General features: G+C 57.6%; 96 protein-coding genes (1 of these 96 cut by a window edge). 44 read left to right on the forward strand and 52 right to left on the reverse strand.

All coding sequences use genetic code 11. The features are described from left to right. The 4 genes from JYG33_RS13905 to JYG33_RS13920 form a co-directional block, all read left to right on the forward strand. On the forward strand, positions 1-120 hold the end of the coding sequence (locus tag JYG33_RS13905; protein ID WP_207872760.1) for an SDR family oxidoreductase. The gene continues 612 nt to the left of window position 1, outside the view; the window shows 120 of its 732 coding nt (coding positions 613-732); its start codon lies off the left edge, out of view; its stop codon occupies positions 118-120. Between the two features lie 771 nt (positions 121-891). Then, the gene (locus tag JYG33_RS13910) at positions 892-1,395 is read left to right on the forward strand and encodes a TRAP transporter small permease (RefSeq protein WP_207872761.1); all 504 of its coding nucleotides are present in this window, start codon (positions 892-894) and stop codon (positions 1,393-1,395) included. A gap of 15 nt (positions 1,396-1,410) precedes the next feature. Further along, on the forward strand, positions 1,411-2,700 hold the full coding sequence (locus tag JYG33_RS13915) for a TRAP transporter large permease (RefSeq protein WP_207872762.1): 1,290 nt from the start codon (positions 1,411-1,413) through the stop codon (positions 2,698-2,700). A 140-nt stretch (positions 2,701-2,840) separates the two neighbouring features. Continuing rightward, positions 2,841-3,878, forward strand: a complete 1,038-nt coding sequence (locus JYG33_RS13920) for a TRAP transporter substrate-binding protein (protein WP_207872763.1) — start codon at positions 2,841-2,843, stop codon at positions 3,876-3,878. Between the two features lie 112 nt (positions 3,879-3,990). On the opposite strand, the gene JYG33_RS13925 is transcribed toward JYG33_RS13920, so the two are convergent. Next, complete coding sequence (locus JYG33_RS13925) at positions 3,991-4,671, reverse strand: pyridoxal 5'-phosphate synthase (protein ID WP_207872764.1); 681 nt, start codon at positions 4,669-4,671, stop codon at positions 3,991-3,993. Positions 4,672-4,777: 106 nt separating this feature from the next. Then, on the reverse strand, positions 4,778-6,157 hold the full coding sequence (locus tag JYG33_RS13930) for a DUF6056 family protein (protein WP_207872765.1): 1,380 nt from the start codon (positions 6,155-6,157) through the stop codon (positions 4,778-4,780). Positions 6,158-6,488: 331 nt separating this feature from the next. On the opposite strand from JYG33_RS13930, the gene JYG33_RS13935 reads away from it, so the two are divergent. Genes JYG33_RS13935 through JYG33_RS13955 form a run of 5 tightly spaced genes read left to right on the forward strand, consistent with a single transcriptional unit; the run spans position 6,489 to position 11,714 of the window. Further along, positions 6,489-7,376: a transporter gene (locus JYG33_RS13935; RefSeq protein ID WP_207875867.1), complete on the forward strand. Its 888-nt coding sequence runs from the start codon at positions 6,489-6,491 to the stop codon at positions 7,374-7,376. Between the two features lie 22 nt (positions 7,377-7,398). After that, positions 7,399-8,181 carry an SDR family oxidoreductase gene (locus tag JYG33_RS13940; protein WP_207872766.1) on the forward strand — a complete coding sequence of 261 codons (783 nt, stop codon included), beginning with the start codon at positions 7,399-7,401 and terminating at the stop codon, positions 8,179-8,181. Between the two features lie 57 nt (positions 8,182-8,238). After that, positions 8,239-9,483, forward strand: a complete 1,245-nt coding sequence (locus tag JYG33_RS13945; protein ID WP_207872767.1) for a styrene monooxygenase/indole monooxygenase family protein — start codon at positions 8,239-8,241, stop codon at positions 9,481-9,483. Between the two features lie 25 nt (positions 9,484-9,508). Then, a complete protein-coding gene (locus tag JYG33_RS13950) occupies positions 9,509-10,120 on the forward strand; it encodes a flavin reductase family protein (protein ID WP_207872768.1) in 612 nt (203 codons plus the stop codon). Position 10,121: 1 nt separating this feature from the next. Then, positions 10,122-11,714 (forward strand): NAD(P)/FAD-dependent oxidoreductase, encoded by a 1,593-nt coding sequence (locus JYG33_RS13955; protein ID WP_207872769.1) that lies wholly within the window; start codon positions 10,122-10,124, stop codon positions 11,712-11,714. A gap of 22 nt (positions 11,715-11,736) precedes the next feature. Here JYG33_RS13955 and JYG33_RS13960 read toward each other — a convergent pair whose 3' ends face one another. Continuing rightward, positions 11,737-12,714, reverse strand: coding sequence for an AraC family transcriptional regulator (locus JYG33_RS13960; protein WP_207872770.1), 978 nt, complete (start codon positions 12,712-12,714; stop codon positions 11,737-11,739). Positions 12,715-12,875: 161 nt separating this feature from the next. On the opposite strand from JYG33_RS13960, the gene JYG33_RS13965 reads away from it, so the two are divergent. Further along, positions 12,876-13,493, forward strand: a complete 618-nt coding sequence (locus JYG33_RS13965) for a flavin reductase family protein (protein WP_207872771.1) — start codon at positions 12,876-12,878, stop codon at positions 13,491-13,493. A 222-nt stretch (positions 13,494-13,715) separates the two neighbouring features. Here JYG33_RS13965 and JYG33_RS13970 read toward each other — a convergent pair whose 3' ends face one another. Further along, positions 13,716-14,495, reverse strand: a complete 780-nt coding sequence (locus JYG33_RS13970) for an ATP-binding cassette domain-containing protein (RefSeq protein ID WP_207872772.1) — start codon at positions 14,493-14,495, stop codon at positions 13,716-13,718. Positions 14,496-14,756: 261 nt separating this feature from the next. Here JYG33_RS13970 and panD point away from each other — a divergent pair, with 261 nt between their 5' ends. Beyond that, on the forward strand, positions 14,757-15,317 hold the full coding sequence (gene panD, locus JYG33_RS13975; protein ID WP_009461218.1) for an aspartate 1-decarboxylase: 561 nt from the start codon (positions 14,757-14,759) through the stop codon (positions 15,315-15,317). Between the two features lie 156 nt (positions 15,318-15,473). On the opposite strand, the gene JYG33_RS13980 is transcribed toward panD, so the two are convergent. The 8 genes from JYG33_RS13980 to JYG33_RS14015 form a co-directional block, all read right to left on the reverse strand. Continuing rightward, positions 15,474-18,023 carry a TonB-dependent receptor gene (locus tag JYG33_RS13980; RefSeq protein WP_207872773.1) on the reverse strand — a complete coding sequence of 850 codons (2,550 nt, stop codon included), beginning with the start codon at positions 18,021-18,023 and terminating at the stop codon, positions 15,474-15,476. A 232-nt stretch (positions 18,024-18,255) separates the two neighbouring features. Further along, positions 18,256-19,269, reverse strand: coding sequence for a FecR domain-containing protein (locus tag JYG33_RS13985; protein ID WP_207872774.1), 1,014 nt, complete (start codon positions 19,267-19,269; stop codon positions 18,256-18,258). 20 nt (positions 19,270-19,289) lie between these two features. Next, positions 19,290-19,850: a sigma-70 family RNA polymerase sigma factor gene (locus JYG33_RS13990; RefSeq protein ID WP_207872775.1), complete on the reverse strand. Its 561-nt coding sequence runs from the start codon at positions 19,848-19,850 to the stop codon at positions 19,290-19,292. Positions 19,851-19,992: 142 nt separating this feature from the next. Further along, positions 19,993-20,997 carry a dipeptide ABC transporter ATP-binding protein gene (locus JYG33_RS13995; RefSeq protein WP_207872776.1) on the reverse strand — a complete coding sequence of 335 codons (1,005 nt, stop codon included), beginning with the start codon at positions 20,995-20,997 and terminating at the stop codon, positions 19,993-19,995. Beyond that, positions 20,994-21,968 (reverse strand): ABC transporter ATP-binding protein, encoded by a 975-nt coding sequence (locus JYG33_RS14000; protein ID WP_207872777.1) that lies wholly within the window; start codon positions 21,966-21,968, stop codon positions 20,994-20,996. Before JYG33_RS14000 ends, JYG33_RS13995 begins: the two co-directional genes overlap by 4 nt. Before the next feature lie 3 nt (positions 21,969-21,971). After that, a complete protein-coding gene (locus JYG33_RS14005) occupies positions 21,972-22,886 on the reverse strand; it encodes an ABC transporter permease (protein ID WP_207872778.1) in 915 nt (304 codons plus the stop codon). A gap of 1 nt (position 22,887) precedes the next feature. Further along, the gene (locus JYG33_RS14010) at positions 22,888-23,874 is read right to left on the reverse strand and encodes an ABC transporter permease (RefSeq protein ID WP_207872779.1); all 987 of its coding nucleotides are present in this window, start codon (positions 23,872-23,874) and stop codon (positions 22,888-22,890) included. A gap of 155 nt (positions 23,875-24,029) precedes the next feature. After that, positions 24,030-25,601 (reverse strand): ABC transporter substrate-binding protein, encoded by a 1,572-nt coding sequence (locus JYG33_RS14015; RefSeq protein ID WP_207872780.1) that lies wholly within the window; start codon positions 25,599-25,601, stop codon positions 24,030-24,032. 177 nt (positions 25,602-25,778) lie between these two features. Here JYG33_RS14015 and dinB point away from each other — a divergent pair, with 177 nt between their 5' ends. The 16 genes from dinB (at position 25,779) to JYG33_RS14095 (ending at position 44,861) form a co-directional block, all read left to right on the forward strand. Continuing rightward, entirely contained in the window at positions 25,779-26,984 is a 1,206-nt protein-coding gene (dinB, locus tag JYG33_RS14020; RefSeq protein ID WP_207872781.1) for a DNA polymerase IV, read from the forward strand. Between the two features lie 74 nt (positions 26,985-27,058). After that, the gene (locus JYG33_RS14025) at positions 27,059-27,610 is read left to right on the forward strand and encodes a sigma-70 family RNA polymerase sigma factor (RefSeq protein ID WP_347708875.1); all 552 of its coding nucleotides are present in this window, start codon (positions 27,059-27,061) and stop codon (positions 27,608-27,610) included. After that, positions 27,607-28,587, forward strand: a complete 981-nt coding sequence (locus JYG33_RS14030; protein ID WP_243430182.1) for a FecR domain-containing protein — start codon at positions 27,607-27,609, stop codon at positions 28,585-28,587. The genes JYG33_RS14025 and JYG33_RS14030 overlap by 4 nt, the downstream gene beginning before the upstream one ends. Before the next feature lie 78 nt (positions 28,588-28,665). Further along, the gene (locus JYG33_RS14035; protein WP_207872782.1) at positions 28,666-31,200 is read left to right on the forward strand and encodes a TonB-dependent siderophore receptor; all 2,535 of its coding nucleotides are present in this window, start codon (positions 28,666-28,668) and stop codon (positions 31,198-31,200) included. Further along, the gene (locus tag JYG33_RS14040; RefSeq protein ID WP_207872783.1) at positions 31,200-32,261 is read left to right on the forward strand and encodes a serine hydrolase domain-containing protein; all 1,062 of its coding nucleotides are present in this window, start codon (positions 31,200-31,202) and stop codon (positions 32,259-32,261) included. The genes JYG33_RS14035 and JYG33_RS14040 overlap by 1 nt, the downstream gene beginning before the upstream one ends. Before the next feature lie 287 nt (positions 32,262-32,548). Continuing rightward, a complete protein-coding gene (locus tag JYG33_RS14045; protein WP_207872784.1) occupies positions 32,549-33,739 on the forward strand; it encodes an acetylornithine transaminase in 1,191 nt (396 codons plus the stop codon). Between the two features lie 316 nt (positions 33,740-34,055). Beyond that, a complete protein-coding gene (locus tag JYG33_RS14050; protein WP_207872785.1) occupies positions 34,056-34,883 on the forward strand; it encodes a MetQ/NlpA family ABC transporter substrate-binding protein in 828 nt (275 codons plus the stop codon). Then, on the forward strand, positions 34,883-35,725 hold the full coding sequence (locus JYG33_RS14055) for a MetQ/NlpA family ABC transporter substrate-binding protein (protein ID WP_207872786.1): 843 nt from the start codon (positions 34,883-34,885) through the stop codon (positions 35,723-35,725). Before JYG33_RS14050 ends, JYG33_RS14055 begins: the two co-directional genes overlap by 1 nt. Position 35,726: 1 nt before the next feature. After that, positions 35,727-36,932 carry an ATP-binding cassette domain-containing protein gene (locus JYG33_RS14060; protein WP_207872787.1) on the forward strand — a complete coding sequence of 402 codons (1,206 nt, stop codon included), beginning with the start codon at positions 35,727-35,729 and terminating at the stop codon, positions 36,930-36,932. Next, entirely contained in the window at positions 36,904-37,566 is a 663-nt protein-coding gene (locus JYG33_RS14065) for a methionine ABC transporter permease (RefSeq protein ID WP_207872788.1), read from the forward strand. The genes JYG33_RS14060 and JYG33_RS14065 overlap by 29 nt, the downstream gene beginning before the upstream one ends. Before the next feature lie 156 nt (positions 37,567-37,722). Further along, positions 37,723-38,988: an SfnB family sulfur acquisition oxidoreductase gene (locus JYG33_RS14070; RefSeq protein WP_207872789.1), complete on the forward strand. Its 1,266-nt coding sequence runs from the start codon at positions 37,723-37,725 to the stop codon at positions 38,986-38,988. A 4-nt stretch (positions 38,989-38,992) separates the two neighbouring features. Then, positions 38,993-40,192 carry an SfnB family sulfur acquisition oxidoreductase gene (locus JYG33_RS14075; RefSeq protein ID WP_207872790.1) on the forward strand — a complete coding sequence of 400 codons (1,200 nt, stop codon included), beginning with the start codon at positions 38,993-38,995 and terminating at the stop codon, positions 40,190-40,192. Between the two features lie 165 nt (positions 40,193-40,357). Beyond that, complete coding sequence (locus JYG33_RS14080) at positions 40,358-41,182, forward strand: MetQ/NlpA family ABC transporter substrate-binding protein (RefSeq protein WP_207872791.1); 825 nt, start codon at positions 40,358-40,360, stop codon at positions 41,180-41,182. A 16-nt stretch (positions 41,183-41,198) separates the two neighbouring features. Further along, entirely contained in the window at positions 41,199-42,632 is a 1,434-nt protein-coding gene (locus tag JYG33_RS14085; protein WP_207872792.1) for an LLM class flavin-dependent oxidoreductase, read from the forward strand. Between the two features lie 72 nt (positions 42,633-42,704). Further along, positions 42,705-43,550, forward strand: a complete 846-nt coding sequence (locus JYG33_RS14090; protein ID WP_207872793.1) for a MetQ/NlpA family ABC transporter substrate-binding protein — start codon at positions 42,705-42,707, stop codon at positions 43,548-43,550. A gap of 12 nt (positions 43,551-43,562) precedes the next feature. After that, complete coding sequence (locus JYG33_RS14095; RefSeq protein WP_207872794.1) at positions 43,563-44,861, forward strand: acyl-CoA dehydrogenase family protein; 1,299 nt, start codon at positions 43,563-43,565, stop codon at positions 44,859-44,861. A gap of 141 nt (positions 44,862-45,002) precedes the next feature. Here the strand turns inward: JYG33_RS14095 and JYG33_RS14100 are convergent, their stop codons facing one another. The 3 genes from JYG33_RS14100 to msuE are packed head-to-tail and all read right to left on the reverse strand — an operon-like array spanning position 45,003 to position 47,601. Continuing rightward, positions 45,003-45,860, reverse strand: coding sequence for an amidohydrolase family protein (locus JYG33_RS14100; protein ID WP_207872795.1), 858 nt, complete (start codon positions 45,858-45,860; stop codon positions 45,003-45,005). Continuing rightward, on the reverse strand, positions 45,857-47,017 hold the full coding sequence (ssuD, locus tag JYG33_RS14105; protein WP_207872796.1) for an FMNH2-dependent alkanesulfonate monooxygenase: 1,161 nt from the start codon (positions 47,015-47,017) through the stop codon (positions 45,857-45,859). The genes JYG33_RS14100 and ssuD overlap by 4 nt, the downstream gene beginning before the upstream one ends. After that, the gene (msuE, locus tag JYG33_RS14110) at positions 47,014-47,601 is read right to left on the reverse strand and encodes an FMN reductase (protein WP_207872797.1); all 588 of its coding nucleotides are present in this window, start codon (positions 47,599-47,601) and stop codon (positions 47,014-47,016) included. The genes ssuD and msuE overlap by 4 nt, the downstream gene beginning before the upstream one ends. A gap of 421 nt (positions 47,602-48,022) precedes the next feature. On the opposite strand from msuE, the gene JYG33_RS14115 reads away from it, so the two are divergent. Further along, entirely contained in the window at positions 48,023-48,535 is a 513-nt protein-coding gene (locus JYG33_RS14115; protein WP_026483888.1) for a 2,4'-dihydroxyacetophenone dioxygenase family protein, read from the forward strand. On the opposite strand, the gene JYG33_RS14120 is transcribed toward JYG33_RS14115, so the two are convergent. Both JYG33_RS14120 and JYG33_RS14125 read right to left on the reverse strand, forming a co-directional pair. Continuing rightward, complete coding sequence (locus tag JYG33_RS14120; protein WP_207872798.1) at positions 48,532-49,539, reverse strand: AraC family transcriptional regulator; 1,008 nt, start codon at positions 49,537-49,539, stop codon at positions 48,532-48,534. The two genes, JYG33_RS14115 and JYG33_RS14120, sit on opposite strands and share 4 nt — an antisense overlap. A gap of 244 nt (positions 49,540-49,783) precedes the next feature. Continuing rightward, the gene (locus JYG33_RS14125; protein ID WP_207872799.1) at positions 49,784-50,530 is read right to left on the reverse strand and encodes a sulfite exporter TauE/SafE family protein; all 747 of its coding nucleotides are present in this window, start codon (positions 50,528-50,530) and stop codon (positions 49,784-49,786) included. Between the two features lie 89 nt (positions 50,531-50,619). Here JYG33_RS14125 and JYG33_RS14130 point away from each other — a divergent pair, with 89 nt between their 5' ends. Beyond that, entirely contained in the window at positions 50,620-51,513 is an 894-nt protein-coding gene (locus tag JYG33_RS14130) for a LysR family transcriptional regulator (RefSeq protein ID WP_207872800.1), read from the forward strand. Positions 51,514-51,760: 247 nt separating this feature from the next. Here JYG33_RS14130 and modD read toward each other — a convergent pair whose 3' ends face one another. From modD to JYG33_RS14155, 5 genes are all read right to left on the reverse strand, one after another. Further along, positions 51,761-52,663 (reverse strand): ModD protein, encoded by a 903-nt coding sequence (gene modD / locus JYG33_RS14135; protein ID WP_207872801.1) that lies wholly within the window; start codon positions 52,661-52,663, stop codon positions 51,761-51,763. Then, entirely contained in the window at positions 52,660-53,325 is a 666-nt protein-coding gene (modB, locus tag JYG33_RS14140; protein WP_207872802.1) for a molybdate ABC transporter permease subunit, read from the reverse strand. The genes modD and modB overlap by 4 nt, the downstream gene beginning before the upstream one ends. Beyond that, positions 53,325-54,035, reverse strand: coding sequence for a molybdate ABC transporter substrate-binding protein (gene modA, locus JYG33_RS14145; protein ID WP_207872803.1), 711 nt, complete (start codon positions 54,033-54,035; stop codon positions 53,325-53,327). Before modA ends, modB begins: the two co-directional genes overlap by 1 nt. Positions 54,036-54,395: 360 nt before the next feature. Then, positions 54,396-55,316, reverse strand: a complete 921-nt coding sequence (locus JYG33_RS14150; RefSeq protein WP_207872804.1) for a polysaccharide deacetylase family protein — start codon at positions 55,314-55,316, stop codon at positions 54,396-54,398. Positions 55,317-55,538: 222 nt separating this feature from the next. Next, entirely contained in the window at positions 55,539-57,704 is a 2,166-nt protein-coding gene (locus JYG33_RS14155) for a malate synthase G (protein WP_207872805.1), read from the reverse strand. A 793-nt stretch (positions 57,705-58,497) separates the two neighbouring features. Between JYG33_RS14155 and JYG33_RS14160 the strand changes: the two genes are divergently transcribed. Beyond that, positions 58,498-60,000 carry an AMP nucleosidase gene (locus JYG33_RS14160; protein WP_207872806.1) on the forward strand — a complete coding sequence of 501 codons (1,503 nt, stop codon included), beginning with the start codon at positions 58,498-58,500 and terminating at the stop codon, positions 59,998-60,000. Between the two features lie 146 nt (positions 60,001-60,146). Further along, the gene (locus JYG33_RS14165) at positions 60,147-60,605 is read left to right on the forward strand and encodes a PaaI family thioesterase (RefSeq protein WP_207872807.1); all 459 of its coding nucleotides are present in this window, start codon (positions 60,147-60,149) and stop codon (positions 60,603-60,605) included. An 85-nt stretch (positions 60,606-60,690) separates the two neighbouring features. On the opposite strand, the gene JYG33_RS14170 is transcribed toward JYG33_RS14165, so the two are convergent. From JYG33_RS14170 to JYG33_RS14185, 4 genes are all read right to left on the reverse strand, one after another. Continuing rightward, complete coding sequence (locus tag JYG33_RS14170; protein ID WP_207872808.1) at positions 60,691-61,716, reverse strand: DctP family TRAP transporter solute-binding subunit; 1,026 nt, start codon at positions 61,714-61,716, stop codon at positions 60,691-60,693. A 45-nt stretch (positions 61,717-61,761) separates the two neighbouring features. After that, entirely contained in the window at positions 61,762-63,063 is a 1,302-nt protein-coding gene (locus JYG33_RS14175) for a TRAP transporter large permease (protein WP_207872809.1), read from the reverse strand. Next, a complete protein-coding gene (locus JYG33_RS14180) occupies positions 63,060-63,581 on the reverse strand; it encodes a TRAP transporter small permease (RefSeq protein ID WP_207872810.1) in 522 nt (173 codons plus the stop codon). The genes JYG33_RS14175 and JYG33_RS14180 overlap by 4 nt, the downstream gene beginning before the upstream one ends. Before the next feature lie 330 nt (positions 63,582-63,911). Continuing rightward, complete coding sequence (locus JYG33_RS14185) at positions 63,912-64,664, reverse strand: SET domain-containing protein-lysine N-methyltransferase (protein ID WP_243430183.1); 753 nt, start codon at positions 64,662-64,664, stop codon at positions 63,912-63,914. Positions 64,665-64,780: 116 nt separating this feature from the next. On the opposite strand from JYG33_RS14185, the gene ilvB reads away from it, so the two are divergent. The 5 genes from ilvB to JYG33_RS14210 all read left to right on the forward strand — a co-directional run bounded on the left by ilvB (position 64,781) and on the right by JYG33_RS14210 (position 69,959). Beyond that, complete coding sequence (gene ilvB, locus JYG33_RS14190; protein ID WP_207872812.1) at positions 64,781-66,550, forward strand: biosynthetic-type acetolactate synthase large subunit; 1,770 nt, start codon at positions 64,781-64,783, stop codon at positions 66,548-66,550. A 110-nt stretch (positions 66,551-66,660) separates the two neighbouring features. Continuing rightward, complete coding sequence (locus tag JYG33_RS14195) at positions 66,661-67,626, forward strand: TRAP transporter substrate-binding protein (RefSeq protein ID WP_207875870.1); 966 nt, start codon at positions 66,661-66,663, stop codon at positions 67,624-67,626. Positions 67,627-67,638: 12 nt separating this feature from the next. Further along, positions 67,639-68,136 (forward strand): TRAP transporter small permease, encoded by a 498-nt coding sequence (locus tag JYG33_RS14200; protein WP_207872813.1) that lies wholly within the window; start codon positions 67,639-67,641, stop codon positions 68,134-68,136. A gap of 81 nt (positions 68,137-68,217) precedes the next feature. Then, complete coding sequence (locus JYG33_RS14205; RefSeq protein ID WP_207872814.1) at positions 68,218-69,495, forward strand: TRAP transporter large permease; 1,278 nt, start codon at positions 68,218-68,220, stop codon at positions 69,493-69,495. A gap of 29 nt (positions 69,496-69,524) precedes the next feature. After that, positions 69,525-69,959: a hypothetical protein gene (locus JYG33_RS14210; RefSeq protein ID WP_207872815.1), complete on the forward strand. Its 435-nt coding sequence runs from the start codon at positions 69,525-69,527 to the stop codon at positions 69,957-69,959. A 942-nt stretch (positions 69,960-70,901) separates the two neighbouring features. On the opposite strand, the gene JYG33_RS14215 is transcribed toward JYG33_RS14210, so the two are convergent. Then, positions 70,902-73,493 (reverse strand): DNA topoisomerase III, encoded by a 2,592-nt coding sequence (locus tag JYG33_RS14215; RefSeq protein WP_207872816.1) that lies wholly within the window; start codon positions 73,491-73,493, stop codon positions 70,902-70,904. A gap of 140 nt (positions 73,494-73,633) precedes the next feature. On the opposite strand from JYG33_RS14215, the gene JYG33_RS14220 reads away from it, so the two are divergent. Continuing rightward, the gene (locus tag JYG33_RS14220) at positions 73,634-76,291 is read left to right on the forward strand and encodes a GDYXXLXY domain-containing protein (RefSeq protein WP_243430184.1); all 2,658 of its coding nucleotides are present in this window, start codon (positions 73,634-73,636) and stop codon (positions 76,289-76,291) included. A 231-nt stretch (positions 76,292-76,522) separates the two neighbouring features. Here JYG33_RS14220 and JYG33_RS14225 read toward each other — a convergent pair whose 3' ends face one another. From JYG33_RS14225 to JYG33_RS14260, 8 genes are all read right to left on the reverse strand, one after another. Continuing rightward, positions 76,523-76,981, reverse strand: a complete 459-nt coding sequence (locus JYG33_RS14225) for a DUF494 domain-containing protein (RefSeq protein WP_189393748.1) — start codon at positions 76,979-76,981, stop codon at positions 76,523-76,525. Positions 76,982-77,352: 371 nt separating this feature from the next. After that, positions 77,353-78,261, reverse strand: a complete 909-nt coding sequence (gene gluQRS / locus JYG33_RS14230) for a tRNA glutamyl-Q(34) synthetase GluQRS (protein WP_207872817.1) — start codon at positions 78,259-78,261, stop codon at positions 77,353-77,355. A gap of 111 nt (positions 78,262-78,372) precedes the next feature. After that, a complete protein-coding gene (locus JYG33_RS14235) occupies positions 78,373-80,385 on the reverse strand; it encodes an acetyl/propionyl/methylcrotonyl-CoA carboxylase subunit alpha (RefSeq protein WP_207872818.1) in 2,013 nt (670 codons plus the stop codon). Between the two features lie 14 nt (positions 80,386-80,399). Further along, the gene (locus tag JYG33_RS14240) at positions 80,400-82,007 is read right to left on the reverse strand and encodes a carboxyl transferase domain-containing protein (protein WP_207872819.1); all 1,608 of its coding nucleotides are present in this window, start codon (positions 82,005-82,007) and stop codon (positions 80,400-80,402) included. Between the two features lie 72 nt (positions 82,008-82,079). Then, a complete protein-coding gene (locus JYG33_RS14245) occupies positions 82,080-83,261 on the reverse strand; it encodes an acetyl-CoA C-acyltransferase (protein WP_207872820.1) in 1,182 nt (393 codons plus the stop codon). Further along, positions 83,254-85,122 carry a bifunctional isocitrate dehydrogenase kinase/phosphatase gene (aceK, locus tag JYG33_RS14250; protein WP_207872821.1) on the reverse strand — a complete coding sequence of 623 codons (1,869 nt, stop codon included), beginning with the start codon at positions 85,120-85,122 and terminating at the stop codon, positions 83,254-83,256. The genes JYG33_RS14245 and aceK overlap by 8 nt, the downstream gene beginning before the upstream one ends. 12 nt (positions 85,123-85,134) lie before the next feature. Further along, positions 85,135-86,313 (reverse strand): isovaleryl-CoA dehydrogenase, encoded by a 1,179-nt coding sequence (locus tag JYG33_RS14255; RefSeq protein WP_207872822.1) that lies wholly within the window; start codon positions 86,311-86,313, stop codon positions 85,135-85,137. Between the two features lie 81 nt (positions 86,314-86,394). Beyond that, positions 86,395-86,787 (reverse strand): MerR family DNA-binding transcriptional regulator, encoded by a 393-nt coding sequence (locus JYG33_RS14260; RefSeq protein WP_207872823.1) that lies wholly within the window; start codon positions 86,785-86,787, stop codon positions 86,395-86,397. Positions 86,788-86,902: 115 nt separating this feature from the next. On the opposite strand from JYG33_RS14260, the gene JYG33_RS14265 reads away from it, so the two are divergent. Further along, positions 86,903-87,979 (forward strand): MBL fold metallo-hydrolase, encoded by a 1,077-nt coding sequence (locus JYG33_RS14265; RefSeq protein WP_207872824.1) that lies wholly within the window; start codon positions 86,903-86,905, stop codon positions 87,977-87,979. A gap of 122 nt (positions 87,980-88,101) precedes the next feature. Beyond that, positions 88,102-89,298, forward strand: a complete 1,197-nt coding sequence (metC, locus tag JYG33_RS14270) for a cystathionine beta-lyase (RefSeq protein WP_207872825.1) — start codon at positions 88,102-88,104, stop codon at positions 89,296-89,298. Positions 89,299-89,315: 17 nt separating this feature from the next. Here metC and JYG33_RS14275 read toward each other — a convergent pair whose 3' ends face one another. Further along, a complete protein-coding gene (locus JYG33_RS14275) occupies positions 89,316-90,224 on the reverse strand; it encodes a LysR family transcriptional regulator (RefSeq protein WP_207872826.1) in 909 nt (302 codons plus the stop codon). A gap of 107 nt (positions 90,225-90,331) precedes the next feature. Here JYG33_RS14275 and JYG33_RS14280 point away from each other — a divergent pair, with 107 nt between their 5' ends. After that, positions 90,332-91,531, forward strand: a complete 1,200-nt coding sequence (locus JYG33_RS14280) for an MFS transporter (RefSeq protein ID WP_243430351.1) — start codon at positions 90,332-90,334, stop codon at positions 91,529-91,531. A gap of 133 nt (positions 91,532-91,664) precedes the next feature. Here the strand turns inward: JYG33_RS14280 and JYG33_RS14285 are convergent, their stop codons facing one another. The 4 genes from JYG33_RS14285 to JYG33_RS14300 form a co-directional block, all read right to left on the reverse strand. Beyond that, the gene (locus JYG33_RS14285; protein WP_207872828.1) at positions 91,665-92,306 is read right to left on the reverse strand and encodes a thiol:disulfide interchange protein DsbA/DsbL; all 642 of its coding nucleotides are present in this window, start codon (positions 92,304-92,306) and stop codon (positions 91,665-91,667) included. A gap of 89 nt (positions 92,307-92,395) precedes the next feature. Beyond that, positions 92,396-93,145, reverse strand: a complete 750-nt coding sequence (locus JYG33_RS14290; RefSeq protein WP_207872829.1) for an SPOR domain-containing protein — start codon at positions 93,143-93,145, stop codon at positions 92,396-92,398. A 14-nt stretch (positions 93,146-93,159) separates the two neighbouring features. Beyond that, on the reverse strand, positions 93,160-94,845 hold the full coding sequence (argS, locus tag JYG33_RS14295) for an arginine--tRNA ligase (protein WP_207872830.1): 1,686 nt from the start codon (positions 94,843-94,845) through the stop codon (positions 93,160-93,162). Positions 94,846-94,975: 130 nt separating this feature from the next. Then, the gene (locus JYG33_RS14300; RefSeq protein ID WP_207872831.1) at positions 94,976-98,665 is read right to left on the reverse strand and encodes a DUF2235 domain-containing protein; all 3,690 of its coding nucleotides are present in this window, start codon (positions 98,663-98,665) and stop codon (positions 94,976-94,978) included. 97 nt (positions 98,666-98,762) lie between these two features. Here JYG33_RS14300 and JYG33_RS14305 point away from each other — a divergent pair, with 97 nt between their 5' ends. The 3 genes from JYG33_RS14305 (at position 98,763) to JYG33_RS14315 (ending at position 100,497) form a co-directional block, all read left to right on the forward strand. Beyond that, the gene (locus JYG33_RS14305; RefSeq protein WP_207872832.1) at positions 98,763-99,110 is read left to right on the forward strand and encodes a DUF1840 domain-containing protein; all 348 of its coding nucleotides are present in this window, start codon (positions 98,763-98,765) and stop codon (positions 99,108-99,110) included. Positions 99,111-99,196: 86 nt separating this feature from the next. Continuing rightward, positions 99,197-99,517 carry a hypothetical protein gene (locus JYG33_RS14310; RefSeq protein WP_207872833.1) on the forward strand — a complete coding sequence of 107 codons (321 nt, stop codon included), beginning with the start codon at positions 99,197-99,199 and terminating at the stop codon, positions 99,515-99,517. A 215-nt stretch (positions 99,518-99,732) separates the two neighbouring features. Beyond that, complete coding sequence (locus JYG33_RS14315) at positions 99,733-100,497, forward strand: YwqG family protein (protein WP_207872834.1); 765 nt, start codon at positions 99,733-99,735, stop codon at positions 100,495-100,497. A 238-nt stretch (positions 100,498-100,735) separates the two neighbouring features. Here the strand turns inward: JYG33_RS14315 and leuA are convergent, their stop codons facing one another. The 3 genes from leuA to JYG33_RS14330 form a co-directional block, all read right to left on the reverse strand. Continuing rightward, a complete protein-coding gene (leuA, locus tag JYG33_RS14320; protein ID WP_207875872.1) occupies positions 100,736-102,430 on the reverse strand; it encodes a 2-isopropylmalate synthase in 1,695 nt (564 codons plus the stop codon). Positions 102,431-102,568: 138 nt separating this feature from the next. Beyond that, the gene (locus JYG33_RS14325) at positions 102,569-102,721 is read right to left on the reverse strand and encodes a hypothetical protein (RefSeq protein WP_153228734.1); all 153 of its coding nucleotides are present in this window, start codon (positions 102,719-102,721) and stop codon (positions 102,569-102,571) included. A gap of 39 nt (positions 102,722-102,760) precedes the next feature. After that, the gene (locus JYG33_RS14330) at positions 102,761-103,315 is read right to left on the reverse strand and encodes a hypothetical protein (protein ID WP_207872835.1); all 555 of its coding nucleotides are present in this window, start codon (positions 103,313-103,315) and stop codon (positions 102,761-102,763) included. A gap of 16 nt (positions 103,316-103,331) precedes the next feature. Between JYG33_RS14330 and rpoN the strand changes: the two genes are divergently transcribed. Further along, positions 103,332-104,717: an RNA polymerase factor sigma-54 gene (gene rpoN, locus JYG33_RS14335; RefSeq protein ID WP_207872836.1), complete on the forward strand. Its 1,386-nt coding sequence runs from the start codon at positions 103,332-103,334 to the stop codon at positions 104,715-104,717. 186 nt (positions 104,718-104,903) lie between these two features. Here rpoN and JYG33_RS14340 read toward each other — a convergent pair whose 3' ends face one another. The 9 genes from JYG33_RS14340 to JYG33_RS14380 all read right to left on the reverse strand — a co-directional run bounded on the left by JYG33_RS14340 (position 104,904) and on the right by JYG33_RS14380 (position 115,295). Beyond that, positions 104,904-107,030, reverse strand: coding sequence for a TonB-dependent siderophore receptor (locus JYG33_RS14340; RefSeq protein ID WP_207872837.1), 2,127 nt, complete (start codon positions 107,028-107,030; stop codon positions 104,904-104,906). Between the two features lie 445 nt (positions 107,031-107,475). After that, the gene (leuD, locus tag JYG33_RS14345) at positions 107,476-108,114 is read right to left on the reverse strand and encodes a 3-isopropylmalate dehydratase small subunit (protein ID WP_207872838.1); all 639 of its coding nucleotides are present in this window, start codon (positions 108,112-108,114) and stop codon (positions 107,476-107,478) included. Beyond that, positions 108,111-109,523 carry a 3-isopropylmalate dehydratase large subunit gene (leuC, locus tag JYG33_RS14350; RefSeq protein ID WP_207872839.1) on the reverse strand — a complete coding sequence of 471 codons (1,413 nt, stop codon included), beginning with the start codon at positions 109,521-109,523 and terminating at the stop codon, positions 108,111-108,113. The genes leuD and leuC overlap by 4 nt, the downstream gene beginning before the upstream one ends. Further along, positions 109,520-110,425: a hydroxymethylglutaryl-CoA lyase gene (locus JYG33_RS14355; protein ID WP_207872840.1), complete on the reverse strand. Its 906-nt coding sequence runs from the start codon at positions 110,423-110,425 to the stop codon at positions 109,520-109,522. The genes leuC and JYG33_RS14355 overlap by 4 nt, the downstream gene beginning before the upstream one ends. Beyond that, entirely contained in the window at positions 110,422-111,633 is a 1,212-nt protein-coding gene (locus tag JYG33_RS14360; RefSeq protein ID WP_207872841.1) for a CaiB/BaiF CoA-transferase family protein, read from the reverse strand. The genes JYG33_RS14355 and JYG33_RS14360 overlap by 4 nt, the downstream gene beginning before the upstream one ends. A 128-nt stretch (positions 111,634-111,761) precedes the next feature. Further along, positions 111,762-113,060: a TRAP transporter large permease subunit gene (locus tag JYG33_RS14365; RefSeq protein ID WP_207872842.1), complete on the reverse strand. Its 1,299-nt coding sequence runs from the start codon at positions 113,058-113,060 to the stop codon at positions 111,762-111,764. A gap of 1 nt (position 113,061) precedes the next feature. Further along, positions 113,062-113,580: a TRAP transporter small permease gene (locus JYG33_RS14370; RefSeq protein WP_207872843.1), complete on the reverse strand. Its 519-nt coding sequence runs from the start codon at positions 113,578-113,580 to the stop codon at positions 113,062-113,064. A gap of 58 nt (positions 113,581-113,638) precedes the next feature. After that, the gene (dctP, locus tag JYG33_RS14375; RefSeq protein ID WP_207872844.1) at positions 113,639-114,640 is read right to left on the reverse strand and encodes a TRAP transporter substrate-binding protein DctP; all 1,002 of its coding nucleotides are present in this window, start codon (positions 114,638-114,640) and stop codon (positions 113,639-113,641) included. Positions 114,641-114,674: 34 nt separating this feature from the next. Next, positions 114,675-115,295 (reverse strand): isochorismatase family protein, encoded by a 621-nt coding sequence (locus JYG33_RS14380; protein WP_207872845.1) that lies wholly within the window; start codon positions 115,293-115,295, stop codon positions 114,675-114,677. Positions 115,296-115,343: the final 48 nt, after the last annotated feature.

A 115,343-nucleotide genomic window follows, 5' to 3' on the forward strand; every position in this document is an offset into this window, starting at 1 on the left:
GGCCGTGCGGATGACATCAGCCGCGCCACCATGTTCTTCTCGGACCCTGAAAACAGCTTCATTACGGGTCAGACCTTGTATGTCTGCGGTGGTGCCAGCGTGGGTACCTTGACGATCTGATCGACTGGCAACGGGACTGCCCGTGATCGTGCTTTGAGTGCGTTCGGGAACTAGTCCATTTGCTTGGCAGCATATAAAACCCCCTTGGTTTTCCAAGGGGGTTTTTGCTTTTGGATGGCACAACACCCTTGATGGACTATCTGTTCCAGCATGTCGGGCGGCGACTGTCATTTAAACAAACGGCTGCAGGGACCGTCTTGATTGGTGGCGGCTGGTTGGCGGTGCCTGGGTTTTTTGCCGCCTAAGTTTTTTTCTTTGTTATAGAGACCGATTTTGGCCTTTTGTCCCCGGTTTTTGGTGTCAAAAGTCGCTGTTTCAGACCTGCTCATATCGCATGGAAGTATGCCCAACACTTGAAGGGCCTGTTCAGTTTCGACTCTTTTTTTGTCACATGAAACGCATGGGCCTCAGGGTTTGCTTATCGGTCTGGATGCTGCCTGATTGCTAGTCGGCTGATTCTTTTATTGCCCTTTTTAAAGCCAATGTTCGCTTGCTCGACATTGCGCCAAGCCAGCACTCACGCCTGCTCCAGCGGTTTTTTCCAGCTCTAGCACAGGACAAGCGAGCTGGTTTGTGACCGTATTTCTTGCTATGTGAGATAGAAACCACGATTCCATGATTTTGGATGGAATTAAGGGTTTCTTTCTATTTACCTGGATTTGTTCATCTATAAACTATTTAGAACAGAAATATAACAATGCACCCCTGTTTTCAGGAGTGCATGATGACCCAAAAAACAGGCCTTGTCGGGCCAAAATAAGTGGAGCTGTAATGAACGACGATCTGCCAGGAATGGAGCTGGTGCGTTCACGTGGAGTAGTACGAGTTGTAGAGACAATTCTGGATACTGCCTGTGTGGTCATCTTGGTCCTGATGACAGGGATCACAACCGTGGATGTAATAGGCCGGTATGTATTCCATGCCCCTTTATTGGGTGCTTATGAGGCCAGCGAACTCTTGCTGGGCGTGCTGATTTTTGCGGCCTTGCCGCGTGTCACCTGGCACCAGCAACACTTGACCGTCAGCCTGATTGACGCCTGGCTAGGCCCAGTGGCACGTCGTATCCAGCAGTTCGTGATCAATGTCACCTCCACCGTCATGCTGGGTGTGCTGACCGTGTATCTGTGGAATCACGCTAATGAGCTGGCCGGCTATGGCGATATGAGCAATGCCCTGCAAGTGCCCATCGCACCCTTTGCCTACATCATCGCCATCATGACCGGCATCGCCACCCTGGCCTCGCTGCTTAAGATTTTTAGCTCTCCCAGCCGATAAAGACGGAGTTTTTTCATGTTGATTTCTATTATCGGACTGGCAGTCCTGTTGGGTAGCTTGTTTCTGGGTTTGCCCATTGCCTGGGGTATGTTGCTGGTCGGCACGCTGGGTTTTGCCTTCTTTACCGGCATGGAAGCGGCCCTGACCATGGCAGCGCAAACCAGCTACGACACAGCCATGAGCTACAGCTTTACCGTGCTGCCGCTGTTCATTTTGATGGGCAATCTGGTCAATGCCTCGGGCTTGTCCAAAGACCTGTACAAAGCGGCTAACGCCTTTATCGGTCACTTGCGTGGTGGTTTGGCGATGGCAACCATTGTTGCCTGTGGTGCCTTTAGCGCGCTCTGTGGTTCCAGTATGGCCACCACCGCGGCCATGGGCCGTGTGGCCATGCCCAATATGCGCAAGTACAACTACGACGATCGTCTGGCTACCGGCAGTATTGCGGCGGGCGGCACACTGGGCATTCTGATTCCACCCAGCGTGATGATGGTGGTCTACGGGATTCTGACCGAAACCGATATCGGCAAGCTGTTTGCGGCGGGTTTCCTGCCCGGCATGGTCGCCATGCTGATGTACCTGGTCACGGTGATGATCATTACCGCGATCAACCCGAATTTGGGCCGTCCTGGTGAAAAAGCCAGCTGGCGTGAGCGCTTTGAAGCGACCAAAGGCGTGATGGCGATCACTGTACTGTTTATCGTCATCATGGGCGGTATTTACGGTGGTGTGTTCACCCCAACAGAAGCCGCTGGTATTGGTGCCGCTGCCACTTTCTTGCTGACTTTGAAGCGTCGTGGCTGGAAGCCTCGCATGTACCTGACGGTGCTGATTGAAGCCGCTCAAACCACGGCCATCATGTTTGCCCTGGTGATTGGTGCTCTGGTCTTCACCAACTTCCTGACTGTGGCCGGTTTACCCAATCAGTTGCTGGGTTTCATCCAGGGCATTGATGTCTCGCCCATCGTGGTGATTCTGATCATTTGTGCCATTTACCTGGTTCTGGGTTGCTTCCTGGAAACCATGTCCATGGTCATGCTGACCGTGCCTATCTTCTACCCGATCGTGGCCTCCTTGGGCTTTGACCTGGTGTGGTTCGGCATCATCGTGGTGGTGGCTGCTGAAATCAGCCTGATTACCCCACCGCTGGGCCTGAACATTTTCATGATCAAGAACGTGATGCCCGATGTTCCCCTGGGCACCATCATCCGGGGTGTTGCACCCTTTGTCATGATGGATATCTTGCGTTTGTTGTTGCTGGTGTTTGTCCCCTGGATTGTTCTGGTCATCCCGAACAGTATGTAAACCTGGCCCGGATGCAGGTGTGATCCGGGCTGTAGTAAAGCCGCCAAGCGTACAGGCTCAGGTCTTGTTGTCAGTCTTTCAGGCGGCCAGAACGCCGGGTTGTAGTAGCCCGGCAGCAAAATAATTTACGAGGAGTCGAGATGCGTGTTTTCAAAAAATTGGCCTTGAGCCTGGGCCTGGCTGCAGCAGCCCTGGCACCGACCATGCCTTCGGTTGCGGCTGAAGTCACCACCCTGCGTTTTTCCCAGTGGATGCCTCCAGGCCACTTCATCGTGACCAATATGTTCGAGCCCTGGGCCCAGGAAGTGGAAAAAGCCACCGAAGGCCGCGTGAAGGTGGAATTCATCAACGCGCTGGGCAAGCCACAGGCTCACCTGGATCTGGTGCGTAACGGCATTGCCGATCTGGGCATGTCGGTACACAGCTACACGGCTAACCGCTTCCCGCTGATCGAATTTGCTGAATTGCCTTTCACGACCGATGACGGTGGCGTGAACTCGGTCGCTTACTGGCGCACCTACGAAAAATTCATGATGGGTGCCAACGAGCACAAAGGCGTGAAACTGCTGGGTATGTGGACCAGCCCGGCCACCGTGATCTTCACCAGCCAGGACAATGTGCAAAGCATTGACGACCTGAAAGGCAAGAAGCTGCGTTCGCCTAGCCCCCTGTTTGATGCTGTCGGTAAAGCTCTGGGTATCGTGACCGTGAACGCACCGGCATCGGACAGCTACGAAATGCTGTCGCGCGGCGTGATCGACGGTATGTACTTCCAGTACGACCAATTGGATAACTGGAAACTGGACAAGCTGGTCAAGACCGCCGTGTCCGTGGAAGGTGGCTTTGGCAAATCCAGCCAGTACATGTTCATGAACGAGCGCAAGTGGAACAGCCTGTCTGAAGCTGACCGTGCTGCCATCGAAAAAATCAGTGGTGAATGGATTGCCAATGACTTCGGTTCCAAATGGCAGGCTGCCGAGCAGCAAGCGATTGAGAAGCACACGGCTGCTGGCCTGAAAACATTGCGTATCGACGGCGCAGCGGGCGAGCAAATGAAAGAGCGTCTGGCCTTTGTTGAAGAGGACTGGATCAAAGCTGCTGACAAGAAAGGCGTAGACGGTAAAGCCGCTCTGGCCTACTTCCGCGAGCAGATCAAAGAGCTGAGCGCTGTCAAGTAATCGCTAGCAAGAGACACACTACAGTCTTGGCCCCGCTTTCCTTTGGGAGAGCGGGGTTTTTTTTATTAGCAGTGATCAATGCACAGGCCGTTGCCGCGCACCTTCGTGCAGCTCAAGGCCAAAGGCGAGCAGTTTCCCACCCGGTGCCTTGTGCATTACGGGTGTAGCGCAAACGCTTGTGATTCCGGTCGGATGCACCTTGCCAGAACTCCACCACCGTAGGGGCAAGCGCATAGACACGCCAGCCCGGCTCTACATGATTAGGATGGGCATCCAGATAAACCTGCGCCTGCGCCAAGCGCTGATTCAGTTCAGCCTCATCGTGCAGAATTTCGCTTTGCCTGGAGGCAATCGCACTGGCGCGTGAGCCTATGGGACGGCCTAGAAAGTCGTCAGCACAAATTTGTTCCGACAAAATATGGGCATGACCCCGTAAACGAATTTGCTTGCCTAGTGCAGGCCAGTAAAAAGTCAGAGCTGCCTGAGACTGAGCATCCAACTGCCGCGCCTTGGGGCTATTGCTCTTGATCGCAAAATGCCAGCCATCCTTGTCCACATTCTTCAAAATCAGCACGCGAGCATCAGGCCAACCGTCCTCATCTACCGTGGACAGAGTCATGGCATGTGGTTCTCGAACCCCTGCTGCCAAAGCTTCGTCCAGCCACAATACAAAGGCCTCCTCGGGAGTGTTGGGCATCGAGGAAACATCCAGTTCTGGCAAAGGCGCCTTCAGAGAGGGAATCTGGCGGAGCTTATCTTTGATGGGCAAACCATGGGATGCAGTAGAAGACATAGAGGCAGCCAGTAGAGAGAGAGCAACGGCTTTTGAGCGAATACTTAAAAAAATCATCCTACTGATTTTTAATTAAACCCGTCAAGAAAGCCCCCCACATCAGCCATTAAGGCTTGGCAGGCGCACCAGACTCCAAATCGTAGTGCTGATTCACCGCATACTCATTAATCACTGCCTTGCAGTGATGATAATCTGCCATCGCTTTGCGATTGAAGTGCGTATCAAAACGATCTCTGGACCGTAACGTAGGCAAGAAGAAATACTTGGGTAGATCCACATGCTGCCGATGGTTCTTGCGCGCATCGGTCAAGAGAGCAAGCCGTACCTTATCCTGCTGCCAAGCCGCATGATAACTACGCAACATAAGCGTGCTGGACAGCAGCCAGATCGAACAGCCCGCCCCCAATATCACCCAAAGACAGCGCTGCATCTGCACAGAACGCTGCGCCAGCAGATCGTGCCCATAAATAGACAAGGCCACCAGCAGATACATCAGGCCGCCATTCAAGGCCCGCTTGGGAATATTGGGTGCCAAAACCAGTATGGCATTAGCCAGCAGTGAAGCACCGATCAGCAAGAAAATGGCCCGGCGGACCGGCTCAGATGAAGCAGGCCCGGCTACCAAACGCCAGACCAGCATGACCAGAATTGCCCCCCAATAACGCAACATCGCGTCAGGGAAACGACGGCCAAAATGCTCCCAAATGCGCCATGACAAAGGCTGTTCGTACCAATGTGCAAAAACCTCGGCCCGTACCTGATTTCCGGGTGCCAATACCAGCACGGCGATCCCCAGCCCCATGCACAGCAGCCAAGCCAGATGCCACTTGCTGAGTGAACCCGTGCGCTGAAAATGCCTTAGGCTCAGATACGCCAGCAAACACCAACTGATAATGCCGGTGTTCTCATTGGAGCAACCGGCCAGCACGGCCAGAACGCAGAGCGCCAAACCCGTGCCAACGGAGGGCCTGCCCTTTTGCAAATACCAAACAAAGGCCAGTACAAAACCGAAGTTGAACAGGTTGGGCCACAGGTAATTGGCGGCTCCTACCAACCAGAATGTGGTTTGCCCCAGATGGGGATTGACTAGCCAATACAAGGTAAAGACCAGTAGCAGCAAGGACGGGCGCAAGGCCCGTCCGGCCAGTTGAGCTCCTAATGCTGTCAGTATCGTGATCAGTCCAAACAGGGCCGCCGTATTGAGCGTGGCTTTCAGCCACCCGGGCGCCAGGCTGAGCATGGCGCTGGAGAGCGTGTCCGATACCAACCGGCCGCTCCAGTGCAAGTAATGATGCTTGATGGACTCCCACGCAATGCCTTTGTTGGCATAGCTGAAGTCGTCCGAAATCATGGGCGTGAGCCAGTAAATGGACCACGTCGCCATGACGGCCAGCACTGAAAAAATAATAAAGACCCAGGCACCAGAACGGCGGCCGAGCAAGGGCTGACTGAATCGGGATTCAGCAAAAGAGAGAGTTGAGCTCATCGGAGTGAAGAGGCGGTGTTGTAGTCAGGTTCACGACGACGGTATTACACATCGCCCGCTGCCCTGGATGTTGAGGCCATGGTGATAGTAATTATTTACCGGGCCCGGTAGTGAAGAAATTATCTCAGCTCACCGTTGAAACACAGCGTTTAACGGCCTTACTGCTCGTCATCCTTTAAATCTAAACCAAATCGGGGTTTTCCCTGCTTTTGCGGCTTCTTGCGCTTATTGGCTAGGCGCTGCGCAAAGTGGATATACCGGCCCAAACAGCACTTCTACCATTGGCTCCATCGTCATACCTAAAAAACAAAAGGAGAAGGACGTGGGGGACATCAATAAAAAAATAGCAGCCGCTGTACTGGGAGTGGGCGCATTGGGCGCCGGTCCGGCCTATGCCATTGAAGGTAATGGCCTGCCCATTTATCCCGATGGTTTGGAAAACTTCATGAGTGGCGCTCTGCCGCCACCCGGTGTGCATTTGCTGATGTACGGCGGTGCCATGCGCTATGACTCTGTACGGGACAAGAACGGCGACAAGCTGCCTATTCCGGACTTCAAAGTCGATGTGGCCATGGTGGCACCGCGTCTGGTGTGGGTAACGGATCAACAGCTTTTTGGTGGTCAATTGGCGTTCCACGCTCTGGCTCCTTTGTTGACCGTCAAGGCTCAGGCTGCCGGTCAATCCCAGCGTCGTAGTGGTCTGGGTGATGTGGTGTTTGGTCCTGCTCTGGGTTTTCACCCCAGCGAAAAAATGCATTACGTGCTGGGTGTGGACTTTGTCGCCCCGACAGGTCGCTACAAGGTAACTGATAGCGCCAACCTGGGCCGCAATTACTGGGCTATCCAGCCCGCTGCCGCGTTCAGCTACATGCAGCCCAGCGGCATCAACCTGGATTTGAAGATGATGGTGGACTTCAACTTCCGCAACAGCGATACCGAAACCCGTACGGGTAAAGCCATTCACGCCGACTACGCCGTGGGTTGGGGCTTTGGCAATGGTCTGGTGCTGGGTGTGGGCGGTTATGCCTATCAACAGATTGAAAGCGATCGTGGCCCGATGGCCGGTGACAGCAAGGCGCGCTCCTTCGCCATTGGTCCCAGCCTGCGTTACGCCAACGATAAAGGTTTGCTGATTACGGCCAAGTATCAACAGGATCTGGGTGTACGTGGCCGTCCAGAAGGAAAACAATTTTTTGTAAAAGTAGCGGTGCCTTTCTAAGGGCCCGCGGCAGGAGAGCGACATGAAGGGACTGAAAGACAAGGTAGTCATCGTCACCGGTGGTGCAACGCGTGTTGGTGCGGGTGTGGTCGAGGTATTGATGGGCTACGGCGCACGTGTGGCGGTGTTCGATATTGATGCCGCCGGTGGTCAGAAAGCCGTGGGCAGCGATGCCGCCAAAGCCAAATTCTGGGAAGTGGACATCACCAGCGATCAAAGCCTGAATTCCGCTATTGAGCAGGTCAAGGCGCATTTTGGTCGTGTGGATGGCCTGGTCAACCTGGCCTGTTCCTATCTGGATGAAGGCATGGTTTCCAGCCGCGAAGACTGGCTCAAGGCTTTGGATATCAATCTGGTCAGTGCGGTGCAGGCGGCCAAGGCCGTACGTCCCTTGCTGCCGCGTGGTGGCTCCATCGTCAACTTCACGTCCATTTCATCGTCGATCGCACAAACCGGGCGCTGGTTGTACCCGGTCTCCAAGGCCGCTCTGTTGCAACTGACGCGCAGCATGGCTCTGGACTTCGCTCCGGACGGTATCCGCGTCAACTCGGTCTCGCCCGGCTGGATCTGGTCGCGGGTGATGGACGAGCTGACAGGTGGCGACCGTGCCAAAACCGACCGCGTGGCCTCGGCATTTCACATGCTGGGCCGCGTGGGCGACCCGCAGGAAGTAGGCGAAGTCGTGTCCTTCCTGCTCTCGGATGCCGCCAGCTTTGTGACTGGTGCCGACTATGCCGTGGATGGTGGCTACTCGGCCATGGGACCTGAGCAAGGTGTCCCAGCCATCCCCAAATTGGCTGAATAAGAAAAACCGGGACGCCGCCGGGGTGGCGTCCTTAGCTCCCTCAGAAGGAAAAAAATCATGCGTAAAGTTGCTATTGTGGGCGCTGGCCAAGCTGGCATGCCCGTTGCATTCGGCCTTTTGGCCCAGGGCTACGAAGTAGCCGTTTTCACCAACCGCAGCCCTGACGATGTTCGTGGCGGCCGCGTGATGTCCAGCCAGTGCATGTTTGCCGAGGCGCTGGACGTAGAGCGTCGCCTGGGTCTGAACTTCTGGGACGACGAGTGCCCACCCGTACAAGGTATTGGCTTTGCCCTGCCCAACCCCGATCAGCCTGACACCAAGGCCGTAGATTGGAGCGGTCGCCTGGACCGCGAAGCCCAAGCCACCGACCAGCGCGTGAAAATGCCTTACTGGCTGGAGTTGTTCGAGCAGCGCGGCGGCAAGCTGATCATGGAAGACGTGGGCGTGGCCGAACTGGAGCGCATCACCCAGGAATACGATCTGACCATGCTGGCTGCCGGTAAAGGCGAAGTGGTCAAACTGTTCGAGCGCGACGATCAGCGTTCCATGTTCGACAAACCTCAGCGTGCTTTGGCCCTGACCTATGTGCACGGTCTGGAGCCTACGCCCGAATACTCGCGTGTGTCCTTTAACTTCATCCCCGGTGTGGGCGAATACTTTGTGTTCCCTTCGCTGACCCTGTCCGGCCCTTGCGACATCATGGTGTTTGAAGGTGTTCCCGGTGGCCCACTGGACCGCTTCCGCGATGCCAAGACGCCTGAAGCTCACCTGGAGCAAAGCGTATCCTTCCTGCGCGAGTTCCTGCCTTGGGAAGGCGACCGTGCCCGCAATGTGGAACTGACTGACGCCCAGGGTTACCTGTCCGGCGCATTCCCACCCACGGTGCGCAAACCGGTGCTGACACTGCCGTCGGGCCGTATGGTACTGGGTCTGGGTGACGCTGTCGTGGTGAACGATCCCATTACCGGCCAGGGTTCCAACAATGCCGCCAAAGCCGCCCAGGTGTATCTGGACAGCATTTTGCAACGTGGTGACGGCGCGTTTGACCGCAACTGGATGCAGGACACCTTTGAGCGTTACTGGGATTACGCCAACCTGGTGGTGCGCTGGACCAACTCCATGTTGAAGCCGCCAACCGATTCCTCGTTCGCTTTGTTGACCTCGGCTCAGCAATCGCCCGCCCTGGCTCACTTCCTGGCCAACAGCTTCAATCACCCACCGGTTCTGTTCCCGGCCTGGGAAGATCTGAACGCCGCCCAGGCTTTGATCGAGAAGACACGCAGCCAATCTGTGGCTGCCTGATAGATAGTATTCAAGGAGACGTATCATGACCCCCACCGCAACGCTGCAAGACTCCCCGTCCCAAACCGCTGCCCAGCGGCAGGCCGTGTCTGCCCAAGCGTTGGCAGCCGCTGACGCCAAACCCACACCGTCCAATCTGAATGTGGTCGATAGCCGTGCGTTTCGCCAGGCACTGGGCCATTTTCCAACGGGTGTGGCCATTGTCACGACTCGTTGCCCCGATGGTCGGGCGGTGGGTCTGACCATCAACTCCTTTACATCCCTGTCGCTGGACCCGCCTCTGGTGATGTGGAGTCTGGTGAATCATTCGCCCAGCCTGGATATTTTCCAGAACTGCAGCCACTTTGCCATCAACGTGATCAGTCAGGAGCAGGTTCCGGTCGCTATGGGGTTCGCCAGCTCGCAGGTGAAAGATAAGTTTGCGCTGGTCTCGCATGTGGATGGTGAAGAAGGTGTGCCGCTGCTGGACGATTGCGTGGCGACCTTTGTGTGCGAGAACTACCGTCAGCACGAAGGTGGTGACCACACCCTGTTTATTGGTCGTGTAGTGCGCCACACCACCTTGACTGAGCACGAGCCTGCGGTGTTTCACCGTGGCCGTTTTGCCAACCTGACTACGCCTAGCGGAGATCGTTGAAATGAGCGACGCGCACAGCGCTGATGTGGTGATTGTCGGCAGTGGGATGAACTCCCTGACTTGCGCGGCCTTGCTGGCACAGCGTGGTTTGTCGGTAACGGTGCTGGAGCGCAACGCCGTGGCCGGGGGCTGTATCCGTACGCAGGAGCTGTTCCCCGGTTTCACGCACGATGTTTTGTCCAGTTGGTATCCCTTGTTCATGGGGGGCGCGTCTTATGCTGCCCTGGCCGAACCTCTTGCTAAAGCGGGGCTGGAATTTGCCAAAGGCGAGTACAGCACGGGTCTGGCCATTCCCGGTGGCCCGTCGCTGGCCCTGCGCCAGGATATGGGCGACACGGTACGTCGTTTCAATGACTTGATGCCCGGCGAAGGCGATGCTTTGGGGGCGATGGCTGCCCGCATGTTTGGCCCGGATGCCGGTTTGGTATTTGGGCTGCTGGGTGGTGAGCCCTACCGCTGGCCTATGGCCAAGCTGGCTTTTGGTGCCTGGCGGGAACGCGGGCTGGATGGCCTGATGTCCTTTGGCTCGCAAGCGCTGGAAAGCTTCCGACGCTGGGCCATGCGTGAACTGCGCAGCGATCTGGCTCGGGCCATGATCGCTCCCTGGGTACTGCATAGCGGCCTGGGGCCTGATGAAGCCAGCTCCGCCTTGATCGGCAAGCTGACCTTCAGCGCCGTCGTCAGCGGTGGCATGCCGGTGGTCAAAGGCGGCAGTTACCAGATTGTGAAAGCATTTACCCGCATTATTGAAGAAGCAGGCGGCGCCGTACTGACTAACTCTCATGTGGACCGCGTGCTGGTGGAAGGTAATAAAGCTACTGGCGTGTGTGTGGGTACGCAGCGGTATCTGGCCCGTCGTGCCGTAGTGTGTAATGTGACGCCCGGTCAGTTGTATGGCGATTTGCTGCCAGAAGTAGAGCCTGAATTATTGAAGTCTGCCCAGGATTATCACTATGGCCGGGGCGGCATGCAGATTCACTTTGCCCTGAATTCCCCGCCCGACTGGGTGGACCCGGAGCTGCGCCACGTACCGATGGTGCACGTCACGGAAAGCATGGAGCAGGTATGTTCCTCGGTGGTGACGGCCAGTAATGGTTATCTGCCCGCCAAACCGACTTTGGCCGTAGGCCAGCCGGTGGCGGTGGATGTGACTCGCGCACCGGAAGGACACTGGATTTTATGGGTGCAGATGCAGGAGCTGCCGCGTCATATCAAAGGCGATGAGGCGGGCGAGATTCCCGTGCCCGCCGATGGTCGCTGGAACGAAGCAGTGCGCGAGGCGATGGCCGACCGCGTGCAGGCCCGTCTGGAAACCGTCATGCCGGGTCTGGCCGCCAAGATCATCGGGCGTCGCAGTGTCAGCCCCGCCGATCTGGAAGCCTTGAACATGAATCTGGTCGGGGGCGATCCGTATAGCGGGGTGTGCTCGCCGGATCAGTTCTTTTTCATGCGTCCTTTTGCAGGGCACAAGAACGCGCGCAGCGGCACGACGCCCTGGCGCAATCTGCATCAAATTGGCGCATCGGTGCATCCGGGCCCAGGCCTGGGTGGTCAATCCGGCTATCTGGCAGCCCAGCGTATTTTGAAGGGGTGAGAGGACGGGTGAGGCGGTCAGCTCAATGCTGGCCGCCGCGCACTCGTTGCAGGGTCTCGCTAGGCGTTTCGCCAAAACGGCTGCGGTATTCGGCGCTGAAACGGCCTTGGTGCGCAAAGCCCCAGCGTATGGCCAGATCGGCCAGCGTCAGATGGGGCTCGTTGGAGTGAATCAGTTCGTGGCGTAGCCGGTCCAGCCGGACTTGGCGCAGATACTGCATGGGGCTGACCCCGTAGTGCTCTCGAAAAGCCTGCTGCAAGGTGCGTGAACTGACGCCAGCAATGGTGCTCAGTTCGGCGACCGTAACGGGCAAATGCGCCTGCTCATGCAAATGGCTGGCAACTTTTTTCAGATGACGCGGCAAGACGCGTGTCGGGTTGATCGCCTGGATTTGCGCTGGTGGATGCAGGCCTAACAAGGTGGTCACAGCTAACTGCTCTAGCTGATTGATAATCAGGGGCGAGCGCAAGATATCTTCGTAATTGCGCGCACAGTCCAGCACATAGCGCAGCATGATTTGCCAGGAGGGCTGGGTATGCGCCTCCAGGCGTACCGGAAATAGCAAGCCTTGCGGGCCTACGTCCAGACCTAGACCTCGTGCAGCCTGTTCCACCAGATTGCGGTCGATCTTGAGCATTAATTGCTCATTATTGGCATGCCAGATCATATCCACGTCCTCGTTGGGATTCAGGATCGTGGCGGCGTAGGGAGTGGAGTCCACGGTTTGACCACCGCAGCGAATAGTGGCGGTGCCGTACTGGGGCATCTGGACCAGGTAAAACCCGGCCAGGTGATCAGGCTGAATGTGTACGTCGGCGCCATAGCCCAGGCGGCTTAAAGCGACCTGACCAAACTCGGCGTGTCGCAGGCGGGTTTGCAGGGTCTGGTCGGCACGGAGCTGCTTGAGCTGGTGCGACTTGAACATATCGCTGACAGATTTGCGCACGTGTTCCAGGTCAGCAGAAGCTACACGTGCCCAGTGATCGGGCTTATTTTCCATGTTTCATGTGCCTAGATGGTTCTGAAAGGCAGGAAGGATACGTAAAACCTTGAGTTTCAACGGTTTGCAGCGGCTTTATTTTAGTTGTAAAGTATATCAGTGGGCCACCGGGATTTCCCGCAGTCCTGTTTAGTTTGTTGTGTTTAATAACAGAGAGAACCGTGCAGAAAGACTTTCATTTTTACGAGCCCACACAAGGCCATGGATTGCGCCACGACCCGATCAGCTCGATTGTGGGCCCTCGTGTAATTGGCTGGATCGGCACCAAAAGCACGGAAGGCGTGCTGAACCTGGCTCCGTACAGCTTCTGCAACGTGTTCAACTACCGCCCGCCCGTTATCGCTTTCTCCAGCGTGGGCTACAAAGACAGCGTGCGCAACGCGATTGAAACCGGCGTGTTTACCTGGAATCTGGCGTCGCGTGATCTGGCCGAGCCCATGAACATGACCAGCCTGGAACAGGATGTGCGCGAATTTGAAGTCGCCGGTCTGACTCCTGTGGATTCCCGCCTGATTGATGCCCCCCGCGTGGGCGAGAGCCATGCCTCGCTGGAGTGCAAGGTCACGACTCACTTCCAGTTGAAGGACTCGGAAGGCAAGGACCTGAACACCTGGATGGTGCTGGGCGAAGTGGTGGGCGTGCATGTGTCGCCTAACTGCATCGTGGACGGCATTTATCGCACCGCGATTCCACGTCCTATTTTGCGTGGCGGTGGCCCAGGCGATTACTTTGAAATTACGGACCTGGCCTTGTTTGACATGCCACGTCCCAAGTCCTGATAGCAGGGCTGTCGTCAGAAGCTGCTGGTTGGCGGCTTCATTGGGATGACTGAAAATGCATAACGGCGCCGAAAGGCGCCGTTTGCTTGATACTTGCTCAGGGTGTGGCCGGAGTTTTGGACTGTTTTGCGATTACTCGGTGACGGGTCGATCAGACCGATCCAAGGGTAGATAGCCAGTTACAGACCCATCAATCCGCACTGCGCACCGTAGGCGGGCATCTTAGCCCTTGGACGAACCACCCGCCGCCAGGAACTGCGCCAAACGAGCGCTGCGTGGTGACACCAGCACTTCTTCTGGCGGGCCTTCTTCCTCGATCTGGCCTTCGTGCAGGTACACCACCTTGCTGGAGACGTTGCGCGCAAAACTCATTTCGTGGGTAACAACCACCATTGTGCGGCCTTCTTCGGCTAAGTTCTGCATAACGCGCAAAACTTCGCCCACGCGCTCCGGATCCAGCGCCGAGGTGGGTTCGTCAAACAGCATCACTTCCGGTTCCAGTGCCAGCGCACGGGCAATGGCCACGCGTTGCTGCTGGCCACCGGATAAAAAGGCGGGATATTGTTTGGCCAGATCGCGCGACAGACCAACCTTGTCCAGGTACAGCTCGGCTTTGGCAATGGCCTGGGCCTTGTCCATGCCTTGCACATGAATGGGGGTGGCGGTAATGTTTTCCAGCACCGTCATGTGGGACCACAGGTTGAAGTGCTGGAACACCATCGCCAAACTGGTACGCAGGCGCTTGAGTTGTTGTTTGTCTACCGCAACCAGCTCATCCGTTTTCGGGTCCAGACGGGTTTTCAGTTCCTCGCCCTTGATGACGATACGGCCGGAGTTAGGCGTTTCCAGAAAATTGATGCAACGCAGGAAGGTACTTTTACCGGAACCGCTGGAACCGATCAGGCTGATGACATCGCCCGGCTCTGCGCTCAAAGAGACGCCCTTGAGTACTTCCAGGGAGCCATAGCGTTTGTGAATGTTTTCGATGAGCAGGTTGGGCATGGAAAGCGGTATCGTATTGAAAATAAAAAAGACCGGCGCGACGCGGCAGAGGGGATTACAGCACAGACTGGCCGTCAGGCAAATCATTGGGCCTGTGGTTTTCCCGTACAAATCTGTGGGTCTAAACGGATTTGTGCGCATTTCTGGGTTTATGATGCAGTCTTTCCCGCAGCCCTGATCGGGCTAAGGGCGCAGCGCAAGCCGCGTTTTAGCCAAGCTTAGGTGTCCGTTTTAGGGGACCTGTTTCTAGAGAGTGTTGTCATGAAAAAAGTGGTCCGTGCCAAGCTGCATGGTATCAAGGTGACCGGTGCCGACTTGAACTATCACGGGTCGATCACCCTGGATCCGGAAATCTGCGAACAAGCGGGCATTTTACCCATGGAGTTCGTGGAAATCTGGAATAAGGACAGCGGTGCCCGTATTTCTACCTACGTGATCTTCGGTGAACCCGGCTCGCGCTGCGTGGTTCTGAACGGCGCGGCGGCTCGTACCTGTCAAAAGGGCGACACCGTCATCATCTGCGCGACCGAATACGTGATGAACTCGGAAGATCTGTATTCCCTGCGTCCTACCGTGCTGACCTTCACGCCAGAAAACGAAGTGGACGAAGTCATGCACTACGAAGTGGCCAAGACCGCCCAGCGCGATTACGACTTCCGTGTGGTACGCGACGACCGCCCTCGCGGTGCCGAGCGTCCACTGGCCCGTGTCGACGTGGACGCCCTGTCCGCTGACCTGCGCTCCCGTGGTCTGGATGATCGCGCTATTGCTGACATTCTGTCCTGCCACCTGGCCGATTTCGCGCCTGCGAATCAGAACTGATTGATCTTCATCGGGCTGCATCTGGTCCGATGATGGCTGTAGTAAAAAACGCTGTGTTTGCTGCCTGAGGCAGTGAACACAGCGTTTTTTTGTTCCGTTACAAGGTATTAAGAGCGCTGCGATAAGAGCGCTTGAGTACCTTGTTCACGTTTAGCCTTAGTACTGGGCGCGCAGCGTCAGCATGACGTTACGTGGGTCGCCGTAGTAGTTGTAGGCACGTTCGTGGGCGATGTAGCGGTAGTAGTTCTTGTCGAACACGTTGTTCACGTTGAGGGTGGCTGAAACCTTGGGCGTGAAGTCGTAGCGCACCATCAGATCGGCCACGGCATAAGGATTTTGCTCGATACGGATCGTGCCCGCCGTGTTTTCGTACAGGAACTTGGTCTGCCACGTGAAGCCGCCACCCACTGTCCACTGACGCAGTGAGCCAGGCAGGCGGTAAGTGGTAAAGAGCTTGAACATGTGCTCGGGCGTGCGGGTGTTGAAGGGCTTGCCTTGGTTGGCCGCATCCTTCACGTACTTGGTGGTGTTGTACGTGTAGCCCGCTGTCAGATTCCAACCTGGGGCCAGTTCACCCGACAGTTCCGCCTCAATCCCTTCGCTGCGCACTTTGCCAGCCGCCATCGAGCAGTAATCGCTGGTGGTGTAGGGGCAAGGTTTGGGGCCGTCCAGATCGCTCTGGGCGCGGTTGGTTTCCTCGATACGGAAGGCTGCCAGCGAGGCCTGCACGCGGCCATCCTGGAATTCGCCCTTGATACCCGCCTCGTAGTTGGCACCCACGATGGGTTTGAGCAGCGAGCCATTGCGGTCGATCGCGTTTTGTGGACGGAACACGTCGGTGTAGCTGGCATACAGCGAGTAGTTGTCGTTCAGATCGAATATCAGACCGGCGTACGGTGTGAACTCGCCACTGACCTTGTAGCCCGAGGAGCCCGTGTTGGCGCCCGTGAGCAGGTTGGTGCTGTCGCTGGTGTAGTCCCACCAACTCCAACGGCCACCCACGATCAGCGTGAGCGGATCGGCAAGGCTCAGACGGGCGGCGGTATAGATGCCTGACTGCTTGGTGGTGGTGGCGGTACGCGACTCATAGGGCCCAATGTTGGGCGGGGGCAGCGAGGTAGGATCCCAATTAAAGACATCGGGCCGGATGCTGGCGTATTCACGCAGCGGCACCTGATCAGTCTCGGTAGGGTTGCGGCGCATATTCGCACCCACTACTAGTTCATGCTTGCGGCCCAGCAAGGAGAATGGGCCCGAGGCGTACAGATCCACGCTGGTCTGGGTGCGGTTCAGGCTGCTGGCCTTGGCGTAGTTCAGAAATGGCCCAAGGTGGGTGTTGCGGTCTACGCCCGAGCCTGAGGCGGAAAGAAATACCGTGTCCACGTCGTAGTGTTGGCGGTTGGCTGACAGCTTGGTCTGCCAGCCGTTGTCCATCTCCCAGGTCAGATCACCGAATACGGTGGTACTGCGGGTGGCGCGGTGGTTCCAGTCGGCACCCAGGTAAGTGCTGCGTGGCAGTCCGAGATCGCCACCATCGGCAAAGAAGACAAGGCCGGTACCGTTGGGCGTGCCCTTGGTGCGCTGGTGGTCCACTCCCACAGTGGCCGTGAGTGAAGGCGTGAAGTCGTACTGCAAGACGCCGTACACCACTTCCTTGCGTTCCTTGACGTGATCTACGAACGAGTCGCGGTCGTCATGCACCGCTACCACCCGCCCGCGCAGATCCCCACTCTTGTTGAGCGGACCGGAGACGTCGGCTTCCACACGGTAGCTGTTCCACGATCCGACCATCGCGCTGCCGCTGGCGGCAAATTCGCGTGTGGGTTGTTTGCGTACCAGATTGAGTGTGCCGCCCGGGTTGCCAGCACCCTGCAACAGACCCGCAGCGCCGCGTACCACTTCCACGCGGTCGTAGATAGCCATGTCGGCGGCTGCTTCCGAGCCGCCTGCACCTAGCGAGACAGGCACGCCGTCAAGCTGGGCAGTGTCCAGCGAGAAGCCACGGATCTGGTAGGTCGTGCCCAGTACTTCGCCTTCCTGCACCTTGACGCCGGTGGCTTGCTTGAGTGCGTCGTTAAGTGTGAGCAGACCTTGGTCGTCTAGCCGCTGGCGCGTAATGACGCTGACCGACTGCGGAGTTTCACGCGCCGACAGATTCATGCGCGTAGCTGAGCTTGCGGAAGCGTTGGTGTAGCTACCTGTGCCTTCGGTCCTTGGATCGAGTTGTCCACGCACGGTTACGGCGCCTAGCTGGGTGACGTCGTCGGCAGATGGCTGGGGAGCTTGGCGCAGATGATAGCTGCCATCCGAGCTGGCAACGGCGGTCAGGCCGGTACCGCTCAGCAAGGTGTCCAGCGCGGCCTGGGGCGACAAGGTGCCGGAGGCTCCAGGACTGTTTTTACCCTTGGCCAGTTCAGCCGCTCCCGCTACCAGCACCCCGGAGGCGCTGGCGAAACGGGCCAGCGCAGTGCTTAAGGGGCCAGCAGGAATGTTGTAGTTCTGGGCGCTGGGTGAGGCCGCTTGCGCCAGGCTCAAGGGCTCGGCTTGAGCCTGTGTGTGCCACGTGCCCAGGCCCAGTGCGCTGCTGGCGATGGCCAATTGAATCAGGCAGGCCAGCGGGGTCTGTCGAAAACGGGGCTGGAGCGCAGGGGTGGCAGGTGAAGGGGACGCCTTACGGGCGGCGATAGGCGGGGAATAGCCGGACATGGTGAATGCTGCTCCTTGGAAGCGGTGTAATCGGCGAGAGCAGGCCGGTCTGCACATGCCCTGCTCCAGTTCTGGCGCAGCGGCACGGGACGTGATGAAACAAGGCCCTCTTTAGCTATATCGAGCAAGCCAAGAAAAAGCGGAACTCGGGTTGGAGAAAATATCGGGTTTTGGCAACAAGCCGCCCAGATTGTGGCCTTGGGCGGGTCCTGCTTGCCCAGGGCAAACAGAATCAGCGGCCCGCCTGGGCGATTTCAATGCTGACCCACCACGGCAAGGTTCGTTTGATACGGATGGGCAGCACGCCTTCCAGCATGCTCAATGCCCGGTCCGGGTCAGTGGCGGGATAGCTGCCTATAACCGGTAATTGCGCCGCCTCGGGAGAGACGCTGATATAGCCGCCGCGATAGCGCTGCAGTTCGTTGACCACATCCAGCAAGGGGGTGTTGTCGGTCACGATGATGCCTTTGACCCAGCTCTGACGTTCGGGGGCGGCAGGGGCGAGCTCCGCAATATGCGAACGGCTCAAGCGGGTCTGTTGCCCCGCATGCACGATGCGGCGGGTGTTGTGGGCCGAGGTGTCGATCTGGACAGCACCCTGGTAGACCGCCAGCAAGGTCTCCTGGCCATCCAGCCGTACCGTAAAGCGCGTCCCCAGAGCACGCAGTTGCCCCTGGCGGGTGTTAACCAGAAAGGGGCGGCTGGGGTCAGCGGCGGTTTCAACCAGTATTTCACCGGCCACCAGAGATAGCACACGCTGGTCGGCACGAAAGTCGTGGTTAAGCGCGGTGTCCGAGCTGAGCCAGACCGTAGACCCATCAGGCAGCACCAGTTTGCGCACTTCTCCTTGTGGGCTGCGATGCTCGGCAGACCAGGCCAGCACGGTCTGGGATACGGACGTATGTTGCCAGGCAAACCAGCCGCCCAAGCCTGCGCCTGCCAGCGTGCCCAAGCCCAGCAGTAGTTGACGGCGACGCCTCAGGCGCTGGTTGGCCAGACAATAGCTCTGGACGGCAGCCTGACGATTGCTGCTGTTCTGGATGGTCTCAAAGCGACCGCTGATGCGCTCTACATACTGCCAGGCCTGACGGTGTTCGGCCTGGGCGGCCAGCCAGTTTTGCCAGTTGTTCTGATCGTCGGGCGAGGCCTCGCCCGAGCGCAACAGGGCAAACCATTCGGCGGCTTGTTCCAGTGCGCTAAAGGAAGGCTCCAGTGTCTGGTCGGGATGAAGTTCGGAGGTGCTCATGGTGGCTTGCGTACGGATAGTCAGCGCGGCTCGGGCAGGCTGAGCTCCTGCAGTACGGGCATCTCCGATGCGGTTTGACGGGCCTCCAGCTTCAGGCAGCACAACATGGCCTGGCTAAGGTATCGGTGCACCATACGGGTAGAGACGCCCAGTGTTTCGGCAATATCCCGGTTGCTCATGCCATCGGCCATGGCCATGAAAAAGGCATTGCCGACCTTGGCCGGTAGCGTGCGCAACATGCTGTCTATCTCGTGCAGGGCTTCCAGGACGATGGCTTGATGCTCGGCAGAGGGAGCCAGCGCAGCCGGGCGGTTGGCCAGTTCTTCCAGCCAGGCTTGTTCAATCTGACGGCGACGCCACAAATCCACGCACATGCCGTTGGCCATTAGCCGCAAATAGACACGCGCTTCGGGCTCACTGCCAAATTGGCGAGGTTTTTGTAGCAGTCGTACAAAAACGTCTTGTGCCAGGTCGGCGGCGTCGAAGGAATTGCCCAATCTTCGCCGCAGCCAGCTATGCAACCAGCTATGGTAATTCCGGTACAGCGATTCCGTGTCTGGTGAGAAGGCGGCAGTGTGCATGATGCGGTCCAGTGATGCCTGCTCGACCAGGAAAACGGTAGAGATTCTGGCAATTAGAACTGAGAATAATTCTCAATTATCAGAAAAAACCGCCCATTCGGCAAGCTGCCGTGGGCGGTTTTACTGTTGGCATCACATCCGATCAGGCTTGATCGCGCCCTTCTTCAACGGCATGACAAGCGATTTCATGCTGCTCGGTTCTCAGCAAAGCGGGGGCTTCGCGGCGACAGCGATCATTGGCCAGCGGGCAGCGTGGATGAAAGGTACAGCCCGATGGCGGGTTCAGCGGGTTGGGCACTTCACCAGCCACTGGGATACGGCTTTTACCTGCCCCGCTCATGTCTGGAATGGCTCCCAGCAGCATGCGTGTGTAGGGGTGGCGGGGTTGTGCAAATAAATCGTCGCGTGGCGCAATTTCCACAATCCGGCCCAGATACATCACGCCAACCCGGTCGGCGACGTGGTGCACCACGGCCAGGTTGTGCGAGATGAACAGGTAAGTCAGGCCCAGCTCGCGCTGCAAGTCCTTCATCAGATTCAGGACCTGCGCCTGCACCGACACGTCCAGTGCCGAGGTAGGTTCGTCACAGACGATGAATTCCGGTTGCAGGGCCAGGGCGCGGGCAATGGAAATGCGCTGGCGCTGGCCGCCGGAGAATTGATGCGGGTAGCGTTGGGCGTCGTTGGCGTTCAGGCCTACTTGCGTCAGCAGTTCTGCCACTTTGGCTTCCTGCTGGGCACTGCTCATCTTGGTGTGGGTGACCAGCGGTTCGGCAATGATGCGGCCCACGCGCCAGCGTGGATTCAGGCTGGCATAGGGGTCCTGAAAAATCATCTGACGGCGCTTGCGCATGGCCTGCTTGCTGGCTTTATCCATAGACTGCATGGACTGCCCGTCAAACAGGATTTCACCGCGCGTCAGCGAGTACAGGCCTGTCAGCAGACGGGCTACGGTGGATTTACCACAGCCCGATTCGCCCACCAGAGCCAGGGTTTCACCCTTGTTCAAGGTGAAGCTGACCCCGTCGACGGCGCGCAGATTCACTTTGGGTTTGCGGTAGACCAGACGTTCTAGTAAAGGCGGGGAAACATCAAACCAACAGGCAGCGTCCTTGACCTGGACCAGGGCTTGTTTAGGGGCGCTCATGCGGACTCCTGGGCATGCAGCCAACAGGCCGCCTGTGTCTGAGGGGGGACGGGCATCAGCTCGGGGCGCTCGACCAGGCAGCGATCAAAACGGCGGTCACAGCGCGGATTGAAAGCACAGCCCGCAGGGATGGCGTTCAGGCGCGGCATGCTGCCGGGGATTTGTTCCAGGCGTTCCAGCCCGGCGTGCAGATTGGGGATGGAGCGCATCAGGCCACGGGTATAAGGGTGGCTGGGCTTCTGGATGACGTCCTGCACAGGGCCAATTTCGATAATGCGGCCCGCGTACATCACGGCCACGCGGTCAGCGGTTTCGGCAATCACCCCCATGTCGTGAGTAATCAGCATGACCGAGGTGCCTTGCGAGCGACAGAGCTTTTTCAGCAGGTCGATAATCTGTGCCTGAATGGACACATCCAGCGCGGTGGTGGGCTCGTCGGCCACGATCAGCTTGGGCTCGGCGGCCAGGGCCAGCGCAATGACCACACGCTGGCGCATACCGCCGGAGAACTGATGCGGGTAGTGGTCGATACGCTCACGGGCGGCCGGGATGCCGGTGGCTTCCAGCAGCTCGATGGCACGCTCCTGGGCCTGTTTCCAGGACAGGGGCAGGTGCGTCACGATGGTTTCCGCCAATTGATGGCCCACGGTGTACAGCGGGTTCAGCGAGGTCAGCGGGTCCTGAAAGATCGCGCCAATCTGGCGGCCCCGAATCTTGCGCATCTGGTCCTGATTCAGATTGTCGATACGCTGGCCTTCCAGCAGGATTTGCCCGCCGCTGATGCGGCCAGGGGCATCCAGCAAACCAATAATGGACGCGCCCGTCAGGGACTTGCCCGCGCCGGACTCCCCCACTACGCCCAGCACTTCGCCGGGAGCAATGGAAAAGGACACATGATCCAGAGCCTGGAGCACGCCACGTCGGGTCGGAAATTCGACACAGAGGTCTTGGACAGTTAAGAGTGCAGTCATGGCTCAGCTCAATTTGGGGTTCAGGGCGTCACGCAACCAGTCGCCCAACAAGTTGACCGACAGCACCAGCAGCACCAGCATCAGACCGGGGAAAATGGTGATCCACCATTCGCCCGAGAACAGGAAGTCGTTACCAACGCGAATCAGCGTGCCCAGGGAGGGCGAGGTGGCCGGTACGCCGACGCCCAGAAAGGACAGAGTGGCTTCCGTAATGATGGCAGTGGCCAGATGTACGGTAGCCAGCACCAGCACCGGCCCCATCACGTTGGGCAGCACATGGCTGAACATGATGCGGGACGAGGACACGCCAATGACGCGGGCAGCCTGCACGTATTCCCGGTTTTTCTCGACCAGAGTAGAGCCACGCACGGTACGGGCATATTGCGGCCAACCGGCCAGTGCAATGGCCCCGATCAGCACCGGAAAGGCGACCACATCGTGCATGCTCAAGGGGAATACGGCACGGGCGACACCGTCGATCAAAAGTGCAATCAGAATGGCCGGGAAGGACAATTGCACGTCCGCCACACGCATGATGAAGGCATCAACGCGGCCACCGGAGTAACCGGCCAGCAGACCCAGCACAATGCCCACAATCATGGACAGGGCGACCGAGGCCAGACCAATCAGCAAGGAGGTGCGGGTGCCGTACAGCAGCGCTGAGTACAAGTCGCGGCCTTGGCTGTCTGTGCCCAACCAGTATTGGGGCGAGCCGTTCTCTGACCAGGCGGGCGCCAGCAAGGCATCCATCAGGTCGATGGAGGTCAGATCGAAGGGATCGTAGGGAGCCACCCAGCGTGCGCCCAGTGCGCCGATAAACAGCAGCAGAGCCATGATGGTGGCCACAATAGCGACGGGTGAATGACGCCAGGACCAGATCAGATCGCTATCCCAGGCAGTTTTTAATTTAGCGAACATATTAGTGCCCCTTGGCGCCCGACAACTGGGTGCGCAGACGTGGATCGACCAGGAAGTACAACAGGTCTACCAGCAGGTTGATCACAACAAATACCAGGGCAATCAGACAGAGATAGGCCGCCATGACGGGGATGTCGGCAAATTGCACGGCCTGGATAAACAGCAGACCCATGCCAGGCCATTGGAAAACGGTTTCCGTCACGATGGCAAAGGCGATGATGCCGCCCAGTTGCAAGCCCGTGATGGTGATGACCGGCACCATGGTGTTTTTCAGGGCATGACCAAAGTGAATGGCCCGTTGTGACAGACCACGGGCACGGGCGAACTTGATGTAATCGGCGCGCAGAACTTCCAGCATCTCGGAGCGCACCAGACGCAAAATCAAGGTGAGCTGGAACAAACAGAGTGTGATGGCGGGCAGGATCAAATGTTTGATGCCGTCCCAACTGAGCAGGCCGGTGCTCCACCAACCCAGTTTCATGACCTCGCCCCGGCCATAGCTGGGCAACCAGCCTAGCTGAACCGAGAAGATCAGGATCAGCAAGATACCGATCAGGAAAGTGGGTAGTGAAATTCCCAGCAGGGAAAAGGCCAAAATGCTTTGCGCCATGAAGCCATTGCGTTTCAGGGCGGTATACACGCCTAGCGGCAAGCCGATCAGCAGGGCCAGTATGGCGGCCACAACAGACAGTTCAACCGTGGCGGGCAGGCGGTCTTTCAGCAAGGTGGAAACGGGTTGGGCTTGCCGTAGCGACAGGCCAAACTCGCCTTGTACGGCTTGGGAAACAAAGCGCCCGAATTGAACCGGGGCGGGTTGATCCAGGCCCAGGCTGGCGCGTAGCTCCACGCGATCCTGTTCAGTAGCGTCCTGACCCAGCATGATGGTGACCGGATCGCCAATATAGCGAAACAGCACGAAGGCCAGCAGGCTGACCGTCAGCATCACCAGAACAGCCTGGATCAGACGGCGAATAATAAATACCAACATAGGCGGTCTCCTGGTTCAGCGCGAGGATCACTCGCGACCAGTGTCGTCCTTAAGGTGTAGAAATGGCCCGGCAAGGGGGCTGGTGTAGAAATGATGACTACAGCGTAATTGGAACCAGCCCCGCACGGAGGCGGGGCTGGGTTCTGGGGGAAGGCTTACTGAATGGTGGTCCATTGAGCCAGCATGCGGTTGTCCGCACGGTGGATCACATTGACCTTCTTGGCCATGGCCCAAGGAATGATCTGGTCATGCAAAGGGATATGGCCCACTTCCTTGGCGTGGATTTCCAGAACCTTGTGGATGGCGGCATCGCGCTTGGCGGTGTCGGTCTCGGTCTTGATCTGGTCGATCAGGGCGTCCACTTCGGCGTTTTCGTAGCCACCAAAGTTAAAGGAGCCGTCAGCGCCCTCGCCTTTGCTGTGCATCAGGCTTTGCAGGGTGTACAGCGCGTCAAAGGTCGGCACGCCCCAGCCAAACATATAGGCGCTGGAGTCAAAGCTTTGTACTTTGGGGAAGTAGGTGGCGCGTGGCATGGCGTTCAGGTTGGCTTTCACGCCGACCTTGGCCCACATGCCCACGATGGCCTGGCAGATGGCTTCATCGTTGATGTAGCGATCGTTCGGGCAATCCAGCGTGAAGGTCAGGGAGTTGTCGTAACCGGCCTCTTTCAGCAGTTCCTTGGCGCGGTCCTGGCTGTAAGGAAGGCGTTGTGCCAGCTCCTTGGTGTAGCCGTGAACCTGAGGGGCCACCATGGTGCCGGTGGGGGCGGAGGAACCGCGCATTACGGCTTTCTTGATGGCTTCAATGTCGATGGCGACATACAGGGCTTCACGCACGCGCTGGTCTGCAAAGGGGTTCTTGCCCTTGATGCTGCTGTATTTCAGCTCTGGATTCTTTTGATCCAGACCCAGGTAGATGGTGCGGTATTCGTTGCCTTCCACAATCTTGGCTTGCTGGCGCAGGCGCTGCAAATCTTGTGCAGGCGGGTCCAGAACCAGATCCACTTCGCCGGACAGCAAAGCGGCGGTACGGGTGGCGTTCTGTTTGATCGGCACGTAGATCACTTCGGTGACGTTGCCGACCTTGTTGCCCTTGTTCCACCACTCTTCGTTTTCTACAAAGACGGTGCGTACGTCCACTTCACGCGATTTCAGCTTGTAAGGGCCGGTGCCGTTGGTGTTGCGAGCCGAGAAGGTTTCTTCATTCTTGTTGAAGTCCTGCGGCTGGGTCACATTGTTCTTTTCCGACCAGGCCTTGTTCATCATGAACACGCTGCTCAACTGGCGCAGCAGGACGGGGTTGGGGGCGGACGTAATGATGTCCACGGTCTTGTCGTCAACTTTTTCTGCCTTGACGATGCCGTTCACGTAGGCCTTGAAGTTGGATGTAGGGGCCATGGCGCGCTGAATGGAGAACACCACGTCATCGGCGGTAAAGGGAGCGCCGTCGTGGAATTTCACCCCTTCGCGCAGCGTAAAGCGCCACACAGTAGGTTCACGCTGTTCCCAGGACGTTGCCAGGCTGGGCACAATCTGGAAGTCCTTGTCGTAGTCGACCAGTGCTTCATAGACATACATGCTGCCGGTAATTGTGAGGTTTTCGTTCTGTGCGTGTGGGTCCAGAGTCATGAAGTCGCCCTGGCTGGACCAGGTAAGCGTCTTGCTATGGCCCACCAAGGGCAGGGCGACCAGAGCTGCCAGCGCAGCAGCCAATACTGTTTTTTTCATGAAAACCTCCTGTTGGGGTGCTTGGTGTCGCTGATAGAGAGGCTGCATAGTAACCGGGCGCTTGCTGCCGATTCAATACGTAGTTTCAGCCTGCTGTCAGCTTAATGATGTTTAGTGATTTATATCATCCCGGCGCTTATTCAGTGGCGTTCAGTGCACAGCCGACTTGTCGCTATAATGGTGTACGTATATACAGTTAACGGGCTGATCACGGTGGCGGCACAAGAAGAAAAACCCCTGGAGCGGCGTATCGCTCATGTGGATATGGATGCTTTTTACGCATCGGTAGAACTGCTGCGCTACCCGCATTTACGCGGCAGCCCCGTGGTCATTGGCGGGCGCAGCGCGGATACTCCCCGCCAGTTGCCCGATGGCAGTTGGCAGCATTCCCGTCTGGCCGACTATGTCGGGCGCGGAGTGGCGACCACTTCTACCTATGAAGCGCGTCAGTTGGGCGTATTTTCCGCCATGGGTTTAATGAAGGCGGCCCAACTGGCCCCCGAAGCGATCTTGTTACCCGCAGATTTTCAGGCGTATCGTCACTATTCCCGCTTGTTTAAACAGGCGGTGGCCACTGTCTCGGATCACATCGAGGATAGAGGCATCGATGAAATCTATGTGGACCTGAGCCATAAAACTGAAGATAGCCATGAATTGGCCGAGCAAATTCGCCAGGCGGTAAACCAGGCTACCGGGCTGACCTGTTCGGTGGGTATCACGCCCAACAAGCTGCTCTCCAAGATTGCTTCGGAACTGAACAAGCCCAATGGTGCCTGTGTGCTGACCATGGAGGATGTCCCCACCCGCATCTGGCCGCTGGCCGTGGGCAAGATCAACGGCATAGGCCCTAAATCGGTGCTGAAGCTGACGGAAATGGGCATCCAGCAGATTGGTGAACTGGCAGCCACCCCTGCCGAAAAACTCCAGGAGCATTTTGGGCTGCGCTACGCACAATGGCTGATGGCCGTTGCTCAAGGCCAGGACGATCGCCCCTTGTCCACCGATCGCACACCCAAATCCATCAGTCGCGAAACCACCTTTGAGCGTGACCTGCATGTACGGATGGATCGTGCCCGCTTGTCTGCCGTGCTGGAGTCCCTGTGCGAAAAGCTGGAGCAGGATTTACGTAAATCCGCCATGTGCGCGCAAACCATAGGCATCAAGCTGAAGTTTGAAGACTTCAAGACCGTGACGCGCGACTTGTCCCTGCCCACCCCTGTGCTGGCTGCGGATGCCATCCTGGCCGCTGCCCGCCAGAACCTGAAACGCGCCGTGCTGGATCGGCGTTTGCGCTTGCTGGGTGTGAAAGCCAGCGCCCTCTTGCCGATCAGCGAAATGCCACAAGAACAGCCCCGGCAATTGGATCTGGATGGTTTGTTCTGATTGAAATCTATGCAGATAAGAGGCATGTCCATATAATGAGACTCATTCTTATTTAAGTCTCAGGATAGCCGCCCGTGAACGAGCGCCCCACCACCGAAGTGCTGACTGTCGCTCAGATGCAGCAAGACATGCATGTGCTGTATTGCCAGCATCGCGGCTGGCTGCATGATTGGTTGCGGCGGCGTTTAGGCTGTTCCCATCATGCGGCAGACCTGGTGCATGACGCCTATGTGCGTGTCATGAGCACGGGGCGTATTCCTGGCCCGGATCAGGCTCGCCCGCATTTGATGCAGATTGCCAAGGGTCTGGTGATTGACCGCTACCGACGCCAGCAAATTGAACAGGCCTATCTGGATGCCTTGGCCCATATGCCGGAGCCGACGGCGATTTCCCCTGAAGAGCGGGCCCTGACCCTGGAAGTGCTGCTGCGTATTTGTGCCGCGCTGGATGGGCTGCCCGGCCGTGTGCAACAGGTGTTCTTGTTGTCACGTTACGAGGGCCTGACCTACTCGGCGATTGCTCAGCGTCAGGGTATTGCCGTGGCAACGGTACGCAAATATATGCTGCAAGCCAGTCAGGCCTGCTTTGCGGTGATGGCAGATCTGGACGAGAGTGCCCTGCCGTGAGCGCGCCCCAGACATCCATGAATCCGATTGATGCCCAGGCCCTGGAATGGCAGGTGGTGTTTTGGTCTGGTGAAGTGCAGGAGCACGAGCAACTGGCTTTTCAGAGCTGGCTGGCTGCCGATGCACGCCATGCCCAAGCCTGGGAGCGTATTCAGCAGTTTGGTCAGCAGATGCAGCTTGCTCCCCAGAATGTGGCGTCTCGCGTGTTGCGGGCAGGCTTGTCTGCCCAGGCGGTACAGCGGCGGCGCGCCCTGTTGCGCAGTGTCCTGCTGCTGGCCTGTGGTGGGCTGGGCAGCTATGGCATTAGCCGAACCCCGCAATGGGCGGCGTGGAATGCGGATTACCGAACAGCCTCAGGCCAGCGTAAAGAATTGACGCTGCCAGATGGCACCTTGCTGGCCTTGAATACGGCCAGTTCCCTGAATGTGCACTATAGCGACACGCAACGCAGTGTTGTTTTGCTGGGGGGGGAGGTGCTGATCAGCACGGCATCCGATCCACAGACCCGCTACAGGCCCTTTGTGGTGCAAACCCCCGAAGGGGAAGTTCAGGCGCTGGGCACCCGTTTTCTGCTGCGTCATTGGCCTGCCCTGGCGCGGGTTTCAGTACAGGTTTACGAGGGGGCTGTGGAGTTGCGACCCGGACAAGGGGGGCCAATTGCAAGGCTGCAGGCCGGTCAGCAGGCCTTCTTCAGCAAACAGCAAAGCTATGCTCCCGAACCCGCCAACGAGCAGGCCAGCGCCTGGCAGCGTGGTTTGCTGGTCGCAGAACGCTGGCGCTTGGGTGATTTTCTGGACGAAGTGGCCCGCTATCGGGCAGGCGTGTTGCGATGTGACCCGGCAGTGGCCGGATTGATGATTTCCGGCGTCTACCCCTTGCAGGATACGGACGCCATTTTGCAATCCGTGTCGCAGGCCTTGCCCGTGCAGGTACGGATGATTACGCCGTATTGGGTCACGGTATCCGCTTCGGCGTAGCACTTTTTGATTCTCGTTCGGGATACATGCAAAGGCCCGGTTTTTGTTCCGGGCTGCTCATCCCTGAAGAGAGAAGCCATGTTGATTAAATCCATGCGTCCTGCGGCCCAGTCCAGACGTTTCACTATTGCCCGCTTAGCCCTGGGGCCCTGCCTGCTGGCCGCGAGCTTGTCAGGTGCTTTGGCTGTTTCTGCCGCCCAGGCGCAGAGCATGGCTGCGCAGCAGATGAACTATGACGTTGCGGCGGGCTCCCTGGATCGGGTGCTGAATCAGTTTGCCGCCCGAGGTGGTTTTTTACTGGCCATTGATGCGTCCTTGACCGCAGGCAAAACCAGCCCTGGTCTGAAAGGCGCTTACCTCCCCGAGCAAGGTTTGCGGCAGATTCTGCAAGGCAGTGGTCTGGAGGCGGTGGCTGATGGCACAGGCTACCGTTTGCGCGCTGCGCCCGGCTTGAGCACCCGTAGCCATGAAGAGCTGGAAGCCGTCCGTGTGCAGGCCCAGCGTGAGAATGCAACCGGCCCTGCGAACGGCTTGCTGGCTACCCGCAGCGCGACTGCCACCAAGAGCGACGCCGCCATTATGGATACGCCTGCTTCGATCGCGGTGGTGACGCAACAGCAGATCGAATCCTTGGCCACGCGCACCGTGGGTGAAGCCTTGCGTTATGTGCCGGGTGTGGCGGTGGAGTTTGATGGGGTGGATTCGCGTTTTGACACCATGTCCTTGCGTGGTTTCAACGCGGACTCTGTCGCGTGGCTGGATGGTGTGAAATTGGCCGGTGGCAGCGGTGCGGGCAATAACTGGACCTTGCCGCAGATTGATCCTTTCATGCTGGAGCGTATTGAGGTCTTGAAGGGGCCCGCCTCGGTGGTCTACGGGCAGGTGGTGCCCGGCGGCATGGTCAATATGGTCAGCAAGCGGCCCACTCAAGTGGATCAACGCAATATCGAGCTGACCTTGGGGGCTCCGCGCCAGCTTCGCGGCAGCGTGGATCTGGGGGGCGCATTGGGTCAGGACGGCGTCAGTGCCTGGCGCTTGCTGGCGTTAAGCTCCGATACCGAAAGCCGTACCGATCATGTCAAACGCAAGCGCCAGTTGCTGGCCCCTTCAGTCACCTTGCCCTTGGGTGAAAACGGTGAAATTGTCCTGATGGGTTCGATCCAGCGTGACCGTGGCGGGAGTGACTATATGTGGTTGCCCGCCTACGGCACCTTGTTTGATAACCCCAACGGCAAAATCCCCCTGTCACGCTTTATTGGCGAGCCGCACTTTGACCGCTACGACCGCGACCAGGATATGGCCGGTTGGGCAGCCGTCTACGACATCAACGACAACTGGACACTGCGCCAGAACTTGCGCGTGCAACGTATCAAGTCGGTGATGGAGTCGGTGACCAGCGATATGTATTCCTTCGACGACCCCAGCGAGGGTGGCTGGGATTGGCGCACGCTGGAGCGTTACGCTAACCGGGGCACGGGCACCTCCCGTTCCCTGGGTGTGGATACCCAGTCTGAATGGCGCTGGAATCTGGGACAGGCCGAACACACGGTCTTGCTGGGTCTGGATTATTACCGGGGCACGTTCGATGCCCGCCGCCAAACCGCCTCGGTAGGCCCGGAAGGCAGCGGAGGCTTGCTGGATTTGTATGAGCCGGAATACGGCGCAGCCATTGGGCCTTTTACCACCCTGAGCGAAGTCAGCAACCGTCGTCATCAGACGGGCGTATACGTGCAAGACCAGGTTTCCTGGGGCAATTGGCGCCTGGTCGCTGGCCTGCGTCAAGATTGGTCCTCCGTCAGCGGTACCAGCCGCCGCCGGGCCGGGGAGGACGACCTGGGCCAGAGCGACAAGGCCACGACGGGCCGTTTGGGCGCCTTGTACCGCTTTGATTCGGGTTGGGCACCGTATGTCAGCTACGCCACCTCGTTCGAGCCTGTGGCGGGCGTGACCGCAGAAGGGGTGGCGTTCCGGCCCATGAAAGGCAAGCAGACCGAAGTGGGCGTCAAATATCAGCCCGATGGGGCGAACTGGATGGCCAGTGCCGCCGTGTTCGACTTGCGCCAGACCAATCGCTTGACCGACGACCCGGTTCACGGCTTCCCCGATCAGGTGCAAACCGGTGAACTGCGCTCGCGCGGTCTGGAGTTGGCGGTGACAGGACATCTGTCGCCTAACTGGTCGGTCATCGGTAGTTATTCCTACCTGAACACCAAAGTGCTTAGCAGTGAAATCCCCGAAGAACAGGGCAAACCTGCTTTGTATACCCCACGCCATCAGGCGGCTCTGTGGGTGGACTACACCTTTACAGGACGCAGCCCCCTGGCCGGTACGGTGATGGGCTTGGGGGTTCGCCACGTGGGTTCGTCCCACGGGGGCGATATTGATGTGGCCGGTGGTGGTTACGCCAGCCTGCGCATTCCCGCCCATACCGTGGCGGACTTTCGGGTAGCGACGCAGTTGGGTTGGGTGTCGCCCCAGCTCAAGAACAGCGAGCTGTCCGTGAACGTGACCAACATTGCCGACAAGCAGTACGTCAACGGCTGCGGTTCCCTGTGGACTTGCGGTTGGGGTTTGGGCCGACAAGTATCGCTGACTTTTTCTGGACGATTCTGATGAAACGACTGATAGGGACGACCTTGCTGGGTTTGGGCATGGGCTTCAATGTACAGGCCAGCCCATTGCTGATGCCTGGTTGCGCCTGGACCTTGCTGCATCCTGAGCAAGGGGCCAGCACGGGTAGCTGGGGGTGGGCGGATCTGGACAAGCGTCAGTACATTGATGAACACACGCGCTTTAATCTGGCGTCCTTGTCCAAGCAATTCACGGCCTTGGCTGTCCTGATGCTGGTTCAGGACGGCAAACTGGCGCTGGACGAGCCCTTGGCCCGCTACTGGCCAACTTTGCCCGGTGAGCTGGGCCAGCCCACCATCCGGCAAGTGTTACGTCATACCGGTGGTTTGCCAGACTATATCGAGCCCTTGTACCAGGCAGGCCGAGAGCATCAGACCGTCACCGTGGCCGAGACGCTGGATATATTGGCCGCTCATCCCACCTTGCGTTTTACGCCGGGAGAGCGCTTTGAATACAGCAATACCGGCTATTTTCTGCTGGCTCAACTGGTGGAGCGTATCAGTGGCCAGCCGCTGACCCGGTTCTCGCAGCGCTATATTTTTGAGCCTTTGGAGATGGACGAGACCGCGATTGTGGATCGTTACCCGTCCGCTTTGCCGCAACTGGCCCGTGGCTATCGGGTCAAGGACGGTCAGGTTCAAAAAAGTGAATCAAGCTGGGAGCAGACCGGGGACGGCCAGGTACACAGCAGCGCGGCCGATCTCTGGCGTTGGCTGGGGCATCTGGAACAGGACACCGTCTTGCTGAGCCCGCAGGGGCAGCCCTTGCCGGGATTGCGCAGCTTGCTGACACAATCGGTCCCGACCGAGCCCAAGGACAATTATCAGTTCGGGTTGGAAACGGTTCAGCTAGGTGAGGACTATGCCGCCTGGGGACATGGCGGCGGCTGGGCGGGTTATCACAGCTTCATGGCCTATTCCCCGGAGCGACGTCAGGGTGCGGCGGTGATGTGCAATGCTATTCATTGGGATGTGCGCGCCATGACTCAGCGCTTGCTGGAGTCGGGACAGGGGCAGTTGGAGCCTATTGTCTATCGTCCTTAAGCAGTTAGGCGGGTGTTTCAAACAGGATGGGTTGCGCCCGACGACCTGTTCGCAAGTTTGCTCACCGGAAACCAGCCTTCAGGCTTCAAGCAAAACAGCGCGGCTCCCTGCGATAAACCAGGAGCCGCGCTGTTTTCGCATCAACTTGTACCAGAAAAGGGACAATCCATAGCCAGATCGCCATTGTCCCAGGCATAAGCGTCCTGCAGGGGGTGTGCTGCGTTAGAATTAAATCGTCCAGCCGCCGGGCTGGTTTCTTTTTTCTTTTTTCATCAAGGTTTGCCGTTATGGAATTCGATCGGGCCGGTGTACGTGCATTAATGGAAATTACCCAGCGTCCGGAGTTGGTCTTTGTGCGAGGAGAAGGTTCCTGGCTGCAAGACCACAACGGCAAGCGATATCTGGACACCGTCCAGGGCTGGGCCGTGAACGCGCTGGGCCATAGCCCCGCCAATGTCATCAAGGCCATTACCGAACAAGCGTCCAAGCTGATCAACCCTTCGCCTGCGTTCTACAACGAGCCCTCTATCGAGCTGGCCAAACGCATTGTGGAGCACTCCTGCTTTGACCGCGTGTTCTTTGCCAACAGCGGTGGCGAAGCCAACGAAGGCGCGATCAAGCTGGCTCGTAAATGGGGCCAGATCAACAAGAACAACGCTTACAAGATCATCTCTTTTGAGCACTCTTTCCACGGTCGTACCTTGGCCACCATGTCCCTGTCCGGCAAACCCGGCTGGGATCGCATGTTTGCCCCTCAGGTCGACGGTTTTCCGAAAGCCAAGCTGAACGATCTGGAGTCCGTGCGCGCGCTGATCGACGATCAAACCGTGGGCATCATGCTGGAACCCGTACAGGGCGAAGCCGGTGTTATTCCCGCTACCGTGGAATTCATGAAAGGCCTGCGCGCTCTGGCCGACGAGCACAAGCTGCTGCTGATTGTGGACGAAGTGCAAACCGGTATGGGCCGTACCGGCACCATGTTTGCCTACGAACACTCGGGCATCTTCCCGGACATCATGACCTTGGGTAAAGGCATCGGTGGTGGCGTGCCGCTGTCGGCTCTGTGCGCTCGCGAAGAAGTGTCCTGCTTCCAGCCAGGTGACCAAGGCGGTACCTACAACGGTAACCCCCTGATGACCGCTGCTGGCGTAGCCGTGTTCGACGAACTGGCTGCTCCTGGCTTCCTGGATTCGGTTAACGCCCGTGCCAAGCAATTGTCCGAAGGCTTGCTGGTTATCAGCGCCAAATGGGGCATGAACGGCGAGCGTGGTGAAGGCCTGTTGCGCGCTTTGATTCTGGACCAGGATGACGGCCCGGAAATCGTGGCTGCTGCCCGCGATCGCGCTCCAGAAGGCATGCTGCTGAACTCGCCACGTCCTAACCTGCTGCGTTTCATGCCAGCCTTGAACATCACGGCCGACGAAATCGACCTGATGCTGGCTTGGCTGGACGAAATTCTGGTCAAGGTTCGCGGCTAAGCTGTGTTGCTGCCATAAAGAAATCCGCCTTCGGGCGGATTTTTTTTGGTCTTGAGAGGCTGTAGATATATGTGGACTGGCACCTCGTGGCTAACTTGAAACGCGCATGAAATATCACAAATGTCATCGTCGAAAGTATTTAGTTTATTTTCAAAAATAATATAAATATCAATAACTTGAAGTAATTTTATCTAGCCATTAGCCAGCATAAGTAAATGATTGTTCTGTTGTGGTGCCAGGGGAATGGAGTCGATGTAATAGAAGCTTCCAAGATTTGCCTGCAAGCGCAGGCCTACCCCGTGAGGCACTGTTTACCATGCTCCAGCATCTGTCCAAATTCATCGTAGCTAGTGCCCTTGTGCTGGCTGTTTCTCCGGCCATCGCTGCCGACTCTTTACGCATTGGCGTGGTGCCTGGTGCCTATGCCGATTCCATCAACGCCGCGGCCAAGGATGCCAAGGCGCAAGGCATCAATGTCGAGGTGATTGAGTTCACCGACTGGACCACGCCCAATGTGGCGGTGGATAACGGCGATATTGATATCAATTACTTCCAGCACCAGCCCTTCCTGAAAAACGCCATCGAGAAAAACGGCTACAAGCTGGCTAGCGCGGGTACGGGAATTCTGGCCAATGTGGGTGTGTATTCGCTTAAACATCAGGCCGTGGACCAAGTGCCCCAAGGCGGCAAGGTCGGTATTGCCAATGATCCCGTGAATCAGGGCCGCGGCCTGCTATTGCTGCAGAAAGTGGGGCTGATCAAGCTCAAGCCGGAGGTGGGCTATTTGGGCAGTCTGGATGACATTGTCGAGAACCCCAAGAAGCTCAGCTTTGTGGAAGTGGAAGGACCGCAGTTGGTACGTATTACCGGCGATGTGGATATTGCCCAAGGCTATCCGCATTTCATCGTGGCGGCCAAAGCCTTTGATCCTTCCAGTGGCCTGGCTTATTCCGGCATTGAAGATGCGCAGTTTGCAATTCAGTTCGTGGTTAAAGCAGATCGCAGCAACGATCCTGTCATTCAAAAGTTCATTTCCATCTATCAAAACTCCCAGTCTGTGCGTGACGTGTCGCGTGCGGCTTTCAATAATGACGAGCGCCTTTACACCCTGGCCTGGCTGAATGCACAAGGAGGGGCGAAATAATGGCTGCCATTTTCTCTCGCCGTTTACAGCGTTGGGCGCTGGGTTTGCTGCTTGCGGCTACGGTCCCCTTGAGCGCATCTGCAGCTGTCATCAAAGTAGGCTCCATACCGGGGGCAACCTCTGACGCGGTGCAGGCGCTGATCCCTGAAGGTAAAAAGCACGGCCTGGATATTCAACTGGTCGAATTTACGGATTGGACCCTGCCCAACGAGGCCGTCAACAATCGCGATATTGATCTGAATTTCTTCCAGCACCAGGCCTTTCTGAACAATGCCATCAAAGAGCGTGGCTACAGTCTGGAGCTGATTGGTCTGGGCCTGCTGCAAAACATTGGCCTGTATTCCCTCAAATATCAGTCTTTGGAGCAAGTGCCTGCGGGGGCCACCGTTTCCTTGCCAAACGATCCCGTTAACCAGGGTCGGGGGCTGTTGCTGCTGCAAAAAGCGGGTTTGATCACCTTGCGAAATGGCCTGGATAACGGGGCCACAGTGAACGATGTGGTGGACAACCCCAAGCAGCTCAAGCTGGTGGAAATTGAAGGTCCGCAACTGATTCACTCCCTGCCGGATGTGGACCTGGCCGTTGTCTGGCCCAGCTATTTTGTTAGTGCAGGTCGCAAGGCAGATGCGGGCAAGGCGCTGGTCTATTCCGGCATTGCCGACACTTTTTATGCGATGGGTTTTGTGACACGTAAAGATCGCGTCAATGACCCGGCGTTGAAGCAGTTCGTGGAGCTGTTCCAGCAGTCGCAGGCGGTGCGCAACACCATTGCCGACCGCTTTGATCACAACCCCCATCTGTACACCTTGCCGTGGCAAGGCAGCAGCACCGCGAGCAAGTGATATGGCATTGTCATCAGCACTACGGCGTAACGTAGACGATTTGCGGGACACCGCCGAAGAGGCAGCAGGTCACCGAGAGGTCCAAAAGGCCAGTGCCTTCGTTAAATCCGAACGGGCAGTGCAAGCTGAGCCTGTTCAGGCAGGCAGTGTGGCCTTTCGTAATCTGTCCAAAATCTATCATTCCTCGGCAGGTGCCGTGGCTGCCTTGCAGGACATTGATCTGGACATTGAGCCGGGCAGTATTTTCGGCATTATTGGCCGCAGTGGCGCGGGTAAATCCAGCTTGCTGCGCACCATCAATCGCCTGGAGCGCCCCACGGGCGGTCAGGTGCTGGTTGATGGCGTAGACATTGCCCAGTTGAATGAGTCCGAACTGGTGCAGTTGCGCCGTCGTATTGGCATGATTTTTCAGCACTTCAATTTGCTGTCCGCCAAAACGGTGTACGAGAACGTGGCTCTGCCCTTGAAGGTGGCGGGTGTGTCCGCGCAGGATATTGCTCAGCGCGTTCAGGAACTGCTGCAATTGGTGGGTTTGCAGGACAAGGCTGACACCTATCCAAGCCGTCTGTCGGGCGGGCAAAAGCAACGTGTTGGCATTGCTCGTGCCCTGGCGACAGGACCGGAAATTCTGCTCTGCGATGAAGCCACATCCGCACTGGACCCGGAGACTACGCAATCCATTTTGAGCCTGCTGAAAGACATTAACCGCCGCCTGGGCATTACCGTCGTGCTGATTACTCACGAGATGAGTGTCATCCGCGAAATTGCTGACAAGGTGCTGGTGCTGGAGCAAGGCCGTATTGCCGAGCTAGGCGAGGTCTGGCGGGTGTTTGGCAAGCCGCAGCATGATGCCACCAAGGCCCTGCTGGCCCCCTTGCAACACACTTTGCCCGAGGACTTGCAGGCGCGACTGGTGCAGCAGCCTCCCAAGACTGGCGTATACAGCCGCATCCTGCAATTGAGTTATAGCGGCGAAGGTGGCTGGGAGCCGGATTTGCTGCGCATTGCTCGCAGCCTGCCTGGTCAGCCGCAACTGGTACATGGCGGCGTGGACCGTATTCAGGGTCATGCACATGGACGTTTGCTGGTCGCTGTTGAAGGGCATGTCGCCCTGCCCGATTTGAAATCCCTGACGCAAGGCCCAGCGGCTATCGCGCATCACATTGAGGACATTGGATATGTTGTGGAATCTGAGCATCCCCGCTGAGCGTTATTGGCAGGCTTTTCTGGACACGCTGATGATGGTGGGCGTGTCGGGAGTCGTCGCGTTTCTGGCCGGTATCCCCTTGGCAGTGCTGTTGATTGTGACGGCCCCGAATGGTTTTTGGGAGTCGCCCAAGATCAACCGTGTGGTGGGCAGTGTGGTGAATGGTTTTCGGGCCACCCCCTTTATCGTTCTGCTGGTTGCCTTGATTCCATTTACGCGAGTATTGGCAGGCACCACGATTGGCGTATGGGCGGCCATTGTGCCGCTGGCCATCAGTGCGACACCCTTTTTCGCCCGCATTGCCGAGGTCAGCCTGCGTGAAGTGGATTCCGGCCTGATTGAAGCGGCACAAGCGATGGGCTGCAAAAAGTGGGACATCGTGCGCCATGTCTATTTGCCAGAAGCGCTGCCCGGCATTATTGGTGGTTTCACGATTACCGTCGTGGCCTTGATCAGCTCCTCGGCCATGGCCGGTGCGGTGGGCGCGGGTGGGCTGGGGGATCTGGCGATTCGTTATGGCTACCAGCGTTTCGACACGCAAGTCATGGTGATCGTGATTGCCGTGCTGATCGCCTTGGTCACCGTCGTGCAGTTTGCCGGAGACCGTTATGTGCACTGGCTGCGTGCTCGCTGATTAACGGGCAGGCAAGGACGCAAGCCCGAACCGGCGCATCGCTCTTGCTTTAAGCCTGATGTTTTTTGTTTGCTCAGACACCTGGTCTTGAGTCTGGGCGCGGTATTCAAGGCTGCGCCTATCCCTACCGTTTTTAGTCATTGAAAAGAGTGCCGTATGAATGATCGGAATACTCAGGGCGGAGCTTTGCCTGACGCTTTTGCAGGGCAGCGTTTACCGCCACCGCCGCAAACTCCTTATGTGATTGGCAGTGAGGCCGAAGCCCTGCTCATTGCCCAGAAGCTGGCTACAGAATTTGCCCAGACAGCCGCCGAGCGCGACCGCCTGCGCCAGCTACCCTGGGATGAGATAGAACGCTATACCGCCAGTGGTTTGGGTGCGATCACCATCCCCAAAGCCTATGGCGGGCTGGAAGCCTCCAACGAGACGCTGGTGCAGGTCTTTGCCATCATCAGCGCGGCTGATCCCTCGCTGGGTCAGATTCCGCAGAACCATTTTGCCTTGCTTCAGAACCTGAAAGACACTGGTAGCGAATCGCAAAAACAGCGCTGGTTCAAGGCGGTGCTTCAAGGCGCACGTTTAGGGAACGGCGGGCCGGAGAAAAAGGGTAAAGCGGCTGTCATTACCGATATCACTGCCCATCTGGGCCGCGCGGCAGACGGCAGTTTGCACGTGAGCGGTACACGTTTCTATTCCACAGGAGCCTTGTTCGCGCATTGGATTCCGTTTCGGGCGGCTGATGAGCAAGGCCGTGGCGTACAGGTCTGGGTACGTCGTGATGCGCCCGGCGTACAGGTGATTGATGACTGGAATGCCTTCGGTCAGCGCACCACTGCCAGCGGCTCTGTGGTGTTCAACCAGGTCCCGGTGGAAGACGACCATGTGCTGGAAAGCTGGCGTTTCGTCGATGTGCCGTCCCTGTCTGGCCCTATTTCGCAATTAATCCAGGCCAGTATCGATGCGGGTATCGCCCAGGGAGCCTTGCAGGACGCGCTGGATTTTGTCCGAAATCGGGCGCGTCCCTGGACGGATTCCGGTGTCGATAGCGCCACGCAGGACCCCCACATCATTCAGGAAATCGGTGCCTTGCAGATCGAGGTGGATGCCGCTCAAGAGGTCTTGCTGGAGACGGCTCGCCTGCTGGATGTATTGGCGCGAAACCCGGTGGATGCCGCCGTCAGCGCCCGTGCTTCTGCCGCCGTGGCCGAGGCCAAGATTCTGACGACCGAAGCGGCCTTGAACGCCAGTGAGCAGCTCTTCGCCCTGGCGGGCTCCTCGTCTACTCGTGCGGCCCACAACCTGGATCGTCATTGGCGCAATGCCCGTGTACATACCTTGCACGATCCGGTGCGTTGGAAATACCACCTGCTGGGTAATTACCTGCTCAATGGCGCCTTCCCGCCTTATCACCAATGGAATTGAGGCCATGACGACACAGCTTTCTACCTCCGTACATATCATCCGGTCTGAGGCCGAAGCCCTGGATGCCGCCGAACAATTTGCCCAACTGATTGCCCAGAATGCCCTGGAGCGTGACCGCGACCGCATCTTGCCGCATCGCGAGGTGGAGCAATTCAGCCAAAGCGGTTTATGGGGTATCACTGTGCCCAAGGAGTACGGCGGCGCAGGTGTTTCCACTGATGTGCTGACCCGCGTCGTGCAACGCATTGCTCAGGCCGATGGCAATTTCGGCCATATCCCGCAAAACCACTATTACGCGCTGGAAGTCTTGCGCGTAGGGGCGACGCACGAGCAAAAAGCCTTTTTCTATGATCAAGTGCTGCAAGGCAAACGCTTTGGCAATGCACTGGCCGAGATCGGCAAAAAGGATTTTGTACGCCGCACGCAACTGCTGAAAGAGCCGGAGGGCTGGTTTGTGGATGGCCGCAAGTTCTACTGCACGGGCTCGCTGTTTGCGCACTGGATTCCCACGCTGACGACCTCGCCGGATGATGGCCGCCTGTATCTGGTTTTTGTACCGCGCGGGGCTGCAGGCGTCACGCTGACAGACGATTGGGATGGCTTCGGTCAACGTGTCACGGGCAGTGGTTCGGTGGAGTTCACGCGTGTTCCCGTGCAGCCGCAATGGGTTGTGCCGTTCACGGATTCCTTCGAGCGTCCGACCACCATTGGTCCCTACGCCCAGATTATTCACGCCGCTCTGGATCTAGGGATTGGACAAGGCGCTTTTGCGGCCACCTTGCCCTTCATCCGCGAGCATAGCCGCCCCTGGATCGCGGCAGGCGTCGATACAGCGGCCCAGGACCCCTTGCTCTTGCAGGAAGTAGGCAATGTGCATATTCGTTTGCGTGCGGCACAGGCGCTGCTGGCTCGTGCAGCCCGCTTTGTGAATTCGGCCCAGCAAACCCCGAACGAAGACAGCGTGGCGCAGGCCTCGATAGCGGTTGCGCAGGCCAAAGCCTTGGCGACGACGGCCAGTGTGCTGGCAGGCAGCAAGTTGTTTGAGCTGGGCGGCACCAGCGCTACGCAGGCTCAGCATGGTCTGGATCGCTACTGGCGCAACGCCCGCGTGCATACCCTGCATGACCCGGTGCGCTGGAAGTATCACGCCATTGGCAATTACACGTTGAATGGTGTGCGTCCGCCGCGTCATGGTGCTTTGTGATGCAGCCCGGAAAGCCGTGTTCTGGCACGGCGGCAAGGGCGCAGAACGCTTGCGCCACATGGCTCAAGGCAGGCCAGTAAATACGTTTTAGCAAGGCTTGCATGCGCTTCGATATGGCCTGTGTTTCAGGCCACGAGCCTTTCTTTTCTATCTGGATTTTGATTGATGATTATCTCGCGATTTCTTAAAAAACTGACGGCTCTCAGCCTTGTTTCTACCGCTGTTTTATTGAGCAGCACTGCAACTGCTGCCCCTTTGAAAATCGGCGTTGTCCCCGGCATTTTTGCGGACTCGGTGGCCGTTGCCGCCCAGGAGGCCAAGAAGCAGGGTGTCGATGTGCAGGTGATCGAATTTACCGATTGGGCCACGCCCAATGTGGCGCTGGATGCGGGTGATATTGACCTGAATTACTACCAGAACAGCAATTACCTGGCCAATGCGGTGCGCGACAAGGGCTTCAAACTGGTCAGCGTGCAGCCGGGCATTTTGTCTTACCTGGGTCTGTATTCCCTAAAGCATTCCACGCTGGCTGATTTGCCCGATGGCGCAAAAGTGGCGATTGCCAGTGACGCCGTCAATGTCGGCCGCGGATTGCGTCTGTTACAGCATGCGGGCCTGATCAAGCTGCGCCCGGAGACCGGTTTGCTGGGCACTCCAGATGACATTGTTTCCAATCCCAAAAACCTGAAGTTTGTGGAAGTGGAAGGCCCGCAATTGGCTCGTGCTACGCAGGACGTGGATCTGGCTCAGGGCTTTCCGTATTTCATTCTGGCATCCAAAGCGTTCGATGCCACCAAGGCTTTGTCCTTGACCAGTTACGAGGACGATTCTTGGGCGATTCAGTTTGTGGCCCGTAGCGACAAGACAGAAGACCCGCGCATTGCCCAGTTCCTGGAGGTCTACAAAACATCGCCCGCTGTGCGCGAGGCAATCAATCAGTTCTACCAGGGCGAGCAAAAGCTGTATCGCCTGACCTGGTTGCCGCATTAAGCAAGGAGAATGCCCCATGACGCAGCCCAAGAAACACATCCATATCAATGCCTTCAATATGAATTGCGTGGGCCATATTCACCATGGCTTGTGGACTCACCCGCGTGATCGCTCGACCGAGTATCACACGCTGAAGTATTGGACAGATCTGGCTCAGACCCTGGAAAAAGGCTTGTTCGACGGCATTTTTCTGGCTGATGTAGTTGGCTATTACGACGTGTACCAGCACGGTGTGGATTTGACGCTGCGCGAGGGCATTCAGTTGCCGGTGAATAATCCCTGGCTGCTGGTGTCAGCCATGGCGGCGGTGACGCAGCATATCGGCTTTGGCCTGACGGCGACGGTGGCCGCACATAACCCTTACACCTTTGCTCGTGATGTCAGCACGCTGGATCAACTGACGAATGGCCGCATAGGCTGGAACATTGTCACCGGCTATGTGGATAGCGGCGCCCGCGGGCTGGGGCAGGATGGTCTGGATGCGCACGATAGTCGATACGATCGCGCCGAAGATTTTCTGCAATTGGCCTACAAGCTGTGGGAAGGCAGTTGGGAAGATGGCGCAGTGATTGCGGACAAGCAGCGCCGTATCCATGCCTTGCCGGAGAAAGTGCATACGGTGCACCACGAAGGGCCGTTTTATCGCAGCAATGCTATCCATATGAGCGCACCTTCTGCGCAGCGTACGCCCTTGTTATTTCAGGCGGGAACTTCGGCGCGTGGTTTGCAGTTTGCGGGGCAACATGCGGAAGGGGTTTTTATCGGAGCCGGCACTCCAGAAGCGGCCAGAGATTCCTCTCGCAAGCTGCGTCAGGCGGCGGTGGAGGCAGGTCGTCGGGCGCAGGATCTGAAGATTTATGCAGGCGTGGCAGTGGTGACGGGCGCGACCGAGGCCGAGGCCAAAGAGAAATACGCTGACTATCTGGCCCATGCCAGTTCCGAAGGCGGCCTGGCGCATTTTGCGGCCAGCACAGGTGTTGATTTTTCGCAGTACGACCTGGATGAACCCATCAGCTTTGGGCCCAGCAATGCCATTCAATCGGCAGCGGCTGCGGCGCAGAAGCAAGGCTGGACCACGCGTCGAAAACTGCTGGAGCAATTCACGCTGGGTAGCCGCTACAAGACCATTGTGGGCGACCCCCAGCAAGTGGCTGACGCGCTGACGACCTGGATTGACGAGGGCGAGATTGACGGCTTTAACCTGACCCGCATCGTTGTGCCTGAAACCTGGGAAGACTTTGCCAATCTTGTCGTCCCCGAGCTGCAAAACCGGGGCCGCTATCGCACGGCTTACGAAGGTGGAACCTTGCGCCAGCAATTGTTTGGACAAGGTGATCGGCTGTCGGCTACGCATCCTGCTGCGCAGTGGCGGCACCCCTCCTCTGGCTCGCCCAAGGAAGGGGCGTCGGCTGCGGAGGACACAGCCACCTCAGTGTTGCAGGCGAGCTGATTAGGGCAGAGCAGAGCCAATATCTTCTGCTTTGAACTCTCTTTTTACGACCACTTTTATAAGGTCAGGACCATGTTGTTTGCTCGTCTTTCTATTCGTGCTGTGTTTGCCTTGGCCCTCTTGGGTTTTGCGGGCCAGGTGTCCGCTGCTGCGCTGAAAATTGGTGTGACGCCCGGCTCTTTGGCGGACTCTGTTGCTGTGGCCGCCGAGGAGGCCAAGAAACAGGGCCTGGAGGTTGAGGTGATCGAATTCACCGACTGGACCACGCCCAATACTGCACTGGCATCGGGGGATCTGGATCTGAATTACTTCCAGCATCAGGCCTTCTTGGACAATGCCGTCAAGGAAGGTGGCTATGCCATTGAGAGCGTGGCTTACGGCTTGCTGCCCAATATTGGCTTGTACTCCAAGCAGTACACATCTTTGGATGCGATCCCTGAAGGCGCATCTGTTGGGGTCGCCAATGACCCGGTGAATCAGGCGCGTGGTTTGCTGCTTTTGCAGGCGGCTGGCTTGATTCAGTTGAAAGACGGCGCGGCTGCGCGTGCGTCCATCCACGATGTGACGGCGAACCCCAGGAAGCTGCGCATCGTGGAAGTGGAAGGGCCGCAATTGGTGCGTGCGGCTGATGACTTGCCGCTGGTTCAGGGCTACCCCGCCCACTTCGTCAATGCGGGTCAGACGGAACTGGCCAGCCAGGCTTTGCAGTACTCCACCGTGGATGATCTGTATTACGCCATTCGCTTTGTGGCTCGGAGCAGCCATAAAGATGATCCGCGCATTCGCCAGTTTGTGGATCTTTATCAACGCTCGCCTGCCGTGGCTGCGCAGATCGACACGTCTTTTGCGGGGGACAAGAAGCTGTATTCCTTGCCATGGAAGACGGCGGAACACGCCTCCATTACGCAGGCTCCTTGAGGCCCGAGCCCCATGACTAATGACACTGCCGTTTTTGCCCCAGAGCTTGCATCAGCACCGGCCTTGGCCAGGAACGCGAATGCAGCGCCTGCCCGAGTTTCCGATCTGAGTGCGCTGCGCAGGCGTTTCAGCGCCCTCTTTCATCGTATTGCCGACACGGCTGCCGAACGTGAACACACACGCACCTTGGCTTATGCACCCATTCTGTGGCTGAAAGACAGTGGCTTTACGGCGCTGCGAGTGCCGCCTCAATGGGGTGGCAGTGGCGTATCCATTCCGGTGTTTTTTGAACTGTTCCAGGACCTGGCCGCAGCAGACTCCAACGTCGCGCAAATTTTGCGGCCACACTTTGGTTTTATTGACAGGCTCTTGATTGATCGCGATGAAGCGACGCAAGCCCAATGGTTACCGCTGGCGGGCCAAGGGGCGATTTTTGGCAATGCCACGACCGAGACCGGCCTGGGCGCGGTTGGGCAGTTGCAAACCACGCTGACACCCGATGCCGAGCAGCCTGGGCAATGGCGCTTGAATGGCCGCAAGTTCTACAGCACCGGCACCTTGTACGCGGATTGGGTCACGGTGGTGGCCCGCAGCACGGTGCCCGGGCAAGAGGATGAGACTGTTCATGCCGTAGTGCCAACCGATCAGGACGGAGTCGAACGTCTGGATGATTGGCATGGCTTTGGTCAACGCTTGACCGGATCGGGCACCACGGTGCTGACTGACGTCCTTGTACCCGAGAACGCCATCATTCGTTTTCCACGCCAGGAACCTACGCCTTTGGTTGCGTATTTTCAGTTGATTCATTTGGCGACTCTGGCAGGCATCGCCCGTGCCTTGCAAGGTGATGCGGTGAGCTATGTACAGGCGCGCAAACGGGTGTTCAGCCACGGCAGTGCCGCATTGCCCAAGGATGACCCGCTGGTGCAGCATATCGTGGGCGAGCTGGCCAGCACGGCCTATATCGCTCAGTTAGCGGTGCGTGATGTAGCGGTGCATTTGCAAGAGATTGCGGATCAGCGGCAGGCGGGGGTGGAGGTTTCGCGCAAGGCCCTGGATGCTCTGGAACTGCGTACCGCGCAGGCACAAGTGGCTGTAGTCGAGCCGGTCTTGAGGGCCGCCACGCGTTTGTTCGATGTGGGTGGCTCCACGGCTTTGGAAGAGTCCCGTCGCCTGGATAGACATTGGCGCAATGCGCGGGCTCTGGCTTCGCATAATCCGGTGATCTACAAAGCCCGTTCGGTGGGAGACATTTTGCTGAACGAAGCTGAGCCTGTGTATTACTGGCATGTGGGGACGAAAGAGAGCTAGCTTGAGGCGGCCATATAGCTGCAACAACATAAAGGGCGTGATTCATTCGCGCCCTTTATGTTTTGAGTCTCGTAGCTTCGTGTGCTGCTTTGATTTGCAGCGCTGATCTTGGCCGCTGCCGAAGTAGGTTTTCCAGGCTGCTTACTGTGGCAACTGAAACAGTCTGGCCGCATTGCCATAGAACAGCTTGTCCAAAATGGCGTCCTTGAAACCTAGCTGTTGAAAGTCCTCAATACTCTGGCGAATCGGACGGAAGGTATAAGACGAACCGAACAGCAACTGTTCAGATAAAAAGCTGTTGGCTGCGTGTACATACCCTTCACTTCCAGTCTGAAAGATATACATATCCGGCACCAGATGCACGTTCTCGTGCAGAAAGGCCAGGCCTATGGCCTGCTGCACATTGGGCCAGTAGCCGTGGTAGACCACCAGAGGCAGATCCGGGAAGGCTTTGGCCACTTTCGCCAGCGCTGCCGGGTCGTTGTAGCGTGGGTCCGGCGTAGTGGGGCCACTCATCAAAAAGACGGGTACTTTCAAATGGCGGGCCAGCTCGTAAACAGGCCAGTAAATCGGGTCATCCGGGTGACGGGCTGGAACTCCAAAACCCGGCTCGATATCAATGCCGGACAAGCCCAGTTCCTTGATGGCGCGCTCAGCCTCGGCCAAGGCTTGCTGCTCGCCTTGCAGAGCCGGGTCTATACCGGCAACTCCCAGCAGCTCATCATGCCCATGCACGATCTGATGAATGGTGTCGTTGGGCAAGTGTTGCGATGGTGTATGGCGGCCTACGACCACGGCTTTGCTCAGCCCGGCCTGACGCACTTCTTCCAGAAACCCTTCCTGACTAAGCGACTTTTCAAAGTGGGTATCGCTGCCACGAGTGCCTACGCGGCGGTTCAGCCAACGTGCAGTGGCATGTTCTGGCGTACCGGGTTCGGCTCCGAAGAATTTGTGCAGAAAGGCCGGTCGGCAGCGCAGGTCGATTATTTTTTGGCTCATGATGCAGAAGAAAGTTGCTGGTTTTGTACACCGCGTGCGTCAAAGGCACCGCCGGTCTGGGCGCGATCACTGACGGTGACGGCGCGTTTGCCCAGCAGCGGGAAGACCAGCTCGGCAAAGCGTATGGATTCTTCCAGATGCGGATAGCCCGAGAGCACAAAAGAGTCGGCCCCCAGGTCTATGTATTCCTGCAAGCGCTGGGCCACGGTCTTGGCATCGCCCACCAAGGCGGTGCCTGCCCCACCCCGTACCAAGCCTACGCCTGCCCACAAGTTGGGCGACACCTCCAGTTGATCGCGGCGGCCACCGTGCAGGGCAGCCATGCGTTTCTGGCCCACCGAATCCATCGTGGCGTAATTGGCCTGTGCCTTGGCAATATCCTCGTCCGTCAATTTGCTGATCAGACGGTTAGCCTCGGCCCAGGCTTCTTCATTGGTTTCCCGCACGATGACATGCAGACGCACGCCTAGTTTCAATGTTCGGCCCCGCGCGGCAGCACGGCGACGGATATCCTCAAATTTCTTGCCCACGGCAGCAGGCGGTTCACCCCAAGTCAGATAGGCGTCCACATGCTCCGCAGCCAGCTCGTGGGCGGCGTCCGAGGAACCGCCGAAATACAGTGGGGGATAGGGCTTTTGCACGGGAGGGAAGATGTTGCGGCCATTCTCGACCTTGAAGTGCTTGCCCTGGAAATTCACGGTTTCGCCAGAGAGCAATTGGCGCCAAATCGTCAGATATTCATTGGCATATTCGTAGCGGGAATCGTGGTCCAGAAATACGCCTTCAGCGGCTAGCTCGGTAGCATCGCCGCCCGGCACTACATTCAGCAGCAAGCGGCCATGCAAAGCCTGATCCAGCGATGCGGCCTGACGTGCGCTGGAGACCGGTGCGCCCAAAGACGTGCGCAGCGCCACCAGCAATTTGATGCGTTGGGTGACAGGCACCAGGCTGGCTGCGACCACCCAAGGGTCCAGGCAGGAGGCGCCGGTAGGAATCAACAGACCGTCATAACCCAGGTTTTCACTGGTGACGGCAATGCTGCGCAGGTACTCGGTAGTGGGTGCCCGGCCAAAGTCGGATTTGCCCAGATAACGGGTGTCGCCCGAAGTGGGCAGAAACCAGAAAATATCGGGTGTGGTGGAGGTGATCTGGCTCATGCTGCCTGCGCCTCTAGAATGGTGTTTTTCACAGGCAAGCGCGCTTGAATGCCTTGCAGCACGGGCACAGCCAGATCAACCGTGCGTTGTATGTGCTGCTGCAAGGCTGCGCTAGTGACTTCGCCGTCCTGAATGTCTTCGGGCGTGGCATAGACGCCAATGGGCAAGGTCAGTGCCTGAAAGAAGCTGAACAGGGGACGTAGCTGATGTTCGATGACCAAGGCATGGCGTTGGCTGCCACCTGTGGCGGCCAGCAGCACGGGCGTGCCGTTCAGGGCATTCATGTCGACCAGATCGAACAGGTGCTTGAGCAGGCCCGGAATGCCTGCGCGAAAGATGGGTGAGCCCACAATCAGAAAGTCGGCCTGCTCAATGGCCTTGATGGCCTGATGCGCATGGGCGGGCAAGGCATCGGTGGACAGGGCCGCGCCCAGTTCGGGCAGCAGGCTGACCAGTTCGATGTTTTGCACGTCCAGTGCCAGTTGGTCGTTCAGCGTGTCACGCAGTGCATCCAGCAGCACTTGAGTGCGGGACGGGCGGTGCAAACTCCCATTCACAATCACGGTTTTCAGGGGGCGGCTCATGGCAATTCCTTGCAGTGAAATCAGGGCGAGGCGCCGCCGGAAAACGGGGGCACCCGTGCGAGTCAATGTCTTGTATTACATGCCTGATCGCGGCTGCCACGAAAGACAAATCACTCATGTGTTTATGGGTGATTTACGTCCTTACTCTTTTGATTTGCTTATGAAAATCAGTATTGTTGAATGTGAAAAAATGAGCTGCCAAATAAAGTGCTTGGGCGGAGGAAAGTGCTCGTTTTTCGGGGGTAGAACGAGAGCGATCAGACACGGAGTGCCAAAACTGGATAATCCGTGCTGCTGTTGTGCCAGAGCTGGATAGTTTGGCGCCAAACGGCTTCATAGAATGAAAACAAGCCAATCCGGGGGATTGGCATCCGACTGTGTCGCAAGCACAGCGGTTTTATTTCTATGAGAGAGACAAGTCATGACTCAAAACAGCACCCCACCCTACATCGAGATCGAAAAGCGCATCGACAAGGTCCGCGACGAATACGCCCTGGTTGAAGGCCACTTCGATACGTCTGAAGAAACCTCCCCCTGGATTCCCTTCGGCCCCAATATCTGGCTGCGTCACCTGAGCTTTGATATTCGCAACAACACCTCGGTGCACATCATGCGTGCCGACAAGGGCGGTTCTTTGGGTCGCCACCGTCACCGCGCTGTGGTGACCGGCTACATCCTGTCCGGCAGCCTGCGTTACGAGGAATACGATTGGGTGGCTCGTGCTGGCCATTACATCCACGAAAGCCCCGGCCGCACTCACACTCTGGTGTCGGACGAAGGCATGGAAACCCTGTTCCACCTGGGCACGCCTATCGAGTTCCTGGACGAGAACGACAATATTCTGGAAATTATCGACGTGTTCTGGATGATCGACCACTACACCAGCTACTGTAAGAAGCACAATCTGCCCATCAACCAGTCCATGTTCATCTAAGACTGTTTGAGGCTTGTGTGCCGTGTCTGCCCCGTTTGATGGGGCAGCTCCTTGAAGCGTTGCTGATAGTAGGCAGAAAACCGCCCCAGATGCCCAAAGCCATGCGCCAGTGCCACCTCGGTGACGTTGGGGCGGGGTCGGTTTTGCAGTACTTGATGCGCGGCGTCCAAACGCAGATTGCGTACCCAGCTCATGGGGGATTGCTGATGGTGACGACGGCACAGCAGATGCAGGAAGCGGGGGCTCACACCCGCTGCCTGAGCCAGATCATCCAGTGAGATGTTGCTGTGCAAATGCGCCAGCACATAGTTTTTGGCCTGCAGCAGTCGCATTTGCCCTGCCCGGGCTGCGGCTCCCATGGATTCATCCATTAAAGCCTGCGCGGCTTGCGCATCGGCCGGATGACAGAGCAAGAACAAAGCCAAACTACTTTCAATATGCTGTGTCCAGCTCGCAAGACGATCACTGTTTTGCGTGGGGAGTAAAAGCAGGTGCTGGATGAGATTTGCCCATTGCGGGCCCATACAGGGGTCCAGCTTGTAGACACAGCCCCGCGTCATACCCTCTTGCGCCAGCGTCTGATGGCCCACGCCATCAAACAGGCTGTAGGGGATTTTGACGATTAGTTGTTCGCAACCAGCTTGCCACAAGGTGCGCACATGATGGCGGGGGGACACCACCGCAATATCGCCCGGATAGGCCGTTAATTTGTGATGACCATCGCTGATGAATTCAGCCGTGCCTTGCAGGGGCATTTGCACCAGACAGAAGTCGCCGAAGGCATCGGCCTGGATTTCCACTTCGGCACCGTAGCCCAGCCGCATCAGGCTGATCTGGTCAATATCGCGGCGGTAAAGGCTGGTGTTGATGCGCCCTCGACCCCAATGCAGGGCATGCCGGGAAATAGCCCGATTTAATGGCTGATGAGACAGCTCGGCGCTGTGCGAATGAAAGATTGGATGACGGTACAACACCGACAGATCCAAGCCATTTTCTGCCGACATTGGGAACCCCTTGTTCCAGAGCATAAGGATGCGCGTGACCAATGCCTAGTGTAGAAGTTGCGCGGCTTGGCGTGCATGGGGGCTATCCCTGATCGGGGCTTGGTGGTTTTGGAAATATCCTTTATTTACATGTGGATGGATGGTTTTGTTTTTTATTTAAGTTTAAAAGAAATTGGCTGATTTCAGAGAGTGTGGTTTAGGTGTAAAGAAGTGGGTGGCCGGGCCTTAATGCCTTGAGCTGATCTTAGATAAAGGGACGGATAATCAGTTGCAAACCCAGCACAGCCAGAAACAGCAGCAAGCATTGCTTGAAGCGACGCGGGCTGATGCGTACGCGGATCTTTTGTCCCAGCCACATACCTAGCAAAGAAGGAATAATCACCAAGGTCGACATGCCTAGCTGACTGAGCTTGAACACATCGTGCATGAACAGGCCACCCGCCAGCGCGATGGTAGAGATGGTGAAGGACAGCCCCAGGGCTTGCACCAGCTCGTCCTTGTCCAGATTCAGAGCTTGCAGATACGGTACGGCGGGCATCACAAAGACGCCGGTAATGCCGGTGACGATACCGGTCACCAGACCAATCAAAGGCGAAAGCCAGGGCTCGAAACGGGGCGACACCGTCAGGGCGGGGGCGATAAGCGCATAGCCTGCGTAAACCAGCAGTGCGATGCCCAAGGCCATGCCCGATAGTTGTGGCGAGGTACTGGCCAGCAGCGATGCGCCCCAGAGTGTGCCCAGCACAATGGTCAGCATCATGAACCAGAGCCTGCGCATCAAAGCCAGCATGGACGGCCCGGCAAAGCATTGCCAGACATTGGTGATGAAAGACGGCAGCACCAGCAAGGCGGCGGCCGACGCGGGTGACATCACCAGGCCCAGCAAGCTCATGGCGACCGTAGGCAGGCCCATGCCGGTAATGCCTTTGACCATGCCCGCAACCAGGAAAGTGACGCCAATCAGAAGAAGGAAAGAGAGAGATTCGTGCATGCCTGTATTGAAGCGTGGCAGGCAGGGGCACACAATGTGGATTTAAGGCGGTATCCTTCGGTTTATCCGAAGGGTTATCAGGAGTGGACATGCGACTGGGTCTGGCAGATCTTCACTTGTTCTTGAGCATTGTGGATGCAGGCAGCATCACACAGGGGGCGGCACGCGCGAATCTGGCTTTGGCCTCGGCCAGCGAGCGTTTGCGTCGTATTGAGGACGATGCGGGCGTTGCCCTGCTGGAGCGTCTGCCGCGTGGAGTAGTGACCACGGAGGCGGGTGAGGCTCTGGCCCATCATGCCCGTCTGATGCTGCGTCAGCATGATCTGCTGAAAGGTGAATTGCAGGATTTTGCGGTCGGGGCGCGGGGGACCTTGCACCTGTATGCGAACACGGCGGCCTTAACCGAATTTCTGCCGTCCCGTCTGGCACCCTGGTTGGCGCAACGGCCCAATCTGCATATCGAACTGAAAGAGCGCACCAGCGCTGATATTGCGCGTACGGTTGCTGCGGGCTTGGCCGAGGCCGGTGTGGTGTCGGATGCGGTGCAGGCACCGGGACTGGTGCTGGAGCCAGTCGCCAAGGATCATCTGGTGCTGATTATGGCTGCGGCTCATCCCTTGGCGACACACAGCAAATTGAGTTTGCAGGATGTTCTGCATGAGCCATTCGTGGGCCTGATGCCCGGCAATGCCTTGCAAGACCATATCGACGAACATGCTCGCGCTGCGGGCCATGCTTTGGCGCAGCGCATCCGCATGAAAACCTTCGAGGGGCTGTGCCAGATGGTGGCCCACGGTGTAGGCCTGGGGATTGTGCCGCAAGGCGTAGCCAGCCGCTACAAGCGCCGTCATGGCTTTGTAGCGCGGCCTTTGAGTGACACCTGGGCCAAGCGCTCCTTGTGCCTGTGTTATCAGGACTGGGACGCCCTATCCAAACCCATGCAGCGCTTGTTGCAGCATTTGGGGTCGACGAAGGTCTGCTGAGTCCAAGCTTTTTGCGGGAGCTTATTCACTGGCTGCTTGCTTTCCAAGCAGCCAGTGGGCAGGTGTTAGGCGTAGACCTCGTGCTGGTTTCCGAATTTTCTGTCGGATTCAGCGGCCCGTTTATTTTGTCGCTGGTGCTTTGTAATTCTGTTGTTTGATTACTTGCTCTAATGCTGGAGCTTATCTTTCTGGCTTTCGCCAAGCGCCCGAGAGGACAAGGCTGACAAAGAGTGGGCTGTTGGTGTAGTTACTCCAGCCCCTCCAGCTTGTGAGCTACAAGCGGCTCCTGCGATTCCGCTGGCTCCGTCAGGCTTACCTTCACTCCAATATCAGCCGGTTTTGCGTAGTGCAGGCTGCTGGTTACCAAGGCATTCACACCCGTTGCGGCATAGGCGGCTGCATTGCCTGCATGAATCCCGCCTGCTGCCAGAATGGTGACGTTAGGATGCGCCTTGCGCAGCGCAGGTACGATTTGCGCCAGGGTCTCAGGCGGTACTTTGTCGAACTGCACCACGTCTGCGCCAGCCTGTGCTGCGCTATAGGCTTCGTCCAGATCCGCCGCTTCAATCACGATTTTCTTTTCGCACAAAGCGTATTTGTGGCGGGCAATCGCACGGCCTACCTCTTCCCAGCCACCCATCAGTGCGCGGTGCTGCGGGAAGATCAAGATGGTTTCACCCAGGCCCAGGCGATGCGGCATGGCACCGCCCGATAGCGTGGCCTTCAAGGCCAGTTTGCGCACACCAGGCGCATGTTTGCGGGTGGTCAGCACGGCCACCGAGGCATTCACCGTTTGCACAGCTTGCACGACTTGATGCGTCAGGGTGGCGATACCGCAGGCAAACTCCAGCAGGTTCTGGCCGACCTTCCAGGCGCGCAGCAAGGCTTTGGCGGGGCCTTGCGCCAGCAGGATGGTCTGGCCGGGCATGGCCGCCACGCCGCTGGGGGTGTAGTGCTGGGTCTGGCCGCCGCAGGAGCGCACAATCTCGGCCACTTCTTCAGTGCCTGCCACACGGATATGGTCACGCACGACGTAACGCAGTGTGGTGTTCTGGTTGTGCAGGCCCAGCATGTGGCTCGTCAGATCCAGGTAGGACGCATCTTCGCCAATCCATTGGTCGATTTGGCTTTGTTCAAAAAAAACCGTCATTTTTGATTCCCGTAGCGCCGCAGCGCCCAAAAGCAGGCTAATGCCGTCAGTCCCAGTAACCAGGACAGCGCATTGGCACAGTCTGTGTCGCCATCCAGGACGGCGTTGTAGATAGATAAAGACAGGGTTTCGGTACGGCCCGCGATATTGCCACCCAACATCAGCGAGATTCCGACTTCGCCTAGCGCCCTGCCGCCCGACAGAATCAGGCCTGTGGCCAAGGCGGGCCGCAGCAAGGGCAGCTCCACCCGGAGGAAATAGGACCAGGTGCCGTGGCCCAGCGTGGCCGCTGCTTCACGTAGCCGTGGCGACAGGCTGTTCATGCTGTTTTGCACGGGTTTGACCATCAAAGGCAGCCCGGCGATAAATGCGGCAATCAACAAGGCCGCGGGCTGAAAAACAATATTGGGCGACCAGCCGGTGGCACTGGCCAGCCAGCCCTGTCTGCCCAAGGCAAGCAGCAGCAAATAACCGATGACAATCGGTGGAAAAACCAGCGGTAGACTCACCAGCGAATCGAGTAATCCGTGGCCTGGGAAGCGTTTTCTGGCCAGTACCCAGGCCAGTGCTACCCCCAGAACCAATTGGGCCACCAGGGTGGCGGCCAGCACATATACACTCAGGCCCAGCGAGCTGCTGGAGCAGCTCATCCAGGCAGACATCACAGACCGTGGCGCTCAAGAATGGACTTGGCCTTGTCCGAGCCCAGGAACTGGGTCCAGGAGTGCAAGGCAGGGCTTTCAGGGCGGTCCTTGAGTACGGCCAGACTCAGATCAATCGGGTCGTGACATTGAGCTGGCATGGGCAGGATGGTGCCCAGCTTGTCCTTGTGGGCCAGCGCTTCGCTGCGGTTGATGAAACCGGCATCCACTTCGCCGTTCAGCAAGTAAGTCGATACTTGCGGCAGCATGGCGACTTCAATGGTGCGACCATCGGCCTGGATTTTTTCACGTTCCATGCAGGTGGTGGCGGCACGGCCGTAAACCGTTTTCTTGGCATCGCCAATGGCAATGCGGGCGTAGCTGGGCTGCTGCAAATCCTGGATGGAATCAATGGTCTTGCCCTTGGGCACGGCCAGCATCAGAGCACCCTGACTGATGTTCACGAACTGCTGGGCAATGCCCATGGGCTCCAGAAAAAAGCGGTCGCCGATGATGGCGGCAATCTCCGGATTTTGTTCGCTCTGGGCGCGGACCTGCTGCATATTGCCAAAGCTGCTTTCCACCGTCAGGCCGGTTTCTTTATTGAAGGCTTCCATCAATTCCGTGACGGGCTTGCGATAGCCTGCACCAGTGGCAATCAGCAGATCGGAAGCGTGGGCCGTGGTGGTGATCGCCAGCAGGCAAGCGGCGGAAAACAGCAAAGATTTCATGGGGTTTCCTGTCGGTCTAAATTCGTTATGAGTTCGAGTTTATAACGAGAAGGGGCAGACAGGGACTACCAGAGTGCTTTTAGGTCGTGGGTTTGAAAGTGGTTGCAGGTGCTGTGGTTCGACCGCAGGGTTGAGATGTGTGGAGAGGACGGCAAGCCGCGATCAAGCAGATGTGGTGGAGGGCATGAAAAGGAGGCATTGTCGCCGTGTGAACATGATGTTTTCATGGTCTGGCTCACGGCTCACGGCTCACGGCTCACGGCTCACGGCTCACGGCTCACGGCTCACGGCTCACAGCCCACAGCCACAGCCCACAGCCACGGCCGCAGCCACAGTTCATAGTTCGTAGCCCACCAGAGCTCACGGCAATAATCCCGCCTCTTTCAATAAAGGCTCTTCATAAACGGAGTCTTCGGCGGGATAGCGCAGGTTCGGCACGTTTTTGGCCTTGGCCAAAGCCCAGATGATGCTTTCCCCGGCAGGCAGCGTATCGGGGGTTTGTGCATACAAGGGGTCCTGAAACGCCGTCTCTGTTGATGTGATGGTCCAACCCTTGGCGGTGAATGCCGCGATCACATCCGGCAATGCAGCCGCATTGATCTGGTTGGTATGCAAGAGGATCACATGAGCCGGGCTGCGTCCCAGAACCTCTTGCGCAAGTTGATCGTAGTAGCTGGCACGATCCAGCAGGTGAAGGATGTACTGCTCCTTCACGCGTTCTGCTTTGGCACTGTTGCCCGCTTGCACATGATCCGCAAAGACTCGGCTGTAGTACCAGTCGCTGGCATCAATGGATACGGGCGCACTCTTGTAATCATGCTCCGCCATCCATTGACGGAAGCCGTCGCGCTTGGTGATGGTGTCTCCTTCCTTCAAATAAGGAAAGCGCAGCATGGGGGTGAAGGTGGGCAGACTTTTGAACGCGGCATCAGCAACTTGCACGTCTGCAATGAAGTCCTCCAGGCTGAGCGCCGGGTCGGCCAAGCTTTTATGGCTGGCGGTATGGTTGCCGACCTTATGCCCCTCCCTTGACCAGGCTTGGACCAGCCCCAGTCCCTCTTCCCCGCCCATGCGGGCTAGCGAGGGGAACAGAGTTGCCTTGATCTTGTGATCCCGCAGGCTGGTCAATATTTGCTCATTCCATTGATTGGCTTGTGGCTGCGTGTTGGGGTTGAAGCCGTCATCAAAACTGAGGGCCAGGGTTTGAGCGGAGGCCCACGTCGCGCAGAGAGCCAGAGCAGCCGTAGCCAGGACATGAAGGGGAGAAAAACGGAAAGCCATGCGGAAACGGAGGGTGCAAAAAGAGTGACAAAAACAGTGACAGAAACAGGCAAGCTTGCCCAAGCCTTGTCAGCATGCAGGGCGGCAAGCGGCGGTGCAAGTTAGTAGTTATCGCAAGGGGCGAATCAGAAGACGAAAAAAATCCCCATCCTGAACCAGCAAGATGGGGATTTTTGGGGGCACCCGCCACCCGGAGTCAGGCTCCGGGCGACATCGTGTGCTTTAGGCTTGAGCGGCTTTGAATGCCAGACGCCATTGGTGCAGCAAAGGCTCGGTGTAGCCGTTAGGCTGTTCCAGACCCTTCAGAACCAGATCCTGAGCGGCGCGGAAAGCAAAGGAGCCTTCAAAGTTGCCGGCCATGTTCTGGTAGGCTGGGTCGCCCGCGTTTTGCTGGTCCACCACCGCCGCCATGCGTTGCAGCGTTTCAACCACTTGTGCGTGGGTGACGATGCCGTGCAGCAGCCAGTTGGCGATGTGCTGGCTGGAGATACGCAGAGTAGCGCGGTCTTCCATCAGGCCCACGTCATGGATGTCAGGCACTTTGGAGCAACCCACGCCCTGATCAATCCAGCGAACCACGTAACCCAGGATGCCCTGAGCGTTGTTGTCCAGTTCTTCCTGGATTTCCTTGGCGGACCAGCTTGTGTCGGTCGCCACAGGAATAGTCAGGATGCTGTCCAGGTAGTCGTTGGTGTCGCCTTCCAGACCTTTCTGGACTTCGACCACATTGACTTGGTGGTAGTGCAAGGCGTGCAGCGTAGCAGCGGTAGGCGATGGCACCCAGGCGGTGTTGCCACCGGCCTTCACGTGACCAATCTTTTGCTCCAGCATTTCAGCCATCAGGTCAGGCATGGCCCACATGCCTTTACCAATCTGGGCACGACCGCGCAGGCCGCATTGCAGGCCGATCTGGACGTTGTTGCGCTCGTAGGCAGGCTGCCAGTCAGCTTGTTTCATGTCGGCCTTGCGCACTACGGCGCCAGCTTGCATGCAAGTGTGGATTTCGTCGCCAGTACGGTCCAGGAAGCCCGTGTTGATGAACACAACGCGCTCGGTGGCCTGGGCAATGGCTGCCTTCAGGTTCACGCTGGTGCGGCGCTCTTCGTCCATGATGCCCAGCTTGACGGTGTTGGGAGCCAGACCCAGCAGGCCTTCCACACGGTCAAAAATTTCGCTGGCAAAGGCCACTTCGTCAGGGCCGTGCATTTTGGGTTTGACGATGTACAGCGAGCCGCTGCGCGAGTTTTTCTTCAGTTCCAGATCGCGCATGCCAATCAGGGTGGTGATCACGGCGTCCAGGATGCCTTCAGGGATTTCGCGACCTTCGCCGTCAACAATGGCGGGGTTGCTCATCAGGTGGCCGACGTTACGCACGAACATCAGGGAGCGGCCAGCCAGAGTCTGGGTCGCGCCTTTCAGGTCGGTGTATTGGCGATCATCAGCCAGACGGCGGGTAAACACCTTGCCGTCTTTCTTGATTTCTTCGGTCAGCGAACCTGTAACCAGACCCAGCCAGTTGCGGTAGGCCAGGACCTTGTCGTCGGCGTCCACGGCAGCCACGGAGTCTTCGCAGTCCATGATGGTGGTCAGGGCCGATTCCAGGGCGATGTCTTTCACGCCAGCCGGGTCGGTCTTGCCGATGGGGCTGTTGGGGTCGATCTGCAGTTCAAAGTGCAGGCCGTTGTGCAGGAAGACGATGGCTTCTGGTGCGTCAGGCTGACCACGGTAACCCAGCAGGGTCGATGGGTCTTTCAGGCCGGTGGTGCCGCCGTTCTCCAGGGTGACGCGCACAGCGCCGTCAGCGATGGTGTAGGAGGTAGCCTGGTCGTGGCTGCCTTGAGCCAGAGGAATGGTGTCGTTCAGGAACTGACGGCCAAAGGCGATAACCTTGGCACCGCGCACGGCGTTGTAGCCACCGCCACGTTGGGCACCGTCGGTGTCAGGAATGGCATTGGTGCCGTACAGGGCGTCGTACAGGCTGCCCCAGCGTGCGTTTACGGCGTTCAGCGCGTAACGTGCATTCATGATGGGCACAACGAGCTGAGGGCCACCTTGTTCGGTGATTTCGGTATCGACGTTAGCGGTGTTGACCTTAACGGAGGCAGGAGCCTCTTTCAGATAGCCGATGGAGCCCAGAAAGCTCTTGTAGGCGGCCATATCGCTGATGGGGCCTGGGTTGGCACCGTGCCATTTGTCCAGTTCCACTTGCAGGCGGTCACGTTCGGCCAGCAAGGCGCGGTTTTTAGGTGCCAGGTCATGGACCAGCTTATCGAAACCAGCCCAGAAGGCTTCGGAGGAGATACCTGTGCCGGGCAGGGCTTCTTGTTCGATGAACTGATGAAGCACCTCGGCGACTTGCAATCGCTGGCAGGAGATTCGAGTGGTCATGTGTACCCTTGCTGATAGTTAAAAGTGATTCGGTACAGCGGCAGGCCAAAACGGCCTTGTTGGCTGCAATAACCTGGTCAAGAGCACATTCAGAACTTGCTGAATCGCGAGCATAAAGGCCCACGCGGCGCCAGGACACAAATGACATCAGAGGGCGAGCAGATTGCTTGAAGCGAAAATCACTAAAATACGCTAACCCATTGTAAATTAGCCTAAATACAAGCTAATTTGCGCGATGACGAGCTATGTCTCACACGCATGCCGAGCACACTGCCAGGTTGGATAACTTAAATTATGAAGGACTGACGCAAGCTGGATTTAATACAAAAAGTATTAAGACTACATACTTAATGTATTTACTGGTTTTGGGCAAGTCTTATATATGAGGTAGAAGACGTGCCGGGCTTCCGATTGCCATCATAAGCTGCCACATCAGGCATCTGGTGAAATATCGAACAGGCTCGCCAAGCCGCTTGCATAGCGCCATTAGCATAAAAACAGGGCTGCGGAACAGCAGCTTGGGAAAGGACGTGGACGAGGGCCTGGCCCAAAAGTGGAATTTGCCCAAAACCGGGGTAAAGCCGCTGATTCAAATGGTGCTGGTGAGTAAATTCAGTCTCAAAACGACAGATAGTCGTGTCCATTGTGTGGACAGTGGGGCTTGTGGTTCAGTCAAAAACCAGTCACGACCTTATTGATGGATTTGTCATAGAGCTGTGTAGGAGCCAGAACAATAAACAGCTTATGATGCTGGCAGATCTGCTTGTCTTTGTTTCCCCTTGGAATACTTGTTATGTCTGATCCCAGCGGTTTTTCCCGTATCACGTCCACGCCTGAGTTAATCCCATTCAATGGCTATCTGGACGCAGGCCAGGCCTTGGAGCAGTTGCGTCATATCTACGATCGCAACACTGCGTTTTTGCGCGACTCCTTTGCCCAGTGTCTGGAAACCGGTTTTCCTCGCGGGCAGCGCTTCCGAGCCTGCTACCCGGCCGTGCGCTTGCGAGTCGATACGTATCAGGAAGTGGATAGCCGTCTGTCTTATGGGCACGTGGTGGAGCCGGGTGTGTATATGACCACCGTCACCGCTCCCGGCCTGTATCACGACTACTTGCTGGAGCAGTTGGAACTGCTGTTGCGCAATCACGGTGTGCAGGTAGAAGTGGGTGAGTCTTCCGTACCTATCCCGCTGCACTTCGCGCTGAACAATGGCGTGCAGTCCACGGTGACAACCGTGCCCGAATCGCCCGGCGATACCCTGCGCGATCACTTCGATGTGCCTGATCTGGCGTATATGGACGATGCCATCGTCAACGGAACCTGGGAGCGTGTGCATAACGAGCCCCTGCCGTTGGCACCGTTCACGGCACCGCGTATCGACTACTCTTTGCATCGCTTGCAGCACTACAGCGCTACGCGGCCTGAGTATTTCCAGAACTTTGTGCTGTTCACCAATTACCAGTTCTATGTGGACGAGTTCTGCCAGTGGGCGCGTGAAGTGCTGCAGGCGGACGATCAGGGCTATATCGACTTGGTGGAGCCGGGCAATATCATCACTCCAGCCGGTGCGAATGCTTCAACAACAGGCTCGCCCCTGGCCCGTGCACCGCAAATGCCCTCTTATCACCTGCGCCGTGCGGATCATTCCGGCATCACGCTGATCAATATCGGTGTTGGGCCATCCAACGCCAAAACCATTACCGATCACGTCGCCGTCTTGCGCCCTGCTGCCTGGCTGATGCTGGGCCACTGCGCTGGTTTGCGTACGACCCAGCGTTTGGGTGATTACGTGCTGGCACATGGCTATGTGCGTCAGGATCACGTGCTGGATGAGGATTTGCCTACCTGGGTGCCTATTCCTCCTCTGGCTGAAATCCAGGTGGCTCTGGAGCAGGCTGTGGCCGAGGTGGCTGGCTTGTCGGGTTGGGAGCTGAAACGCATCATGCGTACGGGTACGGTGGCCTCCATTGATAACCGTAACTGGGAACTGCGTGACCATCACGAGCCGGTACGACGCTTGTCGCAGTCGCGGGCGATTGCGCTGGATATGGAGTCTGCCACGATTGCAGCCAATGGCTTCCGTTTCCGAGTGCCGTATGGCACCTTGCTGTGCGTGTCGGACAAGCCCTTGCATGGCGAGCTGAAACTGCCAGGCATGGCCAGCGAGTTCTATGCGCGTCAGGTAGGCCAGCATCTGCACATTGGCATCCGGGCGCTGGAGTTGCTGCGAGAGATGCCTAAGGAACGGCTGCATTCACGCAAGTTGCGCAGCTTTCTGGAAACGGCGTTTCAATAAGATATTGCAGTCGTTGTTAGTGCCTACGCGCCTGGGTGAGTTGTTGGCTCGTAGCACTGACAAACTACTTTTAGCGGCTTAAGAATAGGCCGTGCTACCAAGTGGAGCACGGCCTCTTGGTTTCTTTGAGGACAGCAGGCATCGATATGGTTAAAGCGTTTCAAGACTTTTATGCCGATAACTTCAGCCACTGCTACGGTTGCGGCAAACATAATCCCGACGGGCATCAGCTAAAGAGCTATTGGGACGGCGACAATACCGTGGCTCGATACACCCCCAAGCCGATTTACAGCGGTGGTGTGCCCAATCATGTGTATGGCGGCTTGATTGCGTCCCTGCTGGACTGTCACGGTACGGCGTCTGCGGCGGCCTTCATTTACCGGGATTTGAATATCGAGATGGGCACCAGCGAGGAGCCGATTCGTTGCGTGACCGCTTCCCTGAAAGTGGAGTTTCGGCGTCCTACTCCAATGGGGACAGAGCTGACCGTGCAGGGCAAGTTGCGTGAGCTGGATGGGCGCAAGGTCTGGGTAGACCTGTCGCTAAGCGCAAATGGTGAGGTTTGTGCGACGGGTGAAATGCTGGCGATACGTTTCAAGGAATAAGCGGGTTTTTGGGCTTGTGTGGCAGCCAGACAATTAAAAGCCGGGCCCATTCAGGCCCGGCTTTTAGTCTTGCAAACCCAGCTAGTTAGCGGCTGGCTGCAATCGCGTCGCGTGCTTTCTTCACCAGATCTTCGCCTATGGTCTTGGTCCATTTCTCGACCACACCGGCGGTGGCTTCGGCAAAGGCGGCATGCTGCTCCGGAGTCAGGGTAGTAACTTTCACACCGTGGCCTTCGATCTCTTTGAGCAAGGAGGGATCTTCAGCGGTGATGCCGGTACGGGCAATCACGATTTCACGTTTACCAGCTTCCACAGCCGCTTCACGCACAATCTTCTGGTCTTCCTCGCTCCAGGATTTCCACACGTCGCGGTTCACCACAAACACCAGTGGGTCGGACACATAGTTCCACAGGGTCAGGTATTGCTGCTGCACGTCGTACAGCTTGGCACCGGCGTAAATGGACAGGGGGTTTTCCTGGCCGTCCACGGCTTTATTGGCCAGTGCTGGCTGTGCGTCAGCCCAGCTCATTTGTGTGGGGTTGGCACCCAGGGCGCTGAAGGTGTCCATGTACAGAGGGGAACCCACCACGCGCAGTTTCAAACCCTTCATGTCTTCAGGTTTGGTGATTTCGTGCTTGGAATTACTGATCTGACGGAAACCGTTTTCTCCCCAGGCCAGAGGCACCACACCGGCCTTTTCGATGTAGCCAAACAGGTCTTTGCCCACTTCGCCGTTGATCAAAGCATCGGTGGCTTTGGCATCAGGTTGCAGGAATGGCAGGGAGAACAGGTTCAGTTGCTTGATCTGGGGGGACCAGTTGATGGTGGAGCCCACGGCCATATCAATCATGCCTTGGCGAATGGCGGTGAATTCGCGTGTCTGGTCGCCTTGCACCAGCGAGGTGCCGGGGTAGATCTTGATATTGATGCGGCCATCAGTGCGCTCGCGCACCAGATCAGACCAGATCACTGCCCCTTGGCCCCAAGGGAAAGTCGTGCCCACCACGATGGACAGCTTGTACTCGGATTTATAAGCAGCTTGGGCAGCAGGAACCACGGCCAGGGTGGCGGCTGTACATGCCAGAGTGGCCAGAATGTGACGTAATTTCATGGGTCAGGTCTCCCTTTCTATGAGTTGTGTTTCAGTCTTGTGGTTTTAGTTAAAGCCTAGGTAGCGTGGCAGCCACAGGGCAATTTCGGGTTCTGCGATAACGATCAGCATGGTCGCTCCCATACCCAGCAGCAGCCAGCCTACCCAGCGCAGTGTGCTTTCCATGGGCACGCCTGCGATACGGCAGGACACCATCAGGTTGACGGCCACTGGTGGGGTGAACTGGCCCAGGGCCACGTTCAAGGTCAGCAGCACGCCGAACCAGACGGGATGCCAGCCAAAGTTGTAGACGATGGGCATGAAGAGCGGCACGAAGATCAGGAAGATCGAGATGCCGTCCAGGAACATGCCCAGCACAATCAGCATGACAATCATCAGCGCCAGAATGCCGTACTCGCCCAGACCGGAGTTGATGATGGCATTGGTGACGGGGTCAACAATGCTCAGGGTGGACAGAGCCCAGGCAAAAATACCGGCCAGGGCAACCACCATCATGATGACGGCTGATAATTCGGCAGCTTCCCGCAGGATCAGAAAAAGATCGCGAAACTTGATGGTGCGATGGATGACCATGCCCACAAACAGGCCATAAAACACGGCCACCACGGCGGCTTCAGTGGGGGTGAACAGACCCAGACGCATACCGCCCAGAATGATCACTGGTGCAATCAGGCCCCAGGAGGCTTCGCGCAGGCTGCGCCAGAATGGCGGCCGTGGCAGCTCGGCCTCGGCCATGCCCAGCTTGTGGCGACGCGAGAGCCAGACGGCTGGAATGATCAGGCCAATACCGGCCAGAATGCCGGGGAACATCCCTGCGGCAAACAGCGCAGGCACGGAGGCTTCGGGCACCAGTACCGAGTAAATAATGAAGGCAATCGAAGGCGGAATCAGGATGTCTGTGGCGGCGCCTGCAGCCACAATACTGGCGGCAAAGGGGCTGGGGTAACCGGCGCGCTTCATGGCACCAATCATGACGGCACCTACCGCAGCCGCGCAGGCTGGCCCCGAGCCGGAAATACCGCCCAGAAACATGGCAACGCCAATGGCGACGACCGGCAGCATGCCCGGCCCACGGCCTACCAGGGATACAGCGAAATTCACCAGGCGGCTGGCCACGCCAGAGCGGTCAAAGATGGAGCCCACCAGCACAAACATGGGAATGGCCAGCAAGGGATACTTGGCCAGACCGGCGTAAAAGCTTTGTGGCACGGCCATCAGACCGAACCAGTGGGTATCCAGGTTGGACATCAAGATGGCGAAAGCGCCGCCTATGCCCAGGGACACGCCAACAGGTACGCCCACCAACATCAGGGCGATGAAAATGACGAACAACAGGGTCGCAATCATGATTTAGCCTGCCAACGACGTACCCACATGCCCAACAAGCGCAGGCTCAGGGTAGTGGACAGGATGGGCAGCCACATGCTGTACCACCAGGTCGGCACCCCGATCGATGGCGAGGTATCGCCCCACTCGAATTCATCCAGGGCCATGCGCCCCGACAGAACGGCCATGCCGATAAAGAACAGCAGGCTCATGCCAATGCCAAACAAGGCCAGGCGGCGTTGACGACGCTTTGTGCCCGCATCGGCAAAGACTTCAATACGAATGTGCAGGTGGCGCACACAGGCGCTGGCACCAGCATTCATGGTCAGGACGACCAGCAAGAAGATGGAGATTTCCTCGGTCCAGGCAAAGGAGCTATCGGTCAGATAGCGCACGATCACGTTGGCAAAGGTAATTAAAGCCAGGGCCGCCATGATCAGGACTGAAGCCCAGTCCTCTATTTGCAAAGGAATACGCAGGCCGGATTCGGCGGGCGAGGCGACGTGATTATCAGGTGTATCTGTAGAACTTGAATCCATGAGATCTGTCAGATTTGGCAATAAAGCTACATGCTAGCGGTCAAAGACTGGGCTGGCAGTGAGTAATTTCCCCCGGTGCAAAAGCACCTGCGGGCCGTAGTCGGCCAGGGGAAAGACGGTAGGGATAAGGGCGAGCACACACACAAAGTGGGGGTTTGTGTAGTCGCGTAGCTGATGAGGTGTGAACCTGGCCCGGCACGGCGAACCGACCTGTGGTGGGGTGTTCGGCCTGGGCTCGGCGGGGGTGTTGCCGGGCCTGTGCGGGCAATTAGCAGGGGTAAACAAACGGCCCCGGAGGGCCGCTTGAGCTAAGTGCGAGCTGAGGGAAGCTTACTCTTTTTTACCGCCCTTTTTCTCTTTTTTGCCTTCTTTGTCCTTTTTGGACGCCTTCTTGTCCTTATTTTTATCTTTGCCTTTATCTTTCTTTTTGGCTTTTTCTTTCTTCTTCTTTTTGTCTTTCTTATCTTTCTTGTCTTTTTCGCTGACGGATTCTTTATCGTTGTCAGCGTCTTCGTCTTTATCCTGATCAGACTTATCCTTTGCCGCTGTTTTACTTTCGGCAGCCTTTGAATCAGCGGCTTTTAGTTTGGACGATACCGGCGCTTTGCGGGCCTGTTCCATTTCGGCATCCAGTTCTGCGGCTACTTCACGCAGCTCTTCCGCAACAACTTGAGAGCGGTCAGGTGGCAGGGCAATCATGGTGCCACGGCACTGGGGGGCGCCGCACAGGCAGCGATAGTTCTGCTTGAGCTCGTCGGTGATTTCATCGTCAATGACCAGCGAGTAGTCATACAGCAGCTCTTCCCCGGCAGCGATATTGCGCATGGCCACAATAAACACACGCGAGCCGTCCGCGTTCTCGTGGCCTTCACAGTTGGGGGCACAAGAATGATTGATCCAGCGCGAATCATTGCCACCCTGGCCGCCATCGACAATCTTGCCGTTGCTCAATGCAAAGAAGAATGTGTGAAAGGGCTCATCGGGATTAACCGGGAAAAGCGCATCAGCCTGTTCGGGCGTGAGCCGTTTACCGGCGTATTGCAGGATGCGAGTTCCTTCTGGAATATCGCGTAGCGCAAACACGCCATTGCCATGCAGTTTGGATGGTTTAACGACGTGCCAGGGTTGGCGTTGAGTGACCATGGGGAATCAGCCTGTAAAAGGGGATAAACTGGACGGCGATATCTATCTTACAAAACATGCAGGGCTACGCAACCATGTCACTTGAAACGACCGCCCATAACGGCGCGCAAATCTTGCTCGAAACCTTGATCGCTCAGGGTGTAGATACCATTTTTGGTTATCCTGGCGGAGCGGTGTTACCGCTCTATGATGCTCTTCATGCGCAACCGCGAATTCGTCATATTTTGGTTCGTCACGAGCAAGCCGCTGTACATGCGGCTGAAGGTTATGCCCGCAGCACCGGCAAACCCGGTGTGGTGCTGGTGACATCCGGCCCCGGTATGGCCAATACGACCTCTGGTTTGCTGGATGCCTTGTGCGATTCTATCCCTGTCCTGTGTATTAGTGGGCAAGTCGCGACGACAGCGATTGGTACTGCTGCTTTCCAGGAGTGCGATGCCATCGGTATTTCGCGCCCTGTCACCAAATGGAATGCTCAGGTTCGCCGTATTGAAGATGTGGCCTCCCTGACAGCCAAAGCCCTGCGTCTGTGTACACAAGGCCGTCCCGGCCCGGTGTTGCTGGACTTCCCTAAAGATATTCAGATTGCCACCCTGGCGGCTGCCAGTGCGGAAGCTCCTGCACAGGAAGAGGCTGACAGCCTGCTGGCTCCTGCTGCTCCGGCTCCTGCTCAGGAAGCTGCAATCAAGCGTGCGGCCGCCATGATCGCCCATGCGCGTCGCCCTGTGTTTTACGGCGGTGGCGGCCTGATCAACTCTGGTGCCGATGCCAGCCATGCCTTTACCAGTCTGGTTCAGGAAACCGGCGCGCCTTGTACGCTGACCCTGATGGGTTTGGGTGCTTACCCCGCACGTGACGAGCAGTTCGTAGGCATGTTGGGCATGCACGGCACGCTGGAAGCCAATCTGGCCATGCACCATGCGGATCTGATTATCTGTGTGGGCGCTCGTTTCGATGACCGCATTACCGGCCGTCTGTCCGATTTCTGCCCGCATGCCAGCAAGATTCATATTGATATCGACCCCGGCTCCATCGACAAGGTTGTGCGTGCCGATGTGGCTTTGGTGGGTGATTGTTATCCCCTGCTGCGTGCTTTGCGTAAAGAGCTGTCTCATCATGAGTTGCCCGAAGGCCGTCTGAATGACTGGTGGCAGCGCATTGGCGTCTGGCGTGCGCAGGAGTGTTTGAAGGTGACCCCTCGCAGCGACGCGATCTTGCCGCAGCACTTGCTGCAAAGTCTGGATTCGCACCTGGAAGGACGCGATGCGATTGTGTCTACCGATGTGGGTCAGCATCAGATGTGGGCGGCTCAATACATCAAATTTGATCGCCCTCGTCGCTGGCTGACGTCGGGTGGTGCAGGCACCATGGGCTATGGCGTACCGGCTGCTTTTGGAGCGCAGATTGCGCATCCCGACAAGCTGGTGGTGTGTGTCAGTGGAGACGCGTCAGTCTTGATGAACATTCAGGAACTGGCCAGTGCCGTGCAACATCGCGCGCCTATCAAGGTCATTTTGTGCAATAACCGCCACATGGGGATGGTGCGTCAGTGGCAAGAGCTGATTCACGATGGCCGTTACAGCCATAGCTATAACGAAGCCCTGCCCGATTTCGTGGCCTTGTCGCGTGCCTTTGGTTGGGAAGCCGAGCGCGTGGAGCATCCTGATCAACTGGATGCGGCTCTGGAACGCTGTCTGGCCCACGATGGCCCCTTCTTCCTGAACGTGGAAGTGCTGGCGCTGGAGAACTGTTTCCCCATGATGCCAGCGGGCTATGGCCATCAGCAGGTCATGTTGTCCGAAGATAACTGGTACGTAGAAGAATAAAGTGCCGGGCTGGGACACAGGCGTAAAAACCCCTATGTCCCAGCCCGAGTACTACGCATTAAATACACTGATCCATTCAGACAGGAGGGGCATGCATGATGTACCGTCACATGAAGAACCGTCTTTTGGCCGCGGGTTTGATGCTGGGCCTGGGCCTGGCGGCGGGAGCTGCTACGGCGCAGACTTCCTTGAAGCTGGCCTACGCCTTGTCCACCAGCTCCCACTATGGTGCGGGCGCCAAGGCCTTTGCCAGTGCCTTGGAAAAGGATGGCAACTACACCATTGAGGCCTTTCCCAACAGCGCCCTGGGTGGCGAGCGCGAGGTTATTGAAGGCTTGCAGCTAGGCACGATTGATCTGGCGATTGTGTCTACCGGCGCAACTCTGAACTTTGTCCCTAAAACGGGCGTATTCGATATCCCTTTCCTGTTCCGCGATCTGACACATGCTCGCCATGTGCTGGATGGCAAGATTGGTCAGGATATGCTGGCTGAATTTCCCAAGCGTGGCATTGTGGCTTTGGCCTGGGGTGAGCAAGGCTTCCGTCACCTGACCAATAATGTGCGCCCGGTCACCACGCCTGCCGATGCCAAGGGTCTGAAGATCCGCACGACAGAAAACCCGATTCACATCGCCGCATTCCGTGAGCTTGGTATTCTGGCGACGCCTATGGCCTGGCCTGAAGTAGCGACTGCCTTACAACAAGGTACGATCGATGGCCAGGAAAACCCCTTGTCCGTGATTGTGTCGGCCAAGCTGCCACAGTTGCAGAAGTATCTGTCGCTGACGGCTCACGTTTATGGTCCAGCCCTGGTGTTGATGTCGCCTGCGGTCTATGACGGCCTGTCCGACCAGGACAAGCAGTTGATGCGCGATGCCGGTGTCACTGCGGCCCAGGCCATGCGTGATTATGTGGACGATATCGAAAAAACCGGTGTGGATGCCGTCAAGGCCGAAGGTATGCAGGTTAATACCGTTGACCATGCTGCGTTTGCCAAAGCGGTAGAGCCTATCTATCCCCAGTACTACAAGCAGTTCGGCCAGGAGCTGGTCGAGGCCATCCGTCAGACTCAATAAACGGCGCTCATCATGAAAGCTCTGTTGTCCATGTTGGATAAGGGCCTGTTCCGTCTGGTGTCCTGGGTGACGCAGTTGCTGCTGCTTTCGGCAGTAGCGGCTGCGTTCTATCAAGTGGTGGCGCGTTTTGTACTCCAGTCCCCTGCTGACTGGAGCGAGGCCTGGTCGCGCGCCGCTCTGATCTGGACGGTCATGCTGGGTCTTTGTCTGGCCTTGCGCCAGGGCGCCATGCTGAGCGTGGACGTGCTGCGTTTATGGGTGGGGCAGCGGACTCAGCGTTGGCTGGATGGTGCCGTGCTGCTGACATGTCTGGGTTTTTTTGGTCTGCTGACTTGGGTCGGCATTCAAATGACCTGGCGGGTGCGCTTCCAAACTATGCCTAGTCTGGAATGGTCCATTTCCTGGGTGTATATCGCAATTCCGATTGGGGCTGTGCTGGCCATCTTGAGTCTGTTGGCCCGCTGGTTAGACAATCCGGCGCCCGCCGTCGTGGATAACACCCAGCTCTAGCTCAATACCTGCACCGTGCCTGTAAAGCACCACCGAACTCTGGATGCCTGGCGGGCATCTGTTTAGACCGGAGACCGTATCGTGTCCCAGATCATGCTTGTGTCCATGCTGCTGTTTTTTGTATTGACGGTGCCCGTGGCGATTGCCGTGGGGCTGGCCAATATGGCGGGGGTAGCGTGGGAGGGGCGCATGACGTTTCTGGTCATTGCCCAGCAGCTCTATGCCGCTCTGGACAAATACCCCCTGGTTGCCGTGCCGTTCTTTATTTTGGCGGGCAATCTGATGGAATCGGGTGGCATGTCCAATCGCATGGTGGAGTTTGCCAAAAGTCTGGTGGGCGGTGTGCAAGGGGGGTTAGCCTGTAGCTGTGTGCTGACCTGCATGATTTTCGCTGCGGTAGCGGGCTCCAGTGTGGCTACCACCTTCGCGGTGGGGGCGATCCTGATTCCGGCTATGGTCCGACATGGTTACCCCACTCCTTTTGCCGCATCCTTGCAAGCCTCTGCTGCAGAGCTGGGGGTCATCATTCCCCCGTCGATTCCCATGATTTTGTTCGCCGTATCGACTGATACCTCAGTGGGTGAGCTGTTTGTCGCGGGAATTGGCCCTGGTTTGCTGATCGGCGGCGCCTTGATGATTTATGTGTGGTTGTATGCACGTCGTCATGGTCTGGGTTTACAGGATGGTGTGGGTCGTCTTGGCGTCTGGACGGCGTTTCGGCAAGCCTGGCTGGCCTTGCTGATGCCGGTGATTATTTTGGGCGGAATTTACGGGGGCATTTTCACGCCGACGGAAGCATCAGCGGTGGCGGTGGTGTATGCCTTGATCGTGAGCATGTTTGTTTATCGCAGCGTTAAATGGAGCGATCTGTCCAAGGTTTTGCATCGCTCGGTGGTTTCCACGGCTGTGATCATGTTCATCATTGCCAACGCGGGTGTGTTCGGTTTCTTGCTTAACCGCACTGGTATTCCGGCTGCCATGGGGGTCTGGTTGGGCGAGCTGTTCAGCAGTCCCATGATGTTTTTGCTGGGTGTGAATGCGGCCTTGTTTGTGGTTGGGATGTTTGTCGAGACTTCCGCCTCGATTGTGGTCTTGGCTCCGCTCTTGTTGCCGGTCGCCATGCAGTTTGGCATTGATCCGGCGCACTTCGGGATCATCATGGTGGTCAATCTGGCCTTGGGCATGGTGACTCCGCCTTTTGGTGTGAACCTGTTTGCGGCGTGTTCGGTCGCCGGGATTTCTCTGGAAAAACTGATACGACCGTTGCTGCCTTTTGTGGTCGTCATCCTGGCCTGCTTGATGCTGATCAGCTATGTGCCAGAAGTCAGTTTGTGGGCTCGAGACCTGGTGTACCGTTGATGGATTCTCTGCTTTCTTGAGCGGTATTCATGAGCTATTTTGCCCTGTTGTTAGTTCACCTTTTGGCGGCGATTTTTTTCATCGGCACGGTGTTTTTTGAAGTGCTGATGTTGTCGCCTCTGGCACGTCAGGTGTCCCGCCCCGCAATGCGGGAGTTTGAACATGCGTTGGGGCGGCGGGCGCGCCGCATCATGCCCTGGGTCTTGTTATTGCTCTACGGCGCAGGCCTGAGCCTGGCTTGGCAGCATCGAGCCTTGTTTGAGGTCGGTGGCGCCAGGGCCTGGATTCTGGGTTTGAAAATCACCTTGGCTTTGAGTGTGTTTGGACACTTCCTGTCCGTCATGGTGATGAGCCGACGCAAAACCATGACGGCCCGCCGATCACGGATTATTCACCTTAGTGTGTTTGCGCACGTACTGCTGATTGTGGTGCTGGCTAAGGCATTGTTTTATTTACCGCTTTAATCGTGGGTTTCCATGCCGTTGCATAGCACTTAGTGCGGGTCGAGTTGGTGATAGAGGCGCAGCTTGGCGTAGGAGAGCTTATTAAAAGCCAGGCGCGAGTTCGTGGGGCTCTGGGGGTGGGCTGAGCACTTGCCGGTGCTGCGCACCGGTGCCCTTGTCAGGAGATAGCGCAGGGCGCATCCTGAACTCGCACGATGGTTTGTCCACCGGACAAACCATAAGCGTCGTGCTCAAACAGCAGGATGCTTGGATCCCTGCGCTATCTCCTGACCGCGGCAAGTACTCTGATTCGCCCACCCCCAGAGCCCCACGGACTCGCGCCTTCACACCGTTTTAATACCTCGGCCTTGCAACATTGCTTCGGCTGGTTTTGCATTCGCTAGTTGCTAGTTGCTAGTTGCTAGTTGCTGTGTGGCTTGTGTCGAGTGCCATGCACTATGTGTTGTTTGCCGTTTGATGCTTGTGTGTGTTTAGCAGCTTATGTTTCGGTCGTTTCCCTGCGCCTTGCTCAGGGACGTCGCTCAGGAGCGTCATAAATACTGTGATGGGACTGAGGTCATAAGGGTAAGAAGTCTTACAGCCTATGGGCAAAGAACTATTGTGAGCCATTCAGGGACAGGGTTTGGGTCTCGGGGCGGTTCAGAGTACTTGCCGCAGGCGAGTGCGGGATCCGGGATGCAAGCGCCCTGCTGTTTGAGCCCGGCGCTTGTGGTTTGTCCGGGGGACAAACCACCGGGCGAGTTCAGGGTGCGCCCGGAGCCTGTACTCGACAAGGGGACCGGTGCGCAGCACACCGGCAAGTGCTCAGCCCGGAGACCCAAACCCTGTCCCTGAATGGCGTCTCCACAGAGACTCTCTTCCCAGCCTGCCAGCTCTACACGATTGCCCATAAAAAAACGGCCCCCAAAAAAGGAGGCCGTTCTTCCAAACAAGCCGAGCTTTTTACTCTGCCTTGCTAGCCGTCTTTTTAGCAGCTGTTTTCTTTGCCGCCGTCTTCTTGGCGGCTGTTTTCTTCACTGCTGTCTTTTTAGCCGCTGCTTTAGTTGCCGTTTTCTTGGCCGCCGACTTGCGGGCTGGTTTCTCTGGCCGAGGCTCGAACTCGAAACCGATCTTGCCGTCTGCCTGACGCACCAGGAAGGCCTTGAACTTGCGATTGGTACGTGAGGACACAAAACCGTCCAGCAAGTCCGTCTTGCCTTCGCCCAACAGCTTGGCCATCTGCTCGCGGGTGATCTCTTGCTGCAAAATCACCTTGCCGCTACGGAAGTCGCAACTCTTGGATGGGCCAACCGACTTTTCGCACAAATAACGCAAGCCGTGCTCAAAAACGGAAGACTGACACTTGGGGCATGGGCCCACCGGGGTCTGACCGCTGAAGTCCAGGGTCTCGTCTTCATCGTCATCATTCTGGCCGAAGTCGAACTCCAGCTTGAATTCATCGGTGATGCGCAGCAGTGCCGCAAAGGGGCGGCCCATTTTGCTGATGAAACCAGGCAATGGACCCAGTTCCTTCTTGGCCAGCAGCTCTTCGACTTCCGGCAGTTCAAACGTGCGACCGCCGGGGTGCTTGCCAATAGAGAAGTCGCAAGCCGTGCAGGCATAACGACGGTAGTTCTCTTTGACCACTGCACCACACTTGGGGCATGGTGTCTGCAAAGTCGCGTAATCGCCAGGGACGGTGTCGCGTTCATACTCTTTAGCGCGCTTGACGATGACTTGCGTCATTTGTGCAATTTCGCGCATGAAGACATCGCGGTCCAACTGGCGCTGCTCGATCTGTTTGAGCTGATGCTCCCATTCTCCGGTCAACTCGGGGGAGGTCAGTTCGCTAACACCCAGGCCAGACAGCAAAGTCATCAACTGACGCGCCTTGGCGCTAGGCACCAGCTCGCGGCCTTCACGGCGCAGGTAGGCTTCGTTCAGCAGGCCTTCAATAATGGCGGCGCGAGTGGCTGGTGTGCCCAGACCACGCTCGGACATGGCTTCGCGCAAGGCTTCGTCATCGACCAGCTTGCCCGCGCTTTCCATGGCCGACAGCAAGGTCGCTTCTGTAAAGCGTGCAGGCGGCTTGGTGGCCAGCGCTTTGGTGTTGACGTCTTCAGTGCGGACCTTCTCGCCATCGGCAACAGGCACTAGAGAAGCATCTTCACCTTGAGCATCGCGGCCATAAATAGCCAGCCAGCCCGGTTTGACCAGCACTTTGCCTTCCGTCTTGAAGTGGTGTCCCGACACCTGCGTAATACGCGTGGTGACGCGGAATTCCGCTGCCGGGAAGAACACGGCCAGGAAACGACGGCTGATCAGCTCGTAAATCTTGTGTTCGGCATCGCTCAGTTCCCGAGGCACCTGCAAGGTGGGGATGATGGCAAAGTGATCCGAAACCTTTTTGTTGTCGAAAATACGACGGTTAGGTTTTACCCATTTCTGCTCAACCACTTCCTGCGCAAACGGTTGCACCGAAGCGCTGGCGGGCGTGCCGCTGTCGGCCAGGGCGCGCATGGTTTCTTGCACGGTGGTGACATAGTCTTCGGGCAGATAGCGCGAATCCGTACGTGGGTAAGTCAGGGCCTTGTGGCGTTCGTACAGTGTCTGCGCCAAAGACAAGGTGGTCTTGGCGGAGAAACCGAAGCGCGAGTTGGCTTCGCGTTGCAGCGAGGTCAAATCAAACAGGGCGGGCGACATCTGCGTGCTGGGCTTGGATTCCTCGGTGACAACACCGGGTTGCTCGCGGCACGCAGCCACAATGGTTTGGGCCGCCGTCAGGGACCAGAGGCGCGAGTCTTTCTTCTCGGCGTCGTGCTCGTCTTTGGTGAATTTAGGGTCAAACCAGCGGCCGGTATACAAGCCTGCGGCAGCGATAAAGTCCGCGTGGACTTCCCAGTAATCGCGCGACACGAACTGGCGAATACGGTTTTCGCGCTCGTTCACGATAGCCAGCGTGGGGGTTTGCACACGGCCCACGGGGGTTTTGAAAAAGCCGCCGTCCTTGCTGTTGAAGGCCGTCATGGCACGGGTGCCGTTAATGCCCACCAGCCAGTCTGCCTCGGCGCGCGAACGTGCCGCCGCTTCCAGCGGTTTCATGTCCTCGTCATCGCGCAGATTCTCAAATGCTTCACGAATCGCCGATTGTGTCATCGAACGTAACCAAAGCCTTTGCACCGGTTTTTTCGCCCCGGCGTACTGCATAATGTAGCGAAAAATCAGCTCGCCCTCGCGCCCCGCGTCACAGGCATTAATAACAGCGGTGACATCTTTTCGTTTGATCAGCTTGACCAGCAGTTTCAAGCGCTCAGTCGATTTCTTGTCAGTCGGGTTGAGCTCAAACTGAGGGGGAATAACAGGTAGATGTGTGAAGCTCCACTTGCCGCGGACCGGATCATTAGGGGCCACCAGGCCCAGCAGATGGCCGATGCTGGAGGCCAGCACATAGCGATCGCTTTCAAAATAATCACCTTCTCGAGTGAAACCGCCCAATGCCCGCGAGATATCTACGGCGACAGAAGGTTTCTCGGCAATGATTAGTGTTTTATCCATATGATTCCAGTGACAGCAACTGCGCTGCAATGCGCGAAATGATACGAGGTGCTTATCCCTCTATGCAAGTTATGAGAACTGACAAGACTAACGTATGGCCAACGGACTGGCGAGTATTTCTCACAAAACTAGCCTGGGGTTTGGCTGTTTTGCTGCTTGCCAGTGGTCTGGTGACCTGGATTGCGGCCAATTGGGAAAACTGGGGGCATGTTGCCAAATTTGCCCTTGCTCAAGGAGCCGTGCTGATTTCAGCAGGACTGGCCTTGCTGCTTCGCCGACGTTCCGGTGGCTGGGGACATGATCTGGGAGTGCCTGCTGCTTTGACCGGCCTGGCCGCCGTGGCCACGGGCGGTTTGCTGGCGCTGATTGGCCAGACTTATCAGACTGGCGCGGACCCCTGGCAGCTTTTCGCATTGTGGACTGTGCTGATCATACCTTGGGTATTCACGGTGCGCAGTGTCTTTCTGTCGGTGCTGTGGCTGGTACTGATTAATACCGCCCTGTACTTATGGATAGATGTGACCCGCCTGGGCTGGTTTGAGCGTACCTATACTTCGCAGACCTTGATGGCTCTGGGGGTGAATGCGTTGCTGTTGCTGGCGGCTGAAACCATTTGGCGCGCGCGTTATGACCCGTGGCGCATCCTGCCGCGTGTGGCGGCGATTGCGGTGGGCTTTTTCATTGGTGCCCAGGTCATGGAAGGCGACTTCCTGCTGGGACTGGTTCTGTTCCTGGTGTTGTACGGTATTTATCACTACCGCCGCCCGGATTTGCTGATCATGTCGCTGGCCGCGTTCGGGGCTTATGGCTCCTTGAGCGCATTGATCATCGAGCATGCGGGGGATGCTTTCCTCTTGATCGTGGTGGTGATCGTGGGGCTGGGTCTGGGGCTGCTGCGTTTCTTGCAGCAGCAGGTCGTCAATTGGCGACGGACTCATGGCGGCGAGGCCTTGGCTGCTAAAGAAGATACAGTGGGCGCTATCAAGGCCGATCTTGATTCAGGTGCCACATTGGCAACGGCCTCGGTAGTTGATGCAACAACTACCACTGTCACGGCAAATGCCACTGCTGGAACCGAAGCGGCTGCAACTCAATCAACTGTCAACGCAGCAGCGGCAACAAGTCCTGCGGCTCCAACAGCAGAGGTCCTGGCCAATGCTCAGGCCAGCGTCCAGGCTGATGCCGCTACGCAAGCTCAACAACCGGCTCAGGCAGATGCACTGGATACTCAAGGCAGTGATGAACATCACCCTTGGTATCTGCGGCTGATCAAGCTGTTCCTGTTCCTGCTTCTGCCGCTGATCATCCTGTTGTACTTGGTCGTCTCGCTGGATTTGAGCCTGGAAGTGCTAGGTGTATTGGGCGGGATCATGGCGGCGGTGTCCCCGTTGCTTTTTGCCAAAGCGCATACCGTGCCCAGTCGAGATCTGGTGGGCGGCTGGGTAGCGTGTGCGATCCTGCTGCTTAGTATGCCCATTGTGGACATGCGCTATCCCTGGCCTAACGAAGTCAGCGCCATGTTGGCGGTGGTGATCAGCACCTTGCTATATAGACAGGCCAAGGGCCAGTTTGTGCTGCGCATGCTGCTGACGCTCTGGGCCTTGGCCGCGATTGAGTTTCTGGTGATCGAGCGCTTGTTTGATCGCTGGGCCATGATGCCTTACTGGGTGCTGGAAATACCTGCGGCCTTCATGTTCTTTGCGGCGCTGCTGCTGGGGCATCTCTATTTGCGCGATGGCAAGAAGTCCACCTTCTGGCAGCCCCTGTTCTGGTCCTTGTTGCTGTGTGCTCAAATTCACATTGTGTCTGCAAGCACCTTGTTTTTTTCCATTCCTTTCTGGGATGAAACGCGCCCTTATCTGACACCAGCCGGTTTCTTGTTGGCGATAGCCCCGGTAGCCATCCTGGCGTTTTACTGGCGCGGTTGGCGCGAACAGCCACTGGTCTATGGCATTGCCTTGCTGGGCCTGGCCGCCTTGTGCGCGGTCTGGACGCCCTATCCGCCTGTGGCTTTGGCCCTGAGCTGGATTCTGGCTGCTTACGCTTGGCGTTACCTGAGCTTGATGGCCGTGGCCGTAGCCATGGGCTTGTTCTGCCTGTGGCGTCTGTATTACATCCTGGACATCAGCCTGCTGGACAAGGCCGAGCTGTTGCTGGCAACCGGCGTAGGCTGCCTGGTGTTTGCTTACCTGGGCCAGTTGGGACGTAAGAAAGCTGCCGCCGAGTCGACTGTGCAAACGGCTCCCAAAGGGATCGTGGCTAGTGTCTTGCTGGGCACTGTGCTGATTCTTGGGGTGGCCAATGTAGCGATTGTGCAAAAAGAACGGATCCTGAGCGACGGCCAGACTGTTCTGCTGGAGCTGGCCCCCGTGGACCCGCGCTCCTTGATGCAGGGCGACTATATGTCCTTGAACTTCGCTCTGTCGCAAAACCTGTCTTATCTGTCCTGGCGCTTACCCAAGGATGCAGTCGACAAGATTGAGTCCCAGCAGTGGGTCGTGATTGGCGTACAGCTAGATGAGAACAAGGTAGCGCAGATGAAAGGCATTTATCTGGAGCTGGATGGTCAGGAACGCCTGTGGAGCGAAGAAGGGCCCGTGGCTGAAACGGGTGATGTGATGCGCTTGCGCATGCGTCGTCACCGCAATAACTGGACGCCCGGCACGGATGCCTGGTTCTTTGCGGAAGGCTCGGCAGATCGCTTTGATGCAGCCCGTTACGGCGAGTTTGCCGTGGTCGAGGGCGGCCAAAGCTTGCTGCGCGCGATGCTGGACAAGGACAGGCAGGTCATCAAGTAAGCCTGCGCCCATTGTCCTGAGGCCGGATTGCTTTTAACAGAGGCGATCCGGCTTTCTTGTATTTGGGCTGTCTCTATAAAGAAGGCTGAACATTGTTCAGGCGCCAGCAAGACCCATCAAAAAGGCCCGAATCCGATGTGCTGTCGGATTCGGGCCTTGGTTTTTTGCTTGTGAGGGACCCTCTTTATCGGGGCCGTTTCCTGAACAAAAATATGGTTCCTGTGTACGTGCTTAATGAGACTGACGGGTGGAGTCGTCGCTGAGCAGCTCTTCAAAGATCAGGTGATCGATCTCGGCTTCGTGGCTCCAGAGAACCATCAGGGCAACAATTTTTATTTTGTCCAAAGACACGGGGCTTTCATCCACCGTCATGGCGCTTTCAATCAAAATTTCGCGCAGGTGGGCGGTAAGAGCGCCGGAATTTTGCAAAAAGGTGATGAAACCCATGGCATCAGCGCCCAGCACATGCTGTTCGTGCTCAGAAAAAATACGCTGACTGATGGGACTGAGTTGAGCCGTAGGCTGACACTGTTGCGAGGTCTCGCCCAGTGCATGTAACCAGCCCAGTGCGTCGTTGATGTCCTCGTCTTCAAAGCCAATAGCGGCCAGCTTGTGGGCCAGAACCTCCGCCTTGGGACAGGACTGGGGGTTGTAATACGTCTCGAATAGATAAACCAGGATATCAAACATGGGTATAAGGTTGCCGTCCTAAGTGATTAAAAAAACTGCGTGATTTCGGTAACCAGTGACCAAACTTTACGCTGATTTGCGGTAGGGGGCAAATGGGGTGTCCGGAGGATGGAGGGGTCTTGCCTTGTGCTTTCAGGCGGCTTTTTGCCTGTTTTTGCTCTGGCTGCGGCCGGTTCGGGCCGAGCATCCCTACAATTGGAACATAAATCGATTGTTGGGGCAGAAACTGTCGTTTATTTGAAACCTTGCAGGCTGCTTGGCAGAGTCTGAAAGCTCACGACACTAGCTGGCATCCGCATCCGCATCCGCATCCGCATCCGCATCCGCATCCGCATCCGCATCCGCATCCGCATCCAGCCTCGGCTCGTTACTTAGTTGTTCGGGCCTTGGTCTGCAGGTAGCGGGAAGCGTTGAGCCCAGGCGCTGATGGCCTGGCTCCAGAATTCGTCCAAGGTGTTCGCCGCCAAGGGAGCAAAACCCAGAAAGGCCCAGACCCGGTTCAGGGTTTCCAGTGGATGGTCCAAATCAAAGGCCGGGGCATGGTTCTGCTTGGAGAGCTTGCGGCCTTGCTCATCGCAGGCCAGCGGCACGTGCAGAGTGCGCGGGACAGGCAGGCCCAGAATGCCTTGCAGGACGCGCTGGCGGGCGGTGGAGCTGAGCAAGTCGGCTCCCCTGACCACATCGGTGATCTGGCTGTCTGCATCGTCGATGACCACCACAAACTGATAGGCCCAGAGCTTGTCTGCCCGTTTGAGGATGTAGTCGCCCACTTCTTTAGCGACGTCCTGCTGTTGTGGCCCTGCCCAGCGATCAGTGAAGTGCTCGATACCCTGGGGGACCCGCAGGCGCCAGGCACGTACAGTACGATCCGCAGGGATGCCGTGACGGCAGGTGCCTGCATAGGGATGTTCGGACGAATCCGGGGCGATGGGCAGGGATGCCGCCAGAATCTCCTGGCGGGTGCAGGCGCAGCCGTAAACCAGATCTTGCTCGCGCAGGCGGTCAAAGACTTCCTGATAGCGGGCCAGCCGCTGGCTTTGCCACAGTATGTCACCATCCCAGTGCATGCCCAGTCCCTGCAACTGCTGCATGATGATCTGGTCAGCCCCGGGGACGACGCGTGGCGTGTCTATATCTTCAATACGCAGCAGCCAGCGCCCGTGTTGGGCACGTGCATCCAGGTAGCTGGCCATAGCAGCAACCAGCGAACCCTCGTGCAAGGGACCACTGGGGCTAGGCGCAAAGCGACCACAGTAAGGGGTAAGAGGCTGGGCGGTCATGAGTCGTTCTTAACGGCAAGAGCCCCTGGGTGGGGGCTCTTGTTTGTGCGACTTTACGCCTATTTTTCCAGCCCGGCAATGCGTTTTGCACGGGCTGGGGGGGGCGGAGTTTTAGCTCTCCATCGTGACCAGTTCTGCGCCTTCGGGCACTTGATCGCCCACCGCAAAGAACAGCTCGGCCACAGTGCCATCGGCAGGTGCCTGAATGGAGTGTTCCATTTTCATGGCCTCCATCACCAACAGCACATCGCCTTGTTTGACGATGGTGCCGGGCTCCACATTCAGGGCAATAATCTTGCCCGGCATGGGAGCGGTCAGGCGGCCACCGTGGGCTTCCTGGCTGTTGGTTCCGGCACTGGCCAGGGTGTCGACCACGGCCAGGGTCCAGTCCGAACCGGCCTGTGCAACTTGCAGATGGTCGCCATCTTGCAGCACCTGGGCGCGGTACTCGACCTGATCCAGCCACAGACGCAAGGTCAGAGTTTTAGCCAGACCAGCCCTTGCCTCGGCTTGCCAGCGCAGTGCGTGTTGGGTTTCGCCCAACGTGATCTGCCACTGGTTCTCACGACGTTGCAGCACAACTTCGTGGGCTTGCTCGCCCAGTTGCAAGGCCACTTTCTGATCGTAGTCCCCGCTCAGACGCCAGGCGTCATGTACCGCCCACGGGTCGGAGTTGGGGGCTTGCCCGCTCATACCTTGGTGAGTCAGCACGGCGCAGGCGGCGAAGGCCAGCACAGAAGCCGGAACGTCCTGATTGCTGGGGAACAGCGCATCGTGACGACGTGGGATCAGGCCCGTATCCAGATCGGCCTGGGCAAAGGCTTCATCGCCCAGCAGACGTTGCAGGAAGGTCTTGTTGGTGTGTACACCGGCCACCTGAGTGTCAGCCAGCGTGCGAATCAGGCGACGACGAGCCTGTTCACGATCAGCACCATGGGTGATGACCTTGGCGATCATGGGATCGTAGAAGGGGCTGATGACGCTGCCTTCACGCACACCGCTGTCGATACGTACATCACCGGAGGTAAAGGACGCATGGGCGGGGTACTGCAAGCTGCGCAGCGTACCGATGGAGGGCAGAAAGTCCTTATCGGGGTTTTCTGCGTAGATACGAACCTCGATGGCGTGGCCATTGATGCTCAGCTCGTCCTGTTTGGCTGGCAAAGGCTGGCCATCGGCCACACGCAACTGCCATTCGACCAGATCGTGGCCGGTAATCAGTTCGGTGACGGGGTGTTCCACCTGCAGACGGGTATTCATTTCCATGAAGTAGAAACGCCCGTCCTGCTCGGCAATAAATTCCACCGTGCCTGCGCCCACATAGTTCACGGCGCGGGCCGCTGCAATGGCGGCTTCACCCATGGCCTGGCGACGCTCGGGCGTCATGCCGGGGGCGGGAGCTTCTTCAATCACTTTCTGGTGACGGCGCTGTACCGAGCAATCGCGCTCGAACAGGTACACGTACTCACCATGTTGGTCACCAAAGACCTGGATTTCGATATGGCGTGGCTTGGTGATATAGCGTTCGATCAGCACGCGGTCGTCGCTAAAGCTGCTTGCGGCTTCGCGCTGGCAAGAGCGCAAGGCTTCCAGGAACGCGCCGGACTCTTCCACAATACGCATGCCCTTGCCGCCACCGCCAGCGCTGGCCTTGATCAGCACGGGGTAGCCGATCTGGTCGGCTTGTTGGTGCAGAAAGTCGGGGTCCTGGTTGTCGCCGTGGTAGCCGGGCACCAAAGGCACACCAGCTTTTTCCATCAGGGATTTGGCGGCGGACTTGCTGCCCATGGCCGCAATGGCTTGAGCGGGTGGGCCTACAAAAATAATGCCGGCTTCTTCACAAGCGCGAGCAAAGTGCTCGTTCTCGGACAGAAAACCATAGCCAGGGTGGATCGCGTTCGCGCCAGTGGCACGAGCGGCTTCCAGAATGGCGTCGATCTTCAAGTAACTGTCGCGTGGCTCGGGGCCACCGATGCGCACGGCTTGATCACAAGCACGTACGTGCTGGGCGTCGGCGTCCGCGTCGGAGTAAACCGCAACGGTACGCAGTCCCAGGCTGCGGGCAGTGGCGGCCACCCGGCAGGCAATTTCACCGCGATTGGCTATCAGCAGGGTCTGAAACACAGTGTCTCCTTGTCTTACATGCGGAACACGCCAAAGCGGGTGTCTTCAATAGGGGCGTTCAAGGCGGCGGACAGGCCCAGGGCCAGAACGCGCCGGGTGTCCGAAGGCTGGATGATGCCGTCATCCCACAGACGCGCAGTGGCGTAGTAGGGGTGGCCTTCATGTTCGTATTGTTCGCGGATGGGGGCCTTGAAGGCTTCTTCTTCCTCGGCGCTCCAGCTTTGGCCACGGGCTTCCAGACCATCACGGCGCACGGTGGCCAGCACGCTGGCAGCCTGCTCACCACCCATGACCGAGATACGGGCATTGGGCCAGAGGAACAGCAGTCGCGGGCTGAAGGCACGGCCACACATACCGTAGTTACCGGCACCAAAGGAGCCGCCCAGAATCACGGTGAACTTGGGTACAGCCGCGGTAGATACGGCGGTGACCAGCTTGGCGCCATGACGGGCAATCCCTTCGTTTTCGTACTTGCGGCCCACCATGAAGCCGGTGATGTTTTGCAGAAACACCAGGGGCGTCTTGCGCTGGCAGCACAGTTCGATGAAGTGCGCGCCCTTCTGGGCCGCTTCCGAGAACAGAATGCCGTTATTGGCGATGATGCCCACGGGCATGCCGTGAATATGGGCAAAGCCGGTCACCAGCGTGGTACCAAAGCGGGCCTTGAATTCATCAAAATCCGAGTCATCCACAATGCGAGCGATCACTTCGCGCACATCGTAGGGCTTGCGGGTGTCGGCAGGGATGATGCCGTTGAGCTCTTGCGGGTCGTAACGTGGCTCGCGAACTTCTTTCAGCGGCCAGGGCAGTTTTTTCTCGCGGTTCAGGCGGCCGACGCAGCGGCGTGCCAGTTCCAGTGCATGCAGATCGTTCTCGGCCAGATGGTCGGCCACGCCGGACAGACGGGTGTGCACATCGCCACCGCCCAGATCTTCAGCGCTGACTTCTTCACCTGTTGCGGCTTTCACCAGTGGCGGGCCACCCAGGAAGATGGTGCCTTGGTCGCGCACGATGATGGACTCATCGCTCATGGCCGGAACATAGGCACCGCCAGCGGTACACGAACCCATCACCACGGCGATCTGTGCAATACCCTGGGCCGACATATTGGCCTGGTTGTAGAAGATGCGGCCAAAGTGGTCACGATCCGGGAATACGTCTTCCTGGTTGGGCAGGTTGGCGCCACCCGAGTCGACCAGGTACACGCAAGGCAGATTGTTCTGTTGGGCAATTTCCTGGGCACGCAAATGCTTTTTGACGGTTAGCGGGTAATAGGTGCCGCCTTTAACCGTTGCATCGTTGCACACTACTACGCATTCAATGCCTGCAATGCGGCCAATGCCCGTGATGATGCCCGCGCCCGGTGACTCGTTGTTATACACATCCTGAGCCGCCAGGGGGGACAACTCCAGAAAAGGAGTGCCGGGGTCCAGCAGGCGCTCGACACGCTCGCGGGGCAGCAGTTTGCCGCGTCCCACATGGCGTTGCCGGGAGGATTCCGATCCGCCCAATGCGGTTGTCTGTAGCTTTTGGCGCAGATCAAGGATCAGGGCCTGCATGATCGAGGCGTTGTCCTGAAATTCTTGGGAACGCGGATTGATGCGGGATTCAATAACTGACATGGCGTGCCTGGAAAGAGAACAGAGAAAAGCCCATAAAATCAGCCGGGCCGCAGCCCGGCTGATGAGCTTGCTTTAAACCAGCTCGACGGCCAGAGCGACAGCTTCGCCACCGCCAATGCACAGCGAGGCAATACCGCGCTTGCCGCCGGTCTTGCGCAGTGCGCCGATCAGGGTAGCCAGAAGGCGAGCACCCGATGCGCCGATGGGGTGACCCAGGGCAGTGGCACCGCCGTGGATGTTGACCTTGTCGTGCGGGATGTTCAGCTCTTTCATGGCAGCCATGGTGACCACGGCAAAGGCTTCGTTGATCTCGAACAGATCGACATCGGCCACGCTCCAGCCGGTTTTATCCAGCAGTTTCTGGATAGCGGCTACCGGTGCGGTCGTGAACCAGGCGGGTTCATGGGCGTGCTGGGTGTGAGCCACAATGCGCGCCAATGGGGTTGCGCCCAGTTCTTTGGCCTTGTCTTCGGTGGTGATGACCATGGCGGCAGCACCGTCCGAGATGGACGAGGCGTTGGCAGCGGTAATCGTGCCGTCTTTCTTGAAGGCAGGACGCAGCGTAGGGATTTTCTCGGGCATGGCTTTGGCAGGGGCTTCGTCCTTGGCGATGACGATGTCGCCTTTACGGCCAGCAATGGTGACCGGGGCAATTTCCCATTCAAAGCTGCCGTCATCGCTAGCTTGGCGAGCGCGACGCAGCGATTCCAGCGCGTAAGCATCTTGCTCTTCGCGGCTGAATTCGTATTTGCTGGCGCAATCTTCAGCGAACACACCCATGGCGGTGCCACGGCTGTACGCATCTTCCAGACCGTCCATGGCCATGTGGTCATACACAGTGGAGTGACCGTAGCGGTAGCCTTCGCGGCCCTTGAGCAGCAGGTAAGGGGCATTGCTCATGCTTTCCTGACCGCCTGCCACCACCACATCGACGCTACCCGCTTTGAGCAGGTCGTGGGCAAACATGGCGGCTTTCAGACCCGAACCACATACTTTATGAATGGTGGTGCATGCCACACCCTGGGGCAGACCGGCACCCAATGCGGCCTGGCGAGCGGGCGCCTGGCCCTGACCGGCTTGCAGCACGTTACCCATGATCACTTCGTCGACCTTGTCGGCCTGAATGCCGGAGCGCTCCATCGCCGCCTTGATGGCGACGGCGCCCAGTTCGTGGGCGGCCAGATCAGACAGGCTACCCATCATGCCGCCCATAGGCGTACGGGCGATCGAGACGATGACAACGGAATTAGTCATGAAAGACTCCTGGTTGCAAAGAGGAGACCGGCGCGCGTTTGGCGAACTCATGCAACTGCCGATCTTTGTTATACGGAAAAATATTTTCGATCCGACCTTGCGTCACTCGCAAGCGGCACTGAGTCCACCATTCAGGCTCCAGCAGTTCTGCGTGGTGGGCCATGAAGGCTTTGCGGATGCGCGGGTCGGTCAATAGAAAGTAGCCGAATTCTTCGGGAAATACATCGTTCGGGCCGATGGGATACCAGGGCTCGCTGGCCATTTCGGCCTCTTCATTGGGCGCAGGCGGGATAACGCGGAAATTCATCTCGCGCATGTGCTGGATTTCGTCGTAGTCATAGAAGACGACGCGGCCCAGACGGGTCACCCCAAAGTTCTTGAACAGCATGTCGCCGGGGAAGATGTCGGCGGCGGCCAGTTCCCGGATGGCCTTGCCGTACTGCTCCACGGCGGCATTCAGGGCGGGGTCGCTGGCTTTGTTCAGATACAGGTTCAGCGGGGTCATGCGCCGTTCAATGTAGACGTGGCGCAGCAAGATGGTGTCTTCGGACTCCTCCAGCAGGCTAGGCACTTCGCGGCGCAATTCTTCCAGCAAAGCCGGAGAAAAACGGTCTTTGGGCAAGGCAACCTGAGCGTAGTCCCAGGTGTCCGCCATGCGCCCGACGCGGTCGTGCTTTTTAACAAGCTGGTATTTGCTGCGTACCGTGGCGTGGTCCATGCCCTGCTTTTGAATGCGGTCACGAATCAGCTTGAACACATAGGGATAGGACGGCAGGGTGAATACTGTCATCACCATACCGGCAATACCGGGTGCCAGATCAAAGTGATCGTGCGAGTGCGACAGGTGATGCAGAAAGTCGCGGTAGAACAGGGTCTTGCCTTGCTTTTGCAGACCGATGGCGGTGTACAGCTCGGCCTTGGGTTTGCGGGGCAGCAGGCTGGACAGGAAGTCCACATAAGCCGACGGCGCTTCCATATCGACCAGAAAATAGGCGCGGGTAAAGCTGAACAGCGTGGACAGGTCGTCCGTGGTGTGCAGCAAGGCGTCTATATACAAGTGTCCTGAGGGGCGATGCAGGATGGCAATCGAGAACGGCAGCACTTCACCCTGATTGATCAGGCGGCCCACGACGTAAGCCCCCTTGTTGCGGAAAAACAGGGAGTTCAGCACCTGAATCTGGCAATCCGAGCCGATGCGCGAGCCATAGCCTCGTGGCAGACGGCGGCACAGTTGGCGCACGGCCATGCGGGCCAGCGTACGCACATCGCGTGGCAAATCGGCAAAGGGAGCGGCCAGACCGAAGTCGGCCAGCATATTGGTCAGGCTGGCTTCCAGACCTTCTTCGGTGGGGTAATAGACCCGATACGAAGGCAGTGCGCCATCCAGATAGTCTGTGGCAACCGCAGGACGTACAAAAATGAATTCGTTGCGGAAGTAGTGCCGGTGCAGCACGCGGCAGGAGACGGAATTAAAGAAGGTCTCCGCACATTCTGGCTGACGGTGGCCCGAGAGCAGACGTACAAATTCAGCCTTGGCCTGCAACCAGAGCTGTTGCTGGGCATCGTCCAGATGCGCCGGGCTGGCCGGATCGGGCTGATGCAAGCGCAGCGTCTGGCTGAGCATGGATGCGCATTCGCGCACCCGTGTGGCGTAGTACTCGATACGTTCGCGCGATAGCTGCTGAATACCATGCCAGTCGCCCGATTCGTATAAAGACTTGGCGCGCTGGGCGCTGTAGCGAAACAGCGCATAGTGGCGATTAAAGCCGTCCAGCATGGCCTGGGCCACCTGGACAGCCGTCAAACCCGGTTTGTGAACCGGTGTAATGACCGTGGTTTCGCCAAAATCAGGGTTAGACATGCCTCTGCCTTTTTAGGCGGTTTCGGCGAACAGTTCGCGGCCGATCAGCATGCGGCGGATTTCACTGGTGCCCGCGCCGATCTCGTACAGCTTGGCATCGCGCCACAGGCGGCCTGTGGGGAACTCGTTGATGTAGCCGTTACCACCCAGAATCTGGATGCCTTCACCGGCCATCCAGGTGGCTTTTTCAGCGCTGTACAAGATAGCGGCTGCGCAGTCTTTACGCACGGAACGCACGTGGCCTGCACCCAGACGATCCAGGTTCTTGCCCACGGCATAGCACAGGGCACGGCTGGCTTGCAGGGTGGTGTACATATCGGCCACCTTGCCTTGAATCAACTGGAATTCGCCAATGGCCTGGCCGAACTGCTTGCGGTCGTGGATGTAAGGGACAACCACATCCATGACGGCTTGCATGATGCCCAGTGGGCCACCGGCCAGCACGGCACGTTCGTAATCCAGGCCGGACATCAGCACTTTGACGCCACCATTGAGTTGGCCCAGCACGTTTTCCTCAGGCACTTCACAGTCCTGGAATACCAGCTCGCCTGTGTGGCTGCCGCGCATGCCTAACTTGTCCAGCTTTTGGGCGACGGAAAAACCGGGGAAATCTTTTTCGATCAGGAAGGCGGTAATGCCGCGCGAACCAGCTTGTGGGTCGGTCTTGGCGTACACCACCAGGGTGTCAGCGTCCGGGCCGTTGGTAATCCACATTTTGGAGCCGTTCAGCACATAGCGATCGCCCTTCTTTTCGGCGCGCAACTTCATGCTGACCACGTCAGAACCGGCGCCCGGCTCGCTCATGGCCAAAGCACCAATGTGCTCGCCGCTGATCAGCTTGGGCAGGTATTTTTGTTTTTGCGCTTCGGTGCCGTTGCGGTTGATCTGGTTCACACACAGATTGGAGTGGGCACCGTAGGACAGGGCCACCGAGGCGCTGGCACGCGAGACTTCTTCCATGGCGATCATGTGCGCCAGGTAACCCAGGTTGGCACCACCGTATTCTTCGCTAACGGTCATGCCCAGCAAACCCATCTCACCGAATTTCTTCCACAAGTGCATGGGGAACTGGTCGTCGTGATCCAACTGAGCCGCTAAGGGGGCAATTTCGGCCTGGGAGAAGTCGGCGACAGCGTCGCGCAGCATGTCCAGGTCGGAGCCAAGATCGAAATTCAGGCCGGGCAGGCTCATGAGACACTCCGTGGAAATAAATGGGTTGTGGAATTGTATTTATATTACGTTTACGTAAACGTCATATATATGGGTTTTCCCTTATCGGGCTTCGGTTTTCAGTTGTTCGCTCATGTTGTGACAGATGTCGAGCTGGTCCTGGATTTCCTGCAAGGTCTGATCCAGGTCCTGTCGCTGACGCTCCAGGCGCAGGCGATGCTCGTTCAGAACCTCCTGATAGTGCTTAAGCTGGGAGGCCGTGTCCATCGGGGATTCATACATATTGATCAGCCGCAGAATCTCCGATAACTGCAGCCCCAGCCTTTTGCCACGCAGGGCCAGCTTCAGGCGTGCGCGATCGCGGGGCTGATAAATGCGCTGAGTACCTTGGCGCAGCGGGCTCAAAATTCCTTGATCTTCATAGAAGCGCAGGGTGCGGGGCGTGATGCCAAACTCGTGCGCCAGATCCGATATTGTCCAGGTTGTCGTTGTCATTTTTAGTGTGATTTACGTAAACGTAAACTATCATGCCATAGAGCCGGGGTGCGAACTAGGGCCTTTTAGTATGGTCTGCCCTTACGCCCGACAAGAGCCATTCTTTGGAGCGAGCATGAATCCTAACGAACAAAAATTGAATTATCCCTGGGCAGATACCCTGCCCCCAGCGGGCGGCAGCCTGGAAGTCGCGCCGGGGGTGCGCTGGCTGCGCATGCCTTTGCCCTTTGCGCTGGATCACATCAATTTGTGGCTATTGCGCGACCAAATCGATGGGCGCGATGGCTGGACGATTGTGGACTGTGGTGTCGCTCGCCCCGAAGTGCGCGAGCTGTGGGAACAGGTTTTTCAGAATGAGCTGGACGGTTTGCCGGTGCTGCGTGTGATCGTCACGCACATGCACCCGGATCATGTTGGCTTGGCGGACTGGTTGTGCCAGCGCTGGGATGCGCCGCTGTGGATCAGCATGACCGATTACGCAACCGCCAAGCTGTGGTCCGGTGCAGGTGGACGTCAGACAGGTGCAGAAGCAGGTGGTCCCAACGGTGTCGCGGCTGAAGCGCACTTTGTTCGTCACGGTTTGCAGGATGAAAAAGCTCGCGAGCAGATTCGCAGCCGGGGCGATTACTATCCTTCGATGGTGCCTTCGGTGCCCGAGCGTTTTGTGCGTTTGATGGATGGTCAGCGCGTGGTGATTGCCGGTCGCCCCTGGCGCTTGATTGTGGGTTACGGCCATGCTCCCGAGCATATGTCCCTGTACTGCGAAGAGCTGAAAGTGCTGATCTCCGGTGACATGCTCTTGCCGCGTATCTCCACCAATATCAGCGTGTTCGATACCGAGCCTTTCGCTAATCCGCTGCCCTTGTACCTGAACTCCCTGCTGTCCTATCAGGATCTGGCCCCGGACACCCTGGTGCTGCCTTCGCACGGCAAGCCTTTCCGTGGCATGCATGAACGTATCCGTCAGCAGCAGGAGCACCACGCCGATCGTCTGGAAGAAGTCCTGGAAGCCTGCGCCCAGCCCTGTACTGCTGCGGATATTCTGCCCGTGCTGTTTCACCGCAAGCTGGACTCCCATCAGATGACCTTTGCCATGGGTGAGGCGATTGCTCACCTGCACGCCTTGTTCTTTGATGATCGTCTGCGCCGTGAAATGGGCGAGGATGGCGTGTACCGCTTCCAGCGGATTTAAGCGCTGAACCGCTTGTGCCGCCCTCTTAATAAGGGGGCGCAATATAGCGAAAAGGACTTAGACGACTGAGCATCATGGCCTGTGGTAGCGTAGAGCTTTTCTTGCTACCGCCTGCCGACACTATGAGCTCTGATCTCGCCCTGGATACCGCCCTGCAACACACTGGTCTGGCACCATTTGACCCGCATACGGATGCGGCACCGGTGGCTGTGCCCATCATGCGCACCAGCACGGTGCGCTTTCGCAATCTGGATGCTTTGGACCGGGCACAGGCGGATAAGGCCGATCCTGAAAAACGGTCGGTGACCTATGGGCGCTCCGGCATGGATACCCATGCGGCGCTGGAGCAGGTGTTCTGTCAGTTGGAGTCTGCCACCCAGGCCTTGCTGGCACCGTCGGGCATGGCCGCGATCACCCTGGGCCTGTTGGCCTTGCTGGATTCTGGCGATCACGTGCTGATTGCCGACAGTGCTTACGGCCCGGTGCGCTATCTGGAAAAAACCGTGCTGCGTCGCATGGGCATACAGGCCACGTTTTGTGCGCCCACCCCCGAGGAAATGTCCCGTCATCTGCAAGACAACACCCGCATGGTGTATGTGGAATCGCCCAGTTCTTTGCTGATGCAGATGCTGGACATGCCTGCCTTGGCCGAGTTTGGCCGCAAGCATGATTTGCTGCTGGTTACGGACAATACCTGGGGCTCGGGCTATATCTACCGCCCGCTGGAGCTGGGTTTTGATGTGTCCATTGTGGCGGGCACCAAGTACGTGGCGGGCCATTCCGACTTGATGCTGGGTGCCGTGATGTCGGCAGACCCGGCCATCAACAAGCGCTTGCACGACAACCACTATGCTCTGGGCTTTTCCATCAGTGCGGACGATGCCTGGCTGGCCTTGCGCGGTGTGCGTACCTTGCCTATCCGTATGCGCGAAAGTGCAGCCAATGCCTTGAAGGTCTGCCAGTTTCTGGATAGTCGTCCTGAAGTTACCCGTATTTATCATCCGGCCTGGCCTCAAGATCCCGGCCATGCGCTGTGGCAGCGCGACTGCACAGGCTCGAACGGCATGTTGTCGGTGCAGCTAAGGATGAGCAATGCCCAGGCGCGTGTGTTTGTAGATGCCCTGACGCTTTTTGGCATCGGCTTTTCCTGGGGCGGCTTTGAGAGCCTGGTGCAGTTGGTGGATACCGCATTTTTAAGCGGCCACAGCTATTGGAAAGAAAGCCAGGATAGCCTGGTGCGCCTGCATATCGGTCTGGAATCAACGCAGGATTTATGTGCTGACCTGACGCAGGCCTTCGAGAAAGCGGCGCGCGTTTAAGCCCCGCTATTGCTGCTTCAGGCAATGTGCAAACCCTGGCCTAAATGAGCCAGGGTAGCACTGACTTTGGGCAGCAGTTGTCGGCCTACCGGCCAGATCAGACTAAGCGGCAAACCCTCGGTATCAAGCTGCGGCAGCAGTGCTATCAGCTCGCCTTTATCCAGATGTTCCTGCACCAGCCAGGTGGCAAGCTGGGCGATACCGCCTTGCGCCAGGACGGCGGTGATCTGGGCTTCGGCATTCCCCACAATCAGCCCCCCTCTTTGCTCCTGCAATTCGCTCAGGCCATTGTCGTGCAGGATGCTCCAGGGGCTGGTGCTGCCGTCTGCGCGGCCATACAGCACCTTATTGTGCTCCTCCAGATCGGCCAGTGTGGCGGGTGCCCCAGCATGGCTCAGGTAGGCGGGAGAGGCACAAAAAATCAGGCGTTCGCGCCCCAGGTGCTGATAACCCAGATTGGGCGAGTCCGGTGCGGGACCGCCGATGCGCACGGCCAGATCTATTCCTTCTTCGACGACATCTACAAAGCGGTCTGATAAAGACAAATGCATATCCAGCAAAGGGTATTGCTGGCGTAGTTGCAGCAGTAAAGGCCAAACCTTCAGGCGTCCGAAGGTAGCGGGCGCGTCGATACGCAACTTGCCCAGTGGTGCCTCGTGGCGCGAGGCCAGGGACTGCTCTGCCTGTTCAAGCTCTGACAAGACCCGTACACAACTGTGATAGAAGGCGGTACCGGCATCGGTCAGGGCCAGCCGTCGCGTGCTGCGTTCCAATAATCGTGCGCCCAGACGATCTTCCAGACGCGCCACGCTTTTACTGATGGCGGACCCACTCAGGTTCAGCACCACACCAGCGGCGGTAAAACTGCCTGCATCAACGCTAGCGACAAAGGCAGCAATGCCTTTCAGGCGTTCTGAGGGGATCATAGTTGGCCTATTGGGGAATTTATTTCTCTAATAAGCTGAAAATTTACCAGAGATAAGATTGGTTTGCTTGAATAGACTTGGGCTTTCTAGATTTCTGGAAGTTCATGATGTCTACCCTGGCTCACTCGAACCGGCCTGCGCATGCTGGCAGCGTCTTCGCGGCAGCGATTTTGGCAGCCGCCGCTTTTGTCATTGTCACTACCGAGTATTTGATTGTGGGCCTCTTGCCCGCTCTGTCGCGGGACTTGGGCATATCCATCTCTTTAGCCGGTCAGTTGCTGACCTTGTTTGCTTTTACCGTGATGCTGTTTGGGCCACCGCTGACCGCCATGCTGGCGCATGTGAATCGCAAGCCCTTGTTCATCACTATCTTGTTGTTGTTTGCCGGGGCCAATACCTTGGCCGCCCTGGCTCCCAATATCTGGGTGTTGGCCTTGGCAAGATTCCTGCCTGCACTGGCTTTGCCCGTGTTCTGGGGCATGGCCAGTGAAACAGCCGGGCGTCTGGCAGGACCGCAGGCAGCGGGCCGGGCGGTGTCACAGGTCTACCTGGGCATTTCGGCCGCCCTGCTGTTCGGGATTCCTTTGGGAACCTTGGCTGCCGATACGATGGGCTGGCGCGGGGCATTTTGGATGCTGGCGGCTTTGTCTTTATTGATGGCCGTGTCTTTGGCGCTATGGATGCCTGCTGTGCCGGGGACCGCGCGGGTAAGTCTGTCGCAGCAAGCTCGTTTGCTGCGTGATGGCCGAGTCATGGCACACGTAGCGTTGTCGGTTTTGGTCTTTAGCGCCATGTTCACGGCCTATACCTATTTGGCGGATGTCTTGGAGCGCGTCATGCAAGTGCCTGCGGCCTGGGTGGGCTGGTGTCTGATGGGCTTTGGTGCGGTGGGTTTGGTGGGCAATTATTGGGGCGGTCGACTGGTGGATCGCAATGCTTTGCGTAGCACCGCCTTATTTGCTGTTTTGTTGGGTATCGCCATGAGCATTGCGGTGCTGGGCGCTTCGTCGCTGTTTATCTGGATACCTGCCCTGGCACTGTGGGGACTGGCGTATACCGCCCTGTTTCCTGTGTGTCAGGTACGCGTCATGCAGACGGCCCCGCAGGCTGAAGCCTTGGCGGGCACCTTGAATGTGGCGGCGGCCAATGCGGGCACGGGGCTGGGTGCGATGTTGGGTGGGGCGATGATTGCCCACAGTGGTTTGCTGACTGCTGTCTTGACGGCGGTGGTCTTGGCGCTGTTGAGCGGTGTTCTGGCTATGGGGTGGCGGCGATTACGCGCTAGATGCAGGAACCTTCGTTTTTGATGGTTTGCCAGACCGAATGGCAGTCATTGCCAAGCAGAAACAAACAACAAGCCCGGAAACGACAAGGGCCCTCAAAACCGGAATGAATCCAGTCTTGAGGGCCCTTGGCTGTATAGCTCAGCCAGACCGCTAATTAGCGATTGGTGACCATTTTCACCAGTTCTTGAGCCTTGGTGATGCTTTCGTCGTAGCCATTGGCCAAGGCAGGCGAAGTCACGAACTTGCCACCCACGGCCAGGCTAGGAGTGCCCTGGATCTGGTAGGTATTGGACAGTTCGTTGGCCTTGTTGGCTTTGGTCTGTACGCCAAAAGAGTTGAAGGTCTGCTCGAAGCGGGCCTTGTCTACGCCTTGCTGGGCTGCCCAGGCCGTGATGGTCTTGGCATCAAAAATGCGTTCGCGTTTTTGGTGAATCGCTTCAAACACCTTGGGATGCAGGTCCAGACGGTCCATGGCTTCCAGGGTGTAGTACAGCTTTTGCAGGTCGGTCATACCGGCATTGAAGGCGACCGGCACACGGCGCAGCACGACATTGTCGGGCAGGCTCTTGGCCCAGGCTTCGACCTTGGGTTCCAGAATGGCGCAGTGTGGGCAGCTATAGGAGAAGAACTCCAGCACTTCGGTTTTACCGACGCTGTCCGAGGGCTGAGCCGCAGGCAGGGTGACGTAGCCTTGGTCGGCTTGTTGAGCCAGCGCGCTGGTGGCGGGCAACAAAGTCGCCCCAGCCAACAGACTGGCACCGACCAGGGATCGTACAAACAATGCGTTCAGCTTCATGAATCAATTTCCTTAAGGGGGAAGATGAGGTCTATGACCTGTGCAATGGCGGAAAAGTTCACCTTCGGGCTGCCTTTGGCACAAATTGCTTAGGGCCGTACCACCGATGTATCAATTTTTTCCTCGGCCAGACGGCTGCGAGCCCGGTTCATTTCGTCTATGCCCTTGAAAGGGCCCATGCGCACCCGGTTTACGGTACTGCCGTTGACCTGAGCGCTTTGCACCGATGCGTCAAAGCCCAACATCAGCAAGCGTGCCTTCATGGCTTCTGCATCCGCATTGTTGCGGAACGCACCTGCTTGCAGGTAGTAGGGGGTGGACGTGGCTGGCTTTGCAGCAGCCGGGGGCGCGGCAGGAGCCGGTGTGGCCGGTTTGCTGGCGGCCGGTGCCTGAGTGCTTGGGGCAGCAGGCGGGCTGGCAGGAGTCGTAACGGCCGGCGCTGCTGGAGCCGTATTTCGCGTCTCTGGCAGGCGTGCCGTTTCTGTGCCCATCGATGGCAAGGTGGCAATCAGGTCACCCAGGGCATCAGGAGCAGCAGGCTTGGGAATACTGGGCAAATTGGCAGGAGGCAAGGTCAGGCCGGGAATGGCGTCGATGGCGGGGGGCGGAGTCTGCCCCGCCGAACTGCCATACAGGTCCCGGTTCGGGTCCAGCAAATCCCGCCCTTCGGGCAAGTCAACGGTGGGCTTGTCCCGGCTGGCCTTGTCCACAAAGGGCATGGGCACTTTGGTGACAAACAGGGCAACGGCTACTGCCGCGCCCAGGCCCAGAATCAGGCCAATCAGAATGCCGGTATAAGTACCGCCGGAACTACTGGATTTTTTACGTGCTCTTGCCATATCTGCCTATGGATTTACATGCGGTCGGGTGCGGATACACCCAACAGGCTCAGACCATTGCGGATGACCTGGGCGCAGGCCTGAGCCAGACGCAGACGGGCCAGACGCAAGGCGGTGTCGTCTACCGACACGCGCTCGGCGTTGTACCAGGAATGGAAGTCCGAGGCGCAGTCGCGCAGCCAGAAGGCAATGTGGTGGGGAGCCAGCTCGCGAGCGGACTGGGCCAGCACATCGGGGTATTCGGACAGACGCTGCATCAGGGCGATTTCAGTGGGGGCGGTCAAGGGCGAGATGTCGGCCTGAGGCACCTGGTCCAGCAGCTCGGCCGACTGGTTCACCACGGAGTTAATGCGGGCGTGAGCGTACTGGATGTAGTAAACCGGGTTCTCTTCGCTCTTGGACAGAGCCAGGTCGATATCGAATACGAATTCGGAGTCGGCACGGCGCTGAATCAGGAAAAAGCGCACAGCGTCCTGGCCTACCCATTCGATCAGGTCGCGCAAGGTGACGTAGCTGCCTGCGCGCTTGGAGATTTTCACTTCCTGGCCATTGCGCATGACTTTGACCATCTTGTGCAGGATGTAGGCCGGGAATTCCTTGGGAATACCCAGACCCAGACCTTGCAGGCCAGCGCGTACGCGGGCAATGGTGCCGTGGTGATCAGAGCCCTGAATGTTGATGGCGTGGTGGAAACCGCGCTCCCACTTGGCCACGTGGTAGGCCACGTCCGGCACGAAGTAGGTGTAGCCGCCTTCGGATTTGCGCATCACGCGGTCTTTGTCGTCGCCTGTGCCCAGTTCGGTAGTGCGCAGCCACAGTGCGCCGTCCAGCTCGTAGGTGTGACCGGCGTCGATCAGGGCCTGCACGGTTTTTTCAACCTTGCCGGAGGTGTACAGCGAGCTTTCCAGGTAGAAGTTGTCGAACTTCAGGCCGAAAGCCTGCAAGTCCAGATCCTGCTCGCGGCGCAGGTAGGCCACGGCAAAGCGGCGGATGTCTTCCAGATTGTCCAGATCACCACTGGCGGTCACGGACTGACCGTCGGCGGCCTGAACCGTTGCTCCGGCTTGATAGTCGCGGGCAATGTCCAGAATGTAGTCGCCCTTGTAGCCGTCGGCGGGGAACTGCTCGCTATCGGGTTCGATGCCACGTGCACGGGCATGAACGCTGGTGGTCAGGTTGTCGATCTGGTTACCGGCGTCGTTGTAGTAGAACTCGCGGGTAACGTCGTAGCCTTGGGAACTGAACACGCGGCACAGGGAGTCACCCAGCGCCGCTTGGCGGGCGTGGCCCACATGCAAGGGACCGGTCGGGTTGGCCGACACGAACTCCACCATCAGTTTTTCCTGAGTCGGAGCAACGTGGCCAAAGTTCTCGCCCTGCTCGGCAATCGTCTTCAGAACGGCCTGGTGCGTGGCGGTGGACAGACGGAAGTTGATAAAGCCCGGGCCTGCAATTTCCGCGCCTGCCAGCAAAGCGGCGGCGTTCGGATCGGCCAGGAGGGTATCAACGATTTGCTGAGCCAGCTCGCGCGGGTTGCGACCGGCTGGTTTGGCCAATTGCATGGCAATATTGCACGCAGCATCACCGTGCGCAGCCACTTTGGGGCGCTCCAGCGTGATGTTGGGTTCAGCCTCGGGCAAAATAGCGCGGACGGCAGCCTGAAGGCAGGCGATTAATTGAGATTGTTGCTCAGCAAGCATAGGAAAGGTCTGGATTGGTAGAAAGACAACTGAAGCGGGTTGTCCCCGCATCAGATGGAAGGCGCGACATTGGCCCGCCGGATAGCCCCACATGATAGCGTGATTTGACGCCAAATTCTTTTCAAGAAGCCTAGCGTTCCCATCCCAGGTGGTTCTGTAACCACGCATCGTAAGCGTCCATGTCTACCCAGCCCACCTGATTGTCGCCGCGCAGGCGCCAGTCATTGAAGCGCGTGATCAGCGTTTCCAGGGTGTTGCGTACCTCCCGTCCCAGGGCAGGATGGGAGTCCTGATACAGCAGGTCCTGACCCTGGCCGTGGTAGTCAACGCGGCGTACTCCTTGCGTGCTCAAACGTAGCCCGGGCATGCGCATATCCAGCAAGATGGGATGCCTGATGCTCAGATCAGTCTGGCCCAGTTCGGCCAGCGTCAGCCCGGCGGCCGTGGCCTGCCAATGCATCCAGGCCAGGGCCACTTTATCCAGATCGCTGATGTCGCCGTTTTCATCGGGCAAGACACCACCACCGATCTGGCTGTGAGCACCAATAAAAGGCATTTCTACCGTGTTCATGGCTTGTGCCAAGCCGCTTAGGGGAAAGAGGATACGGTGTTCATGCATCGCCACGGCATGGGCCACCCAGTTCCACGCTTCCGAGACACCCAGCCTGTATTGAGCGTTGCCCCAGCCCCCCAGCCCAAACTGAGCCACCGTATCAAACAAGCCTAAAAAGCGAGGGGTGATGCAGGCTCGGATGGCACCACGCTGTGGGTCATTCAGGACAAACCAGCCTTGCTGGGTATGGTCCAGAATACGATTGGAAAAGTCCCGTGCCAGCGCTGCTCCCCGCGAAAAACCCAATAGATCCACAGGTACAGCCGTAGGGACTGGGCCTTGTTCTTGCATGCGATTCAGGAAGTTATTCCATTGGGATTCCAGAATGCGGCCCGCTCGCCAGGCCGTCAGTGCATCCCAGTCGGTGGTCATTGGATTGCCGGGGCCATCGCTGTAGTGGACTGCCCCATCTTGATACAACTGCGACAGTTTCCAGACATTGCTATTGGTGATGGGAGCCTGTCGCGTGCCATCAAAGGCAAACAAGAGTAAGCCGGTGGGATCAATATGGCGCAAGGGCTGTTGCCGGGCATAGCCTACTGCCTGAGTTTGGGGCCAAGGACCCAGAGGGTCGGCTTCCAGATACTGCCCGTGGCTAGGTAGATACGTACGCAACAGGTTGTCATGCCAGCCCGTAGCGGACTCTGCATACTGTCCCGGCAGGCGCAGATTGAACTCCAGTGTTTCCAGCAGTATGTCAGCCTGTCCCAAGGGGTTCAGGTCGGCGGCCCAGACTGCTTGAGCCGATTGATTGCTGATCAGCCGAACCGCTCCCATCAAATCACTATGCACGTAGTACAACTGCCCTTGCCCGTCAGGCTGATACACAATCATGCCCACCGGAGTCAGTCCGGCATAGAGATACCGTCGGGACACCAGTTGGCCGGATGCTGCGGGTAAATCCAGCTCGGCCATCAATTGCTGGCCGTGAAAGAAGAAGGCCCGTTCTTGTTGATCTTGCTGACGCCAGATACGTTGGCCGAAGGCGTCGTGGCGGTACTCGGCTACCGTGGTATCGGCTGCCAGAACGCGTCGCAGTCGACGGTTGGGACCATATTCCAGGTTGAATGCACCGACTGCTGTCGCTATCCCCGTGGGTGTGCGCTGAATGGGTGCCGCTGGCTCGGGGTAGCGCGCGGCAAGTGCGCCGCTTTGCTCCCAAGCCAGCCACTGTGCCGGTTTTGTATCTCCCTGATGAAAGGCCGTCAGCCGGTTTTGCGTGTCGTAGTTCAGTCGTGAGTGACGCGTGTGGTGCAGAAGCGGGTACTCATGCAGGTCCTCCAGCACCTTGCCTTGCTCATCCAGACGGCGGGCTTGCGTCCAGGCCGGAGTGCCATCGGCATGCAAGAGCATCAAATCGACAAGCTGGCCTGTGTGATCCGCATGAGTCATCAGTTGCAAACCGTTCCCCCAGACATAACCCACTTCCTGGGCTTGAATCACTGTTTGGGAGTGTCCGTCTTGACTGATCCAGTCCAGAGACTGCAAGTGTCCCTTCGTATCCCAGCGGTAACGTAGCTGCCCTCCTTCTGGCAGCGTGTACTGCGTCAATCTTTGCTGTTCGTCATACTCGAAGCGCTCGGTCCAGCTTTGTTCGGGACTATGGCTACGTTCCAGACGACGTTCTTGCAACAAACCCGCTCGCAGTTTTAGCCATTGCGTTTCATGAGGGTGACGGATACGCAGCGCTCCGGGTCCGAGCCAGTCCAGTTCGCTGCGCTCCGTTTCATGGCCTTGCTGATGTTCAATGCGGCTCAAACGTCCTTGTTGATCGTATTGAATCTGGAGTGAGCCTTGCTCGGCATAATCGATGCGTGCCAGCTTGCCTGCCGGGTTCCAGGAACGTGTTTCGCTGCCGTGCTGTTCGCTGGCCCAAGCTTGCAGGCGTCCGTGTGCATCCAGTTCCAGTGTCAGTGGTCCCCAGCCGCCTTGTGCTTGTTGTAGCTGTGACAGCGAGCCATTGGCACGCCGCTGTGCCCGCCAAGGACCAGCCTGTAGCCAGCGTCCTTGCGGGTCATACTGCCATTCTGTGCTGTGAACCGGACAGCGTTCACATAGATGGCTGTCGAGTTTTTGCAGGCGACTCTGTCCCTGGTAATCGCGGTAATGGAAGCGGTGCCGTTCCTTGCCTAGAGACCATTCACTGAGGCCCGGCTCATAACGTGCGCTCCAATCCTGATTGAAGGCCTGAGAGCGCAAACGGCTGACTCGCCCCTGGGCGTCGTACTCCCATTCCTGTATCCGTTGAGCCGCTTGGCCTGGTGCTTGCAGGCTGCTGCCAACTAAACGATGCGCCCAAGGGGTAGGGGCTGGATGATAAAGGCGGCGCATGCCGTCCGGACGGCTGACGCTGGCCAGCCAGATTTGCTGGCCGTGCTGTTCCAGATGCAGCCGAAACGGCCCGGCTGGGGTTTCTATATTGATGGCTGTGGCTGTCGCCGTCGCTTCTTCTTCTGTTGCTGCTGCCGTTTCCGCTGCCCTCATCGCTGTTGTGATAGTGGCTAGGGGCCTGGTCTTGGTTTGGGACTGAACCTGTCTCAGAGCCTGAACTTGAGCTTGGTTTTGCCCTTGTTCTTGTCCCGACCCCTGTCCCTGCGTTTGGCTTTGCCAATCAAACACCAGCGCTTGGCCCAAATGATTACGCACAGTTTTAACCGCATACGCCTGCGAATGCGTGCCTAGAAAGCGCTCTATATCCAGCCACTGCTGGGCAGAAACACGAACATGAATTAGCCAGCCCTGCTCGTCAAAACGCAGAATCAAACCATTCGACCCCTGCCAAAACCAGCCTGCCTGCTGTGTTTGTGCCGGGGGGTATAAACGAGTTTGTCGCCCATCAGGCATGAACAAGGCATGGCCTTGCTGACGCAGTTGCAGGTCGTAGTTCAAGGCCCAGCCGGTATGCCCCAGTGTGGGGGTGGGATTGCGTCCTTGGCCATTCCAATGACGCTGCAATTGCAGCAAAGGCCAGGCTTGGCTAAGCGGCAGATCCGTGTCGCTTTGGTATTTTTGCCCGCTCAGCAAATCGACAGGATTGAGCAAACCCATATCTGGCGCAGGCTCGGCCTGTCCGCCCAAGGCGGCAGCAGGGGCGCATTGGGTCGAGGACGGGGGCAAGGGGCATTCCAGTGTGCTTTGTGACCAGACCAGGTTGGGGAAGCAGCAGCTTAGAAGCAGGATTAAGCATGGCAGAAGCGCGGCAAGCATGAAGGACTCTCCAAGACGGGGAAAATCCTGCTATCTTGCAGGGGTGTGTATCCTGAAAGTTGAGTAGGAAACACAAAGATCCATAAGGAGAAACCGTATGCTAGTCGTCTTTAAAAGCAAAGCCGCCGCCGATGTTCTGATGTTCGCCGAACATGCCATGCCTATTCTCCGGGCCGCAGGGCGCTCTTATCCAGATGGTTTGCCCGAGCGTGGCGTCTTCACGCCCGATCAGTTGTCCGAAGCTATTGGCAATATCGAACGGGCCGCAGGGCAAGATCGCGAAAACAAGAAAACGCCGCACGAAGATGAGGATCAGGAAAAAGAGCATCCGATGTCGCAAGCGGTCAGTTTCAGCCAACGCTCCTATCCCTTGCTGGATATGTTGCGTCAGGCCAATAACACCGGTGTCCCGGTCATGTGGGAACCGGCTGACAGCTCCTGGTAGTTTCGACAATGTCGGCCTGCCGACAATTTGGCAGGCCTTCTTTGCTTAAGCTCCAAAGTTGATCTATTTTTTTTCGGAGATCGTCTATGAGCGCTATGGTGCTTGTGATCTTTAGTCCTCGCCAGCACCTAGAGCTGGTCACTCCAATACAAACCATCGATCCCAATAGCGGCAAGCAATCGCGCGACTGGTTCGACAATACCTGGCAAGAGCTGGGCTGTGAGCCTTTGCGGGCCAGCGGCAAAGTGCTGTTGCTGGACAAGATTATGGGCGTGGCCGATGCCCTGGGTTATACGCTGCTGTCGCAAGACGACGAGCGCGCCCAGGAGTTCGCGCGCCATTGCTTGCAAGCGGTGGGTTCCATGCAGGTCACCGTGGACTTGCCGGGCCTGGCGGTCACGTACTGATCAGGCTCACGGCAAGAGAAAACCGGCTCTTTGGAGCCGGTTTTTTTATGTCTTTTTGAATACTGATGGGCCTGCGGAGCTGTCGACCCAGCCTGGTTCAGATTTGAACCCAGTTACACAATGCATAGGCTCAGCCCTCACGGGCTTATTACAATTCAGCAGATTCAGACGTGGTCTGAACCGGCATAGTCTGCAACCTTGTTACCCGAAGCAATATGGACCTCAAAACGCTAGAAAAACACCTTGATGCCTCGCCATTGCTGCAAGCGCATAAACAGTATTTCCTGGATTTGGCGCAGCCAGCGGTGGCTATCCATTTGGGTAAAGACAAGGGCCAGCCCTTGCAAAGCCGTTTTGGTGGTCAGCCCATGGTGCCTCCCGGTTTTACCTGGCCCGAGCATCCGGATGGTCACTATCTGTTTGTAGGCCAGATCAACTTCGCGGAGTTGCCGGAGGGGCCGGATCGCCCAGCCGATTTGCCAAGCAGCGGTCTACTGTCGCTGTTCTACGGTTTCGATGAAGATGACGCCATTTTCTGGCGTGATGAGGACTATCTCAAGGCTTACTACTGGCCAGATATCAGCGATCTTCAGGAAATCCAGGCGCCTCACCGCTGGAGCACGCGTAGCTGGGCGCTGCAGTTTGAGAACTGTATCGACATTCCGCGTCATGAGGAACTGCGTCAGGATTGGCCAGTCCCGTTTGAGGAACTCTACGATTGGTTCGACGAACTGGAAGAAAACGGTGATCTGCCTGGCGACTACCTGTTGGGCCGCCCTTCCTGGGACAGTCTGGCCTACGACCCTACGCCCAATCAGGCGGAGCATCCGAGCCAGTCTCGCTGGCGCTCCTTGCTGACCGTGCAGTCGCACGAAAAACTGCATTGGTGCTGGCAGGATGGCGCTCGTCTCATGGCCTTTATTGAAGACGATAAGTTGCGTGCCAAAGACTTCAGTCGTATTCAAGTAGATTGCGGTTAAGGGCAATCAAGCCAAGGTGGATGTTCGTGCCTATGTCGATGCCGGTTTCATTTCTTTGCTGGGTTTGCCCGTTATTGAGACGAGCCGCCGTGCTGCATCCACGAAAAACCCGCCTTGTGGGCGGGTTGCGGGCAGAGCGACGATAAGTCGGGCTGCGAAAGCGGGTCAGGCGCGGCTAGTGTGAGCCGGGCGGGCGCTTGGGTGGGATCACCACCCAAGTCGCGGTATGAAGACGGTATTAAGCCGTTGTGGTTTCAGCTTCTTGCTGGGCGATAGTGTGGCGGTTAACCGCGCTCAAGATCGCCAGGAAGGAGGAAGTCACGATGTCGGCGTGGATGCCCACACCAAAGCCCGAGGGGCTGTCACCGATACGCATTTCCACGTAAGCAGCGGCGCGGGTTTCGGCACCGGAACCAATGGCGTGCTCGTTGTAGTCCATGATCTTGATGGACAGATCCAAGGCATTCACAAAGGCAGAGATCGCGCCTTCGCCCGAACCCTTCAAGGTGCGAATCTGGCCGTCGTGCTCCACATCCACTTCTATCGTGAATTGTTGGCCGCTGTCGGCGTGAGGCTGGCTGATGATGTTGTGCTTGAGCAGCTTGTAGTGCTTTTTGCAGTTCAGGTATTCGGACTCGAAAATACCGTAAACGTCGGCAGGCGTCACTTCCTTGCCGGAAGAGTCGGTCACGCGTTGAATGGCGCGGCTGAATTCGATTTGCATGCGGCGTGGCAAGACCAGACCGTGCTCTTGTTCCAGCAAGTAGGAAACCCCGCCCTTGCCCGACTGGCTGTTGACGCGGATAACTGCATCGTAGCTGCGGCCCAGATCGGCCGGGTCGATAGGCAAGTAAGGCACTTCCCAGAGCTCGTCCGCTTTTTGCTGGGACAAGCCTTTTTTGATGGCGTCCTGATGGGAGCCGGAGAAGGCGGTAAAGACCAGATCGCCTGCGTAAGGGTGGCGTGGGTGAACGGGCAACTGGTTGCAGTACTCGGCAGTGCGACGCACTTCGTCAATGTCCGAGAAGTCCAGCTCAGGGTTCACGCCCTGGGTGTACAAGTTCAAGGCCAAGGTCACCAGGCAGACGTTACCGGTGCGCTCGCCGCTACCGAACAAGCAGCCTTCGATACGGTCTGCACCAGCCATCACGGCCAGTTCAGCGGCAGCTACAGCAGTGCCACGGTCGTTGTGCGGGTGCACGCTCAAGGTCACGTTGCTGCGCTGGTCCAGATTGTTGTGCATCCATTCGATCTGGTCGGCGTACATATTGGGCGTGGTGGCCTCAATGGTCGCGGGCAAGTTCAGGATGACGCGCTCGTCGGCGGCAGGTGCCCAGGCTTTCACCACAGCATTACACACGTCCAGAGCAAACTCAGGCTCGGTGGTGCTGAACACTTCGGGCGAGTACTCGTAGCCCCATTGGGTTTGCGGGTACTTGGCCACTTCGCTTTTGATCAGGCGAGTACCGGTCAGGGCAATTTCCTTGATCTCGTCTTTGCTCAAGTTAAAGACGATCTTGCGAAAGGCCGGTGCACATGCGTTGTACAAGTGAATGATGGCGCGCTTGGCACCCGCAGCGGCTTCGGCCGTGCGCTTGATCAAGTCTTCACGCGATTGCGTCAGGACGATGATGGTGACGTCTTCAGGGATACGGTTTTCTTCAATCAGCTTGCGAACGAAATCGAAGTCGGTCTGCGATGCGGAAGGGAAACCGACCTCGATTTCCTTGAAACCGATTTTGACGAGTTGCTCGAAAAAGCGCAGTTTGCGAGCCACGTTCATGGGCTCGATCAGGGACTGGTTGCCGTCACGCAAGTCTGTGCTCATCCAGATGGGCGCTTTGGTGATGCGCTTGGAAGGCCAGGTGCGTTCAGCGAAGTCGCGATCAAAGGCGACAAAAGGACGATACTTTTGAGAGGGGTTTTTCAGCATTGCCATGGGGATACCTGTCGGACAAAAAGTGTTGATTACTTCTTGCCGTCACCAGCGATTGCAGCATTTACGTAGGCCGGTGGCGGCACAAATGACGTAGATGTGGCTGAGTATTGGCTGCCGAACTGCCACAGGACACTAGGCCCGGCAACCGGACGCTAGTAGTAGCAGTTGGGATAGGCTGGAGGCAGGGGCCGAAGAACGGCCTTCACGCACGGAACGCGACAAGGCTGCTTCAGCGGCTGGGCTGAAACCTTGGCAGGCGTAGGAGGATTGGCGTGCGTGAGTCATGACCGTTAGTCAAACATAAAAAAAACAGGAAGGCAAGCCTTAGGTCTGTGGCTCGTGGCGTTCGTAGTCGGCTTGTAACAGGCGGCTTTGCTGCTCGGCCAGTTCCATTTTGCCAAAGCGGCCCGCACGCAATTCGCCATAGGCTCGTTGTAAATCGCCCACAGTCAAAGGACTGCGCTGGTCAGGCCAGGACCATAAAATCACTTCACGGGCTGGACGACTGAGCGATCGGGCCAGTTGGGCCACGGTTGTCTCGTCGATAATGCGTTGCTGGTTGCGTCGCATGATCGCTTGTACGAAGCCATGCAAAAGATAGGCAATAATGAGGGTTATGACGCCCACTACCGTCCACCAGAAAAACGGGTTGTATTGCTTGATCAGTGCCAGGTTTTGAATGCTCAAGGCCTGCAGGCCGGAGTAATCCAGGCCACGCCCAAAGCTGATGAGACGGTTGAGCAGGTCCCACCAGATAATGGCTACCACGATAGTGACTACGGTGCAGATAATAGTGGCCGTGGCGCACAGCTTGAACAGCGTGCTGCGAAGAGCCTGACTATCGTTGGCGGTGGGTGTCTGGGCGTTGTCAGTTTTCATGGAAACGATTGTACCTATGCTTACGCGTCAGTCACTAGATTTACGCCAGCAGCAAACGCTGGTTTTGACGCCGCAATTGCAACAGTCTATTAAAGTGTTGCAGCTATCGGGGGCCGAGCTGGAGCAGGAATTGGCTCAGGCTTTGCTGGATAACCCTTTGCTGGAACGTCTGGACGTGCAGACGGATGTCGCCGCCGAGCCATTGCCCGAAGCCGCTTCGGGCGAGGCGGAATCCTCGTGGGCGAGCCTGGAGTTTCCCAAGCATCAGGGTGACTCGGACGACCCGGACTGGACCCCCGAATCAGCCATTGCCCAGGACCTGGCCGCTTATTTAAGCGAGCAGTTGGGACTGTTGCGTTTGAGCGACCGTGACCGGGCCTTGGCGCAATTATTGATCGATGAGCTGGACGATAACGGCTACCTGCCCGTGTCTCTGGATGAGGTCCTGGCCTGCCTGCCCGAGGAACTGGATGTTGATGAAAGTGATTTGCGCTGTGCGCTGGCGCAGGTGCAGTCTCTGGAGCCCGCAGGGGTGGGCGCACGGGATCTGTCTGAATGCCTGAGCTTGCAGTTGCAGCAGCAGGCCGAACAGTTGGAGCCGTCCTTGCTGGACTGCGCCCGTTATCTGGTGCGTGAACATGTCAGCATTCTGGCCTCGCCCAGCCAGTTGCGCCAACGCAGCGCGGGCCAGTATTCGGCTGACTTGGTGGAGCGGGCTCATCATCTGGTCTTGAAACTGGACCCGAAGCCGGGACGTGCCTGGACGCAGAATGTCTCGGCCTATGTGGTGCCGGATGTCCTGCTGACTCGTGGCAAGGATCGTTGGCAGGCTGCCCTGAATCCTTTGGCGGTACCGCGCTTGCAGTTGGTGAACCTGCACGATTATGAAATTGAAACGCACCCCGCCTTGCTGGCCGAGCGTCAAAAAGCCACGGGCTTATTGCGTAGTGTGAATAGTCGCTTTGTGACGATTTTGCGGGTGGCCCAGGCCATTGTGCAGATGCAGCAGGATTTCTTCACGCAAGGTGTGTCGGCCCTGAAACCGATGCAACTGGCCGATCTGGCTGCGGAGCTGGACCTGCATGAATCCACGATTTCTCGCGCGACACGGCAGAAATACATGCAGACGCCGCATGGCGTGATGGAGCTTAAACAGTTCTTTACCGTGGCCTTGGCTAGCTCCGATGGCAAGGCCGATATGTCCGCCGCTTCGGTGCGGGCGCAGATTACCCAGATGATTCGTGATGAGTCGCCCACCAAGCCCTTGTCGGATCAGCAGATTACCGATCTTTTGCAAGCTCAGGGCCTGACCTTGGCGCGCCGTACAGTCGCTAAATACCGGGAAGCGGAAGGCTTGGCACCTGCATCACAACGCAAGATGCGGGCGGCAGCCGGGGTTTAGGAACTACATGTCATAGCAGCTCAAAGATGCTTGGTGGGCCCGGCGGCTCACCGTCTTGGCTGGCAAGAGCTTTAAAACAATAAAAAAAACAGGGCCTGCATACACGCATGAACAGGCCCTGCAAAAGCGGAGTTAGACCCTGCCAGCCAGACGGAGAGCTGGATGACAGAGGTATCGCTGGTCTACTTAGAATTTCATGGTGGCCGAGGCCAGGAAGGTGCGCGGCGAGCCTTGGCCATTGCTCAAGGGCACCACCCAGTAGGCTTTATTGCCCACGTTTTCCAGGCTGGCGCGCAAGGTCACTTCCTTACCGGCAAAGCGGGTCTTGTAGCGCATACCCAGGTCGTACGTGGTCACGCCTGGCATGTAGTAACTATTGCTGGCGTCTGCATATTGCTTGGATTGAGTGTGCAGATTGGCATTCAGGGTCAGGCCTTGAACAAAAGGCGTATCCCACTCAATCCCGGCCTTGGCGACCCAGCGGGACAGGCCCACCGCATTGCGTCCTTCCGTATCCGGGTTGCTGGCTTTGCGAATCTTGGGGTCCAGGTAGGCGATACCGCCTGTCAGACGCCAGTTTTCAGCGATCTGCCCAAATACCTGCACTTCCACACCCCGGTTGCGCTGGCGGCCGTCATAGCTCAAATTGGGTTTGCCATTAAAGCGCTCATTGCTTTCATAGCTATTGGGTTGGGTGATATCGAACAGGGCTGCCGTCAGGGCGTAATCCCCGCTGTCGTACTTCATCCCGATTTCGTATTGACGTGTTTTTTGTGGTGCGAAGATCTGGCCTTCATTGGCGTAGTCGTCGCCCACAATCATGCCCTGGGTCAGGCCTTCGGCGTAGTTGGCGTACAGCATCCAATCGTCCCGCAACTGCCAGACACCAGCAATGGTGGGTGTCAGGGCATTCTTGCTGTAGTTATCGCTCTTGCCACTTTTATCCCTGGTGCTGACCCATTGCTGGCGCAGGCCCAAAGTGAGCTGATACTTGCCGCCCGCAAAGGACAGCGTGTCGGCCAGGGCTGCACTATATAAATAGCTGACGTTAGGCGCACTTAGCCCGTTCATCGGGACATAAGGGCGCGCCGGGTAGTCCGGGTCGTAGATATTGATGGTTTCGGACCAGCCCTTGATGGAGGTGTTGTCGCTACGCGAGCTCTTGCGGTTCCAGTCCACCCCGGCGCTGATGGTGTGGTGCACGGAGCCGGTATCAAAGTTGTAGAACAGACCGCTATTAGCGGCCAGGTTATAGCCCGTATTGTTGCGCCGGGTGGCGGCCAGTTTCAGGTCACCTGCCTCGTTCAGCAAAGTGCTGCCCTTGGTGTTGTAGTTGCTCATTTCGGATTTGCTGTAACCGGCAGAGCCGTAGACAGCCAGCTTGTCGTTGGCCGCCCAGTCGGCACGTACCAGCGCCGTGGTTTCTCGCGTGAGGCCAGCGGCCCACGGTACACCCAGCAAGACATTGCCCTTGGGCGGTGTGGGTAGCGGGTTCTTGTCCAGGCCTTTAGCCAGCCGCACACCCCGGTTCAGGCCGGAAATGTATTCTTCCAGGTGGTACAGATCGGCGGACAACTTGACCGAACCCAGGCGGTAGTCGGCCCCTAAGGAGATCAGCTTGTCGCGGTTGGTCCGATGGTCCACCACGCCCTCGCCGTCCTTGAACACGCCATTCAAGCGCAGGCCCAGCTCATTGGATTCCCCAAAGCGACGGCCCAGATCCAGATGCGTCCCGAATTGGGAGGGCTGGATGTAGGACATGGTGACGTTGGTAATGGGATCATCCGTGGCGCGTTTGGACACCAGATTGATGGAGCCGCCTACATCGTTGCTGGCATTCATGCCATTCAACACAGCCGATGGGCCTTTGAGAATTTCTAAACGCTCTGCGATGGCCATCACTCGGCGGCCACTGGTCAAACCTTGCAAACCATTTAGAGACACGTCACCGGCACGGAAGCCCCGTATGTACATGGTGTCTTTGCCGCCTGTTCCACCCGCACCCGGCGTTTGTACAGAAGGGTCGTTCTTGCTGATCAGAATGCGCAGTTCCTGACCTTGCAGATCTTCGATGTAATCACTGGTGTAGTTGATGGTGCTGAACGGAGTGTTCATGACATCCCGGTTGCCCAGCAAACCCAGATTCCCGCCAGTGGCGACATGATTGCCCTCGTACGCAGGCGGCAAATCAATGTATTCGCTGGCTTTGACTTCAATGGTGGACAAAGACGTAACTGGGGGAGCATCGGAAGATTGTGCCCAACTGCTGCCTGCACTGAGCAGGCTCAGGCCAACAAGATAAGAAATGCGCATGAGTCTGTAATTTAAATGGAAATAAAAATGATTCTCATTAATGTTTCATTTGTAGCATTTGCTTGTAGGTGGTTCAAGCAGTTAGGCGCCTTTGTGATATAAAAACGACCCTAAAAAACTTAGGGGTATAAGGAGGTGGTTCGTGCGATTTCTCCTTGAAATCGGGTAGAAATCAGGGCTTCAGGGGGATTTTTGAGCAAAATCGGGGCACGTCTGACAAGTCGGTGGGAGTGCATCCCATAGAGCGGTTTTGGCAAACCACGTGATGTTTGCTTGGCAAGGGGAGGCAAAGGAGCGGTGATGGCTCCCGGCAAATAAGGGAGCGGATCAAGAAATTGTTTTATTTGTAGCCTGAACAGGCTTGAGGTGTGTTGCGACTGCTGGGGCGGGAGGCAGGCAGCTACAGAAGTCCCCTTCCGCAGTTGCCCACCTTTACCTATCGCGCCTAGCTAAATAACCAGGGTTCCTGTTCCCGGCGTTGCTGCTCGTAAGCCTGGATCTGCTCCATTTTCTGCTCTGTCACGCTGATATCGTCCAGCGCCAGCAACAGGCGGTGGCGACGCTCCGGCTCCACCTGGAAACGGATGTACTGGTCGGGGCCGATCAACATGCAGGCTTCCAGATCCACCGTCCATTCATCCCACGGGTTTTGGGCGGCAGCGATGAATAAATTATCAATCTGCTCTGTGCTGAGCTGTATGGGCAACATGCCGTTTTTAAAGCAGTTATTGCGGAAGATGTCGGCAAATGAAGGGGCGATCAGCACCGCAATGCCTAGATCGTTCAGCGCCCAAACGGCGTGTTCACGACTGGAGCCGCAGCCAAAGTTTTCTCGACCCAACAGAATACGTGCTCCTTGTGCGGTCGGCTGATGCAGGCAAAAGCTCGTGATCGGCTCACGTTCCTCCAGCGGCTTTCCAGGGTAGCCAATATCCGCGTAACGCCAGTTATCGAAGGCATATTGCCCAAAGCCGGTACGTGACAGCGAGGTCATGTACTGCTTGGGCAAGATTGCGTCGGTATCCACATTGGCGCGGTCCAGTGCAATCAGGCGCGAACGTACGGAAGTAAAAGGTGTATTCATGCGGTGTCCCAGTTACGGATATCGACAAGATGGCCTGCAATTGCAGCGGCGGCAGCCATGGCCGGGCTCATCAAATGGGTGCGTCCCAAAGCGCCCTGCCGACCCTCAAAGTTACGGTTGGAGGTAGAGGCGCAGCGTTCACCCGGATTCAAGCGATCCTCGTTCATGCCCAGACACATGGAGCAGCCCGGTTCACGCCATTCAAAACCGGCTTGCATGAAGATCTGGTCCAGCCCTTCCTGTTCGGCCTGACGCCGTACCAGACCGGAGCCTGGAACGACCAGCGCTTGCAGCACAGTGCTGGCTACATGCTTGCCTTTAATCATGGCGGCAGCGCTTCGCAAGTCTTCAATACGGGCATTGGTACAGGAGCCAATAAACACCCGGTCGATAGGAATGCCTGCCAGTGGCTGGCCCGCCTGCAGGTCCATATAGCTCAGTGCGCGCTGGGCGTCCGCCTGTTTGCCTGTAGCAGCCGCGAGGGGATCAGGGACAAGCTGGTCGATGGCAGCCGCCATATCGGGCGATGTTCCCCAAGTTACGGTGGGAGCCACTTGGGCAGCATCGATCAGCAAGTGTTGATCGTAGTGGCAGCCTTCGTCGCTGAGTAGCGTGCGCCAGTAGCGTTCTGCCTTGTCCCATTCCGCGCCCTTGGGAGCCAGGGGGCGACCTCGCACATAGTCCAGCGTCTTGTCGTCCACGGCGACCAGGCCGATACGTGCCCCGGCCTCGATCGCCATATTGCACAAGGTCATGCGCCCTTCCATGGACAAAGCGCGAATGGCGGAGCCTGTGAATTCGATGGCGCAGTCGCGTCCGCCATCAGCACCCATGCGGGCAATGATGTGCAAAATCAGATCTTTGGCTGTGCTGGTGGCGGGCAACTCGCCCTGCACATCGACCTGCAGCGTGCGCATGCGCTTTGCGGCCAGGCATTGGGTCGCCATGACGTGTTCGACCTCGGAGGTGCCGATACCAAAAGCCAAGGCAGCAAAGGCACCGTGCGTGCTCGTGTGTGAATCTCCCGCGACGATGCTGGAGCCGGGCAGCGTCATGCCCTGTTCGGGTCCGATCACGTGGATGATGCCCTGGCGCTCGTCATCCAGTCCAAAGTAGCGCAGCCCAAACTCCCGGCTATTGATCTCCATTTGATCAATCTGTGCCTGAGCCAAAGGATCTTCCAGACGCTGATTGCGGCGGCGAGTGGGCACATTGTGGTCCACCGTGGTCAGGGCGGTGCTGGGACGACGCACCACACGCCCGGCCAGACGCAGGCTCTCGAAAGCTTGCGGACTGGTGACTTCGTACAACAATTGGCGGTCTATGTAGATCAGATCATGCTCGTCGTCTACCGCTGCTACACGGTGTGCATCCCAGAGCTTTTGAAATAGGGTACGGGCTTGGCTCATGGCTGGCACACCTTCAGGGCGTAAGCGGGTCCGGCTTTGTGCAAGCGGCTTTGAATGGGCTCTTGCGTCAGAGCGGCAATTTCTTCGGCCAAGGGTTGCAGCGCTTCCAGATCCAGGCCGGTTTCGATACCGCTGATCTGGAACATATGGGCCATGTCTTCCAGGCTTGCATTGCCGCTGGCACCGGGGGCGTAAGGGCAGCCACCCAGACCGGCCAAAGCGGCATCGAAACGACGTCCACCTTCGCGATAGGCAGCCCAGGCATTAGCCAGTGCCAGCCCCCGGGTGTCGTGGAAATGGCCGGTGACACCCGGCTCGCCATACAGGCTGAGTGCGGCTTGGGTCAGGCGTTCCACATCGGCGGGTGAGCCCATGCCGGTGGTGTCGCACAGACTGATGGAACTGGCACCCATGCGTTGGACTTCCTGCATCAGTTCAATGACATGGGAGGGGGCAACGGCACCGGTAAAGGGGCAGCCAAAGGCAGTAGAGAGGGACACGTTCACCGGGGTGTTGCCCGCTGCGGCTATCACCTGTTCAAGCTGCATCAAGGATTGAGCAATCGTCATGCGCAGATTGGCCTGGTTATGGGCTTCAGACGCGGAAAATACAAAGTTCAGCTCGTCCATTCTGGCAGCCAGGGCGCGCTGTGCTCCCCGCAGATTGGGTACGAGAGCGGTATAGCAAACCTGCGAATCGCGTGTGGTCAGGTTGGCCAGTTCATCGGCATCTGCCAGGGATGGGATGGCTTTGGGCGAAGTAAAGGACGTCAGCTCAATTTTGCGTACACCGCATTGGGGCAGTGCTTGTGCAATGCGCAGCTTGTCAGCGGTAGGCACCCAGCGAGGCACGATTTGCAGGCCGTCACGCAAGGTGACGTCGGTGATCAGTACGGTACTCATTCCACGATTCCTTGTTCACGCAGGGCTTGGCGGCGCTCCGGGCTCATGCCCAGTTCCTGCAGGATGCTGTCTGTGTGTGCGCCCAATTCCGGCCCCAACCATTGAGTCGCCCCGGGACTACGGCTTAGCTTGGGCACAATGCCGGGAATGGTCAGTTCCTGGCCGTCTTCCAGTGTGTGTTTTTCCAGCATGCCGCGCGCCTGATAGTGCGGGTCATCAAGAATGTCGGCTGCTGTGTAGATGCTGCCGCTGGGGACCTCGGCCTGTTCCAGCGCATGGAGCACGTCGTCCAGGCTACGTGCGCCGGTCCAATCGCCAATCGTCTGGTCCAGCATGGCACTGTGCTCGACGCGCCCGGCGTTGTCGGACAAGCGCGGGTCACTGGCCAGATCGGGGCGGCCCATCGCCTGCATCAGACGTATGAAAATGGCGTCGCTATTGGCGGCAATCACCACCCATTTGCCGTCGCCGGTGGGATAGGTGTTGGAGGGGGCGATACCGGGCAGGCTGGCGCCTGTGCGTTCGCGCTGATGGCCGTTCAGTTGATAGTCGGGAATCAGGCTTTCCATGATGGCAAAGACAGATTCGTACAAAGCCACATCAATCATCTGGCCCTGTCCGCCTTCCTGACGCAGATGGTGCATGGCCAGCAGCGCGCCTATGGTGCCGTACAGTGAAGCCAGCGTATCGCCCAGACTGACGCCTGCGCGTACAGGTGGGCGATCCGGGTAGCCGGTGCCATAACGCAGTCCACCCATACATTCCGCGATGGCTGCAAAACCGGGGCGGCGATGGTAGGGACCGTCCTGCCCGTAGCCGGAGACGCGCACCATGATCAGGCGCGGGTTAAGGGCGTGCAGCGTTTCCCAGCCCAGGCCCCAGCGTTCCAGCACACCGGGCCGGAAGTTTTCAATGACGATATCGCTTTGCAAGGCCAGCTCACGGGCAATTTCCTGACCTTCAGGCTGACGCAGATCCAGTGCAATCGAACGCTTGTTGCGGCTTTGTACACGCCACCACAGGGACGTGTCCTTGTGCAGTTGACGCCAGCGGCGCAAGGGGTCGCCCTTGCCGGGCGGTTCGATCTTGATGACGTCAGCCCCGAATTGGGCCAGCAGGCTACCGGCGTAGGGGCCAGCAATTAATGAACCGAGCTCCAGGACTTTGATGCCTTTCAGGGGCGGTTCGGTAAATGTGTTCTTATCCATTTCTGTTTCCTCCAGCTATTGATTCTGGTATAGAAAAAGAAAGTGGAAAAGCAATCAAATATTATGCTGCCATCGTGAAAAACGTGGATGGAAAATAGAAAAAACCCGCATAAAGCGGGTTTTATTTTTTAAAGCGTTCTAGGTAACCAAAGAATGATTTCCGGGAAGATCGTCAAAATGACAATTGCCAGAATTTCCAGGGCTACAAAGGGCAGTGCACCGCGTGTAATCTGCTGTAGCGATATCTGTGGAGCAATTCCCTTGATCACATACAGGTTTAATCCTACCGGTGGTGTAATCACGGCCATTTCGCAGGCAATAATCATCACAATGCCGAACCATAATGGGTCGTAACCCAGAGCCACAATAACCGGCAGCAAAACAGGTGTGGTAATCAGGATAAGCGAAACAATATCCAGAAACATGCCGATCAAAATAAGAAACAGCAGAACGAATATCAGGATTACCCACGAGGGTTGCGATGACGCCGTAATGAGCGTCACCAGTTTTTGCGGAATCATCAGACGAGTCATGATGTAGCCGAACAGCAGCGCGGCGGCCAGAATCAGCAAAATCATGCCACTGGTGACCGCGGTGGAGCGCAAAATCTGCAAGGCCGTGCGCCAGTTCATCTCGCCGTACGCCATAGCAATCAGAAATGCGCCTGCGGCACCGATACCGGCTGCTTCCGTTGGTGTGGCAATACCCAGATAAATCGTGCCCAGCACCAGCAAAATAAGCAGTGCAGCGGCCCAAATGTCTTTCAGGGCACCCAGCTTTTGGGACCAGGTCACGGTTTCGGCGTTGCGGGGGGCGGCTTCAGGCTTGAATACGGCCACCAGTACGACATAGATCACCATCATGACAGTGACCATCAAGGCGGGCAGCAAGGCACCAATGAACAGCTTGCCAATCGATTGGTCTGCCATTTCCCCATACAGCACGAAGCCGATGCTGGGAGGGATCAACAATGCCAGAGCCCCGGCGGCTGCAATCGTCCCACCAGACAGGCTGGGCGAGTAACCGCGTTTGAGCATTTCAGGAATGGCAAAGCGGCCGATCGTGGCTGCACCGGCCACACTGACCCCGCTCATGGCACCAAACACGGCCGAGCTGCCTACACTGGCAACGGCCAGGCCACCGGGCATGCGATTCAACCAGAGGTAAAAGAGCTGATAGAGCTTGCCGCCAATGCTGGTGCGCGCGATCACTTCACCCATCAGGATAAAGAGCGGGATGGCGATCAAAGAATAGCTGGCCATGCCGCGATGCAGCGTGGCGGGAATTACATCCAGGCCACCCAGACCGGACTTCATGAGAATGCCGGAAATACTGGCGACGCCCAGAGCGGCGAAGATGGGGGTACCGATAACCATCAGGATGGCAAAGCAAGCCATCATCAGGCTGAAAATGAGCATGGAATCCATGTCAGAACTCCTTGATGCTGTCGTTGGATTCCACGCTGTTCGGAATGAACAGTTGGCGCAGGGTAGCCAGGCCCAGCAAGGTGCCGCCCAGCGGGATCATGCCGTAGGCCATCCACAGGGGGAAACGCAGCATGGAGGCTGATCGGTAGTTACGGGCAATGGCCGTCTCCACCACTGAAATACCGGCCCACAAGAGCACCAGGCAGAAAAACAGGATGCATAGCTGCGAGATGCAGGTGGCCAGACGTTGGCCGCGTGGCGAGAACTTCATATGGAAGGCTTCGACACTGACGTGGCGGTTTTCCAGGTGTACCCAGCCAATGGACAGCCAGGAGCAGACCAGCAGCAAGTACACACAGACTTCAGTGATGTAGATGCTGGGGCTGTTGAATACATAGCGGGCGATAACGCCGTAGGTGCAGGCAATCATCAGGGCGGCCAGTGCAACTTCGGCCACCAGAATGGCAACCCGGTTACTGCCGCGCGCAAATGCGCCCAGAAAATGAATAAGTGGATTCATGGTGTCTCCACACGAGGAATGCGTGCCGGGTGTTACTCCGGCACGCAGTCACGCGTGATCAGGGCTGGCGGGTTTTTTCGATCAGTTCCAGATAGGCGGGACCGTTATCAACCTGCTTGCTCCATTCATCAATGGCTGGACGGGTCAGCTTGCGCATCTCTTCCAGTTGGGCAGGTTCAACACGGTTGATGGCCACACCAGCTTGCTCGTAGCGTTGCAGAGCCTGATCTACAAACGCGCTGACACGTTCAAATTGCTCTTCGTCGCGCTGCTGGGCGGCCTTGCTGAGGATCTCTTGCAGATCAGGTGGCAGGGATTCCCATTTTTTACGGTTGATGGTCAGCACGGAAACGTCGATGCCAAAGTTGGCGATGGACAGGTACTTGGCCACTTCGTACAGATTGCGGCCAATGCCGGTCAGCAATGGGCGTGGGGTGGCGTCGATCACACCGCGGTCAAAAGCCAGGTACAGCTCGGAAGACGGCATGCCGGTGGGCGAACCACCCAGCAGTTGCAGAGCGCGGGCGTCCATGGAGCTGGTCGAGGCCCAGACTTTGCCCTTCACATCTGCTGCCGAGTTGATCGGAGCTTTGCGGCTGTAGAACTCATACGGGTCCCATGGAGCCAGACCCAGCACCACGGCGTCGTGCGTGTCGCGCAGTTCTTGCTCGGCACCCAGCTTGAACAGGCCCTGGTCCAGTGCACGCTTCAGGTGAGCGGTGCTGTCAAACAGGAATGGCAGGGTAAAGATGTTCAGGGCTGGCACGGTACCGCTGGGGTAAGTGCTGGTCATGTTGACGATATCCACGTCACCACGCGACAAGGCAGGCAGTTCCTCGTAGCCGTCAAACAGTTGGCCGGAGTGGAACACATTGATCTTGATGCGGCCCTGGCTTTCTTTCTCTACGGTCTGGACGAAGTTCTCGATAGGCTTCCAGGCGTATTCGTAAGCCGGTGGCAAGTAGGTTGAAAAAGTCAGCTCGACTTCTTGGGCGTGGGCGGGCGAAATGCCTAACGCCAGGGTGCAGGCGGTCAGCGCCGCTGTCAGGGCTTTTTTCATGAAGGTCTCCTGTGGTTTCTTTTTTTGTGTAGCGTTAAAGCGTGTGTAGATGGGTGATCAAGTCGGCCGAGGGCAGGACTTCGGCGTATTTGCTGGCCATATCGACCAGATTGCTGCGATGTTGGGCTGCCGAGCGGTCCGCGACCGCATCTTCAGCCACGAACGGGGCAAATCCCGACTGCAGGCTGTCCACCACGCTGGCACGGACACAACCGCTGGTGGTGGCACCGGCCACAATCAGCATGTCGCAGCCCTGGTGGGCCAGCAAAGCGGGCAAAGGCGTGCCGTAAAAGGCGGAGGCCTGGGTCTTGTACAGGATGATGTCTTGTTCGGGGTCGTAGTCCAGCCGTGGATCCAGTTCACAGGCGGAAGAACCACGCAGCAGGCAGCGCAAGGACGAGGCCTTGGTCAACCACAGATTGGCATCGGCCAGATGCGGCTCATAGCCGATGATGGTGAAAATAACGCGGCCCTTGCCACGGATGGCGTGGATCAAGGCATTGGTTTGCTCGATCTGGCTGTCGCAGTTGGAAGCCAGCGGCGTCAAACCGGGCTCGGTGAAACCACGTTGGAAGTCGATCACGACCAAGGTCGGCTGTTGCCCCATGGGCAGGGTGCCGTCAAACCCCCCCTTCAGATTGTCGCTGTCGCGCATCTTGTCTCCCTCATCTGTTTTTCCTGACTTAAATAATCAGGTTCCGTA

This window comes from Alcaligenes sp. SORT26 (assembly GCF_017377875.1).
Lineage (GTDB): Bacteria > Pseudomonadota > Gammaproteobacteria > Burkholderiales > Burkholderiaceae_B > Alcaligenes > Alcaligenes parafaecalis.

Excerpts from the sequence above, each read along its gene's own strand:
- JYG33_RS13910 (WP_207872761.1), top strand. The coding sequence starts at position 892 with ATGAACGACGATCTGCCAGGAATGGAGCTGGTGCGTTCACGTGGAGTA.
- JYG33_RS13915 (WP_207872762.1), top strand. The coding sequence starts at position 1,411 with ATGTTGATTTCTATTATCGGACTGGCAGTCCTGTTGGGTAGCTTGTTT.
- JYG33_RS13920 (WP_207872763.1), top strand. The coding sequence starts at position 2,841 with ATGCGTGTTTTCAAAAAATTGGCCTTGAGCCTGGGCCTGGCTGCAGCA.
- JYG33_RS13925 (WP_207872764.1), bottom strand. The coding sequence starts at position 4,671 with ATGTCTTCTACTGCATCCCATGGTTTGCCCATCAAAGATAAGCTCCGC.
- JYG33_RS13930 (WP_207872765.1), bottom strand. The coding sequence starts at position 6,157 with ATGAGCTCAACTCTCTCTTTTGCTGAATCCCGATTCAGTCAGCCCTTG.
- JYG33_RS13940 (WP_207872766.1), top strand. The coding sequence starts at position 7,399 with ATGAAGGGACTGAAAGACAAGGTAGTCATCGTCACCGGTGGTGCAACG.
- JYG33_RS13945 (WP_207872767.1), top strand. The coding sequence starts at position 8,239 with ATGCGTAAAGTTGCTATTGTGGGCGCTGGCCAAGCTGGCATGCCCGTT.
- JYG33_RS13950 (WP_207872768.1), top strand. The coding sequence starts at position 9,509 with ATGACCCCCACCGCAACGCTGCAAGACTCCCCGTCCCAAACCGCTGCC.
- JYG33_RS13955 (WP_207872769.1), top strand. The coding sequence starts at position 10,122 with ATGAGCGACGCGCACAGCGCTGATGTGGTGATTGTCGGCAGTGGGATG.
- JYG33_RS13960 (WP_207872770.1), bottom strand. The coding sequence starts at position 12,714 with ATGGAAAATAAGCCCGATCACTGGGCACGTGTAGCTTCTGCTGACCTG.
- JYG33_RS13970 (WP_207872772.1), bottom strand. The coding sequence starts at position 14,495 with ATGCCCAACCTGCTCATCGAAAACATTCACAAACGCTATGGCTCCCTG.
- panD (WP_009461218.1), top strand. The coding sequence starts at position 14,757 with ATGAAAAAAGTGGTCCGTGCCAAGCTGCATGGTATCAAGGTGACCGGT.
- JYG33_RS13980 (WP_207872773.1), bottom strand. The coding sequence starts at position 18,023 with ATGTCCGGCTATTCCCCGCCTATCGCCGCCCGTAAGGCGTCCCCTTCA.
- JYG33_RS13985 (WP_207872774.1), bottom strand. The coding sequence starts at position 19,269 with ATGAGCACCTCCGAACTTCATCCCGACCAGACACTGGAGCCTTCCTTT.
- JYG33_RS13990 (WP_207872775.1), bottom strand. The coding sequence starts at position 19,850 with ATGCACACTGCCGCCTTCTCACCAGACACGGAATCGCTGTACCGGAAT.
- JYG33_RS13995 (WP_207872776.1), bottom strand. The coding sequence starts at position 20,997 with ATGAGCGCCCCTAAACAAGCCCTGGTCCAGGTCAAGGACGCTGCCTGT.
- JYG33_RS14000 (WP_207872777.1), bottom strand. The coding sequence starts at position 21,968 with ATGACTGCACTCTTAACTGTCCAAGACCTCTGTGTCGAATTTCCGACC.
- JYG33_RS14005 (WP_207872778.1), bottom strand. The coding sequence starts at position 22,886 with ATGTTCGCTAAATTAAAAACTGCCTGGGATAGCGATCTGATCTGGTCC.
- JYG33_RS14010 (WP_207872779.1), bottom strand. The coding sequence starts at position 23,874 with ATGTTGGTATTTATTATTCGCCGTCTGATCCAGGCTGTTCTGGTGATG.
- JYG33_RS14015 (WP_207872780.1), bottom strand. The coding sequence starts at position 25,601 with ATGAAAAAAACAGTATTGGCTGCTGCGCTGGCAGCTCTGGTCGCCCTG.
- dinB (WP_207872781.1), top strand. The coding sequence starts at position 25,779 with ATGGTGTACGTATATACAGTTAACGGGCTGATCACGGTGGCGGCACAA.
- JYG33_RS14035 (WP_207872782.1), top strand. The coding sequence starts at position 28,666 with ATGTTGATTAAATCCATGCGTCCTGCGGCCCAGTCCAGACGTTTCACT.
- JYG33_RS14040 (WP_207872783.1), top strand. The coding sequence starts at position 31,200 with ATGAAACGACTGATAGGGACGACCTTGCTGGGTTTGGGCATGGGCTTC.
- JYG33_RS14045 (WP_207872784.1), top strand. The coding sequence starts at position 32,549 with ATGGAATTCGATCGGGCCGGTGTACGTGCATTAATGGAAATTACCCAG.
- JYG33_RS14050 (WP_207872785.1), top strand. The coding sequence starts at position 34,056 with ATGCTCCAGCATCTGTCCAAATTCATCGTAGCTAGTGCCCTTGTGCTG.
- JYG33_RS14055 (WP_207872786.1), top strand. The coding sequence starts at position 34,883 with ATGGCTGCCATTTTCTCTCGCCGTTTACAGCGTTGGGCGCTGGGTTTG.
- JYG33_RS14060 (WP_207872787.1), top strand. The coding sequence starts at position 35,727 with ATGGCATTGTCATCAGCACTACGGCGTAACGTAGACGATTTGCGGGAC.
- JYG33_RS14065 (WP_207872788.1), top strand. The coding sequence starts at position 36,904 with ATGTTGTGGAATCTGAGCATCCCCGCTGAGCGTTATTGGCAGGCTTTT.
- JYG33_RS14070 (WP_207872789.1), top strand. The coding sequence starts at position 37,723 with ATGAATGATCGGAATACTCAGGGCGGAGCTTTGCCTGACGCTTTTGCA.
- JYG33_RS14075 (WP_207872790.1), top strand. The coding sequence starts at position 38,993 with ATGACGACACAGCTTTCTACCTCCGTACATATCATCCGGTCTGAGGCC.
- JYG33_RS14080 (WP_207872791.1), top strand. The coding sequence starts at position 40,358 with ATGATTATCTCGCGATTTCTTAAAAAACTGACGGCTCTCAGCCTTGTT.
- JYG33_RS14085 (WP_207872792.1), top strand. The coding sequence starts at position 41,199 with ATGACGCAGCCCAAGAAACACATCCATATCAATGCCTTCAATATGAAT.
- JYG33_RS14090 (WP_207872793.1), top strand. The coding sequence starts at position 42,705 with ATGTTGTTTGCTCGTCTTTCTATTCGTGCTGTGTTTGCCTTGGCCCTC.
- JYG33_RS14095 (WP_207872794.1), top strand. The coding sequence starts at position 43,563 with ATGACTAATGACACTGCCGTTTTTGCCCCAGAGCTTGCATCAGCACCG.
- JYG33_RS14100 (WP_207872795.1), bottom strand. The coding sequence starts at position 45,860 with ATGAGCCAAAAAATAATCGACCTGCGCTGCCGACCGGCCTTTCTGCAC.
- ssuD (WP_207872796.1), bottom strand. The coding sequence starts at position 47,017 with ATGAGCCAGATCACCTCCACCACACCCGATATTTTCTGGTTTCTGCCC.
- msuE (WP_207872797.1), bottom strand. The coding sequence starts at position 47,601 with ATGAGCCGCCCCCTGAAAACCGTGATTGTGAATGGGAGTTTGCACCGC.
- JYG33_RS14115 (WP_026483888.1), top strand. The coding sequence starts at position 48,023 with ATGACTCAAAACAGCACCCCACCCTACATCGAGATCGAAAAGCGCATC.
- JYG33_RS14120 (WP_207872798.1), bottom strand. The coding sequence starts at position 49,539 with ATGTCGGCAGAAAATGGCTTGGATCTGTCGGTGTTGTACCGTCATCCA.
- JYG33_RS14125 (WP_207872799.1), bottom strand. The coding sequence starts at position 50,530 with ATGCACGAATCTCTCTCTTTCCTTCTTCTGATTGGCGTCACTTTCCTG.
- JYG33_RS14130 (WP_207872800.1), top strand. The coding sequence starts at position 50,620 with ATGCGACTGGGTCTGGCAGATCTTCACTTGTTCTTGAGCATTGTGGAT.
- modD (WP_207872801.1), bottom strand. The coding sequence starts at position 52,663 with ATGACGGTTTTTTTTGAACAAAGCCAAATCGACCAATGGATTGGCGAA.
- modB (WP_207872802.1), bottom strand. The coding sequence starts at position 53,325 with ATGTCTGCCTGGATGAGCTGCTCCAGCAGCTCGCTGGGCCTGAGTGTA.
- modA (WP_207872803.1), bottom strand. The coding sequence starts at position 54,035 with ATGAAATCTTTGCTGTTTTCCGCCGCTTGCCTGCTGGCGATCACCACC.
- JYG33_RS14150 (WP_207872804.1), bottom strand. The coding sequence starts at position 55,316 with ATGGCTTTCCGTTTTTCTCCCCTTCATGTCCTGGCTACGGCTGCTCTG.
- JYG33_RS14155 (WP_207872805.1), bottom strand. The coding sequence starts at position 57,704 with ATGACCACTCGAATCTCCTGCCAGCGATTGCAAGTCGCCGAGGTGCTT.
- JYG33_RS14160 (WP_207872806.1), top strand. The coding sequence starts at position 58,498 with ATGTCTGATCCCAGCGGTTTTTCCCGTATCACGTCCACGCCTGAGTTA.
- JYG33_RS14165 (WP_207872807.1), top strand. The coding sequence starts at position 60,147 with ATGGTTAAAGCGTTTCAAGACTTTTATGCCGATAACTTCAGCCACTGC.
- JYG33_RS14170 (WP_207872808.1), bottom strand. The coding sequence starts at position 61,716 with ATGAAATTACGTCACATTCTGGCCACTCTGGCATGTACAGCCGCCACC.
- JYG33_RS14175 (WP_207872809.1), bottom strand. The coding sequence starts at position 63,063 with ATGATTGCGACCCTGTTGTTCGTCATTTTCATCGCCCTGATGTTGGTG.
- JYG33_RS14180 (WP_207872810.1), bottom strand. The coding sequence starts at position 63,581 with ATGGATTCAAGTTCTACAGATACACCTGATAATCACGTCGCCTCGCCC.
- ilvB (WP_207872812.1), top strand. The coding sequence starts at position 64,781 with ATGCAGGGCTACGCAACCATGTCACTTGAAACGACCGCCCATAACGGC.
- JYG33_RS14195 (WP_207875870.1), top strand. The coding sequence starts at position 66,661 with ATGAAGAACCGTCTTTTGGCCGCGGGTTTGATGCTGGGCCTGGGCCTG.
- JYG33_RS14200 (WP_207872813.1), top strand. The coding sequence starts at position 67,639 with ATGAAAGCTCTGTTGTCCATGTTGGATAAGGGCCTGTTCCGTCTGGTG.
- JYG33_RS14210 (WP_207872815.1), top strand. The coding sequence starts at position 69,525 with ATGAGCTATTTTGCCCTGTTGTTAGTTCACCTTTTGGCGGCGATTTTT.
- JYG33_RS14215 (WP_207872816.1), bottom strand. The coding sequence starts at position 73,493 with ATGGATAAAACACTAATCATTGCCGAGAAACCTTCTGTCGCCGTAGAT.
- JYG33_RS14225 (WP_189393748.1), bottom strand. The coding sequence starts at position 76,981 with ATGTTTGATATCCTGGTTTATCTATTCGAGACGTATTACAACCCCCAG.
- gluQRS (WP_207872817.1), bottom strand. The coding sequence starts at position 78,261 with ATGACCGCCCAGCCTCTTACCCCTTACTGTGGTCGCTTTGCGCCTAGC.
- JYG33_RS14240 (WP_207872819.1), bottom strand. The coding sequence starts at position 82,007 with ATGTCAGTTATTGAATCCCGCATCAATCCGCGTTCCCAAGAATTTCAG.
- JYG33_RS14245 (WP_207872820.1), bottom strand. The coding sequence starts at position 83,261 with ATGACTAATTCCGTTGTCATCGTCTCGATCGCCCGTACGCCTATGGGC.
- aceK (WP_207872821.1), bottom strand. The coding sequence starts at position 85,122 with ATGTCTAACCCTGATTTTGGCGAAACCACGGTCATTACACCGGTTCAC.
- JYG33_RS14255 (WP_207872822.1), bottom strand. The coding sequence starts at position 86,313 with ATGAGCCTGCCCGGCCTGAATTTCGATCTTGGCTCCGACCTGGACATG.
- JYG33_RS14260 (WP_207872823.1), bottom strand. The coding sequence starts at position 86,787 with ATGACAACGACAACCTGGACAATATCGGATCTGGCGCACGAGTTTGGC.
- JYG33_RS14265 (WP_207872824.1), top strand. The coding sequence starts at position 86,903 with ATGAATCCTAACGAACAAAAATTGAATTATCCCTGGGCAGATACCCTG.
- metC (WP_207872825.1), top strand. The coding sequence starts at position 88,102 with ATGAGCTCTGATCTCGCCCTGGATACCGCCCTGCAACACACTGGTCTG.
- JYG33_RS14275 (WP_207872826.1), bottom strand. The coding sequence starts at position 90,224 with ATGATCCCCTCAGAACGCCTGAAAGGCATTGCTGCCTTTGTCGCTAGC.
- JYG33_RS14280 (WP_243430351.1), top strand. The coding sequence starts at position 90,332 with ATGTCTACCCTGGCTCACTCGAACCGGCCTGCGCATGCTGGCAGCGTC.
- JYG33_RS14285 (WP_207872828.1), bottom strand. The coding sequence starts at position 92,306 with ATGAAGCTGAACGCATTGTTTGTACGATCCCTGGTCGGTGCCAGTCTG.
- JYG33_RS14290 (WP_207872829.1), bottom strand. The coding sequence starts at position 93,145 with ATGGCAAGAGCACGTAAAAAATCCAGTAGTTCCGGCGGTACTTATACC.
- argS (WP_207872830.1), bottom strand. The coding sequence starts at position 94,845 with ATGCTTGCTGAGCAACAATCTCAATTAATCGCCTGCCTTCAGGCTGCC.
- JYG33_RS14300 (WP_207872831.1), bottom strand. The coding sequence starts at position 98,665 with ATGCTTGCCGCGCTTCTGCCATGCTTAATCCTGCTTCTAAGCTGCTGC.
- JYG33_RS14305 (WP_207872832.1), top strand. The coding sequence starts at position 98,763 with ATGCTAGTCGTCTTTAAAAGCAAAGCCGCCGCCGATGTTCTGATGTTC.
- JYG33_RS14310 (WP_207872833.1), top strand. The coding sequence starts at position 99,197 with ATGAGCGCTATGGTGCTTGTGATCTTTAGTCCTCGCCAGCACCTAGAG.
- JYG33_RS14315 (WP_207872834.1), top strand. The coding sequence starts at position 99,733 with ATGGACCTCAAAACGCTAGAAAAACACCTTGATGCCTCGCCATTGCTG.
- leuA (WP_207875872.1), bottom strand. The coding sequence starts at position 102,430 with ATGCTGAAAAACCCCTCTCAAAAGTATCGTCCTTTTGTCGCCTTTGAT.
- JYG33_RS14325 (WP_153228734.1), bottom strand. The coding sequence starts at position 102,721 with ATGACTCACGCACGCCAATCCTCCTACGCCTGCCAAGGTTTCAGCCCA.
- JYG33_RS14330 (WP_207872835.1), bottom strand. The coding sequence starts at position 103,315 with ATGAAAACTGACAACGCCCAGACACCCACCGCCAACGATAGTCAGGCT.
- rpoN (WP_207872836.1), top strand. The coding sequence starts at position 103,332 with ATGCTTACGCGTCAGTCACTAGATTTACGCCAGCAGCAAACGCTGGTT.
- JYG33_RS14340 (WP_207872837.1), bottom strand. The coding sequence starts at position 107,030 with ATGCGCATTTCTTATCTTGTTGGCCTGAGCCTGCTCAGTGCAGGCAGC.
- leuD (WP_207872838.1), bottom strand. The coding sequence starts at position 108,114 with ATGAATACACCTTTTACTTCCGTACGTTCGCGCCTGATTGCACTGGAC.
- leuC (WP_207872839.1), bottom strand. The coding sequence starts at position 109,523 with ATGAGCCAAGCCCGTACCCTATTTCAAAAGCTCTGGGATGCACACCGT.
- JYG33_RS14355 (WP_207872840.1), bottom strand. The coding sequence starts at position 110,425 with ATGAGTACCGTACTGATCACCGACGTCACCTTGCGTGACGGCCTGCAA.
- JYG33_RS14360 (WP_207872841.1), bottom strand. The coding sequence starts at position 111,633 with ATGGATAAGAACACATTTACCGAACCGCCCCTGAAAGGCATCAAAGTC.
- JYG33_RS14365 (WP_207872842.1), bottom strand. The coding sequence starts at position 113,060 with ATGGATTCCATGCTCATTTTCAGCCTGATGATGGCTTGCTTTGCCATC.
- JYG33_RS14370 (WP_207872843.1), bottom strand. The coding sequence starts at position 113,580 with ATGAATCCACTTATTCATTTTCTGGGCGCATTTGCGCGCGGCAGTAAC.
- dctP (WP_207872844.1), bottom strand. The coding sequence starts at position 114,640 with ATGAAAAAAGCCCTGACAGCGGCGCTGACCGCCTGCACCCTGGCGTTA.
- JYG33_RS14380 (WP_207872845.1), bottom strand. The coding sequence starts at position 115,295 with ATGCGCGACAGCGACAATCTGAAGGGGGGGTTTGACGGCACCCTGCCC.